Annotated in this window: 103 protein-coding genes and 1 pseudogene; 72 read left to right on the forward strand and 32 right to left on the reverse strand. The window is 62.5% G+C overall.

Going from position 1 to position 112678, the window contains the following annotated elements:
- The 9 genes from Q0X85_RS10790 to Q0X85_RS10830 all read left to right on the forward strand — a co-directional run.
- On the forward strand, positions 1 to 1232 hold a 1232-nt coding region (locus Q0X85_RS10790), incomplete at its 5' end, for a VWA domain-containing protein (protein WP_297771953.1).
- Between the two features lie 21 nt (positions 1233 to 1253).
- Positions 1254 to 2234, forward strand: coding sequence for a hypothetical protein (locus Q0X85_RS10795; protein WP_297771955.1), 981 nt, complete (start codon positions 1254 to 1256; stop codon positions 2232 to 2234).
- A 1-nt stretch (position 2235) separates the two neighbouring features.
- Positions 2236 to 3198: an XdhC family protein gene (locus Q0X85_RS10800; protein ID WP_297771957.1), complete on the forward strand. Its 963-nt coding sequence runs from the start codon at positions 2236 to 2238 to the stop codon at positions 3196 to 3198.
- Entirely contained in the window at positions 3195 to 4187 is a 993-nt protein-coding gene (locus tag Q0X85_RS10805) for a molybdopterin-binding protein (RefSeq protein ID WP_297771959.1), read from the forward strand. The genes Q0X85_RS10800 and Q0X85_RS10805 overlap by 4 nt, the downstream gene beginning before the upstream one ends.
- Before the next feature lie 115 nt (positions 4188 to 4302).
- On the forward strand, positions 4303 to 4788 hold the full coding sequence (locus Q0X85_RS10810; protein WP_297771961.1) for a (2Fe-2S)-binding protein: 486 nt from the start codon (positions 4303 to 4305) through the stop codon (positions 4786 to 4788).
- Between the two features lie 118 nt (positions 4789 to 4906).
- On the forward strand, positions 4907 to 7270 hold the full coding sequence (locus Q0X85_RS10815; RefSeq protein ID WP_297771962.1) for a xanthine dehydrogenase family protein molybdopterin-binding subunit: 2364 nt from the start codon (positions 4907 to 4909) through the stop codon (positions 7268 to 7270).
- 11 nt (positions 7271 to 7281) lie between these two features.
- Positions 7282 to 8070: a xanthine dehydrogenase family protein subunit M gene (locus tag Q0X85_RS10820; protein WP_297771964.1), complete on the forward strand. Its 789-nt coding sequence runs from the start codon at positions 7282 to 7284 to the stop codon at positions 8068 to 8070.
- Positions 8071 to 8207: 137 nt separating this feature from the next.
- Complete coding sequence (locus tag Q0X85_RS10825) at positions 8208 to 9239, forward strand: pyridoxal-phosphate dependent enzyme (RefSeq protein WP_297771966.1); 1032 nt, start codon at positions 8208 to 8210, stop codon at positions 9237 to 9239.
- The gene (locus Q0X85_RS10830) at positions 9236 to 10366 is read left to right on the forward strand and encodes a Xaa-Pro peptidase family protein (RefSeq protein WP_297771968.1); all 1131 of its coding nucleotides are present in this window, start codon (positions 9236 to 9238) and stop codon (positions 10364 to 10366) included. The genes Q0X85_RS10825 and Q0X85_RS10830 overlap by 4 nt, the downstream gene beginning before the upstream one ends.
- 217 nt (positions 10367 to 10583) lie before the next feature.
- On the opposite strand, the gene Q0X85_RS10835 is transcribed toward Q0X85_RS10830, so the two are convergent.
- Positions 10584 to 11489 carry a LysR family transcriptional regulator gene (locus tag Q0X85_RS10835; protein ID WP_297771969.1) on the reverse strand — a complete coding sequence of 302 codons (906 nt, stop codon included), beginning with the start codon at positions 11487 to 11489 and terminating at the stop codon, positions 10584 to 10586.
- 170 nt (positions 11490 to 11659) lie between these two features.
- Between Q0X85_RS10835 and Q0X85_RS10840 the strand changes: the two genes are divergently transcribed.
- The 10 genes from Q0X85_RS10840 to Q0X85_RS10885 all read left to right on the forward strand — a co-directional run bounded on the left by Q0X85_RS10840 (position 11660) and on the right by Q0X85_RS10885 (position 23079).
- Complete coding sequence (locus Q0X85_RS10840; RefSeq protein ID WP_297771970.1) at positions 11660 to 15079, forward strand: indolepyruvate ferredoxin oxidoreductase family protein; 3420 nt, start codon at positions 11660 to 11662, stop codon at positions 15077 to 15079.
- Between the two features lie 81 nt (positions 15080 to 15160).
- On the forward strand, positions 15161 to 16024 hold the full coding sequence (locus tag Q0X85_RS10845) for a lysophospholipid acyltransferase family protein (RefSeq protein WP_297771971.1): 864 nt from the start codon (positions 15161 to 15163) through the stop codon (positions 16022 to 16024).
- 19 nt (positions 16025 to 16043) lie between these two features.
- On the forward strand, positions 16044 to 16856 hold the full coding sequence (locus tag Q0X85_RS10850) for an aspartate/glutamate racemase family protein (RefSeq protein WP_297771972.1): 813 nt from the start codon (positions 16044 to 16046) through the stop codon (positions 16854 to 16856).
- Positions 16857 to 16934: 78 nt separating this feature from the next.
- Positions 16935 to 17963, forward strand: a complete 1029-nt coding sequence (gene argC / locus Q0X85_RS10855) for an N-acetyl-gamma-glutamyl-phosphate reductase (protein ID WP_297771973.1) — start codon at positions 16935 to 16937, stop codon at positions 17961 to 17963.
- Between the two features lie 15 nt (positions 17964 to 17978).
- Positions 17979 to 18425 (forward strand): cytochrome c maturation protein CcmE, encoded by a 447-nt coding sequence (ccmE, locus tag Q0X85_RS10860; RefSeq protein WP_297771975.1) that lies wholly within the window; start codon positions 17979 to 17981, stop codon positions 18423 to 18425.
- Positions 18426 to 18568: 143 nt separating this feature from the next.
- Positions 18569 to 19177 carry a holin-associated N-acetylmuramidase gene (locus tag Q0X85_RS10865; protein WP_297771977.1) on the forward strand — a complete coding sequence of 203 codons (609 nt, stop codon included), beginning with the start codon at positions 18569 to 18571 and terminating at the stop codon, positions 19175 to 19177.
- A complete protein-coding gene (locus Q0X85_RS10870; RefSeq protein WP_297771979.1) occupies positions 19171 to 19737 on the forward strand; it encodes a holin family protein in 567 nt (188 codons plus the stop codon). The genes Q0X85_RS10865 and Q0X85_RS10870 overlap by 7 nt, the downstream gene beginning before the upstream one ends.
- A 75-nt stretch (positions 19738 to 19812) precedes the next feature.
- Positions 19813 to 21777 carry a heme lyase CcmF/NrfE family subunit gene (locus tag Q0X85_RS10875; RefSeq protein WP_297771981.1) on the forward strand — a complete coding sequence of 655 codons (1965 nt, stop codon included), beginning with the start codon at positions 19813 to 19815 and terminating at the stop codon, positions 21775 to 21777.
- Positions 21774 to 22226, forward strand: a complete 453-nt coding sequence (locus Q0X85_RS10880) for a cytochrome c-type biogenesis protein (protein ID WP_297771983.1) — start codon at positions 21774 to 21776, stop codon at positions 22224 to 22226. Before Q0X85_RS10875 ends, Q0X85_RS10880 begins: the two co-directional genes overlap by 4 nt.
- A 103-nt stretch (positions 22227 to 22329) precedes the next feature.
- Positions 22330 to 23079, forward strand: coding sequence for an enoyl-CoA hydratase-related protein (locus Q0X85_RS10885; protein ID WP_297772090.1), 750 nt, complete (start codon positions 22330 to 22332; stop codon positions 23077 to 23079).
- 93 nt (positions 23080 to 23172) lie between these two features.
- Here the strand turns inward: Q0X85_RS10885 and gltA are convergent, their stop codons facing one another.
- Together gltA and gltX are read right to left on the reverse strand one after the other, a co-directional pair.
- On the reverse strand, positions 23173 to 24468 hold the full coding sequence (gene gltA, locus Q0X85_RS10890) for a citrate synthase (protein ID WP_297771985.1): 1296 nt from the start codon (positions 24466 to 24468) through the stop codon (positions 23173 to 23175).
- Between the two features lie 74 nt (positions 24469 to 24542).
- Positions 24543 to 25955 carry a glutamate--tRNA ligase gene (gene gltX / locus Q0X85_RS10895; protein WP_297771987.1) on the reverse strand — a complete coding sequence of 471 codons (1413 nt, stop codon included), beginning with the start codon at positions 25953 to 25955 and terminating at the stop codon, positions 24543 to 24545.
- An 80-nt stretch (positions 25956 to 26035) separates the two neighbouring features.
- On the opposite strand from gltX, the gene Q0X85_RS10900 reads away from it, so the two are divergent.
- Positions 26036 to 28051, forward strand: coding sequence for a ComEC/Rec2 family competence protein (locus tag Q0X85_RS10900; RefSeq protein ID WP_297771989.1), 2016 nt, complete (start codon positions 26036 to 26038; stop codon positions 28049 to 28051).
- Here Q0X85_RS10900 and lexA read toward each other — a convergent pair.
- On the reverse strand, positions 28045 to 28746 hold the full coding sequence (lexA, locus tag Q0X85_RS10905) for a transcriptional repressor LexA (RefSeq protein ID WP_297771992.1): 702 nt from the start codon (positions 28744 to 28746) through the stop codon (positions 28045 to 28047). The two genes, Q0X85_RS10900 and lexA, sit on opposite strands and share 7 nt — an antisense overlap.
- Before the next feature lie 191 nt (positions 28747 to 28937).
- Between lexA and Q0X85_RS10910 the strand changes: the two genes are divergently transcribed.
- From Q0X85_RS10910 to uvrA, 9 genes are all read left to right on the forward strand, one after another.
- Entirely contained in the window at positions 28938 to 30176 is a 1239-nt protein-coding gene (locus Q0X85_RS10910) for an N-acetylmuramoyl-L-alanine amidase (protein ID WP_297771993.1), read from the forward strand.
- A 97-nt stretch (positions 30177 to 30273) separates the two neighbouring features.
- Positions 30274 to 32784, forward strand: a complete 2511-nt coding sequence (locus tag Q0X85_RS10915; RefSeq protein WP_297772091.1) for a PBP1A family penicillin-binding protein — start codon at positions 30274 to 30276, stop codon at positions 32782 to 32784.
- A gap of 186 nt (positions 32785 to 32970) precedes the next feature.
- Positions 32971 to 34098, forward strand: coding sequence for a peptide chain release factor 2 (gene prfB, locus Q0X85_RS10920; RefSeq protein WP_297771994.1), 1128 nt, complete (start codon positions 32971 to 32973; stop codon positions 34096 to 34098).
- Between the two features lie 159 nt (positions 34099 to 34257).
- Positions 34258 to 34488, forward strand: a complete 231-nt coding sequence (locus tag Q0X85_RS10925; RefSeq protein WP_297771995.1) for a twin-arginine translocase TatA/TatE family subunit — start codon at positions 34258 to 34260, stop codon at positions 34486 to 34488.
- A 7-nt stretch (positions 34489 to 34495) separates the two neighbouring features.
- Positions 34496 to 35053 carry a Sec-independent protein translocase protein TatB gene (tatB, locus tag Q0X85_RS10930; RefSeq protein WP_297771996.1) on the forward strand — a complete coding sequence of 186 codons (558 nt, stop codon included), beginning with the start codon at positions 34496 to 34498 and terminating at the stop codon, positions 35051 to 35053.
- Positions 35050 to 35964: a twin-arginine translocase subunit TatC gene (gene tatC, locus Q0X85_RS10935; protein ID WP_297771997.1), complete on the forward strand. Its 915-nt coding sequence runs from the start codon at positions 35050 to 35052 to the stop codon at positions 35962 to 35964. The genes tatB and tatC overlap by 4 nt, the downstream gene beginning before the upstream one ends.
- Complete coding sequence (locus tag Q0X85_RS10940) at positions 35965 to 36804, forward strand: ATP-binding protein (RefSeq protein WP_297771999.1); 840 nt, start codon at positions 35965 to 35967, stop codon at positions 36802 to 36804.
- 58 nt (positions 36805 to 36862) lie between these two features.
- Positions 36863 to 37420, forward strand: coding sequence for a methyltransferase domain-containing protein (locus Q0X85_RS10945; protein ID WP_297772000.1), 558 nt, complete (start codon positions 36863 to 36865; stop codon positions 37418 to 37420).
- 97 nt (positions 37421 to 37517) lie between these two features.
- The gene (uvrA, locus tag Q0X85_RS10950; RefSeq protein ID WP_297772001.1) at positions 37518 to 40376 is read left to right on the forward strand and encodes an excinuclease ABC subunit UvrA; all 2859 of its coding nucleotides are present in this window, start codon (positions 37518 to 37520) and stop codon (positions 40374 to 40376) included.
- 127 nt (positions 40377 to 40503) lie between these two features.
- On the opposite strand, the gene Q0X85_RS10955 is transcribed toward uvrA, so the two are convergent.
- The 5 genes from Q0X85_RS10955 to infC form a co-directional block, all read right to left on the reverse strand.
- Positions 40504 to 40824 carry an excinuclease ABC subunit A gene (locus Q0X85_RS10955; protein ID WP_297772003.1) on the reverse strand — a complete coding sequence of 107 codons (321 nt, stop codon included), beginning with the start codon at positions 40822 to 40824 and terminating at the stop codon, positions 40504 to 40506.
- Positions 40825 to 41042: 218 nt separating this feature from the next.
- Entirely contained in the window at positions 41043 to 41249 is a 207-nt protein-coding gene (locus Q0X85_RS10960; RefSeq protein ID WP_297772005.1) for a DUF2892 domain-containing protein, read from the reverse strand.
- A gap of 103 nt (positions 41250 to 41352) precedes the next feature.
- Entirely contained in the window at positions 41353 to 41976 is a 624-nt protein-coding gene (locus tag Q0X85_RS10965) for a J domain-containing protein (RefSeq protein ID WP_297772007.1), read from the reverse strand.
- A 162-nt stretch (positions 41977 to 42138) separates the two neighbouring features.
- Positions 42139 to 42459, reverse strand: coding sequence for a hypothetical protein (locus Q0X85_RS10970; protein WP_297772009.1), 321 nt, complete (start codon positions 42457 to 42459; stop codon positions 42139 to 42141).
- 117 nt (positions 42460 to 42576) lie between these two features.
- The gene (gene infC / locus Q0X85_RS10975) at positions 42577 to 43122 is read right to left on the reverse strand and encodes a translation initiation factor IF-3 (RefSeq protein ID WP_297772092.1); all 546 of its coding nucleotides are present in this window, start codon (positions 43120 to 43122) and stop codon (positions 42577 to 42579) included.
- Between the two features lie 216 nt (positions 43123 to 43338).
- Between infC and Q0X85_RS10980 the strand changes: the two genes are divergently transcribed.
- On the forward strand, positions 43339 to 44262 hold the full coding sequence (locus Q0X85_RS10980) for a translation initiation factor 3 (protein WP_297772010.1): 924 nt from the start codon (positions 43339 to 43341) through the stop codon (positions 44260 to 44262).
- A gap of 212 nt (positions 44263 to 44474) precedes the next feature.
- Here Q0X85_RS10980 and Q0X85_RS10985 read toward each other — a convergent pair whose 3' ends face one another.
- From Q0X85_RS10985 to cysG, 6 genes are all read right to left on the reverse strand, one after another.
- Complete coding sequence (locus Q0X85_RS10985; protein WP_297772011.1) at positions 44475 to 45326, reverse strand: ferredoxin--NADP reductase; 852 nt, start codon at positions 45324 to 45326, stop codon at positions 44475 to 44477.
- 67 nt (positions 45327 to 45393) lie between these two features.
- Complete coding sequence (locus Q0X85_RS10990) at positions 45394 to 45810, reverse strand: DUF934 domain-containing protein (protein WP_297772012.1); 417 nt, start codon at positions 45808 to 45810, stop codon at positions 45394 to 45396.
- A complete protein-coding gene (locus Q0X85_RS10995) occupies positions 45807 to 46541 on the reverse strand; it encodes a phosphoadenylyl-sulfate reductase (protein ID WP_297772013.1) in 735 nt (244 codons plus the stop codon). Before Q0X85_RS10995 ends, Q0X85_RS10990 begins: the two co-directional genes overlap by 4 nt.
- Entirely contained in the window at positions 46528 to 48198 is a 1671-nt protein-coding gene (locus tag Q0X85_RS11000; protein WP_297772014.1) for a nitrite/sulfite reductase, read from the reverse strand. Before Q0X85_RS11000 ends, Q0X85_RS10995 begins: the two co-directional genes overlap by 14 nt.
- Before the next feature lie 27 nt (positions 48199 to 48225).
- Positions 48226 to 48537 carry a DUF2849 domain-containing protein gene (locus tag Q0X85_RS11005; RefSeq protein ID WP_297772015.1) on the reverse strand — a complete coding sequence of 104 codons (312 nt, stop codon included), beginning with the start codon at positions 48535 to 48537 and terminating at the stop codon, positions 48226 to 48228.
- Between the two features lies 1 nt (position 48538).
- Positions 48539 to 49933: a siroheme synthase CysG gene (cysG, locus tag Q0X85_RS11010; RefSeq protein ID WP_297772016.1), complete on the reverse strand. Its 1395-nt coding sequence runs from the start codon at positions 49931 to 49933 to the stop codon at positions 48539 to 48541.
- Between the two features lie 146 nt (positions 49934 to 50079).
- Between cysG and Q0X85_RS11015 the strand changes: the two genes are divergently transcribed.
- Complete coding sequence (locus tag Q0X85_RS11015) at positions 50080 to 50541, forward strand: Lrp/AsnC family transcriptional regulator (RefSeq protein WP_297772017.1); 462 nt, start codon at positions 50080 to 50082, stop codon at positions 50539 to 50541.
- Between the two features lie 2 nt (positions 50542 to 50543).
- On the opposite strand, the gene tpiA is transcribed toward Q0X85_RS11015, so the two are convergent.
- The 5 genes from tpiA to rimK form a co-directional block, all read right to left on the reverse strand.
- Positions 50544 to 51305 (reverse strand): triose-phosphate isomerase, encoded by a 762-nt coding sequence (tpiA, locus tag Q0X85_RS11020; RefSeq protein ID WP_297772018.1) that lies wholly within the window; start codon positions 51303 to 51305, stop codon positions 50544 to 50546.
- Between the two features lie 54 nt (positions 51306 to 51359).
- On the reverse strand, positions 51360 to 51710 hold the full coding sequence (locus Q0X85_RS11025; protein WP_297772019.1) for an iron-sulfur cluster assembly accessory protein: 351 nt from the start codon (positions 51708 to 51710) through the stop codon (positions 51360 to 51362).
- A 105-nt stretch (positions 51711 to 51815) separates the two neighbouring features.
- Positions 51816 to 53057, reverse strand: coding sequence for a glycerophosphodiester phosphodiesterase family protein (locus Q0X85_RS11030; RefSeq protein WP_297772020.1), 1242 nt, complete (start codon positions 53055 to 53057; stop codon positions 51816 to 51818).
- Between the two features lie 94 nt (positions 53058 to 53151).
- Positions 53152 to 53514, reverse strand: a complete 363-nt coding sequence (locus Q0X85_RS11035; RefSeq protein ID WP_297772021.1) for an SUF system Fe-S cluster assembly protein — start codon at positions 53512 to 53514, stop codon at positions 53152 to 53154.
- An 85-nt stretch (positions 53515 to 53599) separates the two neighbouring features.
- A complete protein-coding gene (rimK, locus tag Q0X85_RS11040; protein ID WP_297772022.1) occupies positions 53600 to 55018 on the reverse strand; it encodes a 30S ribosomal protein S6--L-glutamate ligase in 1419 nt (472 codons plus the stop codon).
- Between the two features lie 67 nt (positions 55019 to 55085).
- On the opposite strand from rimK, the gene tgt reads away from it, so the two are divergent.
- Both tgt and lon read left to right on the forward strand, forming a co-directional pair.
- Entirely contained in the window at positions 55086 to 56216 is a 1131-nt protein-coding gene (tgt, locus tag Q0X85_RS11045; protein ID WP_297772024.1) for a tRNA guanosine(34) transglycosylase Tgt, read from the forward strand.
- A 558-nt stretch (positions 56217 to 56774) separates the two neighbouring features.
- Entirely contained in the window at positions 56775 to 59192 is a 2418-nt protein-coding gene (lon, locus tag Q0X85_RS11050) for an endopeptidase La (RefSeq protein WP_297772026.1), read from the forward strand.
- 174 nt (positions 59193 to 59366) lie between these two features.
- Here the strand turns inward: lon and Q0X85_RS11055 are convergent, their stop codons facing one another.
- Both Q0X85_RS11055 and Q0X85_RS11060 read right to left on the reverse strand, forming a co-directional pair.
- Positions 59367 to 63638: a choice-of-anchor I family protein gene (locus tag Q0X85_RS11055; protein ID WP_297772028.1), complete on the reverse strand. Its 4272-nt coding sequence runs from the start codon at positions 63636 to 63638 to the stop codon at positions 59367 to 59369.
- Between the two features lie 131 nt (positions 63639 to 63769).
- Positions 63770 to 64729, reverse strand: a complete 960-nt coding sequence (locus Q0X85_RS11060; protein ID WP_297772029.1) for a phosphotransferase — start codon at positions 64727 to 64729, stop codon at positions 63770 to 63772.
- A 101-nt stretch (positions 64730 to 64830) separates the two neighbouring features.
- Here Q0X85_RS11060 and Q0X85_RS11065 point away from each other — a divergent pair, with 101 nt between their 5' ends.
- From Q0X85_RS11065 to Q0X85_RS11080, 4 genes are read left to right on the forward strand one after another with little or no spacing between them, the layout of a single operon-like run.
- On the forward strand, positions 64831 to 65073 hold the full coding sequence (locus tag Q0X85_RS11065; protein WP_297772031.1) for an exodeoxyribonuclease VII small subunit: 243 nt from the start codon (positions 64831 to 64833) through the stop codon (positions 65071 to 65073).
- 5 nt (positions 65074 to 65078) lie between these two features.
- Positions 65079 to 65945 carry a polyprenyl synthetase family protein gene (locus tag Q0X85_RS11070; RefSeq protein ID WP_297772032.1) on the forward strand — a complete coding sequence of 289 codons (867 nt, stop codon included), beginning with the start codon at positions 65079 to 65081 and terminating at the stop codon, positions 65943 to 65945.
- A 24-nt stretch (positions 65946 to 65969) separates the two neighbouring features.
- Positions 65970 to 67898 (forward strand): 1-deoxy-D-xylulose-5-phosphate synthase, encoded by a 1929-nt coding sequence (gene dxs / locus Q0X85_RS11075; RefSeq protein ID WP_297772034.1) that lies wholly within the window; start codon positions 65970 to 65972, stop codon positions 67896 to 67898.
- Between the two features lie 33 nt (positions 67899 to 67931).
- Complete coding sequence (locus tag Q0X85_RS11080) at positions 67932 to 69020, forward strand: PQQ-dependent sugar dehydrogenase (protein WP_297772036.1); 1089 nt, start codon at positions 67932 to 67934, stop codon at positions 69018 to 69020.
- A gap of 67 nt (positions 69021 to 69087) precedes the next feature.
- Here the strand turns inward: Q0X85_RS11080 and Q0X85_RS11085 are convergent, their stop codons facing one another.
- The gene (locus Q0X85_RS11085; protein WP_297772038.1) at positions 69088 to 70089 is read right to left on the reverse strand and encodes a GlxA family transcriptional regulator; all 1002 of its coding nucleotides are present in this window, start codon (positions 70087 to 70089) and stop codon (positions 69088 to 69090) included.
- Between the two features lie 172 nt (positions 70090 to 70261).
- On the opposite strand from Q0X85_RS11085, the gene Q0X85_RS11090 reads away from it, so the two are divergent.
- Complete coding sequence (locus tag Q0X85_RS11090; RefSeq protein WP_297772039.1) at positions 70262 to 71632, forward strand: class II 3-deoxy-7-phosphoheptulonate synthase; 1371 nt, start codon at positions 70262 to 70264, stop codon at positions 71630 to 71632.
- A 581-nt stretch (positions 71633 to 72213) separates the two neighbouring features.
- Complete coding sequence (locus Q0X85_RS11095) at positions 72214 to 72723, forward strand: hypothetical protein (RefSeq protein WP_297772040.1); 510 nt, start codon at positions 72214 to 72216, stop codon at positions 72721 to 72723.
- A gap of 282 nt (positions 72724 to 73005) precedes the next feature.
- Here Q0X85_RS11095 and Q0X85_RS11100 read toward each other — a convergent pair whose 3' ends face one another.
- Both Q0X85_RS11100 and Q0X85_RS11105 read right to left on the reverse strand, forming a co-directional pair.
- Positions 73006 to 73398 carry a hypothetical protein gene (locus tag Q0X85_RS11100; protein WP_297772041.1) on the reverse strand — a complete coding sequence of 131 codons (393 nt, stop codon included), beginning with the start codon at positions 73396 to 73398 and terminating at the stop codon, positions 73006 to 73008.
- Between the two features lie 305 nt (positions 73399 to 73703).
- Positions 73704 to 74351, reverse strand: coding sequence for a PAS domain-containing protein (locus Q0X85_RS11105; RefSeq protein WP_297772042.1), 648 nt, complete (start codon positions 74349 to 74351; stop codon positions 73704 to 73706).
- A 237-nt stretch (positions 74352 to 74588) separates the two neighbouring features.
- On the opposite strand from Q0X85_RS11105, the gene Q0X85_RS11110 reads away from it, so the two are divergent.
- The 10 genes from Q0X85_RS11110 to phoB all read left to right on the forward strand — a co-directional run bounded on the left by Q0X85_RS11110 (position 74589) and on the right by phoB (position 84094).
- Complete coding sequence (locus Q0X85_RS11110; RefSeq protein ID WP_297772043.1) at positions 74589 to 75479, forward strand: YicC/YloC family endoribonuclease; 891 nt, start codon at positions 74589 to 74591, stop codon at positions 75477 to 75479.
- A gap of 57 nt (positions 75480 to 75536) precedes the next feature.
- Complete coding sequence (gene gmk, locus Q0X85_RS11115) at positions 75537 to 76178, forward strand: guanylate kinase (protein ID WP_297772044.1); 642 nt, start codon at positions 75537 to 75539, stop codon at positions 76176 to 76178.
- Positions 76175 to 76696, forward strand: coding sequence for a gamma carbonic anhydrase family protein (locus Q0X85_RS11120; protein ID WP_297772045.1), 522 nt, complete (start codon positions 76175 to 76177; stop codon positions 76694 to 76696). Before gmk ends, Q0X85_RS11120 begins: the two co-directional genes overlap by 4 nt.
- A gap of 6 nt (positions 76697 to 76702) precedes the next feature.
- Positions 76703 to 77740 (forward strand): ATP-binding protein, encoded by a 1038-nt coding sequence (locus tag Q0X85_RS11125; RefSeq protein WP_297772046.1) that lies wholly within the window; start codon positions 76703 to 76705, stop codon positions 77738 to 77740.
- Positions 77741 to 77889: 149 nt separating this feature from the next.
- Positions 77890 to 78930, forward strand: a complete 1041-nt coding sequence (locus Q0X85_RS11130) for a substrate-binding domain-containing protein (RefSeq protein WP_297772047.1) — start codon at positions 77890 to 77892, stop codon at positions 78928 to 78930.
- 92 nt (positions 78931 to 79022) lie between these two features.
- Complete coding sequence (gene pstC, locus Q0X85_RS11135; RefSeq protein WP_297772048.1) at positions 79023 to 80495, forward strand: phosphate ABC transporter permease subunit PstC; 1473 nt, start codon at positions 79023 to 79025, stop codon at positions 80493 to 80495.
- Positions 80492 to 81820, forward strand: a complete 1329-nt coding sequence (gene pstA, locus Q0X85_RS11140) for a phosphate ABC transporter permease PstA (protein WP_297772049.1) — start codon at positions 80492 to 80494, stop codon at positions 81818 to 81820. Before pstC ends, pstA begins: the two co-directional genes overlap by 4 nt.
- Positions 81821 to 81835: 15 nt before the next feature.
- Entirely contained in the window at positions 81836 to 82636 is an 801-nt protein-coding gene (gene pstB / locus Q0X85_RS11145) for a phosphate ABC transporter ATP-binding protein PstB (RefSeq protein WP_297772050.1), read from the forward strand.
- Between the two features lie 22 nt (positions 82637 to 82658).
- The gene (phoU, locus tag Q0X85_RS11150) at positions 82659 to 83387 is read left to right on the forward strand and encodes a phosphate signaling complex protein PhoU (protein ID WP_074784915.1); all 729 of its coding nucleotides are present in this window, start codon (positions 82659 to 82661) and stop codon (positions 83385 to 83387) included.
- Between the two features lie 17 nt (positions 83388 to 83404).
- The gene (phoB, locus tag Q0X85_RS11155; RefSeq protein ID WP_297772051.1) at positions 83405 to 84094 is read left to right on the forward strand and encodes a phosphate regulon transcriptional regulator PhoB; all 690 of its coding nucleotides are present in this window, start codon (positions 83405 to 83407) and stop codon (positions 84092 to 84094) included.
- Positions 84095 to 84113: 19 nt separating this feature from the next.
- On the opposite strand, the gene Q0X85_RS11160 is transcribed toward phoB, so the two are convergent.
- Entirely contained in the window at positions 84114 to 85025 is a 912-nt protein-coding gene (locus Q0X85_RS11160) for a LysR substrate-binding domain-containing protein (RefSeq protein WP_297772052.1), read from the reverse strand.
- 101 nt (positions 85026 to 85126) lie between these two features.
- Between Q0X85_RS11160 and Q0X85_RS11165 the strand changes: the two genes are divergently transcribed.
- The 5 genes from Q0X85_RS11165 to Q0X85_RS11185 all read left to right on the forward strand — a co-directional run bounded on the left by Q0X85_RS11165 (position 85127) and on the right by Q0X85_RS11185 (position 90644).
- Positions 85127 to 86350, forward strand: a complete 1224-nt coding sequence (locus Q0X85_RS11165) for an acyl-CoA dehydrogenase (RefSeq protein WP_297772053.1) — start codon at positions 85127 to 85129, stop codon at positions 86348 to 86350.
- 61 nt (positions 86351 to 86411) lie between these two features.
- A complete protein-coding gene (locus tag Q0X85_RS11170) occupies positions 86412 to 87674 on the forward strand; it encodes an FAD-binding oxidoreductase (protein ID WP_297772054.1) in 1263 nt (420 codons plus the stop codon).
- 92 nt (positions 87675 to 87766) lie between these two features.
- Positions 87767 to 89170 carry an MATE family efflux transporter gene (locus tag Q0X85_RS11175; RefSeq protein ID WP_297772056.1) on the forward strand — a complete coding sequence of 468 codons (1404 nt, stop codon included), beginning with the start codon at positions 87767 to 87769 and terminating at the stop codon, positions 89168 to 89170.
- Between the two features lie 278 nt (positions 89171 to 89448).
- Entirely contained in the window at positions 89449 to 89892 is a 444-nt protein-coding gene (aroQ, locus tag Q0X85_RS11180; RefSeq protein ID WP_297772093.1) for a type II 3-dehydroquinate dehydratase, read from the forward strand.
- Entirely contained in the window at positions 89889 to 90644 is a 756-nt protein-coding gene (locus tag Q0X85_RS11185; RefSeq protein WP_297772057.1) for a LuxR family transcriptional regulator, read from the forward strand. The genes aroQ and Q0X85_RS11185 overlap by 4 nt, the downstream gene beginning before the upstream one ends.
- Before the next feature lie 376 nt (positions 90645 to 91020).
- Here Q0X85_RS11185 and tsf read toward each other — a convergent pair whose 3' ends face one another.
- Together tsf and rpsB are read right to left on the reverse strand one after the other, a co-directional pair.
- Positions 91021 to 91893, reverse strand: coding sequence for a translation elongation factor Ts (tsf, locus tag Q0X85_RS11190; RefSeq protein WP_297772059.1), 873 nt, complete (start codon positions 91891 to 91893; stop codon positions 91021 to 91023).
- A gap of 76 nt (positions 91894 to 91969) precedes the next feature.
- Positions 91970 to 92758: a 30S ribosomal protein S2 gene (gene rpsB / locus Q0X85_RS11195; RefSeq protein ID WP_297772061.1), complete on the reverse strand. Its 789-nt coding sequence runs from the start codon at positions 92756 to 92758 to the stop codon at positions 91970 to 91972.
- 274 nt (positions 92759 to 93032) lie between these two features.
- Here rpsB and Q0X85_RS11200 point away from each other — a divergent pair, with 274 nt between their 5' ends.
- Positions 93033 to 93725, forward strand: coding sequence for a DUF502 domain-containing protein (locus Q0X85_RS11200; protein ID WP_297772095.1), 693 nt, complete (start codon positions 93033 to 93035; stop codon positions 93723 to 93725).
- 283 nt (positions 93726 to 94008) lie between these two features.
- Here Q0X85_RS11200 and Q0X85_RS11205 read toward each other — a convergent pair whose 3' ends face one another.
- A complete protein-coding gene (locus tag Q0X85_RS11205; protein WP_297772063.1) occupies positions 94009 to 94782 on the reverse strand; it encodes a 3-hydroxybutyrate dehydrogenase in 774 nt (257 codons plus the stop codon).
- A gap of 283 nt (positions 94783 to 95065) precedes the next feature.
- Here Q0X85_RS11205 and Q0X85_RS11210 point away from each other — a divergent pair, with 283 nt between their 5' ends.
- The 12 genes from Q0X85_RS11210 (at position 95066) to Q0X85_RS11265 (ending at position 105619) form a co-directional block, all read left to right on the forward strand.
- The gene (locus tag Q0X85_RS11210) at positions 95066 to 96895 is read left to right on the forward strand and encodes an extracellular solute-binding protein (protein ID WP_297772066.1); all 1830 of its coding nucleotides are present in this window, start codon (positions 95066 to 95068) and stop codon (positions 96893 to 96895) included.
- A 28-nt stretch (positions 96896 to 96923) separates the two neighbouring features.
- Positions 96924 to 97037: an entericidin EcnA/B family protein gene (locus Q0X85_RS11215; protein ID WP_297772067.1), complete on the forward strand. Its 114-nt coding sequence runs from the start codon at positions 96924 to 96926 to the stop codon at positions 97035 to 97037.
- A gap of 143 nt (positions 97038 to 97180) precedes the next feature.
- Positions 97181 to 98218 carry an alanine racemase gene (gene alr, locus Q0X85_RS11220; RefSeq protein WP_297772069.1) on the forward strand — a complete coding sequence of 346 codons (1038 nt, stop codon included), beginning with the start codon at positions 97181 to 97183 and terminating at the stop codon, positions 98216 to 98218.
- Positions 98215 to 99000, forward strand: a complete 786-nt coding sequence (locus Q0X85_RS11225; RefSeq protein WP_297772071.1) for an ABC transporter permease — start codon at positions 98215 to 98217, stop codon at positions 98998 to 99000. The genes alr and Q0X85_RS11225 overlap by 4 nt, the downstream gene beginning before the upstream one ends.
- A complete protein-coding gene (locus Q0X85_RS11230; RefSeq protein WP_297772072.1) occupies positions 98997 to 99743 on the forward strand; it encodes an ATP-binding cassette domain-containing protein in 747 nt (248 codons plus the stop codon). Before Q0X85_RS11225 ends, Q0X85_RS11230 begins: the two co-directional genes overlap by 4 nt.
- Positions 99744 to 99828: 85 nt before the next feature.
- Positions 99829 to 100278, forward strand: a complete 450-nt coding sequence (locus tag Q0X85_RS11235; RefSeq protein ID WP_297772096.1) for a paraquat-inducible protein A — start codon at positions 99829 to 99831, stop codon at positions 100276 to 100278.
- A gap of 139 nt (positions 100279 to 100417) precedes the next feature.
- The gene (locus Q0X85_RS11240; RefSeq protein WP_297772073.1) at positions 100418 to 101182 is read left to right on the forward strand and encodes a DNA repair protein; all 765 of its coding nucleotides are present in this window, start codon (positions 100418 to 100420) and stop codon (positions 101180 to 101182) included.
- 59 nt (positions 101183 to 101241) lie between these two features.
- A complete protein-coding gene (radA, locus tag Q0X85_RS11245) occupies positions 101242 to 102606 on the forward strand; it encodes a DNA repair protein RadA (protein ID WP_297772074.1) in 1365 nt (454 codons plus the stop codon).
- A gap of 26 nt (positions 102607 to 102632) precedes the next feature.
- A complete protein-coding gene (locus Q0X85_RS11250; protein WP_297772075.1) occupies positions 102633 to 103193 on the forward strand; it encodes a CvpA family protein in 561 nt (186 codons plus the stop codon).
- A 3-nt stretch (positions 103194 to 103196) separates the two neighbouring features.
- The gene (locus Q0X85_RS11255) at positions 103197 to 103646 is read left to right on the forward strand and encodes a DMT family transporter (protein WP_297772076.1); all 450 of its coding nucleotides are present in this window, start codon (positions 103197 to 103199) and stop codon (positions 103644 to 103646) included.
- 112 nt (positions 103647 to 103758) lie between these two features.
- On the forward strand, positions 103759 to 105213 hold the full coding sequence (gene purF / locus Q0X85_RS11260) for an amidophosphoribosyltransferase (RefSeq protein ID WP_297772077.1): 1455 nt from the start codon (positions 103759 to 103761) through the stop codon (positions 105211 to 105213).
- 142 nt (positions 105214 to 105355) lie between these two features.
- Positions 105356 to 105619, forward strand: a complete 264-nt coding sequence (locus tag Q0X85_RS11265) for a hypothetical protein (RefSeq protein WP_297772078.1) — start codon at positions 105356 to 105358, stop codon at positions 105617 to 105619.
- A gap of 83 nt (positions 105620 to 105702) precedes the next feature.
- Here the strand turns inward: Q0X85_RS11265 and Q0X85_RS11270 are convergent, their stop codons facing one another.
- Positions 105703 to 106272, reverse strand: a complete 570-nt coding sequence (locus Q0X85_RS11270) for a biotin transporter BioY (protein ID WP_297772079.1) — start codon at positions 106270 to 106272, stop codon at positions 105703 to 105705.
- A 112-nt stretch (positions 106273 to 106384) separates the two neighbouring features.
- On the opposite strand from Q0X85_RS11270, the gene Q0X85_RS11275 reads away from it, so the two are divergent.
- The 4 genes from Q0X85_RS11275 to Q0X85_RS11290 all read left to right on the forward strand — a co-directional run bounded on the left by Q0X85_RS11275 (position 106385) and on the right by Q0X85_RS11290 (position 109784).
- A complete protein-coding gene (locus tag Q0X85_RS11275; RefSeq protein ID WP_297772080.1) occupies positions 106385 to 107035 on the forward strand; it encodes an SDR family oxidoreductase in 651 nt (216 codons plus the stop codon).
- A 73-nt stretch (positions 107036 to 107108) separates the two neighbouring features.
- Positions 107109 to 107891, forward strand: coding sequence for a 5'/3'-nucleotidase SurE (surE, locus tag Q0X85_RS11280; protein WP_297772081.1), 783 nt, complete (start codon positions 107109 to 107111; stop codon positions 107889 to 107891).
- Positions 107888 to 108544 carry a protein-L-isoaspartate(D-aspartate) O-methyltransferase gene (locus tag Q0X85_RS11285; protein WP_297772082.1) on the forward strand — a complete coding sequence of 219 codons (657 nt, stop codon included), beginning with the start codon at positions 107888 to 107890 and terminating at the stop codon, positions 108542 to 108544. Before surE ends, Q0X85_RS11285 begins: the two co-directional genes overlap by 4 nt.
- 58 nt (positions 108545 to 108602) lie before the next feature.
- Positions 108603 to 109784 carry a peptidoglycan DD-metalloendopeptidase family protein gene (locus tag Q0X85_RS11290; protein WP_297772083.1) on the forward strand — a complete coding sequence of 394 codons (1182 nt, stop codon included), beginning with the start codon at positions 108603 to 108605 and terminating at the stop codon, positions 109782 to 109784.
- 584 nt (positions 109785 to 110368) lie between these two features.
- Here Q0X85_RS11290 and Q0X85_RS11295 read toward each other — a convergent pair.
- Positions 110369 to 111721, reverse strand: coding sequence for a Hint domain-containing protein (locus tag Q0X85_RS11295; protein WP_297772086.1), 1353 nt, complete (start codon positions 111719 to 111721; stop codon positions 110369 to 110371).
- Positions 111722 to 111777: 56 nt separating this feature from the next.
- Between Q0X85_RS11295 and Q0X85_RS11300 the strand changes: the two genes are divergently transcribed.
- Positions 111778 to 112035, forward strand: a complete 258-nt coding sequence (locus tag Q0X85_RS11300) for a hypothetical protein (protein ID WP_297772088.1) — start codon at positions 111778 to 111780, stop codon at positions 112033 to 112035.
- A 227-nt stretch (positions 112036 to 112262) separates the two neighbouring features.
- Here Q0X85_RS11300 and Q0X85_RS11305 read toward each other — a convergent pair.
- A pseudogene (locus Q0X85_RS11305) lies at positions 112263 to 112490 on the reverse strand (transposase); the annotation flags it as partial.
- Positions 112491 to 112678 lie beyond the last annotated feature (188 nt).

The following is a 112678-nucleotide window of genomic DNA, read 5'->3' on the forward strand; positions in this document are numbered from 1 at the left end:
CCGACGACCCCAAGCTGTCTCACAACATCACCCATTTTGCGCGCGCGCTGCGGGCGGCGGGGCTGCCAATCGGGCCGGGGCGGGTGATCGACGCGGTGCGCGCGGTGGCCGCCGCCGGGTTCAGCAGCCGCGAGGATTTCTTTTACACCCTGCGCGCCTGTCTTGTGACGCGGCCCGAACATCTGACGGTCTTTGCGCAGGTGTTTAGGCTCTACTGGCGCGATCCGCGCTACATGGAGCATATGATGGCGATGATGCTGCCCGCCATCCGTGGCGTGCAGGAGGACCGCAGCGCGCAAGCCGCCGAGAAGCGCGCGGCAGAGGCGCTGCTTGACGGCATTGCGCGCGATGTGCCCGAGATCGAGGAACATGACAGCGACGAGGTGCAGATCGACATCGACGCCTCGGCCACGATGTCGGGCGACGAGCGGCTGCGCAAGCTTGATTTCGAGCAGATGAGCAATGCCGAGGTGGCGCAGGCCAAGCGCATGCTGGCGCGGCTGACCCTGCCGGTCAAACCCTTCGCTTCGCGCCGGGGGGCGGCGAGCCCGCAGGGTGCCCGGCTCGACATGCGGCGCTCTTTGCGCGGGGCGCTGCGTCATGGCGGCGAGATGCGCCGCATTCATCGCAAGAAACCGCGTGAGCGGTGGCCCAATCTGGTGGTGCTTTGCGATATTTCCGGCTCGATGAGCCAATATAGCCGGATGGTCCTGCACTTTCTCCATGCCGTGGCCAATCAGAAGGGGGCGGGCTGGGCGCGCGTGCATGCCTTCACCTTTGGCACGCAATTGACCAATATCACCCGCCAATTGGCGACGCGGGATGTGGATGCCGCGCTTGCCGCCGCCGGCAAACAGGCACAGGATTGGGAGGGTGGCACCCGGATCGGCGCGTCGTTGCACGCGTTCAACCGCGACTGGTCGCGCCGGGTGATGGGGCAGGGGGCGGTGGTGCTGTTGATCACCGACGGTCTGGACCGCGACGCGCCCGAGGCGCTGAGCCACGAGATGGAGCGCCTGCACCTGTCGACGCGGCGGCTCATATGGCTCAACCCGTTGCTGCGGTGGGAGGGGTTCGCGCCCAAGGCGCAAGGCATCCGCGCGATGCTGCCGCATGTGGACGCGTTCCGCGCGGGCCATTCCATCGCCACGCTGGAGGATCTGGCCGAGGTGATCTCGCGCCGCGATGACGATGGCGAAAAGGCGCGGTTGATGGCGGCGTTGCAGGACTGACAGCAACTGAAGGGAGCCTAAATGCAGATCGGACGTTTGGAGAAGCAGGCCCTCAGAACGATATGGCCGAGGGAGGATGCCGATTTTACACCTTGGCTCGCTTTGCCGGAAAACCTGCACCTTCTCTCCGAAACCCTTGAACTCGGACCACTTGATCGGATTTCGACCGAAGTGAGTGTCGGCAGTTTCCGCGCTGATGTGGTTTGCAAGGATATCAATGACGCCACCGTCGTGATCGAGAACCAATTTCACAAGAGCGATCATGGGCATCTGGGGCAGATACTGACCTATCTTGCGGGGGGTGAGGATGTGCGGACCGTCATATGGATCGCTGAGTCTCTGCGTGATGAACATCGGGCCGCGCTGGAATGGCTGAACAACAATACCTCCACGGACTTTGCCTTTTTCGGCGTCGAGCTCGAGGCATGGCGTATTGGTGAGAGTGACCCCGCCCCCAAATTCGAAGTTGCTGTGCGTCCCAATGACTGGGTGCGCCGCCAGCGACAGAAGGCGCACGCGAGGGAAATGGAAGACTACCAGCGACGCATGGAGTATTGGCAGGCATTCCTCGATAATTGGCCGGTTCGCGAGGGCCTGTCGCCACCAGCTAGCGCGCCAAATCAAGGTTGGATGAAACTTGCCTTAACTGGCGATAGTAAGCCGCCTGATGGCGGGGGCATTTATCTCTATCGGATGATTGGTGAGGGTGCAGTCGGCGCGTACCTGTCCTTGGGACGCCGGGATCCAACTATTTTTCAGCAGTGGTCCGCGTCGTTGAACTATCCATCGCTCGAAGGCGGAAAATGGGAGCGAAACAGAAACGGCTTGTTCCAGATATTTAAGACGCTCAATGCAGATGCAATGGATGAGGCCGATTGGGCCCGGCAGCATGGCTGGATGCGGGATTGCGTCGCGGAATTCATGAAAGACTGGCGCAACGGCCTGCGCGACGAGGTCGTACGTCTGGTAGACCAAGAGCAAGTGAATGTGCCTGGAGATTAAAATGGGGCGTTTCGACGACATACCCGAAACCGCACTTGCGTGGCACCGGACGGGCAAGGGGGCGGCATTGGCCACGGTGGTCGAGACCTGGGGCAGCGCGCCGCGTCGGGTGGGCAGTCAGCTGGCGATCAGCGGCGAGGCCGAGATCGCGGGCTCGGTCTCGGGCGGTTGTGTCGAGGGGGCTGTGGTCGCCGAGGCGCTCGATGCCATCGAAGAGGGCCGTCCCGTGATGCTGGAATATGGCGTGAGCGACGGCGATGCCTTTGCCGTCGGCCTCGCCTGTGGCGGCACGATCCGGGTCTTGGTGGAGCCTGTGGGCTCGGTCATGCCCGAGGATCTGCTGGCCGATCTGGTGCTGGCGCGCGAGGCGCGCGTGCCGGTGGCCTATGTGACCGGGCCAGGGGGGCGCAGTCTGGAGCGAGACGGGCATGAGAGCCGCTTTCGGATGGATCGCTCGGGGTTCAAGGAGGACGGCGAGACCTTCGTGGCCATTCACAACCCGCCCTTGCGCCTGATCATCGTGGGGGCGGTTCATATCGCGCAGGCTCTCGTGCCGATGGCCCGGATCGCGGGCTATGATCCGATCCTGATCGACCCGCGTGAAAGCTTTGCCTCGGAGGCGCGGTTTCCCGGCGAGACGGTGCTGCACGACTGGCCCGACGAGGGGCTGAGGGCCCTGGGCCTTGATCTGCGCACCGGGCTGGTGCTGCTGACCCATGATCCCAAGCTGGACGATCCCGCGCTGATCGAGGCGTTGCGCTCTGACGTGTTCTATATCGGTGCGCTCGGCTCCACCCGCACCCATGCCAAGCGGGTGGAGCGGCTGACCGGGGCCGGGTTTTCGGAGGCCGAGATCGGGCGCATTCACGGGCCCATCGGTCTCGATATCGGGGCGGCGGGGCCGTCGGAGATCGCGGTGAGCATCCTCGCTGAAATGACCCGGGTGCTGAGGAAGGGCGCATGAAGTTCGGCCCCGTGCCGCTGGCCGAGGCGGAGGGCGCGATCCTCGCGCATTCCGAGCGGGTGGCGTCGGAGCGGCTGCGCAAGGGTGCAGTGCTGGGCGCAGATGAGATCGCAGCGCTGCGGGCGGCGGGTTATCACAGCGTGACCGTCGCGCGGTTGGAGGCGGGGGACTTGCATGAAGATGCGGCGGCGCAGACATTGGCGGATGCGTTGCATGCCGAGGCTGCTGGAATCGCCCGGGGACACCCCTTCACCGGCCGGGTGAATCTGACGGCGGAGCGGCCCGGCGTGGTCTGCCTCGACGTGGGCGCGATCAATGCCGCCAATGCCGTGCATCCGATGATCACCGTGGCCACCGTGCCCGACCATCATCAGATCCGCGCGGGCGGCATGATCGCGACGGTCAAGATCATCGCTTATGGCGTGCCGGGCGTGGCGGTGGAGGCCGCAGAGGAGGCCGCGCGCGGGGCGGTGCGGCTGGCCACGGCGCGCTACGCCACGGTGAGCCTGATCGTTACGGACGTGCCCGGCGGGCCGGGAACCAAGGGCGCGGAGGCGATTGCGGCGCGGGTCACGGGCCTTGGCATGGAGATGGCCGAGACGGTGACCTGCCGCCATGACGAGACCGCGCTGGCGCAGGCCATACGCGTGGCCAAGAGCGAGATCGTGCTGATCCTCACCGCCTCGGCCACGTCGGACCCCTTTGACACCGCCCCGCAGGCGCTGCGCCGTGCGGGTGGGCAAGTGGAGCGGTTCGGCATGCCGGTCGATCCCGGCAACCTGCTGTTTCTGGGTGATATAAAGGGCAAGCCGGTGATCGGCCTGCCCGGCTCGGCGCGCAGCCCGGTGCTGCACGGGGCCGATTGGGTGCTGGCACGGGTGGCCTGCGGTCTGCCCTGCGGGGCCGCCGAGATCGCGGCGATGGGGGTGGGCGGTCTGCTCAAGGAAATCCCGACCCGCCCGCAGCCCCGGCGCGGCCCGCGCGGCTGAGGCACAAGAAACCGGGTTCTCAAGCGGCGGGAGGCATGCTTTAGTCGCATTGGACAGTTGGATCGTTACGACTAAGGTCTGACTGGAAGCGCATATAGCCAACCGGGAGGAGCCAATGCCAGAGGTCAAGATGACCGTGAACGGCAAGCCAGCATCGGGCCAGATTGAAGGCCGCACGCTGCTTGTCGATTTCTTGAGAGAGAACCTGGGCCTGACGGGCACCCATGTGGGCTGTGACACCAGCCAATGCGGGGCCTGCGTGGTGCATGTGGAGGGCCGCGCCGTCAAGGCCTGCACCATGTTCGCTGCCGAGGCCGAGGGCATGGAGGTGAAGACCATCGAGGCGATGGCCGAGCCGGACGGCACGCTGCATCCGATTCAGGCTGCCTTTCAGGACCATCACGGGCTGCAATGCGGGTTCTGTACGCCGGGCATGGTGATGTCGGCGGCGGCACTGCTCAAGGACAACCCGACGCCGAGTGAGGCCGAGGTGCGCGATTATCTTGAGGGGAACCTGTGCCGTTGCACGGGCTATCACAATATCGTCAAGGCGATCCTCGCGGCATCCGGGCAGGATGTGAGCAAGATCGCGGCGGAATAAGCGGACAAGAGGGGGCGCTGCCCCCGCGCCTGCGGCGCTCCCCCGGAATATTTCGGGCAAGATGAAAATGCTGCGGGTTTGATGGGGGAGACCCCGGACCATTCAGGGAGGTCAAGACATGCCAAAGGACGGAGGCATCGGCGCCAGCACCAAGCGGCGCGAGGACGTGCGGTTTCTGACCGGCACGGGGAACTATACCGACGACATCAATCTGCGCGGGCAGGCCTATGTGCATTTCCTGCGCTCGGATATGGCGCATGGGCGGCTCGACACCGTCGACACAAGCGCCGCCGAGGCGATGCCCGGTGTGATCCGGGTGTTCACGGGCAAGGATTTTGAAGGCATCGGCGGGCTGCCCTGCGGCTGGCAGGTGACCGACCGGCACGGCGAGGTGATGCAGGAGCCGGGCCATCCGGTGCTGGCGCAGGGCAAGGTGCGCCATGTGGGCGATCCGATTGCCGCCGTGGTGGCCGAGACCCGCGAGCAGGCGCGCGATGCCGCCGAGGCGATCGAGCTTGATATCGAGGAATTGCCGGCGGTCGTGGACATGAAGGCGGCGCTTGAGGAGGGCGCGACCAAGGTGCATGACGATCTGACGTCGAACCTCTGCTATGACTGGGGGTTCGTCGAGGAGAACAAGGGCGCGGTCGATGAGGCCTTCGAGAAGGCCGCGCATGTCACCACGCTGGAACTCGTGAACAACCGTCTGGTCGCCAACCCGATGGAGCCGCGCGTCGCCGTGGGCGATTTCAATCGCTCGACCGGGGATCACACGCTTTATACCACGAGCCAGAACCCGCATGTGATCCGCCTGCTGATGGGCGCCTTTGTGCTGGGCATCCCCGAGCACAAGCTGCGCGTGGTGGCCCCGGATGTGGGCGGCGGGTTCGGCTCCAAGATATTTCACTATGCCGAAGAGGCGTTCTGCACCTTTGCCGCCAAGGCGCTCAACCGCCCGGTGAAATGGACCTGCTCGCGTTCCGAGGCGTTCATGACCGATGCGCATGGCCGCGACCACGTGACCAAGATCGAACTGGCGCTGGATGCGGACAATAATTTCACCGCGCTGCGCACCGACACGCATGCCAATATGGGCGCGTATCTGAGCACCTTTGCGCCTTCGGTTCCGACCTGGCTGCATGGCACGCTGATGGCGGGCAACTACAAGACCCCGCTGATCTATGTGAACGTCAAGGCGGTCTTTACCAATACTGTGCCGGTCGATGCCTATCGCGGCGCGGGACGGCCCGAGGCGACCTATCAGCTGGAGCGCGTGATCGACAAGGCGGCGCGTGAATTGGGCGTTGATCCAATCGCTCTGCGTCGGCAAAACTTCATCACCGAGTTCCCCTACGCCACGCCGGTGGCGGTGGAATATGACACCGGCGATTATCACGCCACGATGGACAAGCTGGAAGAGATCGCGGATTTCAAGGGCTTTGCCGCACGCCGCAAGGAAAGCGAGGCCAAGGGCCGCCTGCGCGGTCTGGGCGTCAATTGCTATATCGAGGCCTGCGGCATCGCGCCGTCGAACCTTGTCGGGCAATTGGGCGCGCGCGCGGGGCTTTATGAGAGTGCCACGGTGCGGGTCAACGCCACCGGCGGCCTCGTGGTGATGACCGGCTCGCATTCGCACGGGCAGGGGCATGAGACATCATTCGCGCAAGTGGTGGCCGAGATGATCGGCATCGACGCCGATCAGGTCGAGATCGTGCATGGCGATACCGCCAATACGCCGATGGGCATGGGCACCTATGGCTCGCGCTCCATCGCCGTGGGCGGCTCTGCCATGGTGCGGGCGACCGAGAAGATCATCAACAAGGCCAAGAAGATCGCGGCCCATCTGATGGAGGCCAGCGAGGCCGATATCGAGTTGAAAGACGGGCAGTTCAGCGTCGCGGGCACCGACAAGTCGGTGGCCTGGGGCGATGTCACCCTGGCCGCTTACGTGCCGCATAACTACCCGCTCGAGGATATCGAGCCGGGGCTGGAGGAGACGGCGTTCTACGATCCGTCGAATTTCACCTATCCGTCTGGGGCCTATGCCTGCGAGGTCGAGGTCGATCCCGATACCGGCCGCGTCACCATCGAGCGCTTTGCCGCCGCCGACGATTTCGGCAATATCATCAATCCGATGATCGTCTCGGGGCAGGTGCATGGCGGCATCGGTCAGGGCATCGGTCAGGCGCTGCTGGAGGCTTGCGTCTATGACGAGAACGGCCAGCTGCAGAGCGGGTCCTACATGGATTACGCCATGCCACGCGCCGATGATGTGCCGTTCTACGAGGTCGATCATTCCTGTCAGACGCCTTGCACGCATAACCCGCTCGGGGTGAAAGGCTGTGGCGAGGCGGGGGCCATCGGCAGCCCGCCCTCGGTGGTCAACGCGGTGATCGACGCGCTGCAATCGGGGGGCAAAAACGTCACCCATATCGACATGCCGCTGTCGCCGTCGCGCGTCTGGCAGGCGATGCAAGGGTAAGGAGAGCGATCATGTATGCATTCGATATCGAGCGCCCGACCACGATCGCCGATGCGATCGAGGCGATGGGCAGTGAAGAGGCGCAGGCGCTTGGCGGGGGGCAAACGCTGATCCCCACCCTGAAGCAGAGGCTCGCCGCCCCGGCCAAACTTGTCTGCTTGTCATCCATTAAGGAGATGCAAGGGATCTGTACCGCCGATGACGGCGCGCTCTGCATTGGCGGGGGCACCTGTCATGCCGATGTGGCGGCAGGCGCGGGGGCCTATCCGGCGCTCGCGGCGCTTGCTGGCAATATCGGTGATCCGGCGGTGCGCAATCGCGGCACCATCGGCGGCAGCCTTGCCAATAACGATCCGTCCGCCTGTTATCCGGCGGCGGTGCTGGGGTCGGGGGCGACGGTGGTGACCAACAACCGCAAGATCGCGGCGGATGACTTCTTTGAAGGCATGTTCACCACATCGCTGGAGGAAGGTGAGATCATCACCGAAGTGCGCTTTCCGGTGCCGGAAAAGGCGAATTACCAGAAGTTCGAGCAACCCGCGTCGCGCTTTGCGCTGGCGGGGGTGTTTGTCGCGAAATATGCGGATGGTGTGCGGGTTGCGGTGACCGGCGCGTCGGAGGACGGCGTGTTTCGCTGGTCCGAGGCGGAGGCGGCACTGTCGTCTGATTTCTCGGCTGGCGCTGTGGAGGGGCTGAGCCTGTCGGGCGATGGCATGATCAGCGACATGCATGGCTCGGGTGACTACCGCGCGCATCTGGTGGGTGTTCTGACCCGCCGGGCGGTGGCCGCCGCCGCGTAAGACCTGCGCTGAACCACGGATCGAGAAGGCGGGTCGTTGGGCCCGCCTTTCTTGTAAAAGGGGGGCGTCGACGGCGTGGGCTTGACCTGCGCCCGGATATCGCGTTGCCTCGCGCCGAAGACGAAAAGGTGATGCATATGCAGAAAGTCGAGAATCCGTGGCGCGGCGAGGGGCTGCCCGAGAAGGTCCTGAATGGTGCCCCGTGGCCAAGTATAGATGCGGAGGCCGTTCGTGATTTACTTGGGCGTTGTCCGGCCGCGAAGGAGACGCCACTTGTGCGTGTCGAAGGGTTTGGCCCGGAACTATGGGTCAAGGACGAGCGCGAACGGATGGGACTGGGCAGCTTCAAGGCACTGGGAGCGGCCTATGTCATTGCCCATGACGCGGCCGAGCTGGATAAAGAAACTCCCGAGGGCGCCCTTGACGGGCGAACCTATGTGACCGCGAGTGCGGGTAATCACGGGCTCTCTGTCGCCGCCGGCGCGCACGTTTTTGGGGCGCGGGCGGTCATCTATCTGTCAGAGCAGGTGCCGGAGACCTTTGCCGAGCGTCTGCGGGCCAAAGGCGCAGACGTGATCCGGAGCGGTGTGGATTACGAGGCCAGCATGGTGGCCGCAGGCCGTGCTGCGCAGGACAATGACTGGATTCTTCTGTCTGACAGTTCTTGGCCTGCCTATTTCGATGTGCCGCACCGCCTGATGGAAGGATATCTTGCGATGGCCGCCGAAGTGACGGGCCGCATGGAGCCTGCGCCGACGCATATCCTGCTGCAAGCCGGGGTTGGCGGTATGGCGGGTGCCACGGCTGCATGGTTTCGGCATGTCTGGGGCGACGCGCCGCAGATCATTGTGGTCGAGCCCGAGCGCGCGCCTGCATTATACGACAGCATCCGCGAGGGGCGCCCTCTGGAGACGAACGGCGAGGTTTCCAACATGGGCCGACTCGATTGCAAGGTGCCATCGCTGATCGCCCTCAAGGGGCTGGCACGCGATGCGGATGCATTCGTGACGATCAGTGATGCGGAGGCGGCTGGAGTTCTGTCTGATCTGGCGGACAAGGGCTTGTCGTCCACCCCGTCGGGCGCGGCTGGCATTGCGGCGTTGCGCGCCCTCGATCTGCCAAACGACGCCCGCGTGCTGTGCATTCTGAGTGAAGAGGCCGAGGGATGAGACGCGGCTTTCACACGTCCGAGTACCTTGGACGTGTGGCGCGTGCGCAAGCGGAGATGGCGCGCGCCGGTCTGGGCGCGCTGCTCCTGACCACCGAGGCCGATCTGAGATATTTCTCCGGCTTTCTGACGCGCTTTTGGGAAAGCCCGTCACGCCCTTGGTTTCTGGTCCTTCCAGTGACGGGAGCCCCGATTGCTGTGATTCCGTCCATTGGCGCGGCTCTGATGGCAAAGACCTGGATCCGTGACATCCGCACATGGGCCGCGCCTGACCCGGTCGACGATGGCGTGTCACTGCTGGCCGAGACACTGCGCGAGGTCGGCGGGCCAATTGGTGTGCCCGACGGGCCGGAGAGCCATCTGCGCATGCCGCTGGCGGATTTCGAGCGGGTGCGCCTTGCAAGCGGTCTGGACTGGCGCGGCGATGCCGGGATTGTGGCGGCGCTGCGTTCCGTCAAGTCGGAGGCGGAGATAGAAAAGATCGCCTTTGCCTGTGACATTGCCGGACGCGCTTTTGATCGGGTGGGCGAGATCTCTGCTCCCGGCATTCCTCTTAGTCGGGTGTTTCGAGAGTTTCAAAGGCTGTTGCTGGAGGAAGGCGCGGATTGGGTGCCCTACCTCGCGGGAGGGGCCGGGCCCGAGGGCTATTCGGATGTCATCTCGCCGGCCTCAGACGTGCGGCTTGCTGCGGGGGACGTTCTCATGCTCGACACGGGTGCGGTCTTTGATGGATATTTCTGCGACTACGACCGCAACTTTGCGATTGCGCGCTCCACCGCGCGTCAAAGAGATGCGCAGATGCGGCTGTTCGACGCCACTCTTGCAGGTGAGGCTGCGGCGCGTGCGGGCTCTCGCGCGAGCGATGTGTGGCGCGCCATGGCCACTATCGTCGGCGCGGACGAAGACGCGGGACGCCTCGGGCACGGGCTGGGGATGCAACTGACGGAAGGGTTGTCGCTTACGTCGAGGGATCACACCATGTTGCGGCCCGGTATGGTCATCACGCTGGAGCCGGGCGTCAGTGTCTCCACTGACACAATCATGGTTCATGAAGAGAATATCGTGATCACCGAGGGCGCGCCGCGCAGGTTGTCCCGTTTTTCGGAAAAACCACTGCCCGTCCTGTAACCGCCCGCGCATAAATTTTGCGCAACCAAAAAAAAGGCCGAGCACTAAGCTCGGCCAAAGTCCAACAGGGAGGTATGAAGGTGAGCGCCTTGCGGCTATCACCGTCACAAGAGCGAAATAATGGGGCACCCCGACTCGATCAAGAGAAATAATGCCGCAGATGCAGCATGGCCGATATGCGACAACTGCATGGCTTCTTCAGATGATGCGCAATCTCTCAGCCAAGCGCCTGTTCCTTCACCGTTTTCCTGTAAGCGATGATCTCGTCCTGCACGAAATCCCGGAAGGCGGCAATCCGCTTGGAGTGCCGAAGTTCTTCGGGATAGGCCAAGAAGACCGGGACCTCGCTCGAGGACACGTCGGGCAAGATCCGCAAGAGCTGTGGAAAATCGCGGATCAGATAATCTGGCAGGACGCCAACACCGAGATCATGCAAAACCCCTTGCAGCACGCCGAAATAGTTATTGACCGTCAACAGGGATGAAATGTCATTGGTCATCAATTCGTTTACGAGCATCGCACCGGCCCCGACCTGCGCCGAGCGTGGATTCTGGCAGATCAACCGATGGCTCTGCAAATCTTCCGGTGCTTCGGGATTGCCATGTTTTGCGACATAGGAATGCGTGGCGTAGAGGCACATATGCACGCTCATCAAACGTTTGCGAATGAGATCGGCTTGTGATGGTTCCTTCATGCGGATCGCAACATCGGCTTCGCGCATCGGCAGATCGAGCACGCGTTCTTCGAGCATCAGATCAATCTTGAGGTCCGGAAACCTCTCGTAGAGCTTGGGCAGGCGCGGGGCGAGCCAGAGCGTGCCGAACCCGGTCGTGGTGGTGACCCGCAATTCGCCGAACACCTCTTCCTCGCTGTCGCGGATGCGCGCGGTGGCGGCGTCGAGACGCTTGAGCATGGCGCGGGTGGCATCGAACAGCAATTCGCCCTGTTCGGTGAGAATCAACCCCCGTGCATGGCGATGAAACAGGGTAGCATTCAGCGATTCCTCAAGCGCGCGCACCTGGCGGGAGACCGCCGATTGCGACAGATGAAGCTGATCACCCGCATGGGTCAGGCTGCCGGCATCTGCCACTGCGTGAAAGATTCTGAGCTTGTCCCAGTCCATGACCCTAACTTTCCGAAAAACTACAGCACCTCTGACGTAATAGCAGAAAAACGCAAAGGGGCGATAGCAAGCGCGCGATAATTTTACGAAATTCCTCTTGGTAGGTCATAAATTATGACCTAATATTGCCCTATACTGAGGCAAGTTCCTCAAACACGGGAGGCACGCACATGACCACGCAGAACGTATCGCTGAACGACCGCTTCGATCTGGAAAAATCGCCGGTTCTATTGAACGGCACGCAGGCCATGGTGCGGCTGATGCTGACGCAGGCCGCGCGCGACCGGGCGGCGGGGCTGGACACGGCGGGCTATGTCACCGGCTATCGCGGCTCGCCCCTCGGGGCCGTGGACATGCAGATGCGCCGCGCGCAGAAGGTCCTGAACGAGGCGCAGGTGCGGTTCGAGGAGGGTCTCAACGAGGATCTGGCGGCGACCGCCCTTTGGGGCGCGCAACAGGCCGAACTGCGTGGTGAGGGCAAGTATGACGGCGTCTTTGGCCTCTGGTATGGCAAGGGGCCGGGGGTGGACCGCTCGGGCGACGTGATGCGGCACGCCAACATGGCGGGCACCTCCGCGCATGGTGGTGTGCTGATGGCCATGGGCGACGATCACACTGGCGAATCCTCCACCGTCCTGCATCAGAGCGAATGGGCGCTGGTGGATGCCTATATGCCGGTGGTCAGCCCCGCAGGTGTGCAGGAGATCATAGATTACGGCATTTACGGCTATGCCCTCAGCCGCTTTGCCGGGGTCTGGGTCGGGCTCAAGACGATGAAGGACACGGTCGAGGCGACGGCGGTGGTGGATGGCAATCCGGATCGCGTGCAGATCGTCACCCCCGATTTTCCGATGCCCGAGGGCGGGCTGAACATCCGCCTGATCGACACGCCGCACGCACAAGAGACGCGGATGATCGACTATAAACGCTTTGCCGCCGAGGCGTTTTCCCGCGCCAATCGCATGGACAAGCGGATGTGGGGCAAGCCGGGCGCCAAGATTGGCTTTGTCGCGGCGGGCAAGAACTGGCTCGATCTGGTGCATGCGCTGGAATTGCTGGGCATCGACGCGGACGAGGCCGAGCGTCTGGGCATCACCACCTACAAGGTCGGGCAGGTCTTTCCGCTCGACATGCAGGGGTTTCACGACTGGGCCGAGGGGCTCGACCTGATCGTCGTGGTCGAAGAAAAGCGCAAGCTGATAGAGGTGCAGATCAAGGAGGCGATCTTTGACGACCGGCGTGGGCGGCGTGTCTATGGCTGGTACAAGGGCGGCGCGGGCGGCATGCACCGCGACGAGCTGTTCCCGACGCGCGGCGCGCTCGATCCGATCTGGATCGCCGAGAAGCTGGGCGGCATCCTCATTGAGGAGGGGCGCGGCACCGACCGGATCAAGGCGGGGCTGGCGTCACTCTCGGAGGCGCGCGCCGGTGACAATGCCGAAGAAATCGCCACGCGGCTGCCGTATTTCTGCGCCGGCTGCCCGCATAACTCATCCACCAAACTGCCCGAGGGCAGCCGCGCCTATGCCGGGATCGGTTGTCACTACATGGTGCAGTGGATGGACCGCGAGACGACCGGCTTTACCCATATGGGCGGCGAGGGCGCGAATTGGATCGGCGAGGCCCCGTTTTCCAAGCGCGGTCACGTGTTCCAGAACCTCGGCGACGGCACCTATAACCATTCCGGCGTGCAGGCCATTCGCGCGGCGCTCGCCGCTGGCACCACGATGACCTACAAGATCCTCTACAACGACGCCGTGGCGATGACCGGCGGGCAGGCTAACGAGGGCGGGCTCGACGCGCCGCGCATCGCCGCCGAGTTGCGCGCCATGGGGGTCAGGCATGTGTCTGTGGTCTATGACGAAAAGGAAGAGATCGACCTGAAGTCCTTCCCGCAAGACATTGAATTCGCGGAACGATCCGATCTGATGGCAGTGCAGGATCGGCTGGCAACGGTCGAGGGCGTCAGCGTCATTCTCTATATCCAGACCTGCGCCGCCGAAAAGCGCCGCCGCCGCAAGCGCGGCAAGTTTCCCGATCCCGACCGCCGGGTGTTCATCAACACCGATGTCTGCGAGGGCTGCGGCGATTGTGGCGCGCAATCCAATTGCGTGGCCATCGTGCCGGTCGAGACCGAGTTGGGGCGCAAGCGGGCCATCGACCAGTCAAGCTGCAACAAGGATTTCTCCTGCCTCAAGGGATTCTGCCCCTCCTTTGTCACGCTCGAAGGGGCCACACCGCGCCAGGAGAGCACCGCCGAGTTGACCCTGCCTGACATGCCCGCGCCCACGCTGCCCGAAATCGACGGCACGCATAACGTGGTCATCACCGGGGTGGGCGGCACCGGCGTCGTCACCATCGGTGCGGTCATGGCACAGGCCGCGCAGATCGACGGCAAGGGCGCCGGCATGATGGAAATGGCCGGGCTCGCGCAAAAGGGCGGTGCTGTGCATATCCACTGCCGCATCGCCGAGAAACCCGGCGATATCAACGCGATCCGGGTCGCTACGGGCGAGGCGCATACCCTGATCGGCGGCGATCTGGTGGTCAGTGCCGGGGCCAAGACGCTTGGCCTGACGCGTCAGGGGCGTACCGGGGCGGTGGTCAACAGCCACGAGATCGTCACCGGCGATTTCACCCGCGACCCCGAGTTTCACCTGCCCGCCGACCGGTTGCAACTGGCACTGGAGGCGCGGCTGCGCGAGGGTGTGCAGATGTTCGATGCCTCGGACCTGGCCAAGACCGTGATGGGCGATTCGATCTATTCCAACATGATGATCTTTGGCGCGGCGTGGCAGCGCGGGTTGATCCCGATCAGCCATGACGCCATCACGCAGGCCATTACCCTCAACGGTGCGGCGGTCGAGGCCAATCTGCGCGCCTTCGAGGTGGGCCGTTGGGCGGCGGTCTATCCGGCGGAGGTGGAGAAACTCCTGACCCCCACCGTCATAGCCAAGCCGAAAACGCTGGACGACAAAATCGCCTACCGCGCCGATCACCTGCACGCCTATCAGGGCAAGCGGTTGGTCAAGCGCTATCGCAAGATGCTCGACGGCATCGAGGATACGGCCGTGAAAGAGGCCGTGGCGAAGGGCTATCACAAGCTGCTGGCCTACAAGGATGAATACGAGGTCGCCCGGCTGCATCTGGAAACGGCGGAGAAAGCGCGGGCGGAGTTCGGCGGCGATTTCAAGATGAAATTCCACCTTGCCCCGCCGGTCCTGTCCAAGACCGGCCATGACGGACGCCCCAAAAAGCGCGAATTCGGGCCTGGAATCCTGCGCGGCTTCGGTGTCTTGGCAAAGCTTAAGCTCCTGCGCGGCACGCCGCTCGATCCCTTTGGCCGCACGGCAGAGCGCAGGATGGAACGCGCGCTGATCAAGCAATACGAGGCCGACATGGCCGAGGTGCTGCCGAAGCTCGACAGCCGCACCCGTGACGCCATCATCACGCTCTCCGAATTGCCGCTCTCTATCCGCGGATTTGGCCCGGTCAAACAGGCGAATGAGCAAAAGGCCGAAAAGCGGCGCGAGGAGCTTTTGGCGGTGATCCGCGCAGGTGGGACGGAAATGGCACGGGCGGCGGAGTAGGCGTCACGAAACTGTCACGTGATCTGGTCAAAAGCGTCGCATAATCTTAACAGGCCGCAAGCCAGCCAAGGACCGCCGCCCATGCGCCCCGATCGCCAGATCGCCCGTGACATTTCCTACGCCTATTCCGCCCAGACCAAAGGCGGGCGGGCGATGATCCGCACGATGGAGAACCTCACCGGGCGCATCGCACTTATCAAGCGCGCGGCGGGTTACGAGACCGAGGTTTCACTGGGCCGCGATTTCTGGGATGTGATCGTGGAACGCTATGGGCTCACGCTCGACGTGGTGGGCGGCAGCCTTGCCAACATCCCGCGCAAGGGGCCTTTGGTGCTGATCGCCAATCACCCTTACGGTATCCTCGACGGGTTGATGATGGGGCATATCCTGAGCCAGACGCGCGGTGACTTCCGCATTCTGGCGCATCAGGTGTTCCGCAAGGCCGAAGACCTCAACAAGGTGATCCTGCCGATCAGTTTCGACGGCACCAAAGAGGCGATCGCGCTCAACCTCGCGACGCGCAAGGCGTCGCTCGACTATCTCGGGCAGGGCGGGGCGATCGGGATCTTTCCGGGCGGCACGGTCAGCACGGCGGCGAAACCGTTTTCGCGCCCGATGGACCCGGGTTGGCGCGGGTTCACCGCCAAGATGATCGCCAAGAGCGAGGCGACCGTCGTGCCGGTCTATTTCGATGGGCACACCAGCCGCCTGTTTCAGCTGGCCAGCCACCTGCATGTCACGCTGCGCATGGGGCTGCTGATCAAGGAATTTCGCAAGCGCGTGGATACGCCCGTCAAGGTCGTGGTGGGTGATCCGATCCAGCGCGGCACACTCTCCCAATATGCGGGCGACACGAAATCCCTCATGGCATTCCTGCGCTCAAAGACCTATGAATTGTCGCCAAGCCCGGTTGTCGCCTCGGATATCGGGTTCGAATACGACTGATCCACTGGGATGCGCGCAAATGGCGGTAGGGATTTTCGACAGCGGGCTGGGTGGCCTGACGGTGTGGGACGCGGTGAGCAAACGCATGCCCGAGGTGCCGTTTGTCTATCTGGGCGACAACGTGCATACGCCCTATGGGGTGCGGGATGCCGATGACATCTATGACCTGACGACGACCAATGTCGCGCGGTTGTTCGATGCGGGCTGCGATCTGGTGATTCTGGCCTGCAACACTGCCTCTGCCGCCGCCCTGCGCCGCATGCAGGAGGCCTGGGTGCCCGAGGGAAAGCGTGTGCTGGGCGTATTCGTGCCGCTGATCGAGGCGCTGACAGAACGGCAATGGGGCGACAACTCTCCGCCGCGCGAAGTGGCGGTGAAGAACGTGGCGCTCTTTGCCACCCCTGCCACCGTGGCGAGCCGCGCGTTTCAGCGCGAACTGGCGTTCCGCGCCATCGGCGTCGATGTCGAGGCGCAGGCCTGTGGCGGCGTCGTGGATGCCATCGAAGAGGGCGACATGATCCTCGCCGAGGCGCTGGTGCGCTCCCACGTGGACGCGCTCAGGCGCAAGATGCCGCACCCGGAGGCCGCCGTTCTGGGCTGCACGCATTACCCGCTGGTCGAGGATGTGTTTCGCGATGCCCTCGGGCCCGACGTGGCGGTTTATTCGCAGCCTACGCTGGTGGCCGCGAGCCTGAGTGATTACCTCGGCCGCCACCCCGACAAGATCGGGCCCGGCACCGAGGCGATGTTCCTGACCACGGGCGACCCCAAGCGCGTGTCGTCGCGTGCGACGCAGTTCCTGCGACGAGAGATCGGCTTTCGCCCCGTCTGAGCGGCATGTCTGAGCGTGCGTTGCATAGCACCGCGATACGCACTATTCCCTGTTTGAAATTCTGCATGAGAGGTCACCATGACCCATAAAATCGCCATCCTTGGCGCGTCCGGCTACACCGGTGCCGAACTTGTCCGGCTGATCGCCACCCATCCCGACCTTGAGATCGCGGCGCTTGCCGCCAATTCCAAGGCAGGGCAGCGCATGGGCGCGGTCTTTCCGCATCTGCGCCATCTTGACCTGCCCGATCTGGTGACGATTGACGAGATTGATTTTGACAGCATCGACCTGTGTTTCTGCGCGCTGCCTCACAAGACCAGCCAGGAGGTGATCAGCGCGCTGCCGCGCGATCTGAAGATCGTCGACCTCTCCGCCGATTTCCGGCTGCGCGACCCGGCGGATTATGAAAAATGGTATGGCAATCCCCATGCCGCGCCGGAGTTGCAGAAAGAGGCGGTTTACGGCCTGACCGAGTTCTACCGCGATGAAATCACTGCCGCGCGGCTGGTGGCGGGCACGGGCTGCAACGCGGCCACGGGGCAGTACATCCTGCGCCCTCTGATATCTGCCGGGGTGATTGATCTCGACGAGATCATCCTCGACCTGAAATGCGCGGTCTCGGGGGCGGGCCGCAGCCTCAAGGAAAACCTGCTGCATGCGGAATTGTCCGAGGGGTATCACGCCTACGCCCTTGGTAGCACGCACCGGCATCTGGGCGAGTTCGATCAGGAGTTCTCGGCCATAGCCGGGCGGCCCGTAGAGATCCAGTTCACGCCCCACCTGATCCCCGCCAATCGCGGCATCCTGGCGACCGCTTATCTGCGCGGCGCGGCTCAGGCGGTGCATGACACGCTTAACGCGGCCTATGCGGGCGAGCCCTTCATCGAGGTCCTGCCGATGGGCGAGGCCCCCAGCACGCGCCACATCCGGGGCAGCAATTTCTGCCATATCGGCGTGGTCGCCGACCGGCAGGCGGACCGCACGCTCGTCATTGCGGCGCTCGATAACCTGACAAAAGGTAGCAGCGGGCAGGCGTTGCAAAACGCCAATCTGATGTTATCTCTGAACGAGACGTCGGGCCTCATGTTGGCCCCGGTCTTTCCGTAAAAAGGGGCGAGGCTCATGAAATCGCTGAAGAAGAAGCGCCGCGTGCAGGTCGTCGCGATTGCGGCTGTGGCGCTGGTGATGGCCACAGCGCTGATCGGCTACGGGATGCGCGACGGGATTAACTTCTTCCGCTCGCCCAGCCAAGTGCTGTCCGAGCCGCCAAGCGAGACCGAGATTTTCCGCATCGGCGGTCTGGTCGAAGGCGGCAGTCTGAAACGTGGTCAGGGCGAGGTGATCCATTTCAACGTGACCGATGGCGGGGCCGTGGTGCCGGTGACCTATAAAGGCGTTCTGCCCGATCTCTTTGAGGAAAATCAGGGCATGGTCGGCACCGGCAGCTATCGCGGTGGGGTGTTTGAAGCCAGTGAGATCCTCGCCAAGCATGACGAGGATTACATGCCCAAGGAAGTGGTCGACGCGCTCAAGGAGCAGGGCGTCTACAAGGAGGCGGACGGCAGCTAAGGTGGCCGATGTCTGATTTTGGGTATTTTCACCAAAAAGAAACCATAGCCGATGAGATAGGAGCGCGCGCTGGTTCAGGCGCGCGTTAATCTTTCTTATCCCATCCTCGCACCCATGTTGCACAGGCAAGATGGGGCAGGCGGATGCAAGATGTCGAACAGATAGCCAAAGAAATTGTGGCGCGCGAGGGCGGGTTCGTGAACGACCCCTACGACCCCGGCGGTGCCACGAATTTCGGGGTGACCATCCATACGATGCGGCGGCTCGGGCTCGATCTCGACCGTGACGGCGACGTGGATGTGGGCGATGTGCGGGCGCTGAGCCGGGGGCAGGCGGTGGCGATCTTCATCGACCATTACTATCGCCGCCCCGGTATCGTGGGCTTGCCCGAGGCGCTGCGCGCCAGCGTGTTCGACATGCATGTCAATGCCGGGGCCAATGCGGTGAAGATATTGCAGCGCCTGCTGCGCGAGATGGGCGAGACGGTGGATGTCGACGGAGTGATCGGCCCGCAGACGCAAGCCGCGGCGGAACGCGCGGCGCAGGCCGCCCCGGATCATATCGCCGAAGCTTATGGGATCGCGCGGCGCAATTATTACCTGGCCCTCGCCGATGCCCGTCCCGCAAGCCGCAAATTCGCGCGGACGCGCTCGGGCGGCAAGGGCGGCTGGATCCGGCGCGCCGAAGAGTTCATCGCGCCGCGCTTTCACCTGAGCGATCAGGCCTTTCAGGAAAGGGTGGCGGCATGGTGATCGACATTCTGCGGGCGCTTTTCGGGGCGGGCGGAAACGTGGTGCGCGAGACCGCCGAGGTGTTTCGCGTCAACGCCGAGGCTGCCGATCAACGCCGGGTCGAGACGCAGCGGGCCGCGCTTGATCAGATGGCGGCGGAGTTCGGGGCTGCGGGGCGCAGCAGCTTCGACCGGATCATCGACGGGCTCAACCGCATCCCGCGCCCGGCCATGGCGCTTGGCACGCTGGCGCTGCTCATCGCGGCGATGGTTGATCCCCTGTGGTTCGGCGAGCGGATGGCGGGGCTGGCGTTGGTGCCCGATCCGCTCTGGTGGCTGTTGGGCGCGATCGTGAGTTTCTACTTTGGCGCACGCTATCAGGTGAAGGGGCAGGAATTTCAACGCTCCATCGCCGCCACGCTGGCGCGCGCGCCGCAGGTGGTCGAGAGCGTGGCGCAGCTGCGCGCCCTGCGCGCGAATAGCCCCGGTGCCGCTGATCCCGGCCCCGATGCCGACACCGCGCTGCGCGTGCTCACCCCCTCGGGCAACCCGGCGCTGGATGAATGGCGCGCGAAGGGATGACCCCCGCGACAATGTGAACCGGGCCCCGTGCCGATTGCGATTGGCGCGGGGCCGCGCCTGCGTTATCTTTGACGCATGATTACAGAACTCGGTCACTTCGCCCTCATCCTGGCATTCCTCGTCGCCTGCGCGCAGGCGGTCATCCCACTGGTCGGCGCCCATAAACGCTGGCCCGGCTGGATGGCCTTCGCCGAACCTGCGGCGACGATACAGTTACTGCTGACGGCGGCCTCCTTCGCGGCGCTTACATGGGCCTTCGTGACCTCTGATTTCTCGCTGCGGTTGGTCACCCTCAACAGCCATACCGACAAGCCGATGCTCTACAAGATCACCGGCGTCTGGGGCAATCACGAGGGCTCGATGCTTCTCTGGGTGCTGATCGTCACGCTCTTTGGCGGGGCGGTGGCGTGGTTCGGCGCGAACCTGCCGCCCTCGCTCAAGGCCCGCGTGCTGAGCGTGCAGGCGATGATCGGGGCCGCGTTTTTCGCCTTCATCCTGCTCACCTCGAACCCGTTCCTGCGCATGGCGACACCGCCATTCAACGGGCAGGATCTAAACCCGCTCCTGCAGGATCCGGGCCTCGCCTTTCACCCGCCCTTCCTCTATCTCGGCTATGTCGGTCTTTCGATGACCTTCTCCTTTGCCGTGGCGGCCCTGATCGAGGGGCGGGTCGATGCGGCCTGGGGCCGGTGGGTGCGGCCTTACACGCTGGCGGCGTGGATTTTTCTGACCATCGGAATCGGTCTCGGCTCGTGGTGGGCCTATTACGAGCTGGGCTGGGGCGGTTTCTGGTTCTGGGATCCGGTGGAGAATGCCAGCTTCATGCCCTGGCTCATCGCCGCCGCCCTGCTGCATTCCGCCATCGTGGTGGAAAAGCGTGAGTCTTTGAAAAGCTGGACCATCCTTCTGGCAATCATTGCCTTCGGTTTCTCCATGGTCGGGGCCTTCATCACCCGCTCCGGTGTGCTGACCAGCGTGCATGCCTTCGCCACAGACCCCGAGCGTGGCGTGTTCCTGCTGGGCATCACCGCCGCCTTCATGATGGGCGCGCTCACGCTCTTTGCCGCGCGCGCCAATGTCATGCAGGCGCGGGGCGTGTTCAGCATGGTCAGCCGGGAATCGGTGCTCGTGCTCAACAACATCCTGCTGGCGGTGGCCTGTTTCGTGGTGTTCATCGGCACGATGTGGCCGCTCATTGCCGAGATGGCCTTCGACCGAAAGCTTTCGGTCGGGGCGCCCTTCTTCAACGCCGCCTTCACCCCCTTTATGGTCCTGCTTGGCCTCGTCCTGCCGGTCGGCGCGATGATGGCGTGGAAACGTGCCACGGTGGGCCGGGTGGTGCGACAGCTGATCCCGGCCTTCGCCCTTGCCGTAGCGATCGGCGCGCTCGCATGGGCGATGCAATCCGGGCGCTCCGCGCTTGGGCCGGTTGGCCTGTTCCTAGGCGCATGGCTGGTGGCCGGTGCGATGGTCGATATCTGGTCGCGCACCGGGCGCGGCACCGGGCGGCTCGCACGCCTCACCCGTCTGCCGCGTGCCGACTGGGGCAAGGCGGTGGCGCATGGCGGCCTCGGCGTGACCATGGCCGGCATCGCCGCGATGATGGCGTGGGAGGCCGAGGATATTCGCGTGCTTCAGGTCGGCGAGGATCTGGAAATCGCGGGCTACGGGCTGCGCCTCGACGAGGTGCATCAGGAACAGGGGCCGAATTACATGGCCACCAAGGCGACCTTCACCCTCAGCCAGAATGGCCGTGAGATTGCCGAAATGCACCCCGAAAAACGCATCTACCCCGTGGCGCAGATGCCCACCACCGAGGCCGCGCTCGATAACGGCGTCCTGCGCGACATCTACGTCGTCATCGGTGATCCGCAAGAGGGCGGCGGCTGGGCTGTGCGCAGCTATTACAAGCCGCTGGCCAACTGGATCTGGGGCGGCGCGATCCTTATGGCCCTCGGTGGGGCGCTGTCGCTCAGCGACCGGCGCTACCGCGTGGCCGCAGGTGCGCGCAAGCTGCCGCAAGGGGTGCCCGCAGAATGAAACGCCTGATCCTTGCGCTCTGCGTGATCGCGGCGCCCGTCTTCGCGGTGCAGCCTGACGAAATTCTCGACGATCCGGCCTTGGAAGAACGCGCGCGTGACATTTCCGCGGGCCTGCGCTGTCTGGTCTGCCGCAACGAGAGCATCGACGACTCCAACGCCGAACTCGCCCGCGACCTGCGCCTTCTGGTGCGCGAACGGCTGGTGGCGGGCGACAGCAACGAAGAGGTGGTCGATTTCGTGGTCGACCGCTACGGCGAATACGTGCTGCTCAAGCCGCGCAGCGGTGGCTCCAATCTGCTGTTATGGATGGCCGGGCCGATCATGCTGGGCGCGGGGCTGGTGATGGCGGGGGTCTATTTGCGCAGCCGGGCCAAGGCCCCAGAGCGCGAGGTTGCCCGCCTCAGCGAGGCCGAAGAACGCCGTCTGCGCGAGATTCTCGACGACTGACGCGCCGTTGCCCTTGGCCCGGGGGCAGCGATAGGGTTTGATCCCGGAGACCACGTCAGGAGGGCCGATTCCCGTGAAAGATTACCAGACCATCACGCTCGAAATGATCGAGGGCGTCTCCGTCCTTTGCCTCAACCGGGCCGACAAGATGAACGCGCTCAACACCCAGATGCGCGCCGAAATCACCGATGCGATGACCCATGCCGGGCGCGAGGCGCGCGTGATCGTGCTCACCGGCAAGGGCAAGGCCTTCTGCTCGGGCCAGGATTTGAGCGATGGTGGCAACGCGACGACCCTAGATCTGGAGCGGGTCCTGCGCGAGGAATACGTGCCGATGCTGCGCGCCATCACCAATTGCCCGGTGCCGACGATCAGCGCCGTCAACGGGCCGGCTGCGGGGGCAGGGGCCAATCTGGCGCTCTCGGCGGATGTGGTGATCGCCACCGAGGCGTCCTATTTCCTGCAGGCCTTCACCCGGATCGGGCTGATACCTGACGCGGGCGGCACATGGGCGCTGCCGCGTCAGATGGGTATGGCCAAGGCGATGGGGGCCGCCCTCTTTGCCGAGCCGATCAGCGCCCGGCAGGCCAGCGATTGGGGGATGATCTGGGAATGCGTCAGCGATGAGGGCTTTGAGGCACACTGGCAGGCGCGCGCCGCCCATCTGGCCAAGGGCCCGACGCAGACCTACAAGGCCGTCAAGCAGGCGATCCGGGGCACCTGGGACAACACGCTGGAACAACAGCTGGACCTCGAGGCGAAACTGCAAGGCACCTGCGGGCAGAGCCGCGACTTTCAGGAGGGTGTGATGGCGTTTCTCGAAAAGCGCCCGGCAAATTTTGAAGGACGTTGAGAGCAAGTCGGACCGGTCCCTGCCTCGCGCCGTAATAAAAAGGCCCGCGCTTTGCGGGCCTTTTGAGAAATATTTTGCGTTGTGGCGAAGTCGTCAGCGCTTTTCGATATCGACGTAATCGCGCAGTGTCTCGCCCTGATAAAGCTGCCTGGGACGTCCAATCTTCATCTGCGGATCGCTGATCATCTCTTTCCACTGCGAGATCCAGCCGATGGTCCGCGACACCGCGAAAATCGGCGTGAACATCGACGTCGGAAAGCCCATCGCTTCAAGGATGATTCCCGAGTAGAAATCCACGTTCGGAAACAGCTTTTTATCCGAGAAATACGGATCGGCCAGCGCCTGCTTTTCCAGCTCCTTGGCGACTTGCAGGGTCGGGTTGTTCTCGACGCCGAGAAGCTCAAGCACCTCATCGGCAGATTGCTTCATCACCTTTGCACGCGGATCGAAGTTCTTGTAGACCCGGTGGCCGAAACCCATCAGGCGGAACGGATCGTTCTTGTCCTTGGCCCGGGCGATGAATTCGGGAATGCGGTCGGGCGTGCCGATCTCGCGCAGCATTTCCAGACAAGCCTGATTGGCGCCGCCATGCGCCGGCCCCCAGAGGCAGGCGATGCCGGCTGCGATGCAGGCGAACGGGTTGGCGCCCGACGACGACGCCAGCCGCACTGTAGAGGTTGAAGCGTTCTGCTCGTGATCGGCATGCAGGGTAAAGATCCGGTCCATGGCGCGGCTAAGGATCGGGTTGACCTCGTAATCCTCGGCGGGCACGGCAAAGCACATGCGCAGGAAATTCGACGCGTAGTCGAGATCGTTACGCGGATAGACGAAAGGCTGCCCGACAGAATACTTGAACGCCCAGGCTGCGATGGTCGGCATCTTTGCGATCAGCCGGATCGAGGCGACCTCACGCTGCCACTCGTCGCTGATATCGGTGCTGTCATGGTAAAACGCCGACATCGCACCGACGACTCCTACCATGATCGCCATTGGATGCGCGTCACGGCGGAAGCCGCGGAAAAAATACACCATCTGCTCGTGCAGCATGGTGTGATTGGTCACGCGCGTCTCGAAATCCTCAAGTTGGCCTGGTGACGGCAACTCACCATAGAGCAGCAGATAACAGACTTCCAGAAAGTGCGACTTCTCGGCGAGTTGGTCGATCGGATACCCGCGATGCAAGAGCTCGCCCTTATCCCCGTCGATGAACGTGATGGTGCTGTCGCAGCTCGCTGTGGACGTAAAACCGGGATCATACGTGAACACGCCTGCGTTGGCATAGAGTTTGCGAATATCGACCACGTCAGGGCCTGCAGTGGGTGAAAAGATCGGCAGATCATAGCTCTTGCCGTCGATTTCCAGCGTTGCGGCTCGTTTAGCTTCTGACATCAGGGGTCCTCCCTCTCAACGCCCAACTGGCCACTTGGCCGCGGGCTGGATACACGTAGAGCCTGCCAGAGTTGTCACGCTCCGTTACAGGCGGCGTCGGTCAGTCGGGCGATGCTTTCTTCTCGCCCGAGAACCAGCATCATGTCAAACACACTTGGTGTTGCGCTGCGTCCTGCGAGCGCGGCCCGCAACGGACCGGCAAGCTTGCCGAACTTCATTCCATGCGCGTCGGCGAATTGGGTTGCGAGAGCCTCGATACCGTCTCGGGTCCAATTAGCAGTTTGCAGCTGCGGCGTCAATTCCATCAGTATACCACGGGATACAGAATCAAGCTGCGCAGCGGCCTTTTCGTCCGGTTCCAGCGGACGGTCGCACATGATAAACTCTGCCTTATCAATTAGTTCCAGATAGGTCTTCGCACGCTCCTTGAGGCAGTACATGCCGCGTTCCAAGAGCGTCAATTTTTTTTCAGAGAGTGGGGGCTGTCCCGTCACGGCCATGAATTCGCGAAGTTCATGCAGCAGTGCAGCATCGTCCATTGCCGCGATATGTTGACCGCACAGATTCTCCAGCTTCTTGAAATCCAAGCGCGCCGGCGATTTGCCAATGCCGGGAAGATCAAACCATTCCTTTGCCTGCGCATCGGTGAAGAATTCGTCATCGCCATGGCTCCAGCCGAGCCGCGCGAGATAGTTGCGCATACCTGACGACGGGTAGCCCATCTTTTGATATTCCTCGACCCCGAGCGCGCCGTGACGCTTGGATAGCTTTTTGCCGTCGGGGCCATGGATCAAGGGAATATGGGCATAGGCGGGTACGGGCCAATCCATCGCGTGATAAATCAGCATTTGCCGCGCTGCGTTGTTGAGATGGTCGTCCCCCCGGATCACATGCGTCACCCCCATGTCGTGATCGTCGACTGCCACAGCCAGCATGTAAACGGGTGTGCCATCGCCACGTAACAAAACCATATCATCGAGCTGATCGTTGCGGATGGTGATATCTCCCTGAACTTCATCACGGATTACGGTAACGCCGTCGCGCGGTGCCTTGATGCGAATCACATAGGCTGCGCCCTCGGGGTGCTGATCAGGTGTCGTGTCCCGCCAGGGACTGCAAAACAAGGTTGAGCGGCCCTCGGTGCGCGCGGTATCGCGAAACGTCTCGATTTCGTCCTGTGTGGAAAAGCACTTGTACGCACGGCCATTTGCCAAGAGTTGCAGGGCCACCTCACGATGACGCTCGGCGCGTTCGAACTGGCTAACCGCGTCGCCATCATGATCGAGCCCAAGCCACGCCAATCCATCGAGAATCGCCTGCGTGGCCTCGGGGGTCGAGCGCGCACGGTCGGTATCCTCGATGCGCAGCAGAAACTTGCCGCCATGCCCCCGCGCAAAAAGCCAGTTGAACAAGGCCGTGCGCGCCCCGCCGATATGCAAATAGCCTGTGGGGGACGGGGCAAAACGGGTCACGACCTGCTGCGACATGGGGCGTATTAACCTTTCGGTAACTATGGTGGGCCTAGCGTTGGCGCCTGTCTACCGGCCAGTCATGGGGGAAACAAGTCTTGGCCATATGGCATGTTCTGGCACGGGTCTGGCTCGCGCAACGCGGAGCGCTCTTTCCGTGGGTTCCGGTTGTGCTGGCCTGCGGTGTCGGTGCATATTTTGCCCTGCGCGCCGAGCCGAAGATGTGGGTTCTCTGCACGTCCGGTATCGGCGCTGCGGTACTGGCTGGAGTGGCTCGACGCGGTCGGGAATGGGCCGGGCCGATTCTCTGGGCGTTGGCCTTGCTTGCAGCGGGCTTCACGATTGCGGGCCTGCGTGCGCATCTGGTGGCGGGGCCGGTGCTGAGCTGGCGTTATTACGGGCCAGTCGAGGGGCGTGTCGTGGCCATTGACCGCTCGGCCTCTGATGCGCTGCGCCTGACCCTCGATCGGGTGATCCTTGCGCGCACTGATCCATCACGGGTGCCGCACAGTGTGCGGGTGTCCTTGCACGGGGATCAAACGCATTTCACCCCGAGGCCGGACGAGCGTGTGATGATGACCGCCCATCTTTCGCCACCCGGAGGGCCGGTCGAACCGGGGGGCTTTGATTTTCAGCGTCATGCCTGGTTTTTGGGAATTGGTGCTGTCGGCTACACGCGCAGCCCGGCGCTCAGGTTGAGCGAGGCAGAGGGCTGGCAGGGATTGTTCCGGGCGCGCATGGCGCTTTCGCGCCATGTTCAGAGCCGTCTGCCCGGGCAGGCCGGTGCGTTTGCCGCCGCGATCATGACCGGAGACCGCGCGGGATTGTCACAAGACACCCTCCAAGCGATGCGGGTTTCCAATCTTGCGCATCTTCTGGCGATTTCCGGCCTTCATATGGGGCTTCTCGCGGGCTTTGTGTTTGCAGCGACCCGCCTGGTCCTCGCGGCCATCCCTCGCGCAGGCTTGCGCTTGCCGATCAAGAAGCTCTCGGCGATGCTGGCCCTCCTGGCCGCGGCTGGATATCTCGGTCTGTCGGGCGGCAATGTGGCCACAGAGCGCGCCTTTGTCATGGTCGCAGTCATGCTGGTCGCGGTGATGCTTGACCGGCGCGCGCTCAGCCTGCGGGCAGTCGCCGTGGCGGCCGTGATCGTGCTTGTGCTTAGGCCCGAGGCGCTTTTGGGTCCGGGGTTTCAGATGTCATTTGCGGCGACCGTTGCGCTTGTCGCGGTATTCGGTGCCTTGCGCGATGGTGGTGTGACTCTTGGGCCAAGGTGGCTGCGGCCGGTGCTGGCGGTGGTGATATCTTCAGCGGTGGCTGGGGCGGCCACGGCGCCGGTGGCCGCTGCGCATTTCAACCAGTTCGCCCAATATGGCCTTATCGCGAATCTTTTGAGCGTGCCCCTGATGGGCGCCCTTGTCATGCCCACCGCTGTCCTGGCGGCGCTTTTGTTGCCGCTTGGTCTGGATTGGGTCGCGCTTGGTGTGATGGGGTGGGGGTTGCGCTGGATCCTGGCGGTTTCGGAATACGTCGCCGCTCTGGACGGCGCGAGGATCACGGTGATTTCACCCGGCCACGCGGTCTTGCCTCTTTTTGCCGTCGGAGGCTTGAGCCTGGTGCTTTGGCGGGGAGGACTTAGATATCTTGGGGTGCTGCCGATGCTTGCAGGCCTCTGGTTCTGGATCGGAGCAGAGCGCCCTCGCATGCTGATCTCGGAAACCGGCGCACTGGTCGGGATCATGACAGAGACGGGGCGCGCCTTGAACAAAGCGTCCGGTCAGGGCTTCGTCGCTCAGAATTGGCTGGAGAATGACGGCGATGGTGCCGAGCAGGCCGAGGCGCATGACCGGTGGTCTGATGCCTTGATGGAGGAGCTCTCGGTTCGTCTGGTGCGGGGACGCGCCGCCGCGCGCCTGCCGCTGGCCTGTGACGGTGCGGTCTTGATCGTTGTTACCACGGCGCTGGAAACCACACCGAATGATCCAGACTGTTCTGTCATCACACCGCAAACCTTGAGAGACACAGGGTCACTTGCGCTCTATGCTGGCGATGATGCCGTTGCAATCGTCACCGCACGTGAGATTTCCGGAACCCGCCTCTGGAACGCTCAGTAGGTGCGGATCAGCCCCACAAGGCGGCCCTGGACCTGCACCTGATTGTCCTGAAATACGCGCGTCTCATAGGCTGGATTGGCTGCTTCGAGCGCAATCGCATTGCTCCGCCGGAAGAAACGTTTGAGCGTCGCTTCCTGATCCTCGATAAGAGCAACGACGATATCGCCATTATCCGCCACTGACGTTTCGCGGATGATCACCACGTCACCGTCGTTGATACCGGCCTCTATCATCGAATCGCCTTTGACCTCCAATGCGTAATGGTTGCCTGCGCCGCTCACCATTGCGCCGGGTACGGCCACGTTTTGCCGCGCATGTGCGATCGCCTCGATAGGGACACCCGCAGCGATCCGTCCCATCAGTGGCAGATCAATGGCATGCGCCACCTCTACGGGCTGCGCATTGGCTGGTTGTGGAGCTGTCGGCCGATCGCCATCAATCACACGTGGCTGAAAACCATGCAGCACCTCGCCCCCAAGGCTTTCGGGCAGGCGGAGTATTTCCAGCGCGCGCGCCCGATGCGCGAGTCGGCGTATAAAGCCCCGCTCCTCGAGCGCGGTGATCAACCGGTGAATGCCGGATTTCGACCTTAAATCAAGCGCTTCTTTCATTTCGTCAAAGCTGGGCGGTACGCCGTCACGCTGGACGCGCTTGTGGATGAACTCCAGAAGATCGAGTTGTTTCTTAGTCAGCATCTGTCGCGCCCTCTTCATCTACACATGACTTTGTTCTACAGATGTTCCCGTTTTGTGTCAATCATATCGCGCGTATCGGTTTCGTCGCGATCGTCTCCTGGCGATTGTCGCGCGTGGTGTGGTGGAGTGAGGGCTGTTGTGCTGCCGTCAGTTTGTGTAATCTTGCGACAGAACAGACCGGGAAACGGTGTATGAGCAGACTTTCTTGCATATGGCCATTATTGGTCGTCCTTTTTGGTCCCGTCAGCCCGGCGTTGGCGCAGGACAACAGCTTTAGCGCGTTGGCGCGGCTCGACGCAGAGGCAAGTACGATCAGCGACACGCGAAACGGCGTTGAGCTGCGGCTCCACCTGTCTCAAGGTGTGCCGTACCGCGTGTTCACGCTCGCGGGACCGGCGCGGCTGGTGCTGGATTTCCGGGAGGTCGAATGGCAAGGCGCGACTGCTGGCGACTTGATCAGCGGAGCGCGTGTCAAGGGTCTTAGGCTGGGGCAGATCCGACCCGGCTGGTCGCGCATGGTGGCTGATCTGGACGCGCCTTATCCATTGCAAAGCGCGGGGCTTGAGGTTGATCCGGACACGGGCACGGCGCAACTGATCGTTCACCTTGGAGAGGCGGATGCCGCTGACTTTGCAGCGACGACCGGCACGCCGCATGTCCCCGGGTGGGACCTGCCCGCCCCACAGGAAAACCCCGATGTCGTAACACCGCGCGCGCGGGGCGAGGGCCCGCTTGTCGTGATGCTCGATCCCGGTCATGGCGGTATCGACCCCGGCGCACAGGTTGGCGATGTCACTGAAAAGGCCCTGATCCTGCAATTCGCTTTTGAACTGCGCGAAGATCTGCTGCGCGCGGGCGGCTTCGAGGTGGTGATGACCCGCGAGCGCGATGAATTCGTGAGCCTCGAGCGCCGCGTCGCCCTGGCCCACAGAGCAGGGGCGGATGTGTTCCTGTCCCTGCATGCCGATGCGTTGTCGAGCGCACGGGCGCGCGGAATTTCTGCCTACACGTTGTCACAGAGCGCGTCGGACGAGGCCAGTGCGGCGCTCGCCGAACGTCACAACCGGGCTGATATCCTGGCCGGTGTGGATCTGAGCGGTAAGGACGATGTCGTGGCCGATGTGCTTATGGATCTGGCCCGCCTCGAGACCCGGCCGCGCGCCGAGCGGCTGGCGAAGGCGGTGCTCGACGGCTTTGCCTCCAAGGGATTGCCGCTCTTGTCCCGGCCTCTGCGCCATGCCGGCTTTTCGGTCCTCAAGGCGCCGGATATTCCTTCGGTCCTGGTCGAACTCGGGTTTTTATCCAGCCCCCCTGATCTGGAGCGTCTGCGCGATCCAGAGGGCCGCGCGCGGATGGCGGAGGCGCTGCGCGAAGCGTTGAACGCGTGGCGCGAGGACGATACCGCCCGCGCGGGTCTGGTAAGACAATGAGCCGGGCGCGGCGGATCCCTGCGCGAAACGGCCATTCCCTTTTGACCGCTGACACGGGGATGCCTATATGAGACGCAGCCATTATGCGGGGGCCAATGTGCTTCGACCGATTCTAAGCCTTTTCGGCACTGTCTTCAGCCTGATCACCCTAGTTGTCGTGATCGTCGGGCTGAGCATCGGTGCCGTGTTGCACATTTACGGCAAGGATCTTCCAAGCCACGAATCCCTTGCGAATTATACGCCACCGACCATCAGCCGCATCTATTCCGCGCAAGGGCGCATCATTGATGAGTTCGCGCGCGAACGCCGGCTTTTTACCCCGGCAGAGGATATCCCTGATCTGGTGAAGCAGGCATTTATCAGTGCCGAAGACAAGAATTTCTACACGCATGGGGGCTATGACGCCGTCGGCATCGCCTCGGCCATTGTCGACGCGGTCAAATCGCGCGGGCAGAACGTGCGCGGGGCGTCTACCATTACCCAGCAGGTCATGAAGAATTTTCTGTTGTCCGGGGATCGCAGGCTTGAGCGCAAGATCAAGGAGATCATTCTCGCCACCCGGATCGAGGAGACGCTGAGCAAGGAAAAGATTCTGGAACTGTATCTCAACGAGATCTTTCTGGGCCAGAACAGCTATGGTGTGACCGCAGCCGCGCAGACCTACTTCAACAAGACATTGCGCGAACTGGCACCGCATGAGGCTGCAACCATCGCCGCCATGCCCAAGGCCCCGAGCGACTATCATCCTGTTCGCGAAAAAGAGCGACTGGTGGATCGGCGCAATTTCGTGCTGCGGGAAATGTGGGAGAACGGGTATCTGTCAGAGGCGACCTACCGCGAAGAGCGCGCGGCCCCGTTGCGCTCGGTTCAAAACGGAGATTTCGAGCCGTTCAGCGCCGACCTTCCGCCGCGCGATTATTTTACCGACGAGATTCGCCGCCAATTGAGCGAGGATTTCGGCGAGGGAGAGTTCTTTTCCGGCGGCCTTTCGGTGCGTGCTACGGTGGATCCTGAAATGCAGGTCAACGCGGCCAATGCGTTGCGCCGCCAACTTGAACAGTACGACCGGGGCATCGGTCGTTGGCGCGGCACCGGGCTCAGCCTGCCGGATGATGCTCTTGGCCGCGAGGAGGATTGGCGCGCGGCGCTTGAAGAATTACGCGTGCCGCGCGATATCGAACTCGACGGCCAGTGGTATCCGGCCGTGGTTTTGGAGACCGGCGATCAGGCGTTGCGCATCGGCGTCGAGGGTGTAGAGGGCGTGCAAGAGGTCCCGCGTAACGACATCGCCTGGCTGCCGGGTGACTTTCACGAGACATTCGATGCGGGCGAGGTGGTACATGTCCGCCGCATGACCGAGGACGACAGCGGCGACTTCATTCGCTGGACGCTGCGTCAGGTGCCCGAGGTTGAGGGCGGGTTCATGGCGATGGATGTCAATACCGGCCGCGTTCTCGCGATGCAGGGCGGGTTCTCGTATCAACACTCGGTGTTCAACAGGGCCACGCAGGCGCTGCGCCAGCCCGGATCGAGCTTCAAGCCGTTCGTCTACGCGGCGGCGCTTGACAGTGGCTACAGCCCCGCGACGATCGTGATCGACGCCCCGATCGAGATCGACACGCCCCAAGGGTTGTGGCGTCCGCGCAATTCGTCGAACAAATTTTACGGTCCCACACCTTTGCGCACCGGCATCGAGCAGTCGCGGAACCTGATGACAATCCGCCTCGCGCAGGAGGTCGGCATGGACGTGGTTGCGGATTATGCCGAGCGCTTCGGCGTCTATGACAACATGGGCAAGTTCCTCGCCAATTCGCTTGGCTCTGAGGAGACGACGCTGTTCAACATGGTGGCGGCCTATGCGATGTTCGCCAATGGCGGAGAGCGTGTGCGCCCCAGTCTGGTGGACCGGGTGCAGGATCGGTACGGCAAGACGATCTACAAACAGGATCAGCGTCAATGTGTGGATTGCAGCGATCCCGGTATTCCAGCCACGCGCGGACCGCGCATCGTGTCTGATCGCGAGCGGGTGATGGACGCCGTCACCGCGTACCAGCTCACCTCGATGATGAAGGGCGTGGTGGACAGGGGCACCGCGTCCGGCGCGATCAATCTGCCGGTTCCCGTGGCCGGCAAGACCGGTACGACCAATGACGCGCGTGACGTTTGGTTCGTTGGCTTCACCAGCAATATCGCTGCCGGCTGCTACATCGGCCACGATCAGCCGCGCGGCCTTGGTCGGGGGGCCTATGGCGCATCGCTCTGCGGTCCTGTCTTTCAGGAATTCATGTCCGACGCCGTCAAGAAGTACGGCGGCGGGCCATTCGATGTGCCCCCCGGTGGCCATTTCATCAAGATCGACCGATTCAGCGGGGCGCGTCTGGCCGACAATGCGTCCGGGGCGCACGTGGTTGCGGAGTATTTCCGTGACGGTGAAGAGCCGGTGTTCGGGGTGATGTTCGACGGCGGTTTTGCAATGGGCAACGATCTCGACCTCTATAGTGCCGGCGAGCGCGAGCAGGTGCGCGACGTCACCACCTCGACCGGTGAAAAAGCACAGGTCGGCGGCAATGCGAGCTTTGGTGCAATGAGCTCGGGCGGCTTGTACTAGGGTGATAAGCGGGCCAGCCCGGGTGTTTGGGCCGGATTTCACCTTACGCAAGATTTCATTGACGCAGCCTGTGCAACACGCGGCCGACGACCACCACGCATCGGCGGCCGCGCCGACGGCGCAGCGCCCTTGCCCGGCTCCGCCTGCTGCGCTATCACCCGCATCTGAGCAGACAAGGACACCGAAATGCGCGCAGAAACCCAAAACCTCGTGGCCGAGATCGAAAAGTCGCTAGAGCTTTTGCGGCAACGGCTGGGGTGGGAAACAGCCCGCCATCGGCTTGAGGAATTCAATGCACGTGTTGAAGACCCGACGCTTTGGGATGATCCCGCGCAAGCGCAAAAGCTGATGCGCGAGCGACAGGCACTGGTCGATGCCCTCGACACGCATGACCGGATCAAGCAGGAACTGGAGGACGGTATCGGCCTGATCGAACTGGGCGAGATGGAGGACGACACCGAGGTTGTGACCGAGGCCGAGGACGCGCTCAGATCGTTGGCCAAGGTGGCTGCGGCCAAGGAGCTTGAGGCACTTCTGGACGGCGAGGCGGATGGCAACGATACATTCCTTGAGATTAACGCCGGGGCAGGCGGCACCGAGAGCTGTGACTGGGCGTCGATGCTGGCGCGGATGTATGTCCGCTGGGCCGAAAAGCGCGGCTACACCGTTGAATTGCAATCAGAGTCGGCGGGGGACGAGGCCGGGATCAAATCGGCGGCGTACAAGATCAGCGGGCACAATGCCTATGGCTGGCTTAAATCGGAGTCGGGCGTGCATCGACTGGTGCGGATTTCGCCGTTTGATTCGGCGGCCAAGCGACACACCTCGTTCTCGTCTGTGTGGGTCTATCCGGTGGTCGACGACAATATCGAGATCGAGGTGAACCCGGCCGATATCCGGATCGACACCTATCGCTCTTCGGGCGCGGGCGGGCAGCACGTCAACACCACCGACTCGGCGGTGCGGATCACCCATATCCCGACCGGCATCGTGGTAACGAGCAGCCAGAAATCGCAGCACCAGAACCGCGATATCGCCATGAAGGCGCTCAAATCGCGGCTCTACCAGCAAGAGCTGGACCGGCGCAACGCCGCGATCAACGAGGCGCATGACAACAAGGGTGACGCCGGCTGGGGCAATCAGATCCGCTCTTACGTTCTGCAACCTTACCAGATGGTCAAGGACTTGCGCACCGGGGTCGAGACATCCGACACCAAGGGCGTGCTTGATGGCGATCTCGACCCGTTCATGGCCGCGACGCTGGCGCAGAACGTGAGCGGCAAGAGCCGCGCCGAGGCGCAGAGTGCCGATTGACCAGTTTTGGTCTGGCCCATAGGCTGCCGCGTGGAAAAATCTGCATGATTTGGTGCCGCGCGCCGCATTGGTGCTTCCAACTGCCGCTTTGAACGACTAGATAAACCAATGATATTCCCGGGGGCAATCCATGGACCCCCGAGATAGGGAGAGACAGACATGCTGAACAATATCGGCCTTCCCGGCCTTCTTCTCATCGCCGTGGTGGTGCTGGTGCTTTTCGGTCGCGGCAAGATTTCCTCGCTGATGGGCGAAGTGGGCAAGGGCATCACATCCTTCAAGAAGGGCGTGTCCGAAGGCAACAAGGAGCTTGAGGACGAAGACAAGAAAGACGAAGACGTCGAGACCGCTCGCGACGTCACGCCTTCCGACGAAAAAGACAAGGTCTGATCCGTAAATGCTGGACCTGGGCTGGACGGAGCTGTTGCTCATTGGCATCGTGGCGCTCATTGTCGTGGGGCCCAAGGACCTGCCCGGAATGTTTCAGGCTGTCGGAAAGTTCGTCGGCAAAGCCAAGGGCATGGCTCGCGAATTCAGCCGCGCGATGAATGACGCGGCCGATCATTCTGGCGTGAACGAGATCCAGAAGACCTTCAAGGCCGCGTCGAACCCGATGAAGTCGGCGATGGACGAGGTCAAGAAAACCACCGAGAACGCGACGCGTGACCTGACCACCGCGGATGTGCCGCCGCTCAGTGAAGAGCGGCAGGCGCAGGCCGACAAGATCCGCGAAAAGGCCGGTGAAATGGCCACCGCGCGGAAGACCGCCGAGGCCGAGGCCGAGGCAAAGGCCGCTGCCGAGGCACAGGCCACCGAGACGAAGACCCCCGAGACGAAGACCAAAGACGCGCCCCAGAGCAAAGCCTCCAAAGCCAAGACAAAAAGCGGCAAAACAACCAAGGCCAAGGCAAAAAGCACCAAGGCCGCCGCGGCCAAGGTCGAGGACAAGGCATGAGCACCCCCGACGAGATTGAAGACAGCAGCGCGCCGCTGATCGAGCATCTGGCGGAATTGCGCAATCGTCTCATTCACTCGGTTGTGGCCTTTATCATCGGCATGGTGATCTGTTTCACCGTGGCGACCCCGATTTTCAACTTTCTCACCGCGCCGCTCTGTCAGGTTCTGGCCGAGCGCGGACAGGATTGCGACCTGATCTTCATCAGCCCACAAGAGGGTTTCTTTGTCGCGATCAAGGTCTCGCTTCTTGGCGGTTTCATCCTCGCCTTTCCCTACATCGCAAACCAGATGTGGCGGTTCGTGGCGCCGGGTCTCTACAAGTCCGAGAAGGGGGCGTTCCTGCCATTTCTCGTGGCCTCGCCCTTCATGTTCTTTCTTGGCGCATCCTTTGCGTTTTATGTCGTCACGCCGCTGGCCTATGATTTCTTCCTTGGCTTCCAGCAGTTTGGCGGGCAGGGCGAGGCGGTCGAGGGTGGCCAGAACGCGGCGCCGCTCTCGGTAGTGTTCCAAGGCTCGGCGCAGGAATATCTCAATCTCACCATCAAGTTTATTGTGGCCTTTGGCCTGTGTTTCCAACTGCCGGTTTTGCTGACCCTGATGGGCAAGGCAGGGCTGGTGAGCGCGCCGGGCCTGCGCTCGGTACGCAAATATGCGGTGGTTGGTATTCTCTTGTTGGCCGCCCTCGTGACGCCGCCCGATGTCATCACCCAGATCATTCTCTTCGTTGTGGTCTATGGCCTTTACGAAGTGTCCATTCAACTCGTGCAGCGGGTCGAGAGAAAGCGCGAAGCAGAGTTGCGTGCGCAGGGTCTGTGGTTTGATGAGACCGACGACGAGGCGGAGTTCGATGACGATTTCGAGGAAGACGATCCGCTCGCCGGGACTGACGAGGACAAAGGCAAGACCTGAATGACGACCGACCCGATGGAGCGGATTGCGGCCGCGCTCGAACGGATGAGCCCCGCACCGCTGACAGCCCCCGATTTTGATACAGCCGACGCATTTGTCTGGCATGTTTCCCCTGACCGGCTGGAGCCTGTCGCCAAGGTTAACCGTGTGGAGATGTCGCTCTTGGTGGGCATCAATCGCGCACGCGATACGCTCTTGACCAATACCCAGCAATTTGCGCGCGGGTTGCCGGCCAATAACGCGCTTCTCTGGGGCGCGCGGGGGATGGGAAAGTCGAGCCTGGTCAAGGCTGTGCATGCCGCCGTGCGGGCCGAGGGGCTGCCGCTCAAGATCGTGGAATTGCAGCGCGAGGATCTGCCCTCGGTGGGGCGTCTCTTGAACCTGCTGCGCGGGGCGGATGCGCGGTTCCTGCTGTTTTGCGATGATCTGAGCTTTGGCCACGATGACCAGCATTACAAATCGTTGAAGGCGGTTCTGGATGGAGGGATCGAAGGACGGCCCGAGAATGTGGTGTTCTACGCCACCTCGAACCGCCGCCACCTGATGCCGCGCGACATGATCGAGAACGAACGCTCTTCGGCGATCAGTCCCTCCGAGGCTGTCGAGGAAAAGGTGTCTCTGTCGGACCGCTTCGGGCTCTGGCTGGGCTTTCATCCCTGCGATCAGGATGAATACCTGTCGATGATCCGGGGCTATTGCGACACCTACGGGGTAGAGATCGACGACGCCACCCTGCGCGCCGAGGCGATCGAATGGCAGGCCACGCGCGGGTCGCGCTCGGGCCGGGTGGCGTGGCAGTATTTCACCGATCTGGCCGGGCGGCGCGGCGTATCGGTCTGAAGGCTTGCGCGTCATGCGGGGGCAGGGCAAGCTTTGCCTGTCGTAGCAGGGGCGCAATATGGCCAGTATCAACCGGATCGTTATGCAGAAAAGCTCTCGGCGTTGGCTCACCGCGCTGGATCTCGAAACGATGGATGCCGCCGAGGTTTCGGGAAAATACGGACGTCGCTTTACCTTTCGCAGCTACGAGCGGTTTCGCTATCCCAAACATGATATCTGCAACGGGCCTTACCGCGATACTGTCGGCAATGTACTGAGTTTCGACCTGGTCTTGGCCAATCAGGTGTGGGAGCACCTCGATCGGCCCTACGCCGCGACGCGCAACGTGCTCGAAATGCTTCGACCCAACGGATACTTTTGGCTCGCGGTGCCGTTCTACATTCCCTACCATGGCGATCCTGTGGACTGCTCACGCTGGACGGCGCGCGGCCTCAAGAACTTGCTTGTCGAGGCAGGCTTTGACGAGGCGCGCATCCTGTCACGTCAATGGGGCAACCGGCAGGCCGCGCGGCGGAATCTAGAAGATGAATGGCCCCCGGTTTACAATCCTGCGCAAGACGATTTGACAGACGATCCGAATTTCCCGATCTGCTCATGGGCTTTGGCGCAGAAATAGGCGGATGCAGGCCACGTTCCCGTAATGTTCGCAAAATTGACTTGGACCCGGGCCGCGTCTCTTCTATGTGTGGCAAGTGCAAAACCCGGGGGTCAGAATGGCCGATCTGAAGTATATCGAGGTGCGCGGCGCGCGCGAGCATAACCTCAAGAATATCGACGTGGACATCCCGCGCGACCAACTGGTTGTGATCACCGGGCTTTCCGGCTCGGGCAAGTCGTCGCTGGCGTTCGACACGATCTATGCCGAGGGGCAGCGGCGCTATGTCGAATCGCTCAGCGCCTATGCGCGGCAGTTCCTCGACATGATGGAAAAGCCGGATGTGGATCACATCAGCGGGCTGTCGCCGGCGATTTCCATTGAGCAGAAGACAACGTCGAAGAACCCCCGCTCGACCGTCGGCACCGTGACCGAGATCTACGATTACATGCGGCTGCTGTTTGCCCGCGTCGGCACCCCCTATTCGCCTGCCACCGGCCTGCCTATCGAGGCGCAGCAGGTGCAGGACATGGTGGATCGCGTGATGGCGATGGAAGAGGGCACGCGCGCCTATCTGTTGGCCCCCATCGTGCGCGACCGCAAGGGCGAGTATCGCAAGGAATTCCTGGAACTGCGCAAATCCGGCTTTCAGCGGGTCAAGGTGGATGGCGAATTTTATGAACTCGATGAGCCGCCCACGCTGGACAAGAAATTTCGGCACGATGTCGATGTCGTGGTCGACCGGCTGGTGGTGAAAGAGGGGCTGGAGACGCGGCTTGCCGACAGTCTGCGCACCGCGCTCGATCTGGCAGATGGCATCGCCGTGCTGGAGACCGCCCCGCGTGACGGTGAGCCGGAGCGGATGACCTTCTCCGAGAAATTTGCCTGCCCGGTCAGCGGCTTCACCATCCCCGAGATCGAGCCGCGGCTGTTTTCCTTCAACGCGCCCTTCGGGGCCTGCCCGGACTGTGACGGGCTGGGGATGGAACTGTTCTTCGATGAAAAGCTGGTGGTGCCGGACGAGGCGCTGCGCATCGGCGACGGGGCCATTGCGCCGTGGCGCAAGGGCAAGAGCCCCTATTTCACCCAGACCATCAACGCCATCGCCAAGCATTACGAGTTCAACAAGGCGACCCCGTGGAAGGGCCTGCCCGCCCATGTGAAACAGGTGTTTCTCTATGGCTCTGGCGAGGAGGAAATCCCGTTTCGCTATGATGAGGGCGGCCGCGTCTATCAGGTCAGCCGCGTGTTCGAGGGCGTCATCCCCAACATGGAGCGACGCTATCGCGAGACCGACTCGAACTGGATTCGCGAGGAATTTGAGCGCTACCAGAACAACCGCCCCTGCGGCGCCTGCGGCGGGTACCGGCTGCGCGAAGAGGCGCTTGCGGTGCGCATCGCCGGTGTGCACGTCGGTCAGGTGGTGCAAATGTCGATCCGCGAGGCCTATGACTGGTGCGAGACGGTGCCGGAGCATCTTGGCAAACAGAAGAACGAGATTGCCCGCGCCATCCTCAAGGAGATCCGCGAGCGGCTTGGCTTTCTCAACAATGTGGGCCTCGATTACCTGACGCTCAGCCGCAACGCCGGCACTCTCAGCGGTGGCGAGAGCCAGCGGATTCGGCTGGCGAGTCAGATCGGTTCGGGCCTGACGGGGGTGCTCTACGTGCTGGATGAGCCGTCCATCGGGTTGCATCAGCGCGACAACGGGCGGCTGTTGCAGACGCTGCGCAACCTGCGCGATCAGGGCAATACGGTGATCGTGGTCGAACATGACGAGGAGGCGATCCGCACCGCCGATTACGTCTTTGACATCGGCCCGGGGGCGGGGGTGCATGGCGGGCAGGTCGTCAGCCATGGCACCCCCGATCATGTCGCCGCCGACCCGGCCTCGATCACCGGGCAGTACCTGTCGGGCACGCGCGAGATTGCCGTGCCCCCCAAGCGGCGCAAGGGCAACAAGAAGAAGCTGACCGTGGTCAAGGCGACGGGCAACAACCTGCAAAACGTCACCGCCGAGTTTCCGCTTGGCAAGTTTGTCTGCGTGACGGGTGTGTCGGGCGGGGGAAAATCGACGCTCACCATCGAGACGCTGTTCAAGACCGCCTCGATGCGTCTTAACGGCGCGCGGCAGGTGCCCGCGCCCTGCGAGACGATCAAGGGGCTGGAACATCTCGACAAGGTGATCGACATCGATCAGCGGCCCATCGGGCGCACGCCGCGCTCGAACCCGGCGACCTATACCGGGGCCTTCACGCCGATCCGCGACTGGTTCGCCGGGCTGCCCGAGGCCAAGGCGCGCGGCTACAAGCCGGGGCGCTTTTCGTTCAACGTCAAGGGCGGGCGCTGCGAGGCGTGCCAGGGCGATGGGGTGATCAAGATCGAGATGCATTTCCTGCCCGACGTCTATGTCGAATGCGAGACCTGCAAGGGCGCGCGCTACAACCGCGAGACGCTGGAAATTCGGTTCAAGGGCAAGAGCATAGCGGACGTTCTTGATATGACGGTGGAAGAGGCGCAGGAGTTCTTCAAGGCGGTGCCGTCAATCCGCGAGAAGATGGATGCGCTGATGCGCGTGGGCCTTGGCTATATCAAGGTGGGCCAGCAGGCGACGACACTGTCGGGCGGCGAGGCGCAACGGGTGAAGCTGTCAAAGGAACTGGCCAAACGCTCGACCGGGCGCACGCTCTATATTCTCGACGAGCCGACCACGGGGCTGCACTTCGAGGACGTGAAGAAGCTTCTGGAGGTGCTGCATGAGCTGGTGGAGGCGGGCAATACCGTGGTGGTGATTGAGCATAATCTCGACGTCATCAAGACCGCCGATCACATCATCGACATCGGCCCCGAAGGCGGCGACGGCGGTGGTGAGATTGTCGCAGTCGGCACGCCCGAACAGGTCGCCGAGGAGTTGCGTAGCCATACCGGGCGCTACCTCAAAGACATGCTGAGCGCCCGCAAGGTGGCGGCGGAATAGGAGCCGCGCCAGCCCTGACCCGTCATCGTCCGGCCTGACCGGATGATCCCGCCGGGCGTGGAGATCCTCGGGTCAAGCCCGAGGATGACAATGGATCGGCCTTGTCTCTTTCCGTCGCAGGCAGCGGTCAGTCCAGCACAGCCGCCGCTGCCCCGATCAGGTCGAGGACCTCGCGCGTGTCGTGGTCGACACGGTAGAGGCGGTCGCCAACGCGGTAATAGGTTCCATCCGGATCGAGACCGTAGCGCCCCGGATTGCGCAGGATCGTGTGATCTCCGTGGATATAGTCGCCCCTGTGGTAGATGCCTTGCTTTTTTGCCAGGCCGGGAGGCTGGCACCCGGTGCCTTTCTTGGCCAGACCGGGCGGGCATCCTTTGGGCGCGGCTTGCGCGGGGGCGGATGTGAGCAGTGTCAGGCCTGTGAGGCCGAGAGCGATAATGCGTAACATGGTTCCTCCGTTTGCATCGCAAATCTGGGCACTCGGAGGATAATGTCCAAGGCACTGGCATGCTGTGCGCGGAAAGTTGCCATGCCGTATCGCCTCGGTCACGTCATGCGGAAGAAAGATGCGCGTCCCGGCCAGCCCCGGATAAATCCGTGAGTAATGTTGGCCCGCCAGGACGCGACTTTGGAGTTTGACCAGTGATGGCGCACTCCGTCTTCATTTTACTGCTTTTTGAGCGGGCAGGTCGAGAGCCCGAAGATCGAATAGAGCGGGCAGGACGAGATCAGGCCCGTAACCAGCGGAATGACGCCGATCAGATAGAGCCAGCTATAGGCCCCCTCGCGATTGATCACGAATCCGGCCAGCAGCGCGAGGCCAAGAACAATACGCAGCGTCCGATCCAATGTGCCGATGTTTTTCTTGAGCATAAGACTACCTTTGCATGAGAGGTTTTGGATTACCCGTTACCATACTCCAAAGGTGACACATGAGACGTGCCCGGGTCTGTGACGTGATCACACACCTAACGTATCATCTGAAATTCCGGCTTTCCTTTATTTGCTCCCAGGCCCAGACGACCTGTTGCAGTTGCTCCTCCTGGCTGCGATCGCCGCCGTTGATATCGGGATGCAGCACCTTGATCAGCGACTTGTAGGCCTTGCGCAGATCCGCCTTGGACCACGTATCCTCGGCTTCTAGGATCTCGATGGCGCGCCGCTCGGTCGGAGGTAGCTTGCGTGTGCCACCTTTCTTCTTGCCGGGGTTCTGCGTGGCATTGCCGCCCAGCACCTGGTGCGGATCCTCGATGCCCAATCGCGCCCAGGCTCGTGCCTCGGGATCGGTGAACTTCTTGGTTTCGCGCTCCCATACCTTGTCCTTGGACATCTGCGCGTTCAACTCGGCCTCAGTGGTGCCGTCAAAGAAATTCCATTTCAGATTGTATTCACGCACGTGCTGCTGACAGAACCAGAAGTAGTCGTCGAGCACATCAGGGGCCTTGGGCGCGCGATACTTGCCCGCTTCCTGACACCCCTCGTGGTCACACACGCGCGTCGATGTCTCGGACGCACCGGACATGCCGCGCCTGCCGCGCGGGTTTTTCTTCTTGGCCGAAGAAACGGACATATCGAAACCGAATGGATCTGATTTTGACATCGGACAAACCTTTGCGAGTCGGAGACGAGAGTTTATTCCAAAACGCACCGAATTGAAGGGGCGGACGGAAAAATATTATCTGACGATCGGGGCGCGGCAGTCTTTCGCAATGCCCGAGGCCATGGCTCAAGCCGTTGAATTGCTTGAGGGGGCGCGATCATATCACGGTTCTTCTGATGGGTCGCCTTCCGCAAAGCCCCGAGCTTCGCTTTTGTGCTCTGGCTCTGTCGGCTCAGCCGGCTCGGTGGCCTCGACCTCACGCTGAAACACCATAACAGAACGATAGACCGTGTGCGTAGAGGTCAACCCCTGACGTTCTTCGCTGGGCAAGATATCGGTCCGAAGGTATTGCCAGCCGTCGCCTGCCATGGTGTTCAGCAAGTCCTCCACTCCAAGCGCAAAACGGGCCTCCGGGGTTTTAACTCCGGCCGCCTTCCGTCCTCGTGTCGGGGCGGGCAAAACCTTGTATTCGTATACGGGCATGTGCGGCTCCGGTCTGATAAAGGCACCGTATTCTAGGCGACTTGTGGAGAGGTGCAAGGAAAACACGAAGCCCCGAACGCCAGTCCGGGGCTTCTTGCACAAGGATGACCCAAGTTTTTACCTGGGCCCCGGTCCGATCACCATGATCATCTGCCGGCCTTCCATTTTGGGCATGTTTTCGACACGGCCCACGTCCTTGACATCTTCCGCGATGCGCTCAAGCAGCTGACGGCCGAGGTCTTGGTGTGCCATTTCGCGGCCACGAAAACGCAGGGTGATTTTCACCTTGTCGCCCCCGTCGAGGAACTTGAACACGTTGCGCATCTTGACCTGATAGTCGTGCGTGTCGGTGCCGGGGCGGAACTTGACTTCCTTGACCTCGATGACCTTCTGCTTCTTGCGCGCTTCGGACTCGCGTTTTTGCTGTTCGTATTTGTACTTGCCGTAGTCCATGATCTTGCAGACCGGCGGATTGGCGTTCGGTGATATTTCGACCAGGTCCAGTCCCGCCTCGACCGCCATCTCGAGTGCACGATTTGGCGTAACAACGCCGGCATTTTCGCCATCCGCTCCAATCAGACGAATCTCGTCACAGCGAATACGTTCATTTACTCGGGGTCCGGTGTCGCGTGTGGGGGGCGCGTTGTGAGGTCTGCGGGCTATGGCTTTGTTCCTTTTATCGTTTACAGTTCTTCACGAATTTGACGCTGCAACGTAAACGCGGCGCGTCGCGCTTTCAAGCTGCAAATCGGCCATTCTGAGCCGAAAAGGCGTGATTTCCCCCTTGTGGCTTTCCTTCTTGCACGGCATCTGAGATGCAGTGAAACAATGGGCTGGTGCAACGAACGCGAGCGGCCCTATGAAGTCTGGGAGACGGTTATGAAAAATCTGATTTGGATCGTGCTGGCCGTGGTTGTGCTGGGGGGCGGGTACATGCTGTTCACCGGCAAATCTGTGGAAGAGGTCGTCGAGACTGTGAGCGGGGCGACGCAAGACGTCGAGGCACCCGAGGCGCTTGAAGATGCATCCGATGCAACGGCGGACGCTGCAAGCGACGCCGTGGAGGCAACGACGGACGCTGCAAGCGAGGCTGTCGACGCCACGACAGAGGCTGCCAATGATGCCGCCGAAGCAGCCGAGGAAACTGCCTCCGACGCGGCCGATGCGGCGCAAGAGGCCGCCAGTGAGGCCGCCGAATCTGTTGAAGAGACCGCGTCCGACGCCGCCGAGACCGCGCAGGAGACGGCGACAGAGGCCGTTGAAGCCGCTCAGGAGGCGACCCAGGAAGCTGTTGATGCAGCGACCGGTGCAGCGAGCGATGCCGCTGAAGGCGCGACCGATGCTGCAAATGATGCCGCTGAAGGCGCGACCGATGCTGCAAACGATGCGACTGAGGCCGCTGAAGAGGCTGTCGACGGGGCCGCAGACACCGCGAGTGACGCCGCGACCGAGATCGAAGACGCCGCGGGCGCCGCGACAGAAACTGCAACAGACACCGCCGAGACGGCAGATGAGGCGGCCGATGAAGCAGTGACCGACGCGACCGAGGGCACGGCAAACGACGCGGTCGAGAGCGCGACGGATGAGGCGTCGGGCGATGCGGAACAGACTGGCGCCGAGCAGGCGCCCGAAGCCCTGACCGTCGACGGCTTTGACATGGAGCGCGTGCGCAGCCTGATCGAAGGCTCTGATCTGGGTTCGATGCAGGAAAACCTTCTGATCGAGGGGATCAAAGCGGCACAAAACAATCCGGAACTTCTGCAATCCGCGCTACAGGCTGCCCGTGAGGCGCTTGGCTACTAAGCCAGTCAACTGACATTGGAAAGCCCGCGCAAGGTGCTCCTTGCGCGGGCTTTTTGTTGCGAGAGTTTCGGCACGTCTCTTGATACAGGAGACCCTCGCGTCACGCCCGAGGGTGACGGGTATCTGTGGTAGGCGGCATCCTCCGGCTTGACCGGAGGATCTCTTGGTCAGGGGCTTCGGGACAAGCCCGAGGGTGACGGATACTATCCCCCTCAGTCGAGAAACGCCTTTTCGACCACGTATTCCTTGGGGTCGGAATTGGCCCCTTCGCGCAGCCCGTAGTCCTCCAGCATCTCCTTGATCTCGAGGTTGAAGGCGAGGTTGCCGCAGACCATGGCGCGGTCGGTTTCGGGGGCGAGGGGGGCGACGCCCAGATCGGCGAACGCCTCGCCCGAGCGCATCAAATCTGTGATGCGGCCCATCTTGGGGCTCTCTTCGCGGGTGGTCGTCGGGTAATAGCGCAGCTTGTCGGCAAAGCCTTCGCCGATCAACTCCGCCAGCATGTCGTCCTTGCGGATGCTGTCGATCAATTCGGCCCCGTATTGCAACTCGCCCACCTCACGGCAGGTATGGGTCACGATCACCTCGTCGTAATCCTCATAGGTCTGCGGGTCGCGCAGCAGCGAGGCGAAAGGCGCAAAGCCGGTGCCGGTGGCAAAGAGCCAAAGACGCTTGCCGGGCAGGAGCGCGTCATGCACCAGCGTGCCCACCGGCTTGGGGCGCAGGATGATCTCGTCGCCCACCTCGATATGTTGCAAACGCGAGGTCAGCGGGCCGTCCTGCACCTTGATCGAGTAGAATTCCAACTCGTCATCCCAGGACGGTGAGGCGATGGAATAGGCGCGCAGGAGCGGCTTTTCGCGGCCGGTCTTCTCGTCCGTCTGCATCAGGCCGATCATCACGAACTCGCCCGAGCGAAACCGCAGAGAGGCGGGCCGTGTCACGCGGAACGAGAACAGCCTGTCGGTCCAGTGTCTCACCTCTGTCACGGTCTGAGCATCGGGAATCGCAAGGGTTTTGGGCGCTTTCGCGGTCGCTTGGGTCACGGCGGTCATCTCGTTCATGGTGTCAACTGCCGGTCATTTAAACCGACATCCTCTTCTAATCTTTGATTCAGGTCAGGTGAAAGGGTTATTCTGCGGCGACGTGGCGCAGCCGTGATTGGTAGTCATGCGCCTGCCAGTTGGCGCGCGCCAACCACTGATCCTCGGGCTGCCGGGCGGCCAGATCGTCGGAGATCTCGACCTCGTCAAAGCCCGCACGCCGCGCCATCGCGTATTGATCGGCGATCACGTGGCCATAGGCGCGCAGTCGTCCGGTGTAGCCCATCAGCCGCAATTGCCGCGCGATGCTGAATCCGCGCCCGTCGGCGAAGCTGGGAAAATGGACCTTGATCATCTGCACGTCGGGCAGACGACCGGCCAGTTCCAGCGGGTCGGCGCTGGAGGGCAGGGTGATGCCCACGCCGCGGCGGGCCTCTTCCAGGGGCACGATGGGGGTGGTCCAGGTCTCGGGGCCAAAGCCCGTGTCGGTGATGATGACAGTCATGCGGAAACTCCTTTTCGCACCAGTTTGCCGTTCACAAAATGGATGCCACATTCAGTTTTGTCCTGATCGCGCCAGCGGCCCGATCGGGGATCTTCGCCCGGTTTTACGGGTGTTGTGCAGGGCATGCAGCCGATGGAGGGGTAGCCTTGGCTCACCAGCGGATGCCGGGGCAGGCGGTTTTCCTCCATGTAGGTCCGGATGTCCTCGCGGGCCCAATGGGCCAGCGGGTTGACCTTGATCCGCCCGGTGCCCTCCTCGATCTCGAAGAAGTCGAGGGCGGCGCGGGTGCCGGCCTGATAGCGTTTGCGCCCGGTGATCCAGCCGTCGAAACCGCTGAGGGCGCGCTGCAAGGGCACGGTCTTGCGCAGGGCGCAGCAGGCGTCGGTATCGCGTCGGTGTAACGTCTGTTTTGCGTCGGTGCGTGCGAGCTCCTGCGCGTCGGGCCGAATGATCCGCAGATCGCGCAGGTTGAGCCGCTCTGCCAGTTCCTGCTGATAGACCAGCGTCTCGGCAAAGAGCATCTCGGTGTCGATGAAGATCACCGGCGTCGCGGCCTGCGTGACCGAGACCATGTGCAACAGCACGACCGACTCGGCCCCGAAGCTGGAGACCAGCGCCAGCTTGCCCGCCTGCGGGTCTCTCAGCGCATGCTCCAGCACCGACACCGCCGAATGGTGGCGATACCGGTCATTGAGCGCGTGAACCCGGTCGTGCAGATCACTCTGCGGCATGGGCCCGGGCCTCCTGATCATAGAGCGCGGATTTGAACGGGGCGAGGCCGAGACGATTGTAAGCCTCGAGGAAGGTTTCCTCCGGCCCCTCGCGCAGGTCGAGATAGGCGAAGATGAGCCGCTCGATGGCGGGCACGATCTCGTCATAGGCAAAGCCCGGCCCGGTTCGGGTGCCGATGGCCGTGCTCTCGGAGGCATCGCCGCCGAGGGTGATCTGATAGTTCTCCACCCCCGCGCGGTCGAGGCCGAGAATGCCGATATGGCCGACATGGTGATGCCCGCAGGCATTGATGCAGCCCGAGATCTTGATCTGGAGATGGCCCACGTCATGCTCGATCTTCAGCTCGTCCAGCCGGGTGGCGATGCCCTGGGCCACGGGGATCGAACGCGCGGTTGCGAGCGCGCAGTAATCCATGCCGGGGCAGGCGATGATATCCGAGGCCAGACCGATATTGCCGGTGGCCAGCCCCGCCTCGCGCAGCGCGGCATGGACGGCCGGGATATCGGCCAGCGCCACATGCGGCAGCACGAGGTTCTGTGCATGGCTGGCGCGGATATCATTGTGGCCGTACCGCTCGGCGAGGTCCGCCACCAGCCGCATCTGATCGGCGCTCGCATCGCCCGGAGTCGCACCATGCGCCTTGAGGCTGATGGTGACGATGCCGTGATCGGCGTGCTGGTGCGCAACCACGTTGGTATCCGCCCAAGCGCGGAACACTGGGTCGGCGTCGCGGGCGGCGTAGTAATCGCCTGCGTCGCGCTCGGGCAGGGTGGGGGTGACGAAGGCGGCGTTGATCCGGTCGAGCCACGCCTGATCGACACCCGAAAAGGCCGCGCGACGGCGCGGGAACTCGGCCTCGACCAGATCGCGGATCTCATCGAGTCCGTTTTCATGCACCGTGATCTTGATCCGCGCCTTGTACTTGTTGTCGCGGCGGCCGAGGCGGTTGTAGGTGGCCAGGATCGACTCGAGATAGGGCAGGAGGTCAGCCTGGGGCACGAAATCCTTGAGGAGTTTGGCGACCATCGGCGTGCGGCCCATACCGCCACCGACCCAGATCTCGTAGCCGCGCGTGCCGTCACGCTCGACGATCTTGACGCCGATATCGTGGCTTTTCATCACCGCGCGGTCGGCCTCGGAGGCGATCACGGCGATCTTGAATTTACGCGGCAGGAACTGGAACTCCGGGTGGTCGGTGGACCATTGCCGGATCAGCTCGGCCACCGGGCGCGGGTCTTCCAGCTCATCCGCGGCGGCGCCTGCGAAGTGATCCGAGGTCACGTTGCGGATGGTGTTGCCGGAGGTCTGGATGGCGTGCATATCCACCTCGGCCAGCGCGTCGAGCATGTCGGGAATGTCGCGCAGTTGCGGCCAGTTGTACTGGATATTGGTGCGGGTGGTGAAATGGCCATAGCCTTTGTCCCACCGCTCGGCCAGATAGGCCAGCTGGCGCAGTTTCGCCGGATCGAGCGAGCCATAGGGGATCGCCACGCGCAGCATGTAGGCGTGCAGTTGCAGGTAGAGCCCGTTCATCAGGCGCAGCGGCTTGAACTCGTCCTCGGTCAGGCTTCCGTCAATCCGACGCTCGACCTGGGCGCGGAACTGGCGGTTGCGTTCTGCGATAAAAGCGGCGTCGAAGTCGTTGTATTGATACATGGTTTTCTCCTGCGCGTGTCGCGTGGGTCAGGCGTGGCCGAGGCCGTCGGCCTGTTTACCGTGAAAAAGGTTCGAAGGGCCGGTGCGCCGGAAATCCTCGCGAAAATGGGTGGGCTCGGGGCCGTCGGGGCCGGGGCGCATATCGGCGAGATAGGCGCCGACGATTTCACCGGCGCGGGCCTGTGCCTGAAGCAGGCGATAGTCGGCATCGGCCTCGTCGGTCAGCACCTCGGCCTCGCTGAGGTCCCGGGTCCATTGGTCATCGACGGTGAGATAGACGACATCGCCCTCGATGAGGGCGTTGGCGGTCACGACCTTGGGGGTGAATTCGCGGGGCATGTCAGGCAAGCTCCTGTTTCGATTGGACAAGGGCCGCCTCGGCGGCGCGCGGCGCAAGGCCGAGGAAGGTGAGCGCGGGGCCGGTGAGCCCTGCCTCGGCCAGATCGGCGGGCAGCCGGTCCAGCGTGGTGGACAGCACGCGCTGATCGGGGCGCGAGGCGTTCTCGATCACGGTGACGGGCGTCGTGCGGTCGGCGCCGTGCATGATCAGGCGGCCTTGAATGAAACGGGCGGATTTCTTGCCCATGTAGATCGCCGCGACCTCACCGGGACGGGCCAGCGTGCGCCAGTCGTGATCGGCAAAGCCTTTCATGTCATGGCCGGTGACAAACCGTACCGCGCCATTGCGCCCGCGTTTGGTGAGGCTCTGACCGATGGCGGCGACCGAGGCGGAGGCGGCGGTGATGCCGGGCACAACGTGCCAATCGATACCGGCCTCACTGACGGCATCGATCTCCTCGTCCAACCGTCCGAAAACGGTCGGGTCTCCGCCCTTGAGCCGCACCACATGCGCGCCATTCCTGGCGTGTTCGACGATCAGCGCATTGATATCGCTCTGCGACATGGAGGGGCCAAAGCCCTCTTTGCCCGCGTCAATCAGGATGGCTTCGCGCCGGGCAAGTTCGAGGATCTCGGAGGTGACAAGTCGGTCGTGAATGACGACGTCTGCGCCATCCAGTGCATTGCGCGCCTTGAGTGTCAGCAGCTCCGGGTCGCCCGGACCCGCGCCGACAAAGGCCACGCGACCTTGACGGACAACCGTATTTTCATGTTTTCTCAGAAGGCGTTGAAGCACGTCCTTGACGTGATCCTCGCCGCCTTGATCCAACGCGCGCGGCCCGGTCTGAAAGTAGTAATCAGCCCAGAAGTCACGGCGACGACGGCCCATCGGCAGGACCACCACCGCCTTGCGAAACGCTTTACCAATACGAGCGAGCGCGCCGAGTGTCACCGGCAGGCGTGCCTCGATCTCGGCCTTGATCGCCCGTGCGAGCACCGGGGCTGCCCCTTCCGTGCCAATGGCGACGGTGACCGGATCACGATCCACGATCGCGGGTGTGATGAACTGGCTGTCCGCAAGATTGTCGACGATATTGACCAGCGCACCATCGGCGCGCGCGATCTGCGATGTGCGGGCATCTTCGGTCTGATCTTCGTCGGCCGCATAGAAAAGCGTGGCGCAGAGGGTATCGCCCGGCACCATGGCACGGCGCACGAGGCGCAGGCGATTGTCGGCGGCCCAGCCTTCGATCTCGGGGGCCGGGGCCGTGGCGAACACGGTGAGATGCGCCTCGGTCTTGAGCAGCAGCCGGAGCTTGGCCAGAGCGGCGTCACCGCCGCCGGACAGGACGATGCGGCGGCCCTCGACGGCGAGAAAGATCGGAAAGTGCTTCATTTGGCGTATCCCGGAGATCGGTTTGACTCTGACCCCAATATAGGAAATATTCCCGATACATGGCCATATGCCTGCATGAATAAGGAAGTTTGTTCCAATGCCTTCCAGCAAGAGGCGGGACGTTCCTGAAAAAGGGAAATACCGGAATGACCGTTCGTCTCGATGATCTGGATCGGAAAATTCTTGTGCAGCTGCAAGAGGACGGGGGCCGGTCGCTTGATGATATCGCCCGCAATGTTGGCAGTTCCAAGACGCCCGTGTGGAACCGGATTCGCAAGATGCGCGAGGGGGGCGTGATCCGACAGCAGACGTATCTGCTCGATCCCGAGGCCTTGGGGTTCGAGGCGTGTTTCTTTGTGCTGATCCGAACATCAGAGCATGATGCCGGATGGCAGGCGCAGTTTTTGAAGGCCTTGAACGAGCGCCCCGAAGTTCAGGAGGCGCATCGGCTGGCCGGGGACATTGATTATATTCTCAAGGTGCGCGTTGCCAACGCCCGTGCCTATGACGTATTTTATCAGGCGCTGATTTCAGAGGTGAAGGTGCATAACGTGACCGCGCTCTTGTCGATGGAAGAAATCAAGTCAACCACGATGCTTCCTATTTGATATCAAGGAGTTGCGGCGCAATCCTCAAGTGCCTTGACGATCGGCGAGAAATCCGCGGCCTTGAGGCTCGCGCCACCCACGAGCGCGCCATCCACATTGGAGGTGGCGAAAATTTCCATTGCATTCGAAGGCTTTACAGAGCCACCGTAAAGCAGGCGGATGGTATCTGCGCGGTCCTCACCAAACCGATCCGCCAAACGGCGGCGGAGGAAGTCATGCACTTCGGCAATCTGCGCCGTGCTGGGTGTCAGCCCAGTGCCGATGGCCCAGATCGGCTCGTAGGCGATGACGGTGTTGGTGCCTGTCGCGCCGTCGGGGAGGGAGGCGTCAAGCTGATCGGCAATAATGTCGAGCGTCTGCGCGGCTTCGCGTTGGGCGAGCGTCTCGCCCAGACAGACCACGGCCGTCAGGCCAGAGGCCCATGCGGCCTGTGTCTTGGCCGAGACCAGTGCGCTCGATTCATCATGGTCCTGACGTCGTTCGGAATGACCGAGAATGACCGCCCGTGCGCCCGCTTCGGCGAGCATGACAGCGGAAATATCGCCGGTATGCGCTCCGGCTGCTGCGGCATGACAATCCTGCGCGCCTATCTCGAGAGGGCTGTCGGCGGTTAACGCGGCGGCCTGAACGATCAGCGTGGCAGGCGGGCAGATGAGCAGGTCAACACTCGGTGCGGGATGGTTTCTGGTGAGGATCTGCACCTCTGCAAGGCTCGCGTTGGTGCCGTTCATCTTCCAGTTGCCAGCGGCTAGCTTGCGTCTCATGCGCCCTCAGTCCTCATATATTTCTATTTAAAACAGGAAACTAGAGGATGAAGCTTACATATTCTCAAACTTGATCGACTCGCCGCAACCGCAGGCTTCGGTGACGTTGGGATTGTTGAAAACAAAGCCCGATTCAAGCAGCGAGGTCTGATAGTCGATCTCGGTCCCAAACAGGAACATCTGCGCCATGGGCGCGATCATGACGCGGGCGCCATCCTGTTCGACCACCTCGTCATTGGGATCAACTTCGCTGACATATTCCATGGTATATTCCATACCGGCGCAGCCACCCTTTTTCACGCCGATGCGGAGCCCCTGATGGCTGTCGCGCCCCATCAGTTTTGCGATCTGTGTCGCCGCTGCGGGGGTCATGGATATGGCCTGTTTTCCGGGAATTCCAAACATGTGGGTCTCCTTGCATTCCTCTTCAAAATAGGGGTTTGCAAGGCTGACCTCAAGGGGGAGCATGGCGGCTGCCCGCGGGCAGCCGCCATGCGTGACTATATGAGCTCAGAGGCCCATACAATTGGCATAAAAGGTCGTTGTGGCGGGCCAGTCCGAAAACACGCCTTCGACGCCCACATCCTGTGCCAGAACATCGAGGATCTCGAAATAGTCGCCGTCCGAGTCAATCGCCTCGGCCACGGATTGAAAGTACCAGCCGCCGCCATTGTGGAGCGGGCCGGACCGTTCCAGCGTCCAGGTTATGATTCCGAGGCCCGCCGCCTTTGCCTCGGTTGCATAAACAGACGGCACCATTTCATTCGCGTCATCCAGCGTCACCAGCATCCACATCGGCGGCGCGATATAGTTGACAGCCATCTCCTTGAGCTCGGCCATTGTCGGCTTGAAGGTGGCGGCATCCATCGGGTCGATCAGACCCTCATCGTCGTCTGACGCTTCGTAGCGATCATCGAGGTAAACCGCCTGTTTGCCGAACTCCGGTTCGTTCGCGATCCAGTACTTGACGTCATCAAGGTTGAAGCTTTGAAGCCAGACGCGTGACGGATCAATTCCGGCCTCCGTGTAGTCATCGACCAGCATTTGCGCGTAATCAGCCTGGCTTAGCCCGTCAAATGGCATCTCGACCGAGGGCGCCTTGAGTTCAGGGGTGAAATCCGCGCCAAGCCGGTCGAACAGCGTGATCGATTCAGCGTGCGTCAGCAGGGTTGCCCCATGCGCGTAGAGATCGGTACGCCAGCCGGCCGTGCCGTCAAGATAGGCTTCGGGCGTTGTGGCGGAGCGATCGGCGGCGTCCATCTTGGGGGCAAGCGTCCTGAATTCCGCAAGCGTGAGATCCGAAGCGCGGCATTCGGCCTGCGCTTCGGTATCGCCCGTGGCCGGGCTGAACGGCGTGGTGCATTGCTCTGCCAGATCGGTCACGAGGATGTTGGTCGTCGTGTGCAGATCGTTTTGCGCGTGACGGCACACCAGCTGTTTGTCGGCGGTAAAGGTCACGTCGCATTCGAGAATTCCGGCACCCATCGCGGCAGCGGCGCGATGGGACTCGGCGGTGTGCTCGGGAAACATCAGCGGGGCGCCCCGATGCCCGATGGAAAAGGCACTGCGCTGCGGTGTTGCGGCCAGACAGGATTGCAGTTTCTGCTTGAGTGCGCCGTCCTGCATCCGCGACACGAGATAGGCAGGGCGCACCCCGTATGTGAGCCCTGATTCGTAATCTGACTGTGTGTCAGATGCGGCTACAGGGCCAGCAACCAGCGCACAGCACAGGGAAATAGCGACATTTTTCATCGGAGGTCTCCTTCTTTTGACCTCCGATTATATCAGATTTTGGGGTAACGGGCGTGTGACGTGCTCTTGAAGATTGTGTGATCGCACCGCGCGGTCACATGAACCCAAGTTCCAGACGCGCCTCGTCGGACATCATGTCCATGCCCCAGGGGGGCTCCCATACGAGGTGAACATCGACCTGTTTGACCCCGGCCAGCGGTTCGATCGCCTCTGCGACCCAACCGGGCATTTCACCCGCGACCGGACAGCCCGGCGCGGTCAGGGTCATGGTGACGTTGATGGCATTTTCGCCATCAATATCAACCGTGTAAATCAGGCCAAGGTCATAGATATTGACCGGTATTTCGGGGTCATAAACACCACGGCATGCCTCGACCACCTGATCGTAGAGCGGGTGATCGGTGCTGGAGGGCGCGATGAGCGGGGCCCCTTCGAGCGGCTCGGATGAGTTCATCATGGGTTGGTCCTGCGGTTATCCTGACTAAACATATAAGTTTTATGAGCGCTCGCGTCCAGAGGGGGCGGTTGCATGCGACCCGGGTCTAGCCGTCGGACTTTCCGCCGGTCTTGCGGCGCCGGATGGGCGCGGGCCGCACCCGCGCCTCGATCATGTCGTAAAGCGCGCCGGTGATGTTCTTGCCGGTGGAACCCTCGATGCCCTCGAAGCCGGGTGAGGAATTCACCTCGAGCACCTTGGGCCCGGTCTCGGAGCGCAGGAGATCCACACCCGCCATGTTCAGGTCGAACACCTTGGCGGCGCGAATGGCGGTGTCGCGCTCGGTCTTGGTGATGCGCACCGATTTGGCCGAGCCGCCGCGATGCAGGTTGGAGCGGAAATCGCCATCCGCGCCGGTGCGCTTCATCGAGGCCACGACCTTGCTGCCGATCACGAGACAGCGGATGTCCTCGCCCGCCGCTTCCTTGACGAAATCCTGCACGAGAAAGTTGGCCTTGAGGCCGCGAAACGCGTCGATCACTGATTCGGCGGCCTTTTTGGTTTCGGCGAGCACCACGCCCTTGCCTTGCGTCGATTCGAGCAGCTTGACGATCAGCGGGGCGGTGCCGACGAGGCCGATCAGGTTGCCGGTATCCTTGGGTGAGGCGGCAAAGGCGGTGTTGGGCATGCCGACCTGCGCGCGCGCCATGAGCTGATGCGCATAGAGCTTGTCGCGGCTGGCGATGATCCCGGCGGAGGTGTTGGCGCAGAAGGTGCCGATGGTCTCGAACTGGCGGATCACGGCGGCGCCATAGGCAGTGACCGAGGCGCCGATGCGCGGGATCACGGCGTCGTAGCGGGGCAGGCGCTTGCCGTCGTAATGCACCTCCGGGGCAAGCGCATTGATCGCCATGTAGCAGCGGGTGGTGTCGATCACCTCGACGGTGTGGCCGCGGCTCTCGCCTTCCTCGACCAGACGGCGGGTGGAGTAGTTGTTCTCGCGGCTGAGCACGGCGATGCGGAGCGCGCGCTTGGGCTGCACGGCGCGCATCTTGGACGTGTGATAGACGTCATAGCTGAGTTCCGGCTGCAAGAAGCGGTCGGTGGCGACGATGGAAATGTGATCCTTGAGCGCCTGCCGGCCGAGCAGCATGCGGCTGGTCATGGTGGAGCGGTTGGTCAGGGTGATCTCGATCGGCCAGCTGTCGCCGTTGACCGAAAGCGTGCTCTGGATCACGTAGCGCAATTCGCGTTCGCCGTTGGAGGACGCCACCTCGCGCCGGTCCAGAATGGGGGCCGAGCAGGGGATCACCAGATCGTCGCGCCCGGGAATGGGGTGCACGGTAAAGCGCACCTTGGGCTTTGCGGAGGGGCCGAATGTTTCGATATCGAAGGCATGTAGCGCGGAGGTACGCGCGCCGGTATCCACCTTGGCCCGAAGTGCGGGCACGCCGATATCAGGCAGCGATATCCATTCCTCCCAGCCAAATTGCAGGGGCTGGGGCGTGTCTGGCGTATCGCTCATGGTCTCTGGCTCCTTGTCACGGGCGCGGATTCGTCGGATACGGACCCTTCTGCGCTATGGGGCTAACATGACAGCATTATTCAACTACAAACTCAAGGCAACCGACGGTTTGGCCCGGACCGGCGCAATCGAGACACCGCGCGGCGAGATCCGGACGCCGGCTTTCATGCCGGTGGGCACGGCGGCGACGGTCAAAGCGATGATGCCCGAGAGCGTGGCGGCGACGGGGGCGGATATCCTCTTGGGCAACACCTACCACCTGATGTTGCGTCCCGGGGCGGAGCGGGTGGCGCGGCTCGGTGGTCTGCACCGCTTCATGAATTGGAAGAAGCCCATCCTGACAGATTCGGGCGGCTTTCAGGTGATGAGCCTTGCCGGGCTGCGCAAGCTCACTGAGGAGGGGGTGACGTTCAAGAGCCACATTGATGGCTCCAAGCATGAGTTGACGCCGGAGCGGTCGATGGAGATCCAGCGCTTGCTTGGTTCGGATATCGTGATGTGTTTCGACGAGTGCCCGGCGCTGCCCGCAAGTGACAAGGCTGTGGCCGAGAGCATGCGGCTCAGCATGCGGTGGGCGGCGCGGTCGAAAGAGGCGTTCGGGGATCGGCCCGGCCATGCGCTTTTCGGGATAATGCAGGGCGGTGTCACGCCCGAATTGCGCGAAGAGAGCGCCGCAGCGCTGACCGAGATCGGGTTTGACGGCTACGCGGTGGGCGGTCTGGCCGTAGGCGAGGGGCAAGAGGCGATGTTCGGCGTGCTGGATTATGCGCCGGGGTTTCTGCCCGAGGACAAGCCGCGCTACCTTATGGGGGTGGGTAAGCCCGACGATATCGTGGGGGCCGTGAAGCGCGGCATCGACATGATGGATTGCGTGTTGCCCTCGCGCTCGGGGCGCACCGGGCAGGCCTGGACGCGGCGCGGACAGGTCAATATCAAGAACGCGCGGCATCAGGACGATCCGAGGCCGCTGGACGAGGCCTGTGGCTGTCCGGCGTGTCGCAATTACAGCCGCGCCTATCTGCATCATGTGTTCCGCAGTCAGGAGATGATCTCGGGGATGCTGCTGACATGGCACAACCTGCATTATTTTCAGGAGATCATGGCTGGCATGCGTGAGGCGATTGCGGAGAAGCGTTTTGCCGCGTGGGAGGCCGAGTTCCATGCGCTGCGGGCCGAGGGGGATATCGAGCCGGTGTGAGTTGAGGGCGAGGCGGGCGTGTCTGGCCTTGATCTGCCGTTGGAATGAGCCGCGCATCGGCGGGCCGCGGTGCGGCGACCCAACGTTGGTTTGGTTAGACTTTATGCCAGCCAAAACCGTAAAACATCCGAGCGTAGAGCAGGTTGCAGCCAAATCGCCGTGCCGGGGTGCGGCGTCATGCCGGAGGCATGCCTATGGCATGACGATGCGCGGCGGGCTTCGCCCTTGAGTCCGCGCAGGTGCTCCCATCTTAAGTCCACTTCCGGCCAATCATAAACCGAACCTGCGCCCGATTTTCCTTGCCTGACCGCCCGGGACGTTCTGCCATCAGACCGGTGGGTGCCGTGGCGGGTGTGTTCCAGCGAGGCGGGCGCGGTTCGATTGTCTTGAACGCGCCCCATTGCGCCCTTGTGCCCGGAGCGACAGCGGGGCATTCTGCGCGTTGTCTGTTGAAAGAGGGGCCGGTCTGCCCCAAGTAAGACCTAAGCGAAACGGAGAGGGCCGGGGCTGCCGCGAAGCCGGGGCCGGTGCCTTCTTGCCAAGAACAGGAAAACGAGCATGCAAGACCCCCTCAACGCATCCTATCCCGTATTGCCGCTCCGGGACATCGTGGTGTTCCCGCATATGATCGTGCCGCTTTTCGTGGGGCGCGAAAAGTCTGTCCGGGCGCTGGAAGAGGTGATGGCGGATGACAAGCAGATCCTGCTGTCAAGCCAAGTCGATCCGGCCGAAGATGACCCCGAGGCAGAAGGCATTTACCGCGTTGGCGTCCTGGCAAACGTGCTGCAACTGCTCAAGCTGCCCGACGGCACCGTGAAGGTGCTGGTCGAAGGCGTGGCGCGGGTGCGGATCACCGACTATCTGGAAAACGACTCGTTCTTCGAGGCGCGTGCCGAGTATCTGAGCGAGATGCCCGGCGATGCCGCGACCATCGAGGCGCTGTTGCGCACGGTGGGTGACGAATTCGCGCGTTATGCCAAGGTCAAGAAGAACATCCCCGACGAGGCGCTGGCCGCTGTGACCGACTCGGATGAGCCGGCCAAACTGGCCGATCTCGTGTCCGGTCATCTCGGGGTCGAGGTGGATCGCAAGCAGGAACTGCTTGAGACATTGAGCGTGAGCGAGCGGCTTGAGAAGGTTTACGGCCTGATGCAAGGCGAGATGAGCGTTCTTCAGGTCGAGAAGAAGATCAAAACTCGCGTCAAGAGCCAGATGGAGCGCACGCAGCGCGAGTATTACCTGAATGAGCAGATGAAGGCCATTCAGAAGGAGTTGGGCGATGGCGAGGACGGCGAGGGCGAGGTCGCCGAACTGGAGGCCCGCATCGCCGAAACCAAGCTCAGCAAGGAAGCGCGTGACAAGGCCGAGGCCGAGCTCAAGAAGCTCAAGAACATGAGCCCGATGAGCGCCGAGGCCACGGTCGTGCGCAACTATCTCGACTGGATGCTCAGCATTCCGTGGGGCGTCAAGAGCCGCACCAAGAAGGATCTGCACAAGGCGCAGGTGGTTCTCGATGACGATCACTACGGGCTGGAAAAGGTCAAGGAACGGATCGTCGAGTATCTGGCCGTGCAACAGCGCTCCAAGAAGCTCAAGGGCCCGATCATGTGCCTTGTCGGCCCGCCGGGCGTGGGCAAGACCAGCCTTGGCAAGTCCGTGGCGCGGGCGACGGGGCGTGAATTCATCCGTATTTCTTTGGGTGGCGTGCGCGACGAATCCGAAATCCGCGGCCACCGCCGCACCTATATCGGCTCGATGCCCGGCAAGATCATTCAGGCGCTGAAGAAGGCCAAGACCACCAATCCGCTCATCCTGCTCGACGAGATCGACAAGATGGGGCAGGATTTCCGGGGTGATCCGGCCAGCGCCATGCTCGAGGTGCTGGACCCGGAACAGAACTCGACCTTTGTCGATCACTATCTGGAGGTGGAATACGACCTTTCGAACGTGATGTTCCTGACAACGGCCAACAGCTATACCATGCCCGGGCCGCTCTTGGACCGGATGGAGATCATCCCGCTGGCGGGCTATACCGAGGATGAAAAGCGCGAGATCGCCAAGCAGCACCTGCTCGACAAGCAGATCAAGAACAACGGCCTGAAGAAGGGCGAGTTCGAGCTGACCGATGCGGCGCTCACGGACACGATCCGCTACTATACCCGTGAGGCGGGCGTGCGGAACCTGGAGCGCGAGATCGCCAAGATCGCGCGCAAGGCCGTGACGCGGATCATCAAGCGTGAGGACAAGGCGATCACCGTGACGCCCGAGAACCTCGATGATTTCCTCGGGGTGCGCAAATACAAGTTCGGCCTCGCAGAAGAGAGCGATCAAGTGGGTGTCGTCACCGGCCTTGCCTATACGAGCGTGGGCGGGGAGCTGCTCAACATTGAGGCGTTGCGCCTGCCCGGCAAGGGCCGGATGAAGACCACCGGCACGCTTGGCGACGTGATGAAGGAGTCGATCGACGCCGCGTCCTCTTATGTGCGCTCGGTCGCGCCCGAAATCGGGGTGAAACCGCCGAAGTTCGAGAAGTGGGATATTCACGTCCACGTCCCCGAGGGCGCCACGCCCAAGGACGGGCCCTCGGCCGGTCTGGCCATGGTTACCTCGATCGTGTCGGTGTTGACGGGCATTCCGGTGCGCAAGGATATCGCCATGACCGGTGAGGTCACGTTGCGCGGCAATGCGCTGCCCATCGGCGGGCTCAAGGAAAAGCTGCTCGCGGCGCTGCGGGGCGGGATCAAGACCGTGCTCATCCCGCGCGACAACGAGAAGGACCTCGTCGAGATCCCCGACAACGTGAAAGAGGGGCTCGATATCATTCCCGTCGACCACGTGCGTGACGTGCTGAAGCTGGCGCTGATGCGCACGCCCGAGGCGGTGGACTGGGACGAGGAGGCCGAAGAGGCCGCCGCCGCCGAGGCCGCGCTCAAATCCGGCGACGAGGGCAAGGGCAGGGGCGCTGTCGCCCATTAGGGACGTTGAAAATGCCCCGGATGACCTCCGGGGCATTTTTTAAGCGATGAGATCCTCGCTGACATGAAAGGCCGGATACCCCGGGTCTGACGTCGGAACACGGTGTTGCCACGGGCCAAACAGAAACCGGCCCCGCGGTCGTGCGGGGCCGGTCATTTTGTCTTTGTGCAAGGCTCAGCCGAAGAGGAACTGATCCGCCGTCAGCTCGTCGGCCAGCACGCTCGCGAAGACGAGGGTGTGACCTTCGACGCTCACCTCTGCCCCGGCGTCACCATCTGCTATCGCGAGTTGGTCAAAGCTGTCGACGCTGCGCAGGAGGACCGTCTCTGCCGTGGCGTCGAAATCGGTGATCAGATCGACATCGCCGGTCTGGAGCGTGTTGAACACGAACGTGTCCTCGCCCTCGCCGCCGGTCATCGTATCGTCACCGTCGCCGCCATTGAGCGTATCCGCGCCGTCTCCGCCTTCGAGAAGGTCGTCACGTCCGCCGCCGGCCAAAAAGTCGTCGCCGTCGCCGCCGAGGACGGTGTCGTCGCCTTCACCACCGCCGAGACTGTCATTGCCCGCGCCGCCGTCGACCAGATCGGTGCCGGCACCGCCGCCCATCAGGTCATCGCCATCGCCGCCCTCTACGGTATCGACACCCTGGCCGCCACCGATAGTGTCGTTGCCGTTGCCGCCAAGCACCTGGTCGTCGCCAAAGCCGCCGTTGACAAAGTCGTTGCCTTCGCCGCCGTCAACCTCATCGTCGCCGAGACCGCCGCCGATCGTGTCGTCGCCCAGACCGCCGCGCACGACATCGTCGCCAAAGCCGCCGCCGAGGCTGTCATTGCCCGCGCCGCCATTGACGAGGTCATTGCCCGGACCCGCGCCAAGTATGTCGTCGCCGTCAAGACCCGCCAGCGTGTCGTCGCCATCGGTACGCCCGGTGGCCGAGTTGTCGACGCCGAGATTGTCGAGATCGTAGATCACCGTGTTGCCATCGCCCTCATAGGCGACCGCGATCTGTGCAAAGCCTGTGGCGCTCTGTTCGGCAGGGATAAAGGCGATGGTCTCGGGACTGATATTGCCGTTGGCTTCACTGTCGATATAGTGATCGAAAACCGGATTGGCCGGATCGCTGAGATCGAAGATCATGATGCCGTTATCCCGTTCCAGCCCGACAAAGACATAGGGGGTGCCTTCAACCAGGCCCACTGTGACCGCTTCGGGTTCCACTCCCTTGTCGTCGGACCGGTCGTCGACATCGCCCTCGTCCTGATTGAAGAGCTCCGGGCGGATCTCTGCGATCAGCTGTGCAAACTGCGAGCCGCTGTCAAAGACGATCTCACCCGCCGTGTTGTAGACGGTGAACGAGCGCGAGCCGTAGTGGAACAGCTGGTCGTAATCTCCGTCGCCATCCGTGTCGCCCAGATCTGTGCGGACGTTCAGGCGGCCGAGGTTCTCGTCAAGCTGCAGGATTTCGGCATTGGGGAAGGCCGTCGGATCGAGGTCGAGGTCCTTGACCCGCGCCTCCGTGTCGTCCCGCGCATCGCCCTCGTTTGCGGTCAGCACATATGTCTCGCCGTCAATTTCGACAGAGGTGATCGCGTCGGGCTGGCGCATGCCGAAGAGGTTGTCGTAGTTTTGCAGGTTGATCGCATTGTCGCGGTTCGAGGCGTCGATCTCGTTGCCCGGCAACGAGCGATCCACGAGGCCAAAGCTGCGGATATCGGTCACCTCGTTGGAGGTAAGATCGACCACGGCATAGGCATTGGCCTCTTGCAGCGCGACCCAGGCGGTTTCGCCACCGGGCAGGACGGTGATGTATTCCGGCTCCAGATCCTCGGAGACGGACTTGCCCGGCTCCAACAGAACACCGGCCTCGCGCAGCGCGTCTTCCTGACCGTCGAAGGCAGTGAAGTCGAGCGTCACGGCCGTGGCCTCATCCGCGCCACCGCTCAGGTCGATGATCGACACAGCCCCGAGCGGATCGGTCTCGTCGAGCGGCTCGCCCTCGTTGGCGACAAGGATCTTGCTGCCATCGGGGGTGAAGGTCACCATGTCGGGCAGGTTGCCGACCTCGACGGTGTTGAGCAGCGTGCCTTCGAGATCGAAGATCGCAATGACACCGTTGGCATCCTCTGGCGTGACCGAGATGGCAGCGGCGACGAGGCCGTTCTTGGCGGCGACCGATTGCACGCCGTCAAACCCTTCGACCTGGCCGAGGTCGAACTCAAACAGTTTATCGCCATTGGCGGCATCGAACACGTCGATGCGGTTCTGCGCTCCGTTGGTCACGTAGGCGCGCCCTGCATCGACCGAGACAACCTCAGAGCCACCGGTGAAGAGTTCGGTTTCTCCGCTCAGGAGTTCTGCTGCGATGGAGACGCCGAGCGTGGGATCGTTCTCGTCCAGAAGGATGCGGTCGGTGTCACCATTGCGCGCCAGTTGAACGATGCGCAAATCATTGGTCACATCCGTCTCTGCCATGGCAAAGGCGTTGTCTTCATCCGGGAAATTCTCGGTCATGAAGTCGCCCAGCGCTTTTTGCTCGCCCAGCCGGTCGGCCTCGGCATCTGATGTGATGCCACCATCTGGCGTGAGGAACTGGACGTTCGAGACAAGCTCCTGGAACGGATAGCCGTCACCGTTGTTGAGCAGGAGAAAGTCGAGCGTGACCATGTTGATGGTGTCGGGTGCGTCGGCGGTGAAGGCCCCGTCGCGGAAGATGACGATGTCGTCGCCGGTCTCGGGGTCGATCAGAGCGACGGTCTTGATGCGATCGCCAGCAACGGCCACGTCCGGCATGTCGGTGGCCGGGTCGACCACGTAATCGCCGTTTTCGTCAGTCACCAGTTCCTGCGCGGTGCCGGCCTCGTCAAACGCAACGCGGAACCCGCCGATCTGGAAGAAGCGGCCGGGCGTGTTGCCAGCTTCGGTGTCGGTATCGGCGACGCCATGCTCGAGCAGCATGAGGAAGCCTTCCTTGCTGACCGAAGCGGTCACGAGGCCGTTGTCAAAGCGCAGCGAGTTTTGCAGGTCGAGCTGCGACAGGATGCCGTCGCCCTCATCGGTGCCCTCGTTGGTGGCCGAGCCGATCTCGGCGCGGATGCCGCCGCCATTCTTGAAGGAGACGTTCACCGAGGCGTCAGCGCCGCGCGCGGCATCGAGATTGGCGTCTGCGGTCAGGTTGCCAAGGTTGCTTTCCTCGGTGCGCACCGTCTCGCGGCGACCGTCGAGGAACACCTCGTGATTGCCGAAGGCGATGGCGTCGGCGGCGTCGACGATGGACTGAACCGCGTCGGTGAGATCCTCCACGATATCGGCCTTGACCGAGCCGTCGATCGCCTCAGCCAGAGTGGCGGCGCCGGTCACGTCGAGCACGCCCTGCTCATCGGTGGCAAAGGTGCCGGACACGTCGGCGTCAATCGTCTCGGTCATCAGGTTGCCGGCTTCGTCGAACTCCACCACGAGGCGGCCGAGATAGCTGTATTCGCCGTCGGTCGAGACGATGGCCACGTCATTGCCGCTGGCGTCGGTGGTGAGGAACGGATAGCCTTCGGCGGCCTCGTCGCCATCGCGCAGGCGGTCCTGATCGTCGGCCTGAAGGGTGTTTGAGCCGCCGGCGATGATGATGTCGACCCCGTCGAGCAGGCCCGCAAGCTCTTTTTCGAGCGCGATCTGCTGGAGATGCGAGGTCAGGATGATCTTGTTGGACCCGGCGTCGATCAGCGCGTCGATCTGCGGCTGGATCACTGCGGCGAGGGCCGCCATGTCATTGGTGCCGCCGGTGATCTCGTTGGTGCCGCCGGTGGAGGAGATGGTCTCGATGATCTGGGTTGTGGCGCCGACGACGCCGATAAGCTCGCCGTTTTCTTCGATGAGCGTTGCCGGAGCGATGGCCGGGCCGATGTTGCCTGTGGCGAGGTCTTCGAGCGACTCGTTAAATGCAGAGGATGCAAGGATCTCGTCGGTGAAAAGCCCGCCCAGATTGGCGTCGTCCGAGAAGTCGATATTGGCCGACAGATACGGGAACAGCGCGCCGACCCAACCGACCGTGCCGTCGCCACCTTCGGCGTTGATGATGTCGGCGAATGCGGAGGTGCCGGGATCAAATTCGTGGTTGCCCACGGCGGAGGCGTCAAAGCCCAGAACATTCATGATGGTGACATCGACACGGCCACCACCGCGCCCGAGATCAAGCACGGTGTCGCCCAGATCGAGGCCAAGGATTTCGGTGAAGTACCGCTCGTATGCCGCGGTGAGCGTGCCGCCCATCGAAAAATCCGCAGCCGTCGAAAAGAACGGACCGGGGATATAGTTGTCACCTGCCGAGAGCAGAATCGAATTCTCTTGAGTCTCTTCGAGAGAATCAACGATCGCGGCGAAGTTCGGCGCATTGTCGAGGGCCGCGACGCCCCCTTCCAGATCGTTCGCATGCAGCAGCTGAAGCGTATAGGCCATCGGATATTCCACCTGAATTTAGGAAAGTTACCGGGCCGCGATAGAGGGGCAATGTGACGCTGGATTAAGGGATTTGTAACGACTACGTAACGCCGAGGCGCCCAAAGCCAGGTTGAGCGGTCGATACTCGGTTATCCGCCGAGATCCTCAAGGAGCCGCCCGTACATGTCTTCGGCGTGCCGGATGCGGCCTGAGCCAAGCGCCCGGGTCTCGACCCTGATGAGGGCCTCGATGCCGATGAAAAACGGCAGCCAGAGCCGTCTTTCGGTTTCTGACAGGCCAAACACATCCGTGAAAATCTCGATGCCCGCCGCATCGACGCCAAGACGCCGCTGGCCGGACAGGATCATCCCGCGCCGTCCCATATGCACCAGAAATCGTGCGATATCCTTGCAGACCGGCAGCCGTCCCGACCCGCCCGTGTCGATGCCCGTGAGGTGGTCCTTGCCGATCACGAGGTTGTTTGGGTGAAAGTCGCCATGGCTGATCGCGTCACGGCACTCGGCGCCGTCAAGTTGCGCGGCCATCTTGCGCAGGTGTTCGAGAATGCCCGTCTCGATGCGCCGAAGCCGCGCGAAGGGCTGCTTGGACGCGGCCCGCTCGGCGCGTGCCAGCCAACCCAAGGCGTTGCCCGCGCGCCAGCTCTCGGTCATTTCGGTGAAAAGCCGCAGCCATTCCGCCGCCGGGCGCAGGTGCTGTGGGCGCTCGTCCGGCTGCTCTTGCCACAAGAATTCCAGCAGCGGCTTGCCCTCGATGCGCTCGGTCACCATCAAACCGGCCTCGGGCACATGCAAAAGCGGCTGTGCAACCCGATAGGCGCCGTCGTTCATATGGGGCCAGATACGCACCAACTCGGCCCATTCCCTTGCGAGTTTCTCGGTGAAATCGGGCTCGACCATCCGGATCACCGCAGCGCGTCCATCGAATGTTCCGGCCAGTATGGCCCGCTTTTCGGGGACGATCCGCAGAACCTCGTCGATATCCAGCCTTTCCAGTACCGGATGTGCGGCGGCACTCTGCGCAAGCCGCGCCGACAGTCTTTGCAACCTGTCCAGATCGGGGAGTGGCGCATGGGGGCGGTGCTCAGACATGATGCGACTGTCCTCTAGCCGTTAAGGGGCGTCAACCGAATTGCACCCGGTGCCGCCGGGCACTATGATCTGCCTGAAAACCCAGCGACAGGATGATGCCGATGACCGATACGCCCCCTTCCGAGATGTCTTTCGAACAGGCCATGAAAGAACTGGAGCAGGTCGTCGGGCGGCTGGAGCGTGGCGATGTCGCGCTTGAGGAATCGATCACGCTTTACGAGCGCGGTGCGCTGCTCAAGAAGCGCTGCGAGGAAAAGCTCAAGGAGGCCGAGGAAAAGGTCGCCGCGATCACCTTGGATGCGGACGGCAATCCGACCGGGACACACCCGGTCTCGGGCGATTGAGGGCGATGCAAGACAGGCTCGCCGCCGACGCCGGCGCGATCATGACACAGCTGGAGCTTATCCTTGGGGGGTTTCCGGCCGGGCAGGTGACCGAGGGCATGGGCTATGCCACGCGCGGCGGCAAACGCATTCGCGGCTTTCTGGTGATGGAGAGCGCGCGGCTGCATGGTGTCGACGCGGCAGCGGCGCTCTGGCCCGCTTGCGCCATCGAGGCGCTGCACGCCTATAGCCTCGTGCATGACGACCTGCCCGCGATGGATGATGACGATCTGCGGCGCGGGCAACCGACGGTGCATGTCCGGTGGGACGAGGCGACGGCGATACTGGTGGGCGACGCGCTGCACTCGCTGGCGTTTGAGCTGGTGAGTGACCCGCAGACCGGGCTCGGGGCGGATGTGCGCGCCGAACTGACCCATACGCTCGCGCGGGCCGCAGGCGGGCAGGGGATGGTGCTGGGGCAGGCACGCGACATTGCCGCCGAGAGTGCCGAGACCCCACTTACCCTTGATGAGATCATCACGTTGCAGGAGGGCAAGACCGGCGCGCTGATCGAATGGTCGGCCACGGCGGGGGCCCGCATGGGCCGCGCCGATCCGGCGCCGCTCTTGGCCTATGCCCGGGCGCTTGGCCTCGCCTTTCAGATCCAGGATGACGTGATCGACGTGACCGGCGACGCCGCGCAGGTGGGCAAGGCCGTGGGCAAGGACGCCGCCGCGGGCAAGGCCACATTCGTGTCCCTTATGGGGCTGGAGGGGGCGAAAACCCGCGCGGCAGCCCTTGTTGATCTGGCCTGTGACGCTCTATCTTTCTATGGAGAGCGTGCCGACGGCTTGCGGGAGCTTGCCCGCTTCGTTATCTCGCGCCAGAGCTAGCCAATTCCCCCAAGGAGGGGTCCTATGCCAGACCGCCCGACCACACCGCTTCTCGATCAGGTCAAGAGCCCCGCCGACCTCAAGCGGTTGAGCGACGGGCAGCTTGTGACACTTGCGCAGGAACTGCGCGCCGACACCATTGCGGCGGTATCGGAAACCGGCGGGCATCTGGGCGCGGGGCTGGGGGTGGTGGAACTCACTGTGGCGCTGCACCATGTGTTTGATGCGCCGCGTGACAAGATCATCTGGGATGTGTCGCATCAAAGCTATCCGCACAAGATCCTGACCGGGCGGCGCGACCGTATGCGCACCATCCGGCAAAAGGACGGCCTCTCGGGATTTACCAAGCGATCCGAGTCGCCCTATGACCCGTTCGGTGCCGCGCATAGCTCTACCTCGATCAGTGCCGCGCTCGGTTTTGCCGTGGCGCGTGATCTGGGCGGGGCCTGTCCCACCGGGCATGGCGACGCCATCGCAATCATCGGCGACGGGGCGATGTCGGCGGGCATGGCGTTTGAGGCGATGAACAACGCGGGTCACCTGGGCAAGCGGCTGATCGTGATCCTCAATGACAACGAAATGTCCATCGCGCCGCCCGTGGGGGCGCTGTCCTCCTATCTCTCGCGGCTTTACGCAGGTGAGCCGTTTCAGGAATTCAAGGCCGCCGCCAAGGGGGCGATTTCCCTGCTGCCGCCGCCCTTTCAGGAAGGCGCGCGGCGTGCCAAGGACATGCTCAAGGGCATGACGGTGGGCGGCACGCTCTTCGAAGAGCTTGGGTTTTCCTATGTCGGGCCGATCGACGGGCATGACATGGAGCAGCTGTTGCCGGTGCTGCGCACGGTCAAGGCCCGGGCGACGGGGCCGATCCTCATTCATGCGCTGACCAAGAAGGGCAAGGGCTATGCCCCGGCTGAGCACGCCCGCGATGGCGGCCATGCGACCGCCAAGTTCGATCTGGTAACCGGCGAGCAGAAAAAGGCCCCCTCGAACGCGCCGAGTTATACAAAGGTCTTTGCCAATGCGCTGCTGGATCAGGCGGCGCGTGATGACAAGATCTGCGCGATTACGGCGGCGATGCCGGATGGCACCGGGCTTGATCTCTTCGCCGAACGCTACCCGTCGCGCTGTTTTGATGTCGGCATCGCCGAACAGCACGCGGTGACGTTTTCCGCCGGGCTGGCGGCGGGCGGTATGAAGCCGTTTTGCGCGCTTTATTCCACGTTCCTGCAGCGCGGTTACGATCAGGTTGTCCACGATGTGGCCATTCAACGCCTGCCGGTGCGCTTTGCGATTGACCGTGCCGGGCTGGTTGGGGCCGATGGGGCGACCCATGCGGGGGCGTTCGACGTGGCGTTCCTTGCCAACCTTCCGGGGTTCGTGGTGATGGCCGCTGCCGATGAGGCCGAGCTTGTGCATATGGTGGCCACGGCGGCGGCGCATGACGACGGGCCGATTGCCTTCCGCTACCCGCGCGGCGAGGGGGCTGGCGTGACCATGCCCGAGCGTGGCGAGCCTCTGGAGATCGGCAAGGGGCGGATCATTCAAGAGGGGAGCCGCGTTGCGATCCTGTCTTACGGCACACGGCTCAAGGAGGTCATGGAGGCGTCTGAGGCGTTGCGCGCGCGCGGGATCACGCCGACCGTGGCCGATGCCCGCTTTGCCAAGCCGCTCGACGAGGCACTGATCCTCGATCTGGTTGAGAACCACGAGGCGATGATCACCATCGAGGAAGGCGCTATCGGAGGATTTTCAAGCCATGTCAGTCACTTCCTGAGCGAAGCTAAAGTGTTTGATGACGGGTTCAAATTCCGCTCCATGGTGCTGCCGGACATCTTCATAGATCAAGCGAGCCCCGCGGATATGTATGGCACGGCGCGGCTCAACGCGTCGGATATAGAGGCGCGGGTGCTCGATCTGCTCGATATTGCGCAAGTGAGTGGCAAACGCGCCTGAGGTACTTATCTTGAGACGGGAAAGGAGATGTCCATGACCCGTTTCACCGCTTTCATCTTCGCTATTGGTGTCGCAGCAGCACCCGCCCATGCGCTCGATACGAGTGCGGGCTCCCTGACCGTGACCAAGATGGTCGACGGGCTGGATGCGCCTTGGGCGTTGGAGTTCCTGCCGGATGGCGGCATGCTGATTACCGAACGTGACGGGCGGCTTTTGCATGTCGCGGACGGTCAAAGCCGCGCGATCAAAGGCCTGCCGGAGATCGCCGCGCGCGGTCAGGGTGGCTTGCTCGACCTGCTGATCCCGCGTGATTTTGCGCAGAGCCGCGAGGTGTATTTCAGCTATTCCAAACCGCAATCTGGTGGGGCGGGCACCGCCATCGCCCGGGCGCGGCTGGCTCCCGGTGCCGATCGGCTGAGTGACCTCTCGGTGATTTTCGAGATGGAGCCGGGCTCTTCCGGTGGACGGCATTTCGGCTCGCGTCTGGTCGAAGGGCGCGATGGCTATCTTTACGCCACCATAGGCGAGCGCGGCGACAGGCCCTCGGCGCAGGATCTGGGCCGCGAGAACGGCTCGGTGATCCGTATCGCGCGCGACGGGTCGGTGCCGCAGGACAATCCTTTTGTTGACACATCTGGCGCGCAGCCGGAAATCTGGTCCTACGGGCATCGCAATCCGCAAGGTGCGGCGCTCGATGGGTCAGGCACTCTCTGGGTTGTCGAGCATGGCGCGCGTGGTGGCGATGAGGTGAACCGCGTCGAGAAGGGCGCAAACTATGGCTGGCCGGTGATTTCCTACGGGCGGCACTATTCCGGTGCGAAGATCGGTGAGGGCACGGCCAAGGAGGGCATGGAGCAGCCCGCGCATTACTGGGATCCCTCGATCGCGCCCTCGGGCATGATGATCTATCAGGGTGACATGTTCCCCGATTGGCGCGGCGATATCTTCGTGGGCTCGCTCAAGTTCGACATGATCTCACGGCTCAAGGGCACACCGCTGCGCGAGGTTGAGCGGTTCGAGAGCCCCGAGACATCGCGCGTGCGCGACATTGTCGAGGCCCCTGATGGTGCAATCTGGTTCCTGAGTGTGGGGCAGGGCGCGGCCTATCGGATCACGCGCTGAGGGTGGCCGAAATCTTGAAAAGATTTCGGTTCGCTTTCTTTTCAAGAAAGCGGCTTGCCGCTTGCGATCACACTGACAGCCTTGACGTGTGCGCCCCGCGTTCTCGGTAGGGCGTGGTGTTGTAATGCGCGCGGTAGCATTTCGAGAAATGCGACGGTGAGGCAAAACCGCACGCGAGCGCCACGTTGATCACCGTCATGTCGGTCTGCATCAGCAGGTTGCGCGCCTTTTGCAGCCGCAATTCCATGTAGTACCGCTTGGGGCTGCGGCTGAGGTAGCGCCGGAACAGCCGCTCAAGCTGGCGCGTGGACATGCCCACCTCGCGCGCAAGCACCGACGGGCTGATCGGATCCTCGATGTTGCTTTCCATCATCTGGATGACCTGGCTCAGCTTGGGGTGGCGCACGCCGATCCGCGTCGGGACACTCAGGCGTTGGGTGTCCTGATCGGTGCGGATTGAAGAGTATATCTGTTGATCTGCGACGGCATTGGCCAGCTTCTCGCCGTGATCGTCGGCGATGATGTTGAGCATCAGGTCGATTGAGGATGTGCCGCCCGCAGTGGTCATGCGGTTGCCGTCGATGACAAAGACCGACTTGGTCAGTTGCACCTCGTCAAACTCCTCGAGGAAGGCATCGTGGTTTTCCCAGTGGATCGTCGCGCGTTTGCCATCCAGAAGCCCGGCCTTGGCAAGGACATAAGATGCGGTGCAAAGCCCGCCCATTCGCAACCCCCGGCGTGCTTCGCGGCGCAGCCAGTTGAGCATGCGTTTCGTGGTGGCCGCCTGAATGTCGACCCCGCCACAGACGATCACGACATCTTCACGGTTCAGCTCTGCCAGAGGAAAGTCGACGTGAAACCGCACCCCGTTGGAACAGGTCACGATATCCTCTGTATCGCCCGTCAACGCCCAGCTGTAGAGTTCTGCCTCGGCCATGCGGTTGGCGATACGCAAACATTCCACTGCCGAAGCAAAGCTCAGCAGAGTGAACTTGTCGAGCAGAACGAACACAAAGCGTTTTGGAGCCTTGGGCGCGTCGACATCGATCTTTGCGGTTTCAGTTTTCATTACTTTACGATTCCCGACGCAATCCGGACCTCATTCGCGTCTGTCACGAAAACGTCGCTGTTGACAAGAGACGAGGTGATAAATGCGGCCGAATCCCTCAACTCCCATATGGCCTCTTTCAAGCGTCTTTAGTATAGACCGGGCGTGAACGACGACAAAGCGGAGACTGAACATGACGGAATGGCAGAAAACGGACTGGCGCGCGAAACCGCGGGTGCAGATGCCGGACTATACCGATGCCACCGCGCTTGCGCGCGCCGAGGCCCGTCTGACACAGTACCCTCCGCTGGTCTTCGCGGGCGAGGCGCGGCGGCTCAAGGCGCAGCTTGGCGCGGCATCGCGCGGTGAGGCATTCTTGTTGCAAGGCGGGGATTGCGCCGAGGCCTTCGATCAGTTCTCGGCCGACGCGATCCGCGACACGTTCAAGGTGATGCTGCAAATGGCCATGGTCCTGACCTATGGCGCCAAGGTGCCGGTGGTCAAAGTCGGCCGCATGGCCGGTCAGTTCGCCAAACCGCGCTCGGCGCCCACCGAGGTCGTGAACGGAGAGGAGCTGCCCAGCTACCGGGGCGATATCATCAACGATATGGCGTTCACCCCGGACTCGCGCATTCCCGATCCCGACCGGATGTTGCAGGCTTACACGCAGGCGGCGGCCACGCTGAACCTGCTGCGCGCGTTTTCGACGGGTGGCTACGCTGACGTGCATCAGGTGCATCAATGGACGCTCGGCTTTACCGAGAGTGAGAAGGCCGCGAAATATCGTGAGATGGCCAATCACATCGCAGACGCACTTGATTTTATGAAGGCGGCGGGCGTGGACAGTGCGCAGGCCCATACCCTGCGCACGGTTGATTTCTACACCTCGCATGAGGGGCTTTTGCTGGAATATGAAGAGGCGCTGACGCGGCTTGATTCGACGTCCGGCAAATGGCTCGCGGGCTCTGGCCACATGTTGTGGATCGGCGACCGCACGCGCCAGCCTGACGGCGCGCATGTCGAGTTTCTGCGCGGGGTGCAGAACCCGATCGGCCTGAAATGTGGCCCCTCGATGACCTCTGATGACCTCAAGCGGCTGGTTGCGACACTCAACCCCGAAAACGAGGCCGGGCGGCTGACGCTCATCGCGCGGTTCGGCGCGGGCAAGGTGGCGGAAAACCTGCCGCGTCTCATCCGCACCGTCGAAGAGGAAGGCGCCAATGTGCTCTGGGTCTGCGATCCGATGCACGGCAACACGATCAAATCAGCGACCGGCTACAAGACCCGGCCGTTCGAGGCGGTGCTGCGCGAGGTGCAGGAATTCTTCGGCATCCACCGCGCCGAGGGCACGATCCCGGGCGGGGTGCATTTCGAGATGACCGGACAGGACGTGACCGAATGCACCGGCGGCATGCGGGCGCTGTCGGATGAGAACCTCAGCGATCGTTACCACACCGCCTGTGACCCGCGCCTGAACGCAAGCCAGTCGCTGGAACTGGCCTTTCTCGTGGCGGAAGAGCTAAAGGCGTTGCGCGATGACAGGCTGCGCGCGCAAGCGGTTTGATCTGTCAGGGAAAAGGCCCTTACGAGCCCGCCCCTTGCAGTAAATGATGCAGGTGAGAACACGCAGTGGGCTCGGAGCGCAATGACCGCTTCGAGCCCAGACTGTCGATTGCGTTAGAAACGAACCTCGGCTTGGCTTGGCCTGGAGCGGGCATTGACGTGAGCCGCGCATCGACGGGCCGCGGTGCGGCGATCCAAGGTTGGTTCGGCAGACCTTTATCTCTGCCAAGTCAGGAAAACATCCACGCAATGCGCAGGTTCCAGCCAAATCGCCGTGCCGTCGGGGCGGCCCGTCGATGCGCGGCGGTCTTCGACCGCGTATCGCGCGGGTGCTTTGATCCAAGGTCCGCTCCAGGCCAATGGCGACCTTGATCCCGACTTTCACCAAGAGCAACTTTGTCCCGCGATCTGTGAATTCAGATCAAATGCAGCGAACAGCGAGGCTTCCTGAACCAGCCATTCGTGCGCCACGCGGCGAAGGTGTCAGGAGAGCCCATACCTACCAAGCTGACACGATGCAGCGAACGTCGGTTTGCGGGAAACCGGTCTAGAGGTTCTCACAGATTTTGATAGGGTCCTAGCATGAGTGATTGGCCTGTTTATTCCCGCAAGCAATGGATCAAAGCTGTTAATTGGTCAGCCTTGCTGGGTTACCTAGCAGTGGTTGGGGTGCCCTCTATACTCAACGCAAACCCCGGCGGCGTTATTGGTGGAGCAATTCTGGGTGTTCCATTTGCTTTGTTATGTTGCTGGGTGGTAGGAGCGCCAATCCTCAAACGGATCATGCAAAAGGAAATCAGTTGGGTTTCCGCAGCTTGTTGGGGAGCCGCAATAGCTGCGATTTTGGCCGCACTCAGTATCGCGATAGGTCGCTACTCCGGTTGGCGTCAATCGAACAACCCCTACTTTAACTCACGTATCGGTGGCGAAGGCTATGTCAGATCAATCGATGGAATTCTAACTCCATATGGCTGGCAGGTGCTGGCGCAAAATACATTACTCTTCATTGCAACGGGAGCGGTCATAGCAGTTACCGTAAGGTGGTTAGTCGGAAAACCTGCTGCGCTCAAGAACGAGCAGATTCAAAGGTAACAGACATCTGCCTTCATGGTTTAAACGGCAGCTCCGTCCGCCGAGCCGTCGCTCGCACAACCAGCGGCGAAGGTCTGGATTGAGCCCAGACTGCAGATATTCTGCAACGCCACGAATGTCTGCTATCGTCACGCAGTCAAAAACCTTCAACTACCTATCAAGGTTTTGAACGGGTTTTTTGTCAGCGTAAACTTAGGTGATTTGAACCTGTGCCAAAAAGGAGAGTTTTTGGAACGTGATCGAATGGCAGCCGTGCGCAGGCATTACGGATGGTGTTAGCTTTTAGGAGCTTCCCCTATAAACGCACCCGAAGTTACGTTGCATTTCGCTATGCACCTCTTTTCGGTGCGCATTGGCTTCAGCATTTATGGCTTCTAACTCGGCAACTACATCAGAGGAAGAACGGTCAGGCGACATGCTGGCAGCCATGGCCCTGCCTTGTGACTGGGCGCTTTCCAGCAGAGCTGGCTCAAAGAGCGTATGTGCGGCGCGGGCTGTCATCTCGGATTCTTCCGGTGTTTCGGCGACTTGGCAGCGATAGGTCATCGTGCCTTTGCCATCTGTGACTGGGAAAGTGAAATCGGCGGTTTTGGATGAGAACAGACCGGAAGTGCCAAGGACCACCATAGCCAGAGCCCCGAGTCCACCAGTGCTTGCGATGAGGCCTAATTTCATAAAAATATCCCTTTTTATCAAACAAACGATAGCCGTAGATCATGGCGCAATTTTGACTCTAAGCAGGACTTCGATACCGCGAGGGCAAAGCCTTCCAAAAACGACCGTTTGTTGAACGGTTCACCAGACCAGACTTTCATGCACGTGAAGCGAACGGCAGTAAAGTCCCGCACAGCCGACATTCATCGCATCCACCTCCCGAAGAGATCTTCGGAAGCTGGATCCTTGTCATCGTGTTGCGCTGAACGGCTCTCAGCTCTGCGCTGCATCATTTATTGCAAAGGGCTGGCCTTACGAGGGCCTTTTTATTTTACAAGGCGCAAGTGATTGTGGCCGCGTCTGGCCCTGTGTCCGGGTCCCGGGCTGGTTGCCCCTCCTGTCAGAGACGTGAGCCGCATCTGTTGGGGCGTCGTGGTCAAGGGCGCCATGCGTATCGCCCCAATGTCAAAGCGCCGCATGGTTCGACCGATCTCGCCCTGTGTCACGAGACACCCGAGCGCGCGCGACACATCCCCAAGATCACTGCGCAGCGGCAGCAGAACAAGCCGCCCTGCCAGTGGCGGTCTGCCAAAGCCTGTCTTGCCGCAAAGGTCCAGTTCGAGAGTTGCGGGGCGATCGAAGAGATCGACGAGGGCGTCGGCAAACCTCTGGCGCGCGGCGGGGGCGATGAAGCTCGACAACGGCATGCCACGCACTTCCATGCCCATCAGGTCATTGAGGTGCATTCCGGCAATTCTGAGGCGTGTGACGCCAGGTGCGATCCGTTCGGCGATGAAGGCGTTGGAGAGAAGCGGGCCGATCCGGCGAGGGTCAATATCTGAGCGGCGTGGCACGCTCTCACCCAGGCGCATGCTGGCCCAGTGGGATCTGAACGCCCGCAAGTCCGCCTCGGCACCGTCCAGTGCGATGCCCGGTTGCTGTGTGGTCTCGGTGATGGTTCCGTCATCATACATGATACACCCTTTCAATCGTGACCTCGTGCCACTATTGCGCAGCCTGCCCGCAACCGGTTGATCTGTTGCTCGGCCACCGTGCGCCCTTTGAATTTGCACATTCCGTGGGGGATTTGTCTAAAAATCGAATTGTTTGGTTAACCTTCGGGCCGCGCGCGCGGCACAGCCGAGGCTTGCCAGCCGCCGGGGCAATGGCTAGGACAGGTCGCAACCGCCACCCAAGGAGCCGTTCGAGACATGATCCATTCGATGACCGCCTTTGCCAGTGGCAAGGGAGCCCATGCCGGACATGGCTGGAGTTGGGAGCTGCGCGGCGTGAACGGCAAGGGGCTGGATCTGCGCCTGCGCGTGCCCGACTGGATCGACGGGCTCGAAATGGGTTTGCGGACACGGCTGAATGCCGTGCTCGGGCGGGGGAACGTGACGCTTGGCCTCCGGGTGAGCAGCGCAGAGACGACTGGGCGCCTTGCTCTGAGCCAAGCCACACTTGACGATGTGCTGCACGCCATGTCGCAGGTCGAGGAAAAGGCCATGCAGATGGGCCTGTCGCTGGCACCGGCCACATCCGCTGACGTTCTGGCCTTGCGTGGTGTGCTGGAAGGGGGATCGGGTGACGCCGACACATCCGCGTTGCGCGTGGCATTGCTGACGGATTTCGAGACCGTCTTGCAGGAGTTCGTGACGATGCGCGCGAGTGAGGGCGCGGCTTTGGCGCAGGTCCTGGGCGCCCATCTCGACGAGATCGCGCGTCTCACCGACGAGGCGCGCGCCTTGCTGGCGACCCGTGCCGAGGATATCGCACGCAGCCACCGCGCGGCTTTGGCGCGGGTGGTGGACAACACCGAGAGCGTTGACCCCGCGCGCGTCGCGCAGGAGCTTGCCGTTCTGGCGGTAAAGCTCGACGTCACGGAAGAGCTGGACCGACTGGGGGCGCATGTCGCGGCGTCGCGGGCGCTCATCGAAGCGGGCTCGCCAGTCGGGCGCAAGATTGATTTTCTGAGTCAGGAGTTCAACCGCGAGGCCAACACGCTGTGCTCAAAGGCGCAGCATGCCGGGCTGACCGAGATCGGCCTAGGTCTCAAGACCGTGATCGACCAGATGCGTGAACAGGTGCAGAATGTCGAATGAGGCACTAGGGGCAGGCCCGGGAGATGAGTATTTTCGGAACAGTGAAAGGGCAGGGGCATGAGTGATCGCAGGGGTCTCCTGATCATCCTGTCCTCGCCGTCGGGCGCGGGAAAGTCGACCCTGTCGCGGCGGTTGCGGGATTGGGATCCGACGATTTCATTCTCTGTCTCGGCCACCACGCGCACCCCACGGGAAGGTGAGGTTGACGGGCAGGATTATCATTTCCTGAGCGAGGAGCGGTTCAAGCGCGAGGTAACAGAGGGCGAGATGCTGGAGCATGCGCATGTCTTCGGCAATTTCTATGGCTCGCCCAAGGGGCCGGTCGAGGCGGCGATCAATAGCGGGCGCGATGTTCTCTTTGACATCGACTGGCAGGGTGCGCAGCAGATCCGCAACTCTGCCCTCGGCGGGCACACGCTGTCGATCTTCCTGCTGCCGCCCTCGATCCGCGAGTTGCACCGGCGGCTTGAGACACGCGGGCAGGACAGCCCCGACGTGATCGCGCGCCGGATGCAGAAAAGCTGGGACGAGATCAGCCACTGGGACGGCTACGATTTCGTGCTGGTGAATGACGATCTCGATGCCACCGAAGCGCGGCTCAAGACCATCATCGAGGCCACGCGCCTGCGCCGGGGCCAGCAACCCTGGCTGACCGATCATGTCCGCCATCTGCAAGCCGAATTCGAGGAGACGCAATGACCATCTACACGCTTGACGGCCACAGCCCGCAGATCGCCGGGGATACGTGGATCGCGCCGGATGCCAATCTGATCGGCAAGGTGGTGATCGAAGATCTGGCCTCGGTCTGGTTCGGCTGCACGCTGCGCGGCGACAATGAGGAGATCCGCGTCGGCGCCGGCAGCAATGTGCAGGAAAACTGCGTCATGCATACCGACATGGGTTATCCGCTGGTGATCGGTCCGGGCTGTACCATCGGGCACAAGGCGATGCTGCATGGCTGCATCCTTGAGGAGAATGTGCTGATCGGAATGGGGGCCACCGTGCTCAACGGTGCCCGCATTGGCCGCAACAGTCTGATCGGGGCAGGGGCGCTCATTACCGAGGGCAAGGAGATCCCCGAGGGCAGTTTGGTGATGGGGGCGCCGGGCAAGGTGATCCGCAGCCTGGATGAGACCGCCATCGAAACCTTGCGCGCCACCGCGCTGCATTATCAACAGAACATGCGCCGGTATCGCACCGGGCTGCACGAGGTCTGACGCGCGATGCAGGGGCTGGCCTCGGTTCTGGCGGGGATGCCGCTGGCGGCGCTGCTCATAGGCCCGGACGAGCGGATCGCGGCGGCCAATGACGCGGCCTGCGACATGATGGGGCCGGGCATTGTCGGGCGGCATTTCCTGACCGCCCTGCGCCAGCCCGATGTGCTGGCGGCGATCGAGGCCACGCTGCGCGACCGCGCCCGCCGCAAGACCGGATACCAGATCTCCGAGGCCGGGCGCGACAGCACATTCGAGGTGCATGTCGCCTATGTCGAGACCGACAGCACGCGCGGCGTGCTGGTGTCGTTCGAGGACATGACCGAGCGCGAACAGGCCGCGCAGATGCGCCGCGATTTCGTGGCCAATGTCAGCCACGAGCTGCGCACGCCGCTCACCGCGCTGATGGGGTTTATCGAGACATTGCAGGGACCTGCGCGCCGCGACGAGACGGCGATCGACCGGTTTCTGGGCATCATGCAGAATGAGGCCGCCCGCATGGAGCGGCTGGTACGCGATCTGTTGTCACTCAGCCGGGTCGAGGGCGAGGAGCGCGTGCGCCCGCGCGAGGCGGTGGATCTCGCGGAGGTGATCGGCTCGGTCGTCTACATGCTGCGCCCCTTGGCCCGCGAGAGCGGCACGGAACTGATTTTTGAGGGCGGCGAGGGCATGCAGGCACCCGGCAATGCCGATCAGTTGCAACAGGTTTTCACCAACCTGATCGAGAACGCGATCAAATATGGCGGGGCCGAGAACCGGATCACCATCACGCTAGACCGGCATCCCAAGGACGCGACCCTGCGCATGCCCGCCATCGTGGCGCGGGTGCGCGATACCGGGCCGGGCATCGACCCGCTGCATATCCCGCGCCTGACGGAACGGTTTTACCGGGTCGATACGCACCGCTCGCGCGAGATGGGCGGCACCGGGCTGGGGCTGGCCATCGTCAAGCATATCGTGAACCGCCACCGGGGGCGGCTGCGAATCTCCTCAACCCCCGGAGAGGGCAGCGAATTCACGGTGATCCTGCCGCGCTGGACCGCCTGAGCCCCTTTTTTCCAACGATTTTGATCGAATCGGCGACTGTCATAAAACAGTTACTTAAGTGTAACAAAAGCGTCGCTGAAAGTGCTTAGCACCGCCCCCAAGGTCGCCCTGCCGGGCGGCCCTGTGAAACCGAACTCAGGGAGCAATCCATGTCTCTTCTCAAAACCACCGTTTCTGCTGCCGCACTGGCCGGACTGGCCGCAGGCAGCGCCGCTGCCCGCGACAACGTACAGGTCGCCGGCTCTTCGACCGTTCTGCCCTACGCCTCAATCGTTGCCGAGCTCTTTGGCGACAACACCGATTTCCCGACACCGGTCGTCGAATCGGGCGGCTCGTCCTCGGGCCTCAAGCGCTTCTGTGAAGGCGTCGGCGAAAACACCATCGACGTGGCCAACGCCTCGCGCGCCATCCGCGAAAAAGAGATCAAGGCCTGCGCCGAGAACGGCGTGACCGACATCATCGAAGTGCGCATCGGCTATGACGGCATCGTTTTCGCCAGCCAGCAGTCGGGCCCCGCCTTCACCGAATTCCAGCCTGCCGACATCTTCAACGCGATCGGCGCGCAGGTGCTGAAAGATGGCGAGATCGTCGCCAACCCGCACAACAGCTGGACCGAGTTCAACAGCGACCTGCCTGACGCGGAGATCGCCATGTTCATCCCCGGCACCAAGCACGGCACCCGTGAAGTCTTTGAAGACAAGGTTCTTCTGAAGGGCTGTGAAGACACCGGCGCGATGAAGGCGATGATGGATGGCGGCATGTCCGAGGACGACGCCGAGGATGCCTGCCTCGACGTGCGCGCCGATGGCAAATCGGTTGACATCGACGGCGACTACACCGAGACGCTGGCGCGTATCGACGCAAACACCAACGGCATCGGCGTGTTTGGCCTCGCATTCTACGAGAACAACACCGACAAGCTCAAGGTTGCCACCATGGGCGGTGTTGCCCCCTCGACCGAGACCATCGCCTCGGGTGAATACCCGGTGTCGCGTCCGCTCTACTTCTACGTGAAGAAAGCGCATATCGGCGTGATCCCCGGCCTCAAGGAATACGCACAGTTCTTCGTCGCTGACGAGATCGCAGGCCCCGGCGGCCCGCTGTCCAACTACGGCCTCGTCGCCGATCCGGAGCTGGGCGATGTCCAGGCTGCGGTTGCCAATGAAAAGGTAATGGGCGGCGGCTCCTGATAGCCTCGTCCTGCCATGCTCGGGGGGAGGTTCTGATGCCGCCCCCCGTTTTGTCTGCCTTGCCAACATGAATTGATGATACGGGGGCCCGCATGCCGCTTCTCTGGCTGATTTTGAGTGTTCTTGCCATTGCGACCACAGGCTATGTGCTGGGACGTGCGCGTGTCATGGCAGGGGCTGGCGGCGACAGCCGCGACCTGCATTCGCTGCCCTCCTATTACGGATATAACGTCGCTCTCAAGGTTGTGCTGCCGTCCTTCCTTTTGTTGTTGGTCTGGCTGCTGGCGCAGCCGTTGATCGTCAACGGCACCGTGGCCGCAGATATCCCCGAAAGCGCGATTCCCGATGGCTCCAGCCGTGACCTGATCATGTCAGAGGTGCGCCGCACCGCCGAAGGGCTCGACAATGCCGTGGCGCAGGGGCTGATGACCGAAGACTTCGCCCGCAGCGCGCGCAGTGACTTCAACGATGTCACGCAGCGGCTCAAGGATGCGGGCCAGATCGTGACCGCGCAGGTCACGCAGCCGATCCTCGAAGCGGCGCAGCGCTACCGGATCATGAATGACACCGGCAACCTGATCCTGAGCGCCCTCGTGATCCTCGTGGCCCTTGCCGGGGCCGCTTGGGGCATGCGCGAGATGCGCCCCGAGTTTCGCGCCCGCAACGTGGTCGAACGGGTTGTGCATGGCGTGCTGGTCGCCGCCGCCTCGGTGGCCATCCTGACCACCGTCGGCATCGTGCTGTCGCTGGTGTTCAACACTATCGAGTTTTTCCGCCTCTACCCGGCCTGGGATTTCTTCTTTGGCACCACGTGGTCGCCGTCCTTTACCGGGCGCGGGGGCAGCTCCGAACTGGGGGTTCTGCCGCTTCTCTGGGGCACGTTCTATATCTCCATCGTGGCGCTTTTGGTTGCGGTGCCGGTCGGGCTGTTTGCAGCGATCTACCTGTCGGAATACGCCACCCCGCGCGTGCGCTCTGTCGCCAAGCCGATGCTCGAGGTGCTGGCCGGTATCCCGACGATTGTTTACGGCCTCTTCGCGCTGCTGACCGTGGGGCCGCTGCTGATGGCGGTCTTCGGCAAGGACGGTCTGGGCTGGATGCAGGCGGGCACGGCGGTAATGACCGCCGGTCTGGTGATGGGCATCATGCTCATCCCCTTTGTCAGCTCACTCTCGGATGACATCATCAACTCGGTGCCGCAGGCGATGCGTGATGGCTCTTACGGGCTGGGGGCCACCAAGTCGGAAACCATCCGGCAGGTGGTGCTGCCCGCCGCGCTGCCGGGGATCGTCGGCGCGATCCTGCTGGCCGCCAGCCGCGCCATCGGCGAGACCATGATCGTGGTGCTGGGGGCCGGGGCCGCCGCGCGCCTGTCGCTCAACCCGTTCGAGGCGATGACCACGGTCACCGCCAAGATCGTGAGCCAGCTGACCGGCGATGCCGATTTCGCAAGCCCCGAGGCACTGGTGGCCTTCGCGCTTGGGATGACGCTCTTTGTCATCACGCTCGGGCTCAACATTTTTGCCCTCTACATCGTTCGCAAATACCGGGAGCAGTATGAATGACCGACGCAACGCTCAACACTGGCGGAGACCGTCCCGGCAGCTCGCTCGCGACTCAGGATGCGCGTACCAAGCGTCGCAACCGCGCCGAGGCCCGGTTCAAGGCCTATGGCCTGACAGCGATCCTGATCGGCATTTTCTTTCTCGTGGTGCTGGCGGTGTCGATCATCCGCTCTGGTAGCCCGGCCTTCACGCGCACGATTGTCGGGGTCGAGTTCACCATCACGCAACCGCAAATCGAGGCCGCCGAGGGCGAGCTGTTCAAGACCAAGGCCTATCAGACCCTCTTCATCGACGCGCTCAAGCAGCAGCTTGACGCGCGCGGCATGGAAATGGAGTTCGATGAAGAGTCTATCGAGCGACTGCTCGGCAAGGTCGGCAGCACGCTGCGCGAGTATTATCAGGCCAATCCCGGTGAGATCGGCACGCCCGTCAGTTTCGAGCTCGCCGCGTCCTCTCGGGTCGATGGCTATCTCAACGGGCGACTGACGCGCGACTCGGTTAAGGACAGCCGCTTTCTGATGGCCGCCGACCTCGATCTGGTCGATGCCTTGCAAGAGGCCGGTATCGTGCGTTCCAGTCTCAACTGGACCTTCATCACCGGGGCTGATTCCGGCGTGGACAATCCCGGCGGTGCAGGTATCGGGGCCTCGGTCGTGGGCTCGTTCTTCATGATGCTGGTTGTGCTGGTGCTGTCGCTGCCCATCGGTGTGGCGGCCTCAATCTACCTTGAGGAATTCGCACCGCAGAACAGGTTTACCGACCTCATCGAGGTGAATATCTCGAACCTCGCGGCGGTGCCCTCCATCGTGTTCGGCATCCTCGGGCTCGCGGTGTTCATTCAGTTTGCGCATTTGCCGCAATCGGCCCCGCTTGTGGGGGGGCTTGTGCTGACGCTGATGACCCTGCCGACGATTATTATTTCGACCCGCGCCTCGCTGCGCGCGGTGCCGCCCTCGATCCGTGATGCGGCGCTCGGGGTGGGGGCCTCGAAGATGCAGTCGGTGTTCCACCACGTGCTGCCGCTCGCCATGCCCGGCATCCTGACCGGCACCATCATCGGCCTCGCGCAGGCGCTTGGTGAGACCGCGCCGCTCCTGCTGATCGGCATGGTCGGCTTTGTCGCGCGCGGCTATCCTGACGGCGTGGTGTCGGGCTTTATGGACCCCAACTCGGCGATGCCCGCGCAGATCTACACTTGGGCCGCGCGCGCCGATCCGAGCTTTTATGAAAAGGCCTGGGGCGGCATCATCGTGCTTCTTGTCTTCCTGCTGACCATGAACATTATCGCGATCATCCTGCGTCGCCGGTTTGAACGCCGCTGGTAAGAAAGGTATCCCACCATGTATGACGCCCCTAATCTTGCGGAGAACAAAGTGACCCAAGACAAAATCAAGATCGCCGCGCGCAAGGTGCAGGTTTATTACGGCGATACCCACGCCATCAAGGACGTGGATGTGGATATCCTCGACAACACCGTGACCGCCTTCATCGGCCCGTCGGGCTGCGGTAAATCTACCTTCCTGCGCTGCATCAACCGGATGAACGACACCATCGACATCTGCCGGGTGCAGGGGGATATCCTGCTCGACGGGCAGGACATCTACGACAAGCGCGTCGATCCGGTGCAATTGCGCGCCAAGGTGGGCATGGTATTCCAGAAGCCCAACCCGTTCCCCAAGTCGATCTATGACAACGTGGCGTACGGGCCCCGTATCCACGGGCTTGCCCGCACCAAGGCGGATCTCGACGAGATCGTCGAGAAATCCTTGCGCCGCGCCGCGCTGTGGACCGAGGCCAAGGACCGGCTCGACCAGCCCGGCACCGGTCTTTCGGGTGGCCAGCAGCAGCGCCTGTGCATCGCCCGCGCCGTGGCGACGGCCCCCGAGGTTCTCTTGATGGACGAGCCGTGCTCGGCGCTCGATCCCATCGCCACCGCGCAGGTCGAGGAGCTGATCGACGAGCTTCGGCAGGACTATTCCGTGGTGATTGTCACCCACTCCATGCAGCAGGCCGCGCGCGTCAGCCAAAAGACGGCGTTCTTCCATCTCGGCAACCTTGTCGAATACGGCGACACCGGCACCATTTTCACCAACCCCGTAGATGAGCGCACCGAAAGCTACATCACCGGGCGCATCGGCTGAGGCCAGGATCAGGATCATTCCAATGTCAGACCAGCAGCATATCGTCTCGTCCTTCGACCGCGATCTCGAAACCATCCAGGCGCAGATCATGAAGATGGGCGGCATGGTCGAGCGCGCCATCGCGGACGCCGCCCGCTCGCTCGAAACCCGCGACGAGGAACTGGCCGAGGAAGTGCGCGGCCGCGACAAGGCCATCGACGCGCTTGAAGAGCAGATCAACGAGGAAGCCGCCCGCGTGATCGCGCTGCGCGCGCCAACCGCGCGCGACCTGCGCCTCGTGCTGACGGTGATCAAGATTTCCGCCAGCCTCGAGCGGATCGGAGACTATGCCAAGAACATGGCCAAGCGCACTTCGGTTCTGTCGAGCATGGCCCCGGTCAACGGCTCTCCGGCCGCGCTGCGCCGGATGGCGCGCGAGGTCGAGGAGATGCTCAAGGACGTGCTCGATGCCTATATCCAGCGCGACGCCGATCTGGCGCTCGAGGTGATGCACCGCGATCAGGACGTCGATCAGATGTATAACGCGATCTTCCGCGAGTTCCTGACCTTCATGATGGAAGACCCGCGCAACATCACGCCCTGCATGCATCTGCATTTCATCGCCAAGAATACCGAGCGGATGGGCGATCTGGTGACCTCGATCGCCGAGCAGGTGATCTATCTGGTGTCGGGTGAGATGCCCGAGGATCCGCGCCCCAAGGGGGACACGACCTCGGTCGATCCCGGCATCGCGCCCGATATCAACGTCTGAGACAGGAGAGACCGCCGATGTCCGCCGATCAACCCACCGTGCTGCTGGTCGAGGATGAGCCCGCGCAGCGCGAGGTGCTGGGCTATAACCTCGAGGCGGACGGGTTCCGCGTGATGACCGCCAGCAATGGTGAAGAGGCGCTCTTGATGGTGTCGGAGATGCCGCCCGATATTATCGTGCTCGACTGGATGATGCCCAATGTGTCGGGCATCGAGGTCTGCCGCCAGCTCAAGACCCGCTCCGAGACGCGCGCCATTCCGATCATCATGCTCTCGGCGCGTTCTGAGGAGGTGGACCGCGTGCGCGGGCTGGAAACCGGGGCCGATGACTACGTTATCAAGCCCTATTCATTGGTCGAACTGATGGCGCGGGTGCGCGCACAACTGCGCCGCACGCGGCCCGCCACGGTGGGCGAGCGGCTGGAATATGCCGATATCGTGCTCGATTCCGAGACCCATCGCGTGACCCGCCGCGACAAACCGCTAAAGCTGGGCCCGACCGAATTTCGCCTGCTCTCGACCTTCATGGAAAAGCCCGGGCGCGTCTGGTCGCGCGAGCAGTTGCTCGATCGGGTCTGGGGGCGCGACATCTATGTCGATACCCGCACCGTGGACGTGCATATCGGGCGCCTGCGCAAGGCGCTGTGCCAGCATGGCGGCGACGATCCCCTGCGCACGGTGCGCGGGGCAGGGTACGCTTTGGGCTAAAACACACGACCAGCATAGGTCAGCGGGGCAGCCTGTCCTCGTCCTCGGCCTGTCCGGCCAGCCACTCACGAAAGCGCAGCAGCGCCGGGTCACGTCCCTTGGCCTCGGGCCAGACGAGGTAATAGGCGCCTGACATCTCGGTGCGCCCGCCCCAGACACAGGTCAACCGCCCGGTGGCAAGGTCCTGCTCGGCAAGGTAGTCGGGCAGGAGCGCGACGCCAAGGCCGTGCAACGCGGCCTGCGTGATGGTTGAGAATTGGTCATAAACGGTGCCGGTGATCCGCGCTCCCTCTGCGCCGTGGGCAGCAAACCAGTCGGCCCAGGCGTTGGGGCGCGTCTCGATATGCAGGAGCGGCAGGCGCAGGACATCGCGCGCGCTTTGAATGGCCGGATGTGCGGCGATAAGATCGGGGGCGGCGACCGGCAAGACCGCTTCTGCCCTCAGTCGCAGAGCTTGCGTCGCAGGCCAATCGGCCTGACCAAAATGTATAGCTGCATCAAATGGTTCCGACGCAAAGCTGAATGGCTTCAGGCGCGTGGACAGGTTGATCGTTACCTCTGGGTGCAAGCGCGCGAAATCGGCCAGTCGCGGCACCAGCCACCGCATGCCAAAGGTGGGCAAGATCGCAAGGCTGAGGCTGCCGCCAACCGGATTGACCGTCAGGTTGACAGAGGCCTGCGCGATCTGCTGCAAGGCACCGCGCACCTTGTCGGCATAAATCGCCGCGTCGGATGTCAGGCACATGCTGCGCCCTTCCCGGAGGAAGAGCGTTACGCCAAGCAGATTTTCTAGGGTTTTCAACTGCCTGCTGACCGCACTTTGTGTTTGCGCCAGCTCTTCGGCGGCGGCGGTGGCGCTGCCTAGACGGTCTAACGCCTCAAGCGCGCGCAGCGAGGAGATAGAGGGCAGAAAACGGCGAGGCAGGGTCATGCTTGCGAAAAACTCATGGGTACATGTGGATTTATCGTTATTCAGGCCGGTTTGGCTAGTGTAAATTGCCTGCAACCCAAGACTTACAAAAGGATTGCGCCATGAATGCCAATACCCCCACGCTGCGCGCCAAGGATGCACCGGATCTCAACTCTTTCGAATGGAGCGACCCGTTTCGGCTGAGTGAGCAACTGTCGGAAGAAGAGCGGATGATCGCGGAAAGCGCCCGCACCTTCGCGCAGGAGAGCCTGCAACCGCGCGTCATCGACGCCTATCGCGAAGAGCGGGTGGAGCCGGAAGTCTTCAAGGAAATGGGACAGATGGGCCTCTTGGGCACGACCATCCCCGAGGAATATGGCGGGCTGGGATCAAGCTATGTGAGCTATGGCCTCGTCGCGCGCGAGATCGAGCGGGTCGATTCGGGGTACCGGTCGATGATGAGCGTGCAAAGCTCGCTGGTGATGTATCCGATCTACGCCTATGGCAGTGAGGAGCAGCGCCGCAAATACCTGCCCGGGCTGGCAAGCGGCGAGCTGATCGGCTGTTTCGGCCTGACCGAGCCGGATGCGGGCAGCGACCCGGCGGCGATGAAGACCCGCGCCGTGCGCACCGAGACGGGCTATCGCCTGACCGGCTCCAAGATGTGGATTTCCAACAGCCCAATTGCCGATGTCTTTGTGATCTGGGCCAAGTCCGAGGCGCATGATGGCAAGATCCGGGGCTTTGTTCTGGAGAAGGGCATGGCGGGGCTGAGCGCGCCCAAGGTGGGCGGCAAGCTGAGCCTTCGTGCCTCGGTCACGGGTGAGATCGTGATGGACGGTGTCGAGGTGCCGGAATCGGCGCTTTTACCGAATGTTCAGGGGCTTAAAGGGCCTTTTGGATGTTTGAACCGGGCCCGCTACGGCATCGCCTGGGGCGTCATGGGCGCGGCGGAGTTCTGCTGGCACGCCTCGCGGCAATACGGCCTCGACCGCAAGCAGTTCAACCGGCCGCTGGCGCAGACGCAGCTTTTTCAATTGAAGCTGGCCAACATGCAGACCGAAATTGCACTAGGTCTGCAAGCCGCCTTGCGCGTCGGGCGTCTGATGGACGAGGCCAATGCCGCGCCCGAGATGATCAGCCTGATCAAGCGCAACAATTGCGGCAAGGCATTGGAGATTGCACGCCACGCCCGCGACATGCATGGTGGCAACGGGATTTCCGAGGAATTTCAGGTCATTCGCCACATGGTCAATCTGGAGACGGTCAACACCTACGAGGGAACGCATGATGTGCATGCCCTGATCCTGGGCCGTGCGCAGACCGGGCTTCAGGCGTTTTTCTAAGGTGAAGAATGACGTTCAAGCGTCTGGTTGAATTGCAGAATTACAACAAGGGCCGCCGCATATGAGCGGCCCGCTCACCTCACTCTGGCAGGCGAGCGCGGCGGAGGCGTTCACAGCGCCCCCCCTGCAGGGCGAGCGCAGCGTCGATCTGGCCATTGTGGGGGGCGGCTATACCGGCCTCTCGGCGGCGCTCGAGGCCGCGGGGCAGGGCGCCGACGTCACCCTGCTGGAGGCCGAGACCGTCGGGCATGGCGGCTCCGGGCGCAATGTCGGGCTGGTCAATGCCGGGCTCTGGCTGCCCCCCGATGCGGTCTGCAAGACGCTCGGTCAGGCGGCGGGCGAGCACCTCAACACCGTGTTGGCCGGCGCGCCGGATATCGTCTTTGACCTCATCGAAACCCATGCCATCGCCTGCGAGCCGGTGCGCAACGGCACGCTGCACTTGGCGCATGCCCCGAAGGGTCTGGCGCAACTGCGCGAGCGGCTGGCGCAGATGCAGGCGCGCGCCGCGCCGGTGCGGCTGCTGGAGGCCACAGAAGTCGCTACACGCACCGGAACGGATCGGTTTCACGGCGCGCTGCATGATCCGCGTGCGGGCACCATTCAGCCGCTGGCCTATGCGCGCGGGCTGGCGCGCGCGGCGGTAGAGCAGGGCGCACGGCTGCATGAGCAAAGCCCGGTCACGGCGGCCACGCGCCATGGCGGGCAATGGGTGATCCACACGCCCGGCGGCAAGCTGCGCGCGAAACATCTGCTGATGGCGACGAACGCCTATCACAGCCCCGCGCCCCCCGTTCGCCTGCCCGAGATGCCGGTGGTGCAGTTCTACCAACTGGCAACAGAGCCCCTGGGCGACAACCTCGCGCGCGATATTCTGGCGGGCGGCGAGGGGTGTTGGGATACCGGTCTGGTGATGACCTCGCTGCGGCGCGATGCAGCGGGGCGGATCATCCTTGGCGGCATGGGCGGTACGGCGAGCGCGCATGCCAACTGGGCCGAGCGCAAGCTGACGCAGCTCTTTCCGCGCCTGCCTGGCACCGGGATCAGTCATGCCTGGGCCGGGCGCATCGCGATGACCGGCGATCACCTGCCGCGCATTCAGCGCATCGGGCAAGGCGGCTATGCGATTTACGGCTATTCGGGCCGGGGCATCGCGCCGGGCACGGTGTTTGGCCGGGCCGCCGCGCGGGCGCTGCTAAGCGGGCAGGAGGATGATCTGCCGGTGCCGGTGATCGACGCCCATCGCGAGGCCTTCGCGGGGCTGCGCACGCTCTATTACGAGACCGGCGCGCAGATGGTGCATCTGATGGCCGCGCGCGGCTGAACAAATCCGCACACAGACTGTTGAGAGGCCGGGCATTGCGCGCGTGGCAAAGCCGGTTATGTGCTTTTGCAGTTGTGCAAAAGGATATGACAATGGCCCTGACCGACAGCGGCGGCAGCTTTACCCAAGGCAATCTTTTCCGGCATGTGTCGGTGATGTCGTTCACGTCGAGCATCGGCTTGATGGCGATCTTTGCCGTCGATCTCATTGATATTGTGTTCATTTCAATGCTGGGCCGCGAGGAGCTGGCGGCGGCGGCGGGCTATGCCAGCACGATCATGTTCTTTGCCAGCGCGGTGAATATCGGGCTTTCTATCGCGGCGGGTGCGCTGGTCGCGCGCGCCGAGGGCAAGAGAGATCGGGTTGCCGCGCGCGAATACGCCACAAGCTCGGCGGTGATCGCGATTGCGGTGGGGCTGCTGCTGCCGGTGCTGGCCTTGCCGTTTCTGGGTGAGATCCTCGCCTTGATCGGCGCAAAGGGCAGCATGGCCGACATGGCGGCAGACTATCTCTGGATCATCTTGCCAACGACATTCGTATCCGGCTTGTCAATGGTGGCGGTCGCGGTCCTGCGCTCTTACGGCGATGCGCGGGGGGCGATGTATCCGGCTTTGCTGGGCGGTGGCGTCAACGCGGTGGCCGACCCCATATTCATTTTCGCTCTTGGCATGGGATTGAATGGCGCTGCGGTCGCCACCGTTCTCGCGCGTCTCGCCACCATGGTACTGGCGCTCGGACTGGCTGTTGGCAAGTACAACGCGTTTGCGCGCCCACGGCCGCACTGCGTCGCACGTGACTTTCGCGATACCGCCGAGATCGCGATGCCTGCGGTAATGGGCACGGTCGCAACGCCGGTCGGCACCGCGATCGTGATGCGTGAGATGGCCAAATACGGTGCCGATGCGGTCGCCGCTCTGGCGGTGATCAATCGTCTGGTGCCGGTAGTGTTTGCGGTCGTTCTGGCGCTCTCCGGTGCGATCGGGCCGATCTTCGGGCAAAACTTTGGGGCAGGGCGGATGGACAGGGTTTACGAGGCCCTGCTCGACGGGCTCAAGTTTCTTGCAGTTTATGTCCTGGCCATGTCTGCGCTGCTCTTCTTGCTGCGGGCACCGATTGCGGATGCGTTCGATGCCACGGAGCAGATGCGTGGATTGCTCTATCTCTATCTCGGGCCGCTGGCGCTGGCCTCGTTCTTCAACGGCACGATCTTTGTCGCCAATGCGTCGTTCGACAATCTCGGCCATCCGGGCTATTCAACCGGCGTGAACTGGGCGCGCAATACCTTGGGGACGTGGCCCTTTGCCATTGCCTTCGGGGCGCTTTGGGGCGCTCAGGGCGTCTTGGTGGGACAGGCTGTAGGCGGGGCGCTGTTCGCGGCCATTGCGGCATGGCTGAGCCTTCGGGTTATAGAGTCGCCTTGCCGCGATCCGTTACAAGCGCATTTCACGTGCCCGGACCAACGCATGCAGGTGATGGCCAACCGCAGCTATCGGTAAGCACTTTCAGGCACATCTAAATATCGCATAATCAGTATTATGTTAAGTATAATATTTGCGTATGAACGCGGCTCTTCTGGTAAATCCCTTTGTTTACCGATGTTAACCGTGCAAAGCTCACCTCTGGCTTAAATGTCGTTGCTTAGGCTTGATCTGAACTCTGAGTGATATCAGGGACGCACGATAGCATTGTTACGGTTACGCCCGCTATTCCGGACAATCCAGTGACTCGACTCGCAAAGGAATTGCAGTTTAAGAGAAAGCTTCAGGAGAAGAAAATGACCGCAATTCTATTTTTGAACGGCCCGAATCTTAACCTCCTCGGCACGCGTCAGCCCGAGGTTTACGGACATACCACGCTTGGCGATATCGAGCAGATGTGCCGTGCTCATGCCGCACCAAAAGACGTGCGCATTGGCTTTGAGCAAAGCAATCACGAAGGTGCCCTGATTGATGCCATCCACGCCGCACGCGATCAATATGATGGTATCGTCCTCAATGCCGGTGCCTACACGCACAGCTCTGTCGCGTTGATGGATGCCATTACGTCTGCTGCCGTGCCGACCATTGAGTTACACCTCTCAAACGTGCATGCACGCGAAGAATTCCGCCATCACTCCTACATCGCCCGGGTTGCTGTCGGGGTGATTTGCGGCTTTGGCGCGCATGGCTACGTTCTGGCTCTCGATGCGATACTGGCGCATCTGGCGAGGCGCGGATGATTGACCCCGTACAGATCAACGCGTTGCTCAACGTCGCCACCATAGAAGAACTCTGGGATCTTCACACACGTCAGATGGCGGCGTTCGGTTTTGACAGGTTGATCTACGGCTATACCCGCTACCGTACCGCGACGTCGCTTGGCGACCCGGACGATTTTGTATTGCTGAGCAATCATTGCCACACCTACACGGATGCTTTTGTTGGCGATGGATTATATTTTGATGCGCCGATGGTCCGCTGGGCGCTTGAGAATGACGGCGCGTGCTCGTGGTCTGTGCTGCACCAACTGATAAACGACGGCGCGTTGAGCGCGAAAGAGCGAAAGGTCGTCGACTTCAATCTCTCGCATGAGGTCACGGCGGGCTACTCGATCAGCTTCAAATCCGTCAGCCCGCGCGCCAAGGGTGCCATCGCCCTGACCGCTCGGCCCGGCATGTCGCAGGCCGATGTCGATGCGCTCTGGCAGCATTCGGGCGAAGAGATCACCGCGCTCAACAATCTCGTGCATCTGCGCATCCTGTCCCTGCCCTATACCGGGCCCGGCCGCGCGCTCACGTCAAGGCAGCGCGAGGTTTTGGGCTGGGTCGGCGATGGCAAGACCGTGCAGGACATCGCCCTCTTGATGGGGTTGACCACCGCGACCGTGGAAAAACACCTGCGCCTCGCGCGCCAGGCGCTCTGTGTCGAAACAACCGCGCAAGCGATTTTGAAAGTTGCTTTCCAGAATCAGATCTTCATTCTGGATCACTAAACATAATTATTGTTTCAATAATTTATGCGATGGTATGGAATCCCGTACTTTCGTGACCTGACGTAAAGTAGCAATATATCACTGTTCCGTGAGTGGTGGCTTTTAAGCCTGGGAGCATGGGGGTGGCATTATCTTTCTATTGCGTTGGATAACACGTTATCCCCTCCGGTTTTTCCGGATGCTGGCCGCTGACCCCTATTCATCGGGGTCAGCGGTTGGCGCTGTCTGACCGGCGTTTCATCCCCAATTGGCGACCGGTCGATCAAGCGGTGCCCCCCGACGGGAGGCACCGCTTTTTCCATTTTGCCCCGCTGCACGAAAAAGGGCGCCCCCGAGAGGACGCCCCAATACGCGGGTCTGATACGGGACCGTCAGATCAGCTTTGAGCGACCTTGGCCACCTCGGCGGCAAAGTCTTCTTCTTGCTTCTCGATCCCCTCACCCACTGCGAGCCGCACGAAACCAGTGATTTCGGTGCCGGCGTCCTTGGCTGCCGCCTCGACGGTCAGGTCGGGATTCATTACGAACGACTGGCCCAAAAGCGTGACCTCGGACATGAATTTCTTCATGCGGCCCTTGATCATGTTCTCGATGATGTTCTCGGGCTTGCCGGATTCGCGGGCGATGTCCATCTGGACCTGACGCTCTTTTTCGACCACGGCCTGATCAAGATCAGCCTCGTTCAGAGCGGCCGGGTTGGTGGCAGCGATATGCATGGCCACCTGACGGGCAAAGGCCGCGTCGCCGTTGAACGCCACAAGGACGCCGATCTTGCCCATGCCGTCACCGGCGGCATTGTGAACATAGGATACCACGGCCCCGCCTTCGATGCCGGCCATGCGACGCAGCGACATGTTCTCGCCAATGGTTGCGATCTTATCGGTGATCGTGTCGGCGACGCTCTTGCCGCCGAGATCGGCGGCGTTCAGAGCGTCAATATCGTCTGCATTCAGCGCGGCATCGGCGATTTGCGAGACCATCGTCTGGAAATCGGCGTTCTTGGCAACAAAGTCGGTCTCGGCATTCACCTCGACCGCGACGCCCTTGCCACCCTCGACCTTGACGGCCACCAGACCCTCGGCCGCCGTGCGGCCCGATTTCTTGGCAGCTTTTGCAAGCCCCTTGGTCCGCAGCCAGTCAACTGCGGCCTCCATGTCGCCGCCGGTCTCGGTCAGCGCCTTTTTTGCGTCCATCATGCCTGCGCCCGTGCTGTCGCGCAGTTCTTTTACCATTGCAGCTGTGATCGCCATGCCGGCTCTCCTCAAATTCAATTCATGTATCGGGGGCGGGTTACCCCTGCCCCCGTGTCAGTTTCATGACGTGGCTTCAGCTTTCGGCGGGCGCTGCCTCTGCGGGAGCCTCTTCAGAGATTGCTTCCTCGCCGGGGGCCTCTTCGAGCGCACCGAGGTCGATGCCTGCCGCGCCCATCTGGGCCGTCATGCCGTCAAGCGCCGCGCGGCTGACGAGATCGCAATAAAGCGCGATGGCGCGCGCCGCGTCGTCATTGCCCGGAATGATATAGTCGATGCCGTCGGGCGAGCAGTTGGTGTCGACCACGGCCACGACCGGAATGCCCAGCTTGTTGGCCTCGGCCACGGCAAGCGCCTCTTTCTTGACGTCGATGACAAAGAGCATGTCCGGCACGCCGCCCATTTCGCGGATGCCGCCAAGGCTCGCCTGGAGCTTCTCCTGGTCGCGCTCGATGCCGAGACGCTCTTTCTTGGTGAGGCCTTCGCCGCCCGCTTCGAGGATCTCGTCGATCTGCTTGAGGCGCTGGATGGATTTGGACACGGTCTGCCAGTTGGTCAGCGTGCCGCCGAGCCAGCGGTGATTCATGTAATACTGGGCGCATTTCTCGGCGGCTTCGGCCACCGGCTGCGCGGCCTGCCGCTTGGTGCCGACAAAGAGGATGCGGCCGTTCTTGGCGACGCATTCACGGATCGCGTTCAGCGCCGCGTCGAGCATCGGCACGGTCTGCGTCAGGTCCATGATGTGGATGCCATTGCGCGCGCCATAAATGAATTCGCCCATACGGGGATTCCAACGCTGCGTCTGGTGGCCAAAGTGAACGCCAGCTTCCAAGAGCTGACGCATGGAGAACTCGGGAAGAGCCATGTCTCGTTTCCTTTTCCGGTTTGCGCCTTGGCACGGGGTGAGAAGCGAAATGCTTCAACCGGTGGACTTCAACGGGGATGTCTCCCCCGTCAGCCCGCCCATACCTGCGGATTTCAGTGCCGCGCGTATAACGCTCCTGTTGCCTTGACACAAGAGCCGTGACACGGCTTTTTGCAGGGCTCTTCGGAGTGGGGTCCACATGGCCCTCCACATGGCCCATTGTGAGCGCGGTCGATTATGCCTAGATAGCGGCATGGCTGCCGATGGAAAGCAGATGAACACGCCCTTTGACGACTTGCCCCCACCGCCCAAGAAGCCCACCCGTTTCGGCGGGCTTCGGACCAGTTTTCTGACCGGTCTGGTGGTGATCGCGCCGGTCGGTCTGACGATCTGGCTGATGTGGACGCTGATCGGCTGGGTCGACGGGTTCGTGCTGCCGCTCATTCCGGCGCATTACCAGCCCGAGCGCTATATCGGCATCAACCTGCGCGGTGTCGGCGTGGTGATCTTTCTGATCTTCACGGTGCTGGTCGGCTGGGTCGCCAAGGGTCTGATCGGGCGGTCGCTCATCCGCTTCGCGGAATCGCTGGTCAACCGGATGCCGGTGGTGCGCTCGATCTATTCGGGCGTCAAGCAGATCGCCGAAACGGTCTTTGCCCAGACCGAGAGCAATTTCGAGAGAGCCTGCCTGGTGCAATATCCGCGCAAGGATATCTGGGCGGTGGGCTTCATCTCGACCGAGGCGAAGGGCGAGATCAACCAGAAGGCAGAGACCGGCAGCGACCTGCTCAGCGTCTTCGTGCCCACCACGCCCAACCCGACCAGCGGCTTTTTGCTGTTCTTCCCGCGCGAGGACGTGATTGAGTTGGACATGAGCATCGAAGACGCGGCCAAGCTGGTGATTTCGGCGGGGCTTGTCTATCCGGGCCAGAAAAAGCCCGAGGAGATGCGCAAGAAGGCGGGCTGATGGGCGGCGGGAAGGCTGGCCTTGAGTGGACCTTGTACCCCGCAGAAGGTGCCGCGCGGTCGCAGGGCCGGGGACTGGCGATGCAACGTTAGATGCGCGCACTTTATCTTAGCCAAGTCATACAAAATTCAACACGTTGCATGCCCTATCATATCGCCAGGCCGCGGGACGGCGTCATGCCGGAGGCATGCCTCTGGCATGACGATCGCGCGGCACCTTCGGTGCTATTCGCGCGGGAGGCTCGGATGTCCAATCAAGGCCACTCTCTCCTCTGCCCCGGCCCTTACAGCGCCGTCCAGCCGCCATCGACGCTGATCGTCGTGCCGGTGATCTGCGCCGCCGCGTCCGAACACAGGAACAGCGCCGTGCCGCCCAATTGCTCGGTGGTGGCAAACTCCTTCGACGGCTGACGCTCCAGCATGACCTTCTCGATCACCTCGTCGCGGTCCATGCCGTATTTCTCCATAGTGTCGGGGATCTGCGATTCCACCAGCGGGGTCAGCACATAGCCTGGGCAGATGGCATTCGCGGTGATCGGCTCTTTCGCGGTCTCCAGCGCCACGACCTTGGTCATGCCGACGATGCCATGCTTGGCCGCCACATAGGCCGATTTGAACGGGCTCGCGGTCAGGCCATGCGCCGAGGCGATGTTGATCACCCGGCCCCAGCCCGCCTTGCGCATCATCGGCAGCGCGGCGGCGGTGGTGTGATAGGCGGAATTGAGGTTGATCGCGATGATCGCGTTCCACTTGTCTGTCGGAAACTCGTCGATCGGGGCGACGTGCTGAATGCCGGCGTTGTTGATCAGGATATCGCAGGCCCCGGCCTTTTCGATTAGCGCGCGGCACTGGTCGCCGTCGGACATATCGGCCGAGATATAGCGCGCCTTGGTGCCGGTCTCGTCGGCGATTTTCTTGGCCAGCGCGTGATCCTCCTCCGAATCGGTAAAGGAGTTCAGAATCACTTCCACCCCGGCGCGCGCCAGTTCCCACGCGATGCCCAGCCCGATGCCGGAATTCGAGCCGGTGATGACAGCGGTTTTGCCTTTGACGCTCATGCCTGTTCTCCCTTGTTTACACTGCACGCGCAGCATATGTGCCGCATCTGCGAATTGCACGGGGAATGACGATCACGAGGCTGGGAGCGGACCAAAAAAAACGCCCGCACGAGGCGGGCGTCAAGTTATTGAGGCAGGTTTCATACAGGCAAGAAACCTATCGAGCAGTGTCCCCTTTATAAGCAATCCTGCGCCTCGGGCCAAGCTAAAAGTTTGAAAAGACGTGAATCCGCCTCTACGCTCTGCCCCTGACAAACAAGGATGATTGAGGATTGTCGCCAAAATGAGATCAGAATTTTTCCGTCTTGTCCGGGCCGGGCTTTGCGCGACGATCCTTGCAGGAACGGCCTCTCAGGCGCTCGGGGACCCCGCGCATGGCATAGCTATGTATGGTGACCCGGCCCTGCCACCTGATTTTGTGTCCCTGCCCTATGCCAACCCGGATGCTCCCAAGGGTGGGCGCGTCGTCACCGGCAATGTCGGCGGGTTTGATTCGCTCAATCCGTTCATCCTGCGCGGCAGCCCGCCCTGGCAATTGGGGCATCTCACCCACGAGACCCTCCTGGGGCGATCCTGGGACGAGCCGTTCACGCTTTACGGGCTTCTGGCCGAATCGGTCGAGACCGACGAGGCCCGCACATGGGTCGAGTTTACCCTGCGCGAGGTCGCCCGATTCTCCGATGGCAACCCGGTGACGGTCGAGGATGTGATCTGGTCCTTCGAGACGTTGGGCACGCAAGGCCACCCGCGCTATCGCGGCTTCTGGTCCAAGGTGGACCGCATCGCGCAAACCGGGCCGCGCAAGATCCGGCTGGAGTTCAACGAGGCGGACCGCGAACTCGCCCTTCTGGCCGGTCTGCGCCCGATCCTGCAAAAGGCGCAATGGCAGGGCCGCGACATCGCCGAGGCGGGGATCGAGGATATTCCCCTTGGAACCGGGCCTTATGTGGTCGAGGATTACGAGGTCAACCGCCACGTCACCCTGCGCCGCAACCCCGACTATTGGGGCCGCAACCTGTCGTTCCGGCGCGGCACCAACAATTTCGACGAGATCCGCATCGAGTTCTTCGGCGACGACACCGTGCTGAAAGAGGCGTTCAAGGCCGGGATCATCAGCTATGTGCGCGAGTTCAACGCCGAGGCCTGGGCCGAGGAATACGATTTTCCCGCAGTCGAGCGCGGCGATATCGTGAAATCGGAAATCCCGCATCAGAAACCCTCGGGGATGACCGGATTCGTGATGAACACCCGCCGCGCGCCGCTCGATGACTGGCGCGTGCGCGAGGCGCTGATCACCGCGTTCAATTTCGAGTATATCAACGACACGCTGACCGGCGGGCGGCAGCCGCGTATCACCTCGTATTTCTCCAATTCCGAACTGGGGATGGAGCACGGCCCCGCCTCCGGCCGCGTGCGCGAGTTGCTGGAGCCTTTTGCCGACACCCTGCCCCCCGGCGCGCTGGAGGGCTACAGCCTGCCCGAGGGCGACGGCACTGCGCGCAATCGCACCGCGCTGCGCCGGGCGGTGCGGCTCTTGGCGCAGGCAGGCTGGCAGGTCGAGGGCGGTCGGCTGGTCAACGCGCAAGGCACACCGCTGCGCCTCACGGTGCTCTTGCAGCAGGACGGGCTGATCGGTCAAGCCAGCGCGATGATGGATATCTACGCCCGCGCGCTCGACCGCTTGGGGATCGAGTTGCGGATCGAGATGACCGACAAGGCGCAATATGCCGAACGCGAGGCGCAATATGATTTCGACCTGACGATGATGCGCCGGTCGCTGTCGCTCAGCCCCGGCAACGAACAGAGGTTCTACTGGGGGTCTGAGCACGCCGATCAACCCGGCAGTCGCAACTTGATGGGCATGAAGAGCCCCGCGGCAGAGGCAATGATCGACACCATGCTCACCGCCAGAAATCGGAGCGACTTTGTGTCCGCGACGCGCGCACTGGACCGCGTTTTGACTTCCGGTCGATATGTCATCCCTATTCATCAATACAGCGTTGGGCGTATTGCGCATAAGTCACAGTTGACATACCCGAAGAATGACCTGCCGGTCTATGGGGATGGTATTGGGTTTCTCCCCGAGGTATGGTGGATGCAGGCAGAAGAATAAAAACAGGCAACTAACCATAGGCAGGAGCATGCGAAAACTGATTGCGCTCGTCCTCATCGTCATGGTGGCCGGCTGTGCCACAGTGGATGGTGTGGGGCGTGACATATCGGGTGCAGCGCGCGGTGTTCAGAGCTGGTTCTGATCCCTCCTCGGCTGACCTGACCATATGTCCCGCAAATAGCCCGCGCATTGCATGTGCGGGACCAAACCGGTTTGCCGATGCGCGGGTGTGCCGGTGCCGCCTTTCCCCTTGACGCCCCCGCGCATCCTGTCAAAACCCGCTTCATGAGCACCGCGATCCTGACCATTGACCTAGATGCCATTGCCCACAACTGGCGCGCGCTTGACGCGATGAACAGCGGCACGACCGCCGCCGTGGTCAAGGCCGATGCCTACGGGTTGGGCGTGGACAGGGTGGCGCGGCGTCTGGCGCGCGCGGGCGCGCGGCAGTTCTTTGTCGCTGTCGCAGAGGAGGGCGCCGCCCTGCGCCAATGCCTCGGGCCGGGCCCTGCGATCCATGTGTTTTCAGGCCACATGCCGGGCGATGCCGAGATGATCGGCGACACCGGCCTCATTCCGATGATCAACTCGCTCGACCAGATGATCCGCCACGCCGAAGGTCTGCCGGGGCATCCGTTCGGCATTCAACTCGACAGTGGCATGAACCGGCTGGGCATGGAGCCTGCCGAATGGGCCGCGGTGCGTCAGATTGCACTGGCACAGCATCCGGTTCTGATTATGTCGCACCTGGCCTGCGCCGACGAGGCGGATCACGCCATGAATCCGCAACAACTCGCTGCGTTTCGCGACATGACCGATGATCTGGACGTGCCGCGCAGCCTTGCCAATACCGGGGCGATCCTGCTCGATGATGCCTATCATTTCGATCTCGCGCGACCGGGTATCGGCCTCTATGGAGGCCGACCGTTCGAGGCGGCCCGCTCCGTCGTGACCCTCGACATCCCGGTGATCCAATGCCGCGATCTCGCGACAGGCGAAACCATTGGCTATGGCAACGACTTTGCAGCGCCACAGGAGATGCGTATCGCCACTGTCGCGGCGGGCTACGCCGATGGCGTCCTGCGCGCCATGGGGCCGAAAACAAGCCTCTGGGCCGAGGACACCCCCTGCCCCGTCGTGGGCCGCATCTCGATGGATCTGATCGGCGTCGATATCACCGACCTTGGCCGCGACCCCAAGAGCCTGCAACTGCTGGGACCGCACCAGGGCATCGACACGCTGGCCGACAACGCCGGCACGATAGGCTACGAAATCCTGACCTCTTTGGGGGCGCGCTACACGCGGCGCTATATCGGCGGATGACATTTCTCCTCAGTTTTCTTGCCGGTATCGGCCGCGCGGTGATTGCGGGTCTGGCCTCGATGGGGCGGATCACGCTCTACGCCTCCGACGCGGTCAGCCATCTCGCCCGCCCACCCTTCTACTGGCGCGAGTTTGGCCATGCGCTGGTGCAGATCGGCTGGCTGTCGCTGCCTGTCGTCGGTATGACGGCGCTTTTCACCGGCGGGGCGCTCGCCTTGCAGATCTACGCCGGCGGCGCACGCTTCAACGCGGAAACCGTGGTGCCCTCGATTGTCGCCATCGGCCTCACACGAGAGCTTGGCCCGGTGCTCGGCGGCCTCATGGTGGCGGCGCGCGTGGCGTCCTCCATCGCTGCCGAAATCGGCACCATGAAGGTGACAGAGCAGCTCGACGCGCTCACCACCCTCTCCACCAACCCGATGAAATACCTCACCCTGCCCCGCGTTCTGGCGGCCACCCTCGCGGTGCCGCTGCTGGTGGGGGTGGGCGACGTGATCGGCATCATGGGCGGGTTCCTCGTGGGCGTGGGCCGCCTCGATTTCGGGGCCGCGACCTACCTGCACAACACGATTGATTTTCTCGAGACATGGGATGTTGTGTCGGGCCTCATCAAGGGCGCGGTCTTTGGCTTTATCGTGGCGCTCATGGGCTGCTATTACGGGATGAATTCCGGGCGCGGCGCGCAGGGTGTCGGACGCGCGACCAAGACGGCAGTGGTCGCGGCCAGCGTGCTGATCCTCGCGGCCAATTACCTGCTGACAGAGGTGTTTTTCTCGGCATGATAGAGCTGCGCGACGTCCATAAGGCCTTTGGCGAGAACCGCGTCCTGCAGGGTGTGAACCTGACCATCGAGTCCGGCACCTCCATGGTCATCATCGGCGGATCGGGCACTGGCAAGTCGGTGGCGCTGAAGTGCATTCTCGGGCTGATCCGGCAGGATAGCGGGTCGATCACGCTCGACGGGCGCGATGTCACCACCGGCGACAGGGATGCGTTCCTTGCCCGGTTCGGCATGTTGTTTCAGGGCGGTGCGCTGTTCGATTCGCTCCCCGTCTGGCAGAATGTCGGCTTTCGCCTGCTGCGCGGCTCGCTCAAGCGACCGAAGGACGAGGCGCGCGAGATCGCCATCGAGAAACTGCGCCGCGTCGGGCTGAAACCCGATGTGGCCGACAAATTCCCCGCCGAATTGTCGGGTGGCATGCAAAAACGTGTGGGCCTTGCCCGCGCCATCGCCGCCGAACCCGAAATCATCTTTTTCGACGAGCCGACCACCGGCCTCGACCCGATCATGTCGGGCGTGATCAACGAGTTGATCCGCGAAATCGTGGTCGAAATGGGCGCCACGGCGATGACCATCACCCATGACATGACCAGCGTGCGTGCCATCGCCGACAACGTCGCGATGCTGCATGACGGGGTGATCCAATGGACCGGGCCGGTGGCCGCGATGGACCAGTCGGGCGATCCTTACCTCGATCAGTTCATCCATGGCCGCGCCGAGGGCCCGATCGAGGCGGTCCGGTGACATCCCGCGCCAAGAATTTTCGAAAATTCTTGGCAAAAATCTTGCAAGATTTTTGCGCGGACCCTCGGAAGGTATGGCGCATAACATGCTGAAATACGCCAATCTCGCCCTGCTTGTCCTCTTCCCCGTCGCCTGGTTTGCGCCGCTCTTGCGCGCGGGCATCGACCTGCCGCTGTTCGGCCTTTCGGAAATCAGCGTCGTGTCGGGCTTGCAGGCGCTCTGGCAGAGCGATGTCTATCTGGCCTTGCTTGTCACCGTCTTTGCCCTCTTTGCGCCCTATCTCAAAACCATCGGTCTGGCCCTTCTGCACTTTGGCCTGCTCGCACCGCGCGCCCGGCCCGCGCTGCACCTGATGGGCAAGCTGGCCATGGCGGATATCTTTCTGATCGCGCTCTACATTATCATCCTCAAGGGGGTCGGTCTGGCGCGCGTCGAGGTGGAATGGGGCCTCTATTTATTCAGTGGCTGTATTGTCGCATCGCTTGCCCTTGGGCTTGTGCGCCACAATCCGCAGGGCCGCGCGGATATTGTGTGAAATTTTGAAACAATCGGGCGGCGATAACGCAACACTCCGCCAAACTTGACCACGGAGTGAATGAATTAACCCTTTGTCTTCCAAGCAATCGGCGTAAACTCGCTTATATTATTGGATATGATCTTTCAGGGGGGAAGTCATGGCCGCACATCTAAGAGCTTTTGCGCTGCTGACCCAGTTCATTTTACAGCGCCTCGCACTGGGCGTATTTCTTATTGCCGCTCTCGTCTTGAGCGCGGCCACCATCGGGGCGGCGCTCGGTTTGCTGCCCTGGCTCGAATTCGACGCCGCCTTTGGCGGAGTTGTCTACCACAATGCCGGCCAGATTGCCCAGATCGGGTTGACGGGTCTCGCCGTTTTGCTGTGTTTCTTTTTGCCAGCCAATGCCCGTGTCATGGCCCTCGAAAACTCGCATCGGCGTTTCAATATCGGAATGCAGGACGTGGCGCGTGCCTATCATGCGGCACATGCGGCGGACAGATCCGGGGTGTTTCAGCTCTCATCCGAATTCGACGCGGTGCGCGAGCGTCTGGCCTACCTGCGGGATCATCCTGAACTGGGCGCGCTTGAGCCGGACCTTCTGGAGGTGGCCGCGCAGATGTCACATATCAGTCGCGAACTGGCCGAGGTCTATTCCGACGACAAGGTGTCGCGTGCGCGCACGTCCCTCAGGCAGCGCCAGCAGGAGGTTGACGCCTTCAATGCGCGGCTGGATCAGGCCAAGCAGATTACGCAAGAGCTAAAGCATTGGTCGCATGAGGTCGAACTCGAGGAAAGTGTCGCCGCCAGCCAGCTGTCGCGGCTTCGTGACGATTTGCGCGACGTGCTGCCAGAGCTGGGCATCGAGGAGATGCTGCGTCATGACGGCACCGTGATAGACCTCAACCAGAAAGCTGCGGAATAGAGTGGAGCACCGCACGTTTCGCATTTGACCGCGCTGGCCTCTTGGGGCATCACCCTGTCATGGCGAGACAGAGCACCTTTACATGCACGGCCTGCGGCGCGGGCCACACACGCTGGTCGGGCCGGTGCGATGCCTGTGGCGAGTGGAACAGCATCACCGAAGAGGCCCCGCTCACCTCGGGGCCCAAGGGCAAGACGCTCGGCGGCAAGCGCGGCGCGCAGCTGACCCTCACCGATTTGTCCACTGAAGAGGCCCCGCCCCCGCGCACCCTGTCGGCCATCGGCGAGCTGGACCGTGTTCTCGGCGGCGGGCTTGTTCCCTCCAGTGCGGTTCTGGTGGGCGGTGATCCGGGTATCGGCAAGTCGACCCTCTTGTTACAGGCGGCGGCACGGTTTGCCGGTGCCGGGCTCAAGACGCTCTATATTTCGGGCGAAGAGGCGAGTGCGCAAGTGCGCATGCGCGCGCAGCGGTTGGGGCTGGAGACCGCGCCGGTCAAACTCGCCGCCGCAACCTCGCTGCGCGATATCCTCACCACGCTGGAAACGGAAAAGCCCGATCTGGTGATCATCGACTCGATCCAGACCATGTGGTCGGACACCGTCGAGGCCGCGCCGGGCAGCGTGAGCCAGGTGCGGGCGGCCGCGCATGAGCTGACCAGCTTTGCCAAACGCTTTGGCACCAGCGTGATCCTCGTTGGCCATGTCACCAAGGACGGCCAGATCGCAGGCCCCCGCGTGGTCGAGCACATGGTCGATTGCGTGCTCTATTTCGAGGGCGAACGCGGACATCAGTTCCGTATCCTGCGCTCGGTCAAGAACCGCTTTGGCCCGGCTGACGAGATCGGCGTGTTCGAGATGACCGGCGGCGGGCTGGCCGAGGTGGCCAACCCGTCTGAATTATTCCTCTCCGGGCGCGGTTCGCCCTCGCCCGGCTCGGTGGTGTTCTCGGGCATCGAGGGCACCCGGCCTGTGCTGGTCGAGATGCAGGCGCTGGTAGCGCCTACGCCACATTCGCAACCGCGCCGCGCCGTTGTCGGTTGGGATGGCGCGCGGTTGGCGATGATCCTCGCCGTGCTGGAGGCGCGTTGCGGCATTCCGTTTACCGGACTTGATGTGTATCTCAACGTCGCCGGGGGCCTCAAGATCAGCGAGCCGGCTGCCGATCTCGCGGTCGCCGCCGCCCTGCTGAGCGCGCGCGAGGACAGCGCCCTGCCCGCCGATACGGTCGTTTTCGGCGAAATCAGCCTGTCTGGCGCGCTGCGTCCGGTGGGCCAGACCGAAAACAGGTTGAAAGAAGCGCAAAAACTTGGTTTCACAGCCGCAATTATGCCGTCTGGCGGCAAGACAGCGGGCGATAGCGGGTTGCGGCTCACCCATATGGGCGATCTGACGACATTCGTGGGTGACATTTTTGGTGCGGGATAGGCACCAACAGGGACAGGACAAGGCAAATGGAAGGTTTCACCATCATCGACGGCGTCGTGGCGCTCTTTATCGTGCTTTCGGCGCTGCTGGCCTATTCGCGCGGCTTCGTGCGCGAAGCTCTGGCGATCGCAGGGTGGATCGTGGCAGGCATCCTCGCGTTTATCTTCGCGCCGCAAGTCGAGCCATTGGTCAAGGAAATCCCCGTGGTGGGCGAGTTCATCGCCGACAGTTGCGAATTGTCGATGATCGGCGCCTTCGCAGTGGTCTTTGCGGTCGGCCTCATCCTTGCATCGCTCATCACGCCGCTGTTTTCGTCGCTGGTGCAGCGCTCTGTTCTGGGCGGGCTCGATCAGGGCATCGGATTCATCTTTGGCGTGGCGCGCGGCGTGCTGCTCGTGGCGATCGCGTATTTCGTGTATCAGACGGTTGTCACGTCACAATCCATCGAGATCATCGACGACAGCCGCTCGGCCCGGGTGTTTTCGCAGCTGACCGGCACCATCGAGGATCGCAACCCCGACGAGGCACTCGGCTGGATCACGCAGCAATACGAAGACCTGATCGGCGCCTGTGAAACACCGGAGTAAGTAATGCTGCCGCAAAATCCTGCCCTTGCATTGGTCATCATTGCTGTCGCGGGGGTGGCCATTGCCATTCAGGCACCGCTCAATGCCGCACTTGGACGGAGCATCGACAGCTCGCTCGCGGCGGCAGCCGTATCGTTTGGGGTAGGCTTTGTGGGACTCGTGCTTCTTGTGGCGGTTTCGGGCGACGGCCCGGCCCTTGCGCGCGCGATGTTTGTGTCACGCTGGCTTTTGCTTGGCGGCGCGCTTGGCGCGTATTTTGTGTGGGCGTCGCTATGGAGCGTACCGGTTCTCGGGGTGTTGACCACAACCGCGACACTCATTCTGGGCCAGATCGTCGGTGCGATGGTGCTCGATTATGTCGGTGCGTTCGGCATAGCCGCGCGTGAACTGTCACTGCCACGCGTCTCGGCGGCGGTGCTTGTTGCTGCCGGAGTGATCCTTTCGCGGTTTTGACCGACAGACGCACCGTCACGCGTGTGATAGTTTCGTGACATGGCTGGTCTGACCGCGTAAGAGGGGGCAAGCGATATCCACGGATTCGGAGCTGCCCGCTTTGCCCAAACAAATGCCCCCCGCCAATCCTTTTGACGATGACAAGCTCAAGGAGGAATGCGGCATTTTCGGCGTGATCGGCCTGACCGACTCGGCGAACTTCGTGGCCCTCGGCCTGCATGCCCTGCAACACAGGGGCCAAGAGGCCGGTGGCATTGTCAGCCATGACCCCGACGAGGGGTTCAATTCAGTGCGCCGTTTTGGCTATGTGCGGGACAACTTCACTCGCCAATCGCTGATGGAGACCCTGCCCGGCCCACTGGCCATCGGGCATGTGCGCTATTCCACCGCCGGCGCCAAAGGGGCGGCAATCCGCGATGTGCAGCCCTTCTTTGGCGAGTTCTCCATGGGCGGGGCGGCGATTGCGCATAACGGCAATATCACCAACGCAGACGCGCTGCGGCGCGAGTTGATTGATCGCGGGTCGATCTTTCAGTCCGGCTCTGACAGCGAATGTATCATTCACCTGATGGCCCGCTCGCTGCAACGCAATATCCCCGAACGGATGGAGGATGCGCTGCGCCGGGTCGAGGGGGCCTTTTCGGTCGTCGCCATGACCCGCAGCAAGCTGATTGGCGTGCGCGATCCTCTGGGGGTACGCCCACTGGTGCTGGGGCAATTGGGCGAAGGCTGGGTGCTCAGCTCCGAGACCTGCGCGCTCGATATCATCGGCGCGCGGTTCGTCCGCGAGATCGAACCCGGTGAGATGGTGGTCATTTCGGCCAAGGACGGCGTTGAGAGCCACTTTCCCTTCCGCCGCCAATCCTCGCGGTTCTGCATTTTCGAGCATGTCTATTTTTCCCGCCCCGATTCAATCATCGGTGGCCGGTCGGTGTATGAGACCCGTCACCAGATCGGCGTTGAACTGGCAAAAGAAGCGCCGGTGGACGCCGATCTCGTTTGCCCGGTGCCCGATAGCGGCACGCCGGCGGCCATCGGCTATAGTCACGAATCCGGTATTCCCTTTGCCATGGGGATCATCCGCAACCAGTATATGGGCCGCACCTTCATCGAACCGACCGAGCAGATCCGCAACATGGGTGTGCGCCTCAAGCTCAACGTCAACCGCGCGCTCATTGAGGGCAAGCGGGTGATCCTGGTCGATGACAGCGTGGTGCGCGGCACCACCAGCCGCAAGATCAAGGAAATGATCCTCGATGCCGGCGCCGCAGAGGTGCATTTTCGCATCGCGTCCCCGCCTACGGCGTGGCCCTGTTTCTACGGTGTCGACACGCCGCAGCGCGAAAAACTGCTGGCCGCCACGATGTCAGAGGACGAGATGCGCGAGCATCTCAACGTCGACAGCATCCGCTTCATCTCGCTCGACGGGCTGTATCGCGCCGTCGGCGAGGCGCAGGGCCGTGACACCAAGTGCCCGCAATATTGCGACGCGTGTTTCTCGGGCGAATACCCGGTCGAGCCCTCGGACATGATCGCCAAGGGATTCGAGCTGAAAGCCGCCGAGTGACACCCAAACCCAGTACATGAGCGGAGTTTCGCAGCATTTTCTGCGTTGCGGCAATTCTCCGCCGAGCCAACAGGTGTACCCGCTTTTGCACTGGGGTTTAGACCGTTAGAGAAGCCTCTCATTCTCATGATGCGAGGCTAAATTGGCAGATCAGACCGATATCCCGAAGGCGACGCTCGACGCGGCGACAACGCGCGACGCGCTGCCTCAGGGGCAACTCACCTTGCTTGGAACGCTCCATGGTCCGGATGGCGCGCGTGCGCTGTTGCGGATTGGCGCGGCAGAGGTGCACCGGGTCGAGGTTGGCACGCAGATCGGCCGCGCGACAGTTGCGGCGATTGGCGAGGGCGTGATGATCCTGACCCGCGGAGGCCGAAGTGAACGCCTGACATTGCCGGGCATCTGACCTGTCGGCTTTCCAAATGAAAAACGCCGCCCCTCTTGATCGGAGGGACGGCGTTTTGCGTTTTGCAGGTTCGGTGTGCCGCGTCAGCCCTTGCGCGCGCGGATCACGGCGGTGGCCCCGGTGACGATCATCGCCGCCAGCACGGCCTTGACCGTATCACCCAGCAGGAACGGTGCCATCCAGCCGGACCAGAGTGCATCCCAGCTCTTGCCCATGACGGCAGCAGGCCATGCGAGGCCAGGCACATAGAGCAGCGCCGAGATTGCGATGCTGCAAATCGCCGTTGATACAACCCCGCGCCCCAGGCCGCGCTCGACCGCGAGACCGGCCAGATAGGCCATGGCGACATAGCCGTAGAGGAAGCCCGCGGTCGGCCCGACCAGCGAGGCCCCGTTCATGCCGTTCGCAAAGACCGGCAGGCCCATGGCGCCCTCGGCCAGATATGCCAGTACCGTCGCGGCCCCGAGGCGCGAGCCGAACGTCAGACCGACGAGCAGTACGGCCAGTGTCGAGAGTGTCAGCGGCACCGGGAAGAACGGAACGCTGACCTGCGCGGCAACGGCGATCAGCAGCGAGCCGCCCAGTACGAGCCCCGCCTTGCGGAGCAAACTGTCATGGCCGTTCATGGCCTTTGTAAGAACTGTGTTGCGCATTGCCTTGCGTCCCTCTGCTTTGTGTAAGTGTCATATGACTTTTTCGCTGCAACTGCGAAAAAGTCAAGCGATTGTCCTTGATTTGAGGGGCAACTGGTGGGATTTCCCGCACATGGACAAAGTGAACGATCTCCCCCCCGCCCTCGTGACCGGTGCCTCGCGTGGCCTCGGGGCCGCCATCGCCGAGGCGCTGAGCGACAGCCATCACATCGTCGCCGTGGCGCGCACCACCGGCGCGCTCGAAGAGCTTGATGATCGCATTCAGGCGCGCGGCGGCAGCGCCACGCTGGCGCCGATGGACATCACCAACACCCAGGCGATGGCGCAGCTCTGCCGCTCGATCCATGACCGCTGGGGCGGTGTGGCGCTCTGGGTCCATGCGGCGGTGCATGCCGCCCCGTTGACCCCGGCGGCGCATCTCTCCGAAGGCGACTGGTCCAAATCCGTGGCCTGCAACGTCAGCGCCACCGGCATTCTCATCCCCTTCATCGCGCCGCTTCTGGGCGAGGCGGGACAGGCGGTGTTCTTTGACGATCCACGGGGCGGTGAAAAGTTCTTTGGTGCCTATGGCGCGACCAAGGCCGCGCAGATCGCGCTTGCGCGCAGTTGGCAGGCCGAGAGCGATAAGTTCGGGCCGCGTGTCCATGTGCTGTCACCGGCACCAATGGCCACCGCAACGCGCGCGCGCTTTCACCCCGGCGAGGATCGCGAGGCGCTCGCGCATCCGCGCGATGAGGCGGCGCGCCTTCTGGCCCTGATCTGAGGGCCTTGCGCGCCTTGCCCCTGTGGCGGCGCGCCGCTACACAGGGGCCAAGCAGCGAGAGCGGGGAACGGGCATGCGAATTCTGATCACCAATGACGACGGCATCAACGCGCCGGGCCTTGCGGTGCTGGAAGAGGTCGCCAATGCCCTCGCAGGCGAGGATGGCGAGGTCTGGACGGTGGCCCCCGCATTCGAGCAGTCGGGCGTCGGGCACTGCATTTCCTACACCCGTCCGATGATGATCTCGAAAATGGCAGAGCGCCGCTATGCCGCCGAAGGCAGCCCCGCCGATTGCGTGCTGGCGGGCCTGCATGACGTGATGAAGGACACGCCCCCCGATCTCGTGCTTTCGGGCGTGAACCGGGGCAACAACGCGGCTGAAAACGCGGTCTATTCCGGCACCGTGGGCGCCGCGATGGAGGCCGCGCTGCAAGGCGTGCCTGCCGTGGCGCTGAGCCAGTATTACGGGCCCGCCAACCGCGATCTCGACGACACGTTCGAGGCCGCGCGCGTCCACGGCTTGCCCACCCTGCGCCGCCTGCTCGACAAGGGCGTCTGGACCAAGGACGATTACGGCATATTCTACAATATCAACTTCCCGCCGGTTCCGGCCTCTGAGGTGATGGGCCTGCGCGCCGCGCGGCAGGGGTTTCGCCGGGATATCGGGTTCGGCGTGCAGCCGCACACATCGCCCTCGGGGCGGCGGTTTCTCTGGGTCACCGGCGCGCCGCAGCACGAACCCACGAGCCCCGGCTCGGATGCCGATGTGAACCTGCAAGGTTATATCTCTGTCACGCCGATGCGTGCGGATCTCACGGCGCATGACGCTCTGGAGGCGCTCAAGGCAATCGAATGAGCGATGACACCGATCATATCGCGGAACGCAAGATGCAGTTCCTGTTCGCGCTGCGCTCTCGCGGGGTGACCGACAAGGCGGTCTTGACGGCGATGGAAAAGATCGACCGTGGGCCGTTCATCCGCGGCTACTTTTCCGAGCGCGCCTATGAGGACATGCCCCTCCCGATTGCCTGCGGCCAGACCATCAGCCAGCCCTCGGTGGTGGGGCTGATGACGCAGGCGCTCAAGGTCTCGAACCGCGACAAGGTGCTCGAGGTCGGCACCGGCTCGGGCTATCAGGCCGCGATCCTCAGCCAGCTTGCCCGCCGGGTCTATACGGTCGACCGCCACAAACGGCTGGTGACAGAGGCGAGCGAGATCTTCCGCGACCTCGACCTGACCAATATCACCGCGATCACCGCCGATGGCAGTTTCGGCCTGCCCGATCAAGCCCCGTTTGACCGGATCATCGTCACAGCGGCGGCCGAAGACCCCCCGGGGCCGCTCTTGGCGCAGCTTAAAATCGGGGGTATCATGATCGTGCCGGTGGGGCAGTCAGATACGGTCCAGCGGCTCATTCGCGTGACCCGTACCGAAATCGGGTTCGACTATGACGAGTTGCGGCCTGTGCGCTTCGTGCCACTGGTCGAGGGGTTGGGGCGCGACGGCTGACGCTCGGACCTATTGATTTCAAGCCAAGGCCCCGGCCAACAAGGGGCGACAAACGAGGATGATCGAGATGCGCAATTTTCCACGATCCACACCCCTGATTGTCGGCATGGCCGTGGCTCTTGCCGCGTGCGACCGACCCCTGGACCTTGATATGCGCGGGGCGTTCGGCAACGCGCCCAGCACCGCCGAGGCGGCGCGCAATGCCACCGCACCCCGGCCCCAACCCGATGCACGCGGCATAATCTCTTATCCGGGCTATCAGGTGGCGGTCGCCGAGCGCGGCGACACCGTCGGCTCGCTCGCCCGCCGCATCGGGGCGAACCCGGCCGAGATCGCGGCCTTCAATGGCGTGCAAACCGGCGACCCGTTGCGCAAGGGCGAGGTCATCGCCCTGCCCCGCCGCGTGACCGAACCGGACGGTGGCCCGATCAAACCGCCCTCCGATGTTGACATAAACGAGCTGGCCGATGGCGCGATCCGGCGCGCGGATGCGCAATCGGTCGAAACCACCGAGCTTGAGCCGGCAGCCCAGGTCGGCGCCGAGCCCGTGCGCCACAAGGTCGAGCGTGGCGAGACCGCATTTTCGATTGCGCGGCTCTATGACGTCTCGATCCGGAGCCTCGCCGACTGGAACGGCCTCGGGTCGGATTTCGCGGTACGCGAAGGCCAGCACCTCTTGATCCCCGTGGCCTTGCCCGGCGAGAGCACCGATCCGTTCGACCCGTCTGACACACCCGCTGTGACCGCGCCCGGCGCGGGCTCTCCGACACCGACCCCGCCGAGCGCCTCGAAACCGCTCCCGCCCGAAGACACGGTGCCCGCCGCCGAGCCCGTCGAGACGGTCGCCGCCCCCGATCTGGGGAAAACCGAAACCAGGCCAAGCACCGCGCGCATGGCGTTTCCGATCAACGGTGACATCATCCGGGAATATGCCAGGGGCAAGAATGACGGCATCGACATATCCGGCTCGCCGGGTGCGTCGGTCAAGGCCGCCGACGCGGGCACCGTGGCGGCAATCACCGAAGACACCAATGGTATTCCGATCATCGTCGTCAAGCATTCGGGGAATCTGCTGACCGTCTATTCCAACGTCGACGGCGTGACTGTGGCCAAGGGTGACAGTGTCTCGCGCGGTCAGAAACTTGCCGAAATCAGGAGCGAGGGCGCCTCGGCTCTGCATTTCGAGGTGCGCGACGGGTTCGACAGCGTCGATCCGATGACCTATCTCAACCCGTCCTGAACAGGGGCTGTTGGGGTAGCGTTAGGGGGGCGGGTTTTGTAAAGTTTGGGCAATTTCCCGACAGCGCACCTTCAACCAGAGTGCAGCGAATTCGAACTCCAAGCCCAGCCTGTCGATTGCGTTAGAAACGGACCTCGGCTTGGCTTGGCGATGAGCGGACATCCGATCAGCAGCCCCGGCGCGGAATCAAGGCCGAAGGCCGCCGCGCCATCGGTCATGCCGGAGGCATGCTTTCAGCATGACCCGCCCCCACGGACTGGCGATTTGTCTAAGTCAACGCGCCAATTAGAGTTTTTCGGATTTGACAGATATAAAGTGCACTGAAAGATCGTTAGATCGCCAGCCCGCGGCCTGGCAATGGCGCGGCTCACGGCAGCTCCAGGCCAATGGCCGGCCTTGATCCCTGCTTTCACCAAGAGCAACTTGTCCGCATAGCTGTCATCGGGGCGCTTTGCGGCTAAGGTCCGGTGCGGAGCCCCAAATCGACCGATGCTGCACGACACATCAATGACCGGTTCTTATGTCGCGGCCTAACCTGTGCCAACACCAAGTCAACCGGCAAGCGATTGGATGCTTGAATGACCCTATGCAGGGGCAAGTGGCAGGGTGTCGACAGACCTCTCGATCTTTCGAGTGGGCCGCATCCCGATCTGTCTTAGATGATTGGGAAGCCGGGCATGGGTGTTGGTGTATTCGGTTACCAGAAGTGTTTCAGCCCAAGCACCGTTCGCTCGAACCAATTGATGCTGCTCAAGGAGAAGGTGGTAGTAGCGCGCACTCTGGCAGGATGGTCGCTCCATGACGCCGGGTAGTCCAAGAAGCTTCTTGGCCGCGACGATGCAGGTGGGATCGTGCTGCGGCAAAGCAATCCTGTGTTGAGGGGAGACGAGAAGCTCACGGGTCGGAATTTTCGGCCCAAGCGCGTTGGGGCGAATCCGAATTGGTTTCATTTTGTGATGGCCCGACTTGAACTTGTAACATCTGTAGGAAATGAACCTGATCGGTTTCATCCCGTTGTCCAGAGTTTCGACCAGGTCGCCCGGGCGCAGCGTCTCGATCGGTCTTGGGCCCTTCGCCGTATCGATCAGAGTGCCCTTCAGGAAACACACCGGCCCTGATTGGAAGCTGAAATCGGACGCTGATTGAGACGAATAATTCAACCACTTGACCTGCGTCACGGACCCATCCGGGAGAGAGATCAGAGTTCCCCAGTTGCCATCGTCACTCAGGTAAGGCGCAAGTTCGGTGTAGGTCGTAATCCCCGGGTAGTCGATGACGAGGATGTCGCCATCGCCTGCGTTGTAATCTTCGATTACGTCATTTCCGCTGCCTGCAGTGACGACGAACGAATCCGCACCGGCGTTTCCGTAAATCGTGTCATCGCCCGCGCCGCCGCGGATTTCGTCATCGCCATCCGCGCCATAGATCAGGTCGTCGCCACCCCCCCCATCGAGCGTGTCATTCCCCTGATCGCCGTAGATCGTGTCATTGTCATCGCCGCCATCGACAATATCGTTACCTTCAGCACCATGCAGGCTGTCCGCCCCCGCACCGCCTTGGATTTCATCGTCGCCATCGGCACCATCAACCGTATCTGCGCCGTCGCCCGCATCAATGGTGTCACCGCCATCGGCAGATCCGAATGCGTCATCACCATGTATGCTATCGTCGCCAGCACCGGCGTCGATTGAATCCGCACTTTCGCCACCGACTATCGTGTCGTTCCCGGACGTCCCGCTCAGGGTATCGTCGCCACTGCCACCGTTGATTGTTGCCAAGGCTGCCATCCCAAGAAATGAAGTGGCAAAGATTGCACAGTTACATTTCATTTCTCTTAAGGCGCGCCGAGTTCGGGACGTCAGATCGGGCAGGTTGGACCCCAAAGCATGAGGTGCTCTTTCTATGATTGAGAGTGTGTTGGCGGTCACAAACCACATGGTGTGATTGCGGCGGCCGCTCTCCGGGGGCGAACGAGGTCCGGTATGGTGGCCTCATGGATATAAGCCGTAAGGGGAGCCGGGTATCGAAGAACGGCGCCGCCGCCGTGCGTGGACTGGTGTTTGAGGCAGCGTCCTGCGTGATCCGCCAAGTCAAGCGCTTCTCGCCGCTGAAAAGTTGGGCCGTGCGCCTGGCCGGTCGGCGCGGATTCCGCAAGGCCGCCGTCGCCACGGCCCGCAAGATCGCCGTTCTGATGCTGACGCTATGGAAGAGCGACACTGACTATCAATGGACGAAGGAGGCCACAGCCTGACCTGAATTCCCGCTGAAGACGGCGGGAAGCGACGTCCCGACGGGACGGAGGTTGATTGATCTCGCAAAAACGGTTGGAACGCAGCCTTGCTGCCCACCCCGCAAACGACATTGGAGACGATCCACCACCGAACACCATCATGAGGCGCAGAAACCGCGACCTCGGAGAGAACCATGACCCCGGACGGACAATATACGCTATCTCGCTTGACACAGCCGCAATCAGAGAACGATCAATGATCGTAAATATTGATCGCCCATTTTTGTAATACGTCCGAGCGTCTCTTTGCCGCCGCTGGATTTGTTTGCAGGCGTCAGACCCAGCCAGGCAGCAAACTCTCGGCCATTGCCGAACTGATGACCATCCCCAATGCTGGCAATGATGGCCGAGGCGGTCACAGCGCCAACGCCTGGAATGGTGCCCAACAAACGGACCCGCGTATCTTCCTTGGCGACCAACTTTAGCCGGTCTTCATACCAGCGCACCCGTCTGTGTCGTGCCATGAGATGCTCGCAAAAATTGTGGATCACCTCATTGGCAATCTCAGGCAGGTCCAGCACCTCACCGGCAAGAATATCCTCCGCAAATCCGAGGCCTCGGGCGAGGCCCCTTGCAATGTAGACGCAAGCCGTTGATCAGCTGC

Source organism: uncultured Roseovarius sp., assembly GCF_947259555.1.
GTDB lineage: Bacteria > Pseudomonadota > Alphaproteobacteria > Rhodobacterales > Rhodobacteraceae > Roseovarius.

Coding starts and splice junctions, on each gene's coding strand:
- Q0X85_RS11300 (WP_297772088.1), top strand. CDS start 111,778: ATGGATATAAGCCGTAAGGGGAGCCGGGTATCGAAGAACGGCGCCGCC.
- Q0X85_RS10925 (WP_297771995.1), top strand. CDS start 34,258: ATGCTGAACAATATCGGCCTTCCCGGCCTTCTTCTCATCGCCGTGGTG.
- Q0X85_RS11025 (WP_297772019.1), bottom strand. CDS start 51,710: ATGTTTGGAATTCCCGGAAAACAGGCCATATCCATGACCCCCGCAGCG.
- dxs (WP_297772034.1), top strand. CDS start 65,970: ATGCCAGACCGCCCGACCACACCGCTTCTCGATCAGGTCAAGAGCCCC.
- Q0X85_RS11170 (WP_297772054.1), top strand. CDS start 86,412: ATGAGCGGCCCGCTCACCTCACTCTGGCAGGCGAGCGCGGCGGAGGCG.
- Q0X85_RS10970 (WP_297772009.1), bottom strand. CDS start 42,459: ATGCCCGTATACGAATACAAGGTTTTGCCCGCCCCGACACGAGGACGG.
- Q0X85_RS11085 (WP_297772038.1), bottom strand. CDS start 70,089: ATGAAAACTGAAACCGCAAAGATCGATGTCGACGCGCCCAAGGCTCCA.
- pstB (WP_297772050.1), top strand. CDS start 81,836: ATGTATGACGCCCCTAATCTTGCGGAGAACAAAGTGACCCAAGACAAA.
- Q0X85_RS10945 (WP_297772000.1), top strand. CDS start 36,863: ATGGCCAGTATCAACCGGATCGTTATGCAGAAAAGCTCTCGGCGTTGG.
- aroQ (WP_297772093.1), top strand. CDS start 89,449: ATGACCGCAATTCTATTTTTGAACGGCCCGAATCTTAACCTCCTCGGC.
- Q0X85_RS10880 (WP_297771983.1), top strand. CDS start 21,774: ATGAAACGCCTGATCCTTGCGCTCTGCGTGATCGCGGCGCCCGTCTTC.
- Q0X85_RS11095 (WP_297772040.1), top strand. CDS start 72,214: ATGAGTGATTGGCCTGTTTATTCCCGCAAGCAATGGATCAAAGCTGTT.
- Q0X85_RS11070 (WP_297772032.1), top strand. CDS start 65,079: ATGCAAGACAGGCTCGCCGCCGACGCCGGCGCGATCATGACACAGCTG.
- Q0X85_RS11250 (WP_297772075.1), top strand. CDS start 102,633: ATGGAAGGTTTCACCATCATCGACGGCGTCGTGGCGCTCTTTATCGTG.
- cysG (WP_297772016.1), bottom strand. CDS start 49,933: ATGAAGCACTTTCCGATCTTTCTCGCCGTCGAGGGCCGCCGCATCGTC.
- Q0X85_RS10835 (WP_297771969.1), bottom strand. CDS start 11,489: ATGGACTGGGACAAGCTCAGAATCTTTCACGCAGTGGCAGATGCCGGC.
- Q0X85_RS11080 (WP_297772036.1), top strand. CDS start 67,932: ATGACCCGTTTCACCGCTTTCATCTTCGCTATTGGTGTCGCAGCAGCA.
- Q0X85_RS11185 (WP_297772057.1), top strand. CDS start 89,889: ATGATTGACCCCGTACAGATCAACGCGTTGCTCAACGTCGCCACCATA.
- Q0X85_RS10990 (WP_297772012.1), bottom strand. CDS start 45,810: ATGACTGTCATCATCACCGACACGGGCTTTGGCCCCGAGACCTGGACC.
- Q0X85_RS10805 (WP_297771959.1), top strand. CDS start 3,195: ATGAAGTTCGGCCCCGTGCCGCTGGCCGAGGCGGAGGGCGCGATCCTC.
- uvrA (WP_297772001.1), top strand. CDS start 37,518: ATGGCCGATCTGAAGTATATCGAGGTGCGCGGCGCGCGCGAGCATAAC.
- Q0X85_RS11240 (WP_297772073.1), top strand. CDS start 100,418: ATGGCCGCACATCTAAGAGCTTTTGCGCTGCTGACCCAGTTCATTTTA.
- pstA (WP_297772049.1), top strand. CDS start 80,492: ATGACCGACGCAACGCTCAACACTGGCGGAGACCGTCCCGGCAGCTCG.
- Q0X85_RS11030 (WP_297772020.1), bottom strand. CDS start 53,057: ATGAAAAATGTCGCTATTTCCCTGTGCTGTGCGCTGGTTGCTGGCCCT.
- phoU (WP_074784915.1), top strand. CDS start 82,659: ATGTCAGACCAGCAGCATATCGTCTCGTCCTTCGACCGCGATCTCGAA.
- Q0X85_RS11295 (WP_297772086.1), bottom strand. CDS start 111,721: ATGTGGTTTGTGACCGCCAACACACTCTCAATCATAGAAAGAGCACCT.
- Q0X85_RS11105 (WP_297772042.1), bottom strand. CDS start 74,351: ATGTATGATGACGGAACCATCACCGAGACCACACAGCAACCGGGCATC.
- Q0X85_RS10955 (WP_297772003.1), bottom strand. CDS start 40,824: ATGTTACGCATTATCGCTCTCGGCCTCACAGGCCTGACACTGCTCACA.
- Q0X85_RS10840 (WP_297771970.1), top strand. CDS start 11,660: ATGACCACGCAGAACGTATCGCTGAACGACCGCTTCGATCTGGAAAAA.
- Q0X85_RS11230 (WP_297772072.1), top strand. CDS start 98,997: ATGATAGAGCTGCGCGACGTCCATAAGGCCTTTGGCGAGAACCGCGTC.
- Q0X85_RS11255 (WP_297772076.1), top strand. CDS start 103,197: ATGCTGCCGCAAAATCCTGCCCTTGCATTGGTCATCATTGCTGTCGCG.
- Q0X85_RS10825 (WP_297771966.1), top strand. CDS start 8,208: ATGCAGAAAGTCGAGAATCCGTGGCGCGGCGAGGGGCTGCCCGAGAAG.
- Q0X85_RS11200 (WP_297772095.1), top strand. CDS start 93,033: ATGAACACGCCCTTTGACGACTTGCCCCCACCGCCCAAGAAGCCCACC.
- Q0X85_RS10960 (WP_297772005.1), bottom strand. CDS start 41,249: ATGCTCAAGAAAAACATCGGCACATTGGATCGGACGCTGCGTATTGTT.
- tatC (WP_297771997.1), top strand. CDS start 35,050: ATGAGCACCCCCGACGAGATTGAAGACAGCAGCGCGCCGCTGATCGAG.
- radA (WP_297772074.1), top strand. CDS start 101,242: ATGGCGAGACAGAGCACCTTTACATGCACGGCCTGCGGCGCGGGCCAC.
- Q0X85_RS11055 (WP_297772028.1), bottom strand. CDS start 63,638: ATGGCCTATACGCTTCAGCTGCTGCATGCGAACGATCTGGAAGGGGGC.
- phoB (WP_297772051.1), top strand. CDS start 83,405: ATGTCCGCCGATCAACCCACCGTGCTGCTGGTCGAGGATGAGCCCGCG.
- Q0X85_RS10830 (WP_297771968.1), top strand. CDS start 9,236: ATGAGACGCGGCTTTCACACGTCCGAGTACCTTGGACGTGTGGCGCGT.
- gltX (WP_297771987.1), bottom strand. CDS start 25,955: ATGTCGCAGCAGGTCGTGACCCGTTTTGCCCCGTCCCCCACAGGCTAT.
- Q0X85_RS11060 (WP_297772029.1), bottom strand. CDS start 64,729: ATGTCTGAGCACCGCCCCCATGCGCCACTCCCCGATCTGGACAGGTTG.
- Q0X85_RS11225 (WP_297772071.1), top strand. CDS start 98,215: ATGACATTTCTCCTCAGTTTTCTTGCCGGTATCGGCCGCGCGGTGATT.
- Q0X85_RS10800 (WP_297771957.1), top strand. CDS start 2,236: ATGGGGCGTTTCGACGACATACCCGAAACCGCACTTGCGTGGCACCGG.
- Q0X85_RS10885 (WP_297772090.1), top strand. CDS start 22,330: ATGATCGAGGGCGTCTCCGTCCTTTGCCTCAACCGGGCCGACAAGATG.
- Q0X85_RS11035 (WP_297772021.1), bottom strand. CDS start 53,514: ATGATGAACTCATCCGAGCCGCTCGAAGGGGCCCCGCTCATCGCGCCC.
- Q0X85_RS11270 (WP_297772079.1), bottom strand. CDS start 106,272: ATGCGCAACACAGTTCTTACAAAGGCCATGAACGGCCATGACAGTTTG.
- Q0X85_RS11285 (WP_297772082.1), top strand. CDS start 107,888: ATGAGCGATGACACCGATCATATCGCGGAACGCAAGATGCAGTTCCTG.
- pstC (WP_297772048.1), top strand. CDS start 79,023: ATGCCGCTTCTCTGGCTGATTTTGAGTGTTCTTGCCATTGCGACCACA.
- purF (WP_297772077.1), top strand. CDS start 103,759: ATGCCCCCCGCCAATCCTTTTGACGATGACAAGCTCAAGGAGGAATGC.
- Q0X85_RS11005 (WP_297772015.1), bottom strand. CDS start 48,537: ATGCCCCGCGAATTCACCCCCAAGGTCGTGACCGCCAACGCCCTCATC.
- Q0X85_RS10980 (WP_297772010.1), top strand. CDS start 43,339: ATGAAAAATCTGATTTGGATCGTGCTGGCCGTGGTTGTGCTGGGGGGC.
- lon (WP_297772026.1), top strand. CDS start 56,775: ATGCAAGACCCCCTCAACGCATCCTATCCCGTATTGCCGCTCCGGGAC.
- Q0X85_RS11125 (WP_297772046.1), top strand. CDS start 76,703: ATGCAGGGGCTGGCCTCGGTTCTGGCGGGGATGCCGCTGGCGGCGCTG.
- lexA (WP_297771992.1), bottom strand. CDS start 28,746: ATGCTGACTAAGAAACAACTCGATCTTCTGGAGTTCATCCACAAGCGC.
- Q0X85_RS10985 (WP_297772011.1), bottom strand. CDS start 45,326: ATGAACGAGATGACCGCCGTGACCCAAGCGACCGCGAAAGCGCCCAAA.
- alr (WP_297772069.1), top strand. CDS start 97,181: ATGAGCACCGCGATCCTGACCATTGACCTAGATGCCATTGCCCACAAC.
- Q0X85_RS10820 (WP_297771964.1), top strand. CDS start 7,282: ATGTATGCATTCGATATCGAGCGCCCGACCACGATCGCCGATGCGATC.
- Q0X85_RS10795 (WP_297771955.1), top strand. CDS start 1,254: ATGCAGATCGGACGTTTGGAGAAGCAGGCCCTCAGAACGATATGGCCG.
- Q0X85_RS10870 (WP_297771979.1), top strand. CDS start 19,171: ATGGTGATCGACATTCTGCGGGCGCTTTTCGGGGCGGGCGGAAACGTG.
- Q0X85_RS10875 (WP_297771981.1), top strand. CDS start 19,813: ATGATTACAGAACTCGGTCACTTCGCCCTCATCCTGGCATTCCTCGTC.
- Q0X85_RS11120 (WP_297772045.1), top strand. CDS start 76,175: ATGACCATCTACACGCTTGACGGCCACAGCCCGCAGATCGCCGGGGAT.
- ccmE (WP_297771975.1), top strand. CDS start 17,979: ATGAAATCGCTGAAGAAGAAGCGCCGCGTGCAGGTCGTCGCGATTGCG.
- Q0X85_RS11275 (WP_297772080.1), top strand. CDS start 106,385: ATGGACAAAGTGAACGATCTCCCCCCCGCCCTCGTGACCGGTGCCTCG.
- tpiA (WP_297772018.1), bottom strand. CDS start 51,305: ATGAGACGCAAGCTAGCCGCTGGCAACTGGAAGATGAACGGCACCAAC.
- Q0X85_RS11015 (WP_297772017.1), top strand. CDS start 50,080: ATGACCGTTCGTCTCGATGATCTGGATCGGAAAATTCTTGTGCAGCTG.
- Q0X85_RS10850 (WP_297771972.1), top strand. CDS start 16,044: ATGGCGGTAGGGATTTTCGACAGCGGGCTGGGTGGCCTGACGGTGTGG.
- argC (WP_297771973.1), top strand. CDS start 16,935: ATGACCCATAAAATCGCCATCCTTGGCGCGTCCGGCTACACCGGTGCC.
- rimK (WP_297772022.1), bottom strand. CDS start 55,018: ATGAGCGATACGCCAGACACGCCCCAGCCCCTGCAATTTGGCTGGGAG.
- Q0X85_RS10910 (WP_297771993.1), top strand. CDS start 28,938: ATGAGCAGACTTTCTTGCATATGGCCATTATTGGTCGTCCTTTTTGGT.
- tsf (WP_297772059.1), bottom strand. CDS start 91,893: ATGGCGATCACAGCTGCAATGGTAAAAGAACTGCGCGACAGCACGGGC.
- Q0X85_RS11215 (WP_297772067.1), top strand. CDS start 96,924: ATGCGAAAACTGATTGCGCTCGTCCTCATCGTCATGGTGGCCGGCTGT.
- Q0X85_RS11165 (WP_297772053.1), top strand. CDS start 85,127: ATGAATGCCAATACCCCCACGCTGCGCGCCAAGGATGCACCGGATCTC.
- Q0X85_RS11160 (WP_297772052.1), bottom strand. CDS start 85,025: ATGACCCTGCCTCGCCGTTTTCTGCCCTCTATCTCCTCGCTGCGCGCG.
- Q0X85_RS10845 (WP_297771971.1), top strand. CDS start 15,161: ATGCGCCCCGATCGCCAGATCGCCCGTGACATTTCCTACGCCTATTCC.
- Q0X85_RS10995 (WP_297772013.1), bottom strand. CDS start 46,541: ATGCCGCAGAGTGATCTGCACGACCGGGTTCACGCGCTCAATGACCGG.
- Q0X85_RS11110 (WP_297772043.1), top strand. CDS start 74,589: ATGATCCATTCGATGACCGCCTTTGCCAGTGGCAAGGGAGCCCATGCC.
- Q0X85_RS11065 (WP_297772031.1), top strand. CDS start 64,831: ATGACCGATACGCCCCCTTCCGAGATGTCTTTCGAACAGGCCATGAAA.
- tgt (WP_297772024.1), top strand. CDS start 55,086: ATGACAGCATTATTCAACTACAAACTCAAGGCAACCGACGGTTTGGCC.
- surE (WP_297772081.1), top strand. CDS start 107,109: ATGCGAATTCTGATCACCAATGACGACGGCATCAACGCGCCGGGCCTT.
- Q0X85_RS11090 (WP_297772039.1), top strand. CDS start 70,262: ATGACGGAATGGCAGAAAACGGACTGGCGCGCGAAACCGCGGGTGCAG.
- Q0X85_RS11130 (WP_297772047.1), top strand. CDS start 77,890: ATGTCTCTTCTCAAAACCACCGTTTCTGCTGCCGCACTGGCCGGACTG.
- Q0X85_RS10810 (WP_297771961.1), top strand. CDS start 4,303: ATGCCAGAGGTCAAGATGACCGTGAACGGCAAGCCAGCATCGGGCCAG.
- Q0X85_RS10965 (WP_297772007.1), bottom strand. CDS start 41,976: ATGTCAAAATCAGATCCATTCGGTTTCGATATGTCCGTTTCTTCGGCC.
- Q0X85_RS10865 (WP_297771977.1), top strand. CDS start 18,569: ATGCAAGATGTCGAACAGATAGCCAAAGAAATTGTGGCGCGCGAGGGC.
- Q0X85_RS11290 (WP_297772083.1), top strand. CDS start 108,603: ATGATCGAGATGCGCAATTTTCCACGATCCACACCCCTGATTGTCGGC.
- Q0X85_RS11175 (WP_297772056.1), top strand. CDS start 87,767: ATGGCCCTGACCGACAGCGGCGGCAGCTTTACCCAAGGCAATCTTTTC.
- Q0X85_RS11205 (WP_297772063.1), bottom strand. CDS start 94,782: ATGAGCGTCAAAGGCAAAACCGCTGTCATCACCGGCTCGAATTCCGGC.
- rpsB (WP_297772061.1), bottom strand. CDS start 92,758: ATGGCTCTTCCCGAGTTCTCCATGCGTCAGCTCTTGGAAGCTGGCGTT.
- Q0X85_RS11100 (WP_297772041.1), bottom strand. CDS start 73,398: ATGAAATTAGGCCTCATCGCAAGCACTGGTGGACTCGGGGCTCTGGCT.
- tatB (WP_297771996.1), top strand. CDS start 34,496: ATGCTGGACCTGGGCTGGACGGAGCTGTTGCTCATTGGCATCGTGGCG.
- Q0X85_RS11000 (WP_297772014.1), bottom strand. CDS start 48,198: ATGTATCAATACAACGACTTCGACGCCGCTTTTATCGCAGAACGCAAC.
- prfB (WP_297771994.1), top strand. CDS start 32,971: ATGCGCGCAGAAACCCAAAACCTCGTGGCCGAGATCGAAAAGTCGCTA.
- Q0X85_RS10940 (WP_297771999.1), top strand. CDS start 35,965: ATGACGACCGACCCGATGGAGCGGATTGCGGCCGCGCTCGAACGGATG.
- gltA (WP_297771985.1), bottom strand. CDS start 24,468: ATGTCAGAAGCTAAACGAGCCGCAACGCTGGAAATCGACGGCAAGAGC.
- Q0X85_RS11235 (WP_297772096.1), top strand. CDS start 99,829: ATGCTGAAATACGCCAATCTCGCCCTGCTTGTCCTCTTCCCCGTCGCC.
- Q0X85_RS11210 (WP_297772066.1), top strand. CDS start 95,066: ATGAGATCAGAATTTTTCCGTCTTGTCCGGGCCGGGCTTTGCGCGACG.
- Q0X85_RS10815 (WP_297771962.1), top strand. CDS start 4,907: ATGCCAAAGGACGGAGGCATCGGCGCCAGCACCAAGCGGCGCGAGGAC.
- gmk (WP_297772044.1), top strand. CDS start 75,537: ATGAGTGATCGCAGGGGTCTCCTGATCATCCTGTCCTCGCCGTCGGGC.